This is a genomic window from Streptomyces sp. NRRL S-455 (genome assembly GCF_000717875.1).
Classification (GTDB): domain Bacteria; phylum Actinomycetota; class Actinomycetes; order Streptomycetales; family Streptomycetaceae; genus Streptomyces.
The window spans coordinates 1-95,726 of sequence record NZ_JOCT01000029.1; the positions used below are offsets into that span (position 1 = coordinate 1).

131 protein-coding genes and 1 pseudogene are annotated in these 95,726 nt (G+C 69.4%); 64 read left to right on the forward strand and 68 right to left on the reverse strand.

The features are described 5' to 3' along the window. From IE97_RS38795 to IE97_RS42280, 22 genes are all read left to right on the forward strand, one after another. Positions 1 to 520: DUF6919 domain-containing protein (locus IE97_RS38795; protein WP_037845070.1), on the forward strand; the 520-nt coding region annotated here is incomplete at its 5' end. Between the two features lie 18 nt (positions 521 to 538). Further along, positions 539 to 946: a hypothetical protein gene (locus IE97_RS0131460; RefSeq protein ID WP_030247940.1), complete on the forward strand. Its 408-nt coding sequence runs from the start codon at positions 539 to 541 to the stop codon at positions 944 to 946. A gap of 27 nt (positions 947 to 973) precedes the next feature. Then, positions 974 to 1,165 (forward strand): hypothetical protein, encoded by a 192-nt coding sequence (locus tag IE97_RS0131465; protein WP_030247944.1) that lies wholly within the window; start codon positions 974 to 976, stop codon positions 1,163 to 1,165. A 143-nt stretch (positions 1,166 to 1,308) separates the two neighbouring features. Beyond that, positions 1,309 to 1,725 (forward strand): hypothetical protein, encoded by a 417-nt coding sequence (locus IE97_RS0131470; RefSeq protein WP_051705188.1) that lies wholly within the window; start codon positions 1,309 to 1,311, stop codon positions 1,723 to 1,725. Between the two features lie 323 nt (positions 1,726 to 2,048). Then, a complete protein-coding gene (locus IE97_RS0131480; protein ID WP_030247952.1) occupies positions 2,049 to 2,315 on the forward strand; it encodes a hypothetical protein in 267 nt (88 codons plus the stop codon). A gap of 89 nt (positions 2,316 to 2,404) precedes the next feature. Beyond that, entirely contained in the window at positions 2,405 to 2,563 is a 159-nt protein-coding gene (locus tag IE97_RS42275; protein WP_158708357.1) for a hypothetical protein, read from the forward strand. 108 nt (positions 2,564 to 2,671) lie between these two features. After that, a complete protein-coding gene (locus IE97_RS0131490; RefSeq protein ID WP_030247956.1) occupies positions 2,672 to 2,950 on the forward strand; it encodes a hypothetical protein in 279 nt (92 codons plus the stop codon). 63 nt (positions 2,951 to 3,013) lie between these two features. Then, positions 3,014 to 3,370: a hypothetical protein gene (locus IE97_RS0131495; protein WP_030247959.1), complete on the forward strand. Its 357-nt coding sequence runs from the start codon at positions 3,014 to 3,016 to the stop codon at positions 3,368 to 3,370. A gap of 58 nt (positions 3,371 to 3,428) precedes the next feature. Continuing rightward, positions 3,429 to 3,821: a hypothetical protein gene (locus IE97_RS0131500; protein WP_030247962.1), complete on the forward strand. Its 393-nt coding sequence runs from the start codon at positions 3,429 to 3,431 to the stop codon at positions 3,819 to 3,821. A 117-nt stretch (positions 3,822 to 3,938) separates the two neighbouring features. After that, positions 3,939 to 4,394: a hypothetical protein gene (locus IE97_RS41740; protein ID WP_030247965.1), complete on the forward strand. Its 456-nt coding sequence runs from the start codon at positions 3,939 to 3,941 to the stop codon at positions 4,392 to 4,394. 3 nt (positions 4,395 to 4,397) lie between these two features. Beyond that, positions 4,398 to 4,892 carry a hypothetical protein gene (locus IE97_RS0131510; RefSeq protein WP_030247968.1) on the forward strand — a complete coding sequence of 165 codons (495 nt, stop codon included), beginning with the start codon at positions 4,398 to 4,400 and terminating at the stop codon, positions 4,890 to 4,892. After that, positions 4,889 to 5,833, forward strand: a complete 945-nt coding sequence (locus tag IE97_RS0131515) for a DNA cytosine methyltransferase (protein ID WP_051705189.1) — start codon at positions 4,889 to 4,891, stop codon at positions 5,831 to 5,833. Before IE97_RS0131510 ends, IE97_RS0131515 begins: the two co-directional genes overlap by 4 nt. 64 nt (positions 5,834 to 5,897) lie before the next feature. After that, a complete protein-coding gene (locus IE97_RS0131520) occupies positions 5,898 to 6,233 on the forward strand; it encodes a hypothetical protein (protein WP_030247973.1) in 336 nt (111 codons plus the stop codon). Positions 6,234 to 6,442: 209 nt separating this feature from the next. Continuing rightward, positions 6,443 to 6,796 carry a hypothetical protein gene (locus tag IE97_RS0131525; protein WP_030247976.1) on the forward strand — a complete coding sequence of 118 codons (354 nt, stop codon included), beginning with the start codon at positions 6,443 to 6,445 and terminating at the stop codon, positions 6,794 to 6,796. Between the two features lie 188 nt (positions 6,797 to 6,984). After that, entirely contained in the window at positions 6,985 to 7,524 is a 540-nt protein-coding gene (locus IE97_RS0131530; RefSeq protein ID WP_030247981.1) for a hypothetical protein, read from the forward strand. Positions 7,525 to 7,651: 127 nt separating this feature from the next. Continuing rightward, entirely contained in the window at positions 7,652 to 7,852 is a 201-nt protein-coding gene (locus tag IE97_RS0131535) for a hypothetical protein (RefSeq protein WP_030247994.1), read from the forward strand. 106 nt (positions 7,853 to 7,958) lie between these two features. Continuing rightward, the gene (locus IE97_RS0131540) at positions 7,959 to 8,525 is read left to right on the forward strand and encodes a hypothetical protein (RefSeq protein ID WP_030247998.1); all 567 of its coding nucleotides are present in this window, start codon (positions 7,959 to 7,961) and stop codon (positions 8,523 to 8,525) included. A gap of 68 nt (positions 8,526 to 8,593) precedes the next feature. Next, positions 8,594 to 8,983 (forward strand): hypothetical protein, encoded by a 390-nt coding sequence (locus tag IE97_RS0131545; RefSeq protein WP_030248001.1) that lies wholly within the window; start codon positions 8,594 to 8,596, stop codon positions 8,981 to 8,983. Next, on the forward strand, positions 8,980 to 9,162 hold the full coding sequence (locus IE97_RS0131550; RefSeq protein WP_030248006.1) for a hypothetical protein: 183 nt from the start codon (positions 8,980 to 8,982) through the stop codon (positions 9,160 to 9,162). The genes IE97_RS0131545 and IE97_RS0131550 overlap by 4 nt, the downstream gene beginning before the upstream one ends. Positions 9,163 to 9,334: 172 nt before the next feature. Then, complete coding sequence (locus IE97_RS0131555; protein WP_030248009.1) at positions 9,335 to 9,733, forward strand: hypothetical protein; 399 nt, start codon at positions 9,335 to 9,337, stop codon at positions 9,731 to 9,733. Next, complete coding sequence (locus tag IE97_RS0131560; protein ID WP_030248012.1) at positions 9,730 to 10,305, forward strand: hypothetical protein; 576 nt, start codon at positions 9,730 to 9,732, stop codon at positions 10,303 to 10,305. Before IE97_RS0131555 ends, IE97_RS0131560 begins: the two co-directional genes overlap by 4 nt. A 28-nt stretch (positions 10,306 to 10,333) precedes the next feature. After that, positions 10,334 to 10,501: a hypothetical protein gene (locus IE97_RS42280; protein WP_158708358.1), complete on the forward strand. Its 168-nt coding sequence runs from the start codon at positions 10,334 to 10,336 to the stop codon at positions 10,499 to 10,501. Positions 10,502 to 10,555: 54 nt separating this feature from the next. Here the strand turns inward: IE97_RS42280 and IE97_RS39440 are convergent, their stop codons facing one another. After that, positions 10,556 to 11,359 (reverse strand): hypothetical protein, encoded by an 804-nt coding sequence (locus tag IE97_RS39440; protein WP_051705190.1) that lies wholly within the window; start codon positions 11,357 to 11,359, stop codon positions 10,556 to 10,558. Next, positions 11,356 to 12,150, reverse strand: coding sequence for a ParA family protein (locus IE97_RS0131570; RefSeq protein WP_030248018.1), 795 nt, complete (start codon positions 12,148 to 12,150; stop codon positions 11,356 to 11,358). The genes IE97_RS39440 and IE97_RS0131570 overlap by 4 nt, the downstream gene beginning before the upstream one ends. 114 nt (positions 12,151 to 12,264) lie before the next feature. Here IE97_RS0131570 and IE97_RS0131575 point away from each other — a divergent pair, with 114 nt between their 5' ends. From IE97_RS0131575 to IE97_RS43845, 6 genes are all read left to right on the forward strand, one after another. After that, positions 12,265 to 12,555, forward strand: coding sequence for a hypothetical protein (locus IE97_RS0131575; protein WP_030248020.1), 291 nt, complete (start codon positions 12,265 to 12,267; stop codon positions 12,553 to 12,555). 140 nt (positions 12,556 to 12,695) lie between these two features. Then, positions 12,696 to 12,968, forward strand: coding sequence for a hypothetical protein (locus IE97_RS0131580; RefSeq protein ID WP_030248024.1), 273 nt, complete (start codon positions 12,696 to 12,698; stop codon positions 12,966 to 12,968). Positions 12,969 to 13,080: 112 nt separating this feature from the next. Further along, a complete protein-coding gene (locus IE97_RS0131585; RefSeq protein WP_030248028.1) occupies positions 13,081 to 13,482 on the forward strand; it encodes a hypothetical protein in 402 nt (133 codons plus the stop codon). Positions 13,483 to 13,628: 146 nt separating this feature from the next. Beyond that, entirely contained in the window at positions 13,629 to 14,072 is a 444-nt protein-coding gene (locus IE97_RS0131590) for a hypothetical protein (protein WP_030248029.1), read from the forward strand. A 148-nt stretch (positions 14,073 to 14,220) separates the two neighbouring features. Beyond that, entirely contained in the window at positions 14,221 to 14,622 is a 402-nt protein-coding gene (locus tag IE97_RS0131595) for a hypothetical protein (protein WP_030248031.1), read from the forward strand. A gap of 361 nt (positions 14,623 to 14,983) precedes the next feature. Next, positions 14,984 to 15,346 carry a WhiB family transcriptional regulator gene (locus IE97_RS43845; protein WP_420706155.1) on the forward strand — a complete coding sequence of 121 codons (363 nt, stop codon included), beginning with the start codon at positions 14,984 to 14,986 and terminating at the stop codon, positions 15,344 to 15,346. Positions 15,347 to 15,470: 124 nt separating this feature from the next. Here the strand turns inward: IE97_RS43845 and IE97_RS39450 are convergent, their stop codons facing one another. From IE97_RS39450 to IE97_RS0131745, 30 genes are all read right to left on the reverse strand, one after another. Further along, positions 15,471 to 16,529: a hypothetical protein gene (locus tag IE97_RS39450; RefSeq protein ID WP_030248034.1), complete on the reverse strand. Its 1,059-nt coding sequence runs from the start codon at positions 16,527 to 16,529 to the stop codon at positions 15,471 to 15,473. Between the two features lie 40 nt (positions 16,530 to 16,569). Next, entirely contained in the window at positions 16,570 to 16,779 is a 210-nt protein-coding gene (locus IE97_RS0131610; protein WP_158708359.1) for a hypothetical protein, read from the reverse strand. Positions 16,780 to 16,781: 2 nt separating this feature from the next. After that, complete coding sequence (locus tag IE97_RS39455) at positions 16,782 to 17,699, reverse strand: N-acetylmuramoyl-L-alanine amidase (protein WP_051705192.1); 918 nt, start codon at positions 17,697 to 17,699, stop codon at positions 16,782 to 16,784. Positions 17,700 to 17,730: 31 nt separating this feature from the next. Further along, entirely contained in the window at positions 17,731 to 18,051 is a 321-nt protein-coding gene (locus tag IE97_RS0131620; protein ID WP_030248044.1) for a hypothetical protein, read from the reverse strand. After that, complete coding sequence (locus IE97_RS42285; RefSeq protein ID WP_158708360.1) at positions 18,048 to 18,269, reverse strand: DUF7620 family protein; 222 nt, start codon at positions 18,267 to 18,269, stop codon at positions 18,048 to 18,050. Before IE97_RS42285 ends, IE97_RS0131620 begins: the two co-directional genes overlap by 4 nt. Further along, positions 18,241 to 18,558 carry a hypothetical protein gene (locus IE97_RS0131625; protein WP_030248049.1) on the reverse strand — a complete coding sequence of 106 codons (318 nt, stop codon included), beginning with the start codon at positions 18,556 to 18,558 and terminating at the stop codon, positions 18,241 to 18,243. The genes IE97_RS42285 and IE97_RS0131625 overlap by 29 nt, the downstream gene beginning before the upstream one ends. Before the next feature lie 2 nt (positions 18,559 to 18,560). Continuing rightward, positions 18,561 to 19,040, reverse strand: coding sequence for a hypothetical protein (locus IE97_RS0131630; protein ID WP_030248052.1), 480 nt, complete (start codon positions 19,038 to 19,040; stop codon positions 18,561 to 18,563). A gap of 8 nt (positions 19,041 to 19,048) precedes the next feature. Then, the gene (locus IE97_RS0131635) at positions 19,049 to 19,585 is read right to left on the reverse strand and encodes a hypothetical protein (RefSeq protein ID WP_158708361.1); all 537 of its coding nucleotides are present in this window, start codon (positions 19,583 to 19,585) and stop codon (positions 19,049 to 19,051) included. 14 nt (positions 19,586 to 19,599) lie between these two features. After that, positions 19,600 to 20,124, reverse strand: a complete 525-nt coding sequence (locus tag IE97_RS0131640) for a hypothetical protein (protein WP_030248057.1) — start codon at positions 20,122 to 20,124, stop codon at positions 19,600 to 19,602. Positions 20,125 to 20,347: 223 nt separating this feature from the next. Further along, positions 20,348 to 20,728: a hypothetical protein gene (locus IE97_RS0131645; RefSeq protein WP_158708362.1), complete on the reverse strand. Its 381-nt coding sequence runs from the start codon at positions 20,726 to 20,728 to the stop codon at positions 20,348 to 20,350. A gap of 10 nt (positions 20,729 to 20,738) precedes the next feature. Continuing rightward, positions 20,739 to 23,768 carry a hypothetical protein gene (locus IE97_RS0131650; RefSeq protein WP_030248063.1) on the reverse strand — a complete coding sequence of 1,010 codons (3,030 nt, stop codon included), beginning with the start codon at positions 23,766 to 23,768 and terminating at the stop codon, positions 20,739 to 20,741. Next, entirely contained in the window at positions 23,769 to 27,260 is a 3,492-nt protein-coding gene (locus IE97_RS0131655; RefSeq protein ID WP_030248066.1) for a transglycosylase SLT domain-containing protein, read from the reverse strand. Beyond that, complete coding sequence (locus IE97_RS42290) at positions 27,261 to 27,467, reverse strand: hypothetical protein (RefSeq protein WP_030248069.1); 207 nt, start codon at positions 27,465 to 27,467, stop codon at positions 27,261 to 27,263. Positions 27,468 to 27,484: 17 nt separating this feature from the next. Beyond that, a complete protein-coding gene (locus tag IE97_RS0131665; protein ID WP_030248072.1) occupies positions 27,485 to 27,916 on the reverse strand; it encodes a hypothetical protein in 432 nt (143 codons plus the stop codon). A 48-nt stretch (positions 27,917 to 27,964) separates the two neighbouring features. Further along, positions 27,965 to 28,330 (reverse strand): hypothetical protein, encoded by a 366-nt coding sequence (locus IE97_RS0131670; RefSeq protein ID WP_030248075.1) that lies wholly within the window; start codon positions 28,328 to 28,330, stop codon positions 27,965 to 27,967. 1 nt (position 28,331) lies between these two features. Next, positions 28,332 to 28,832 carry a hypothetical protein gene (locus tag IE97_RS39460; protein ID WP_051705193.1) on the reverse strand — a complete coding sequence of 167 codons (501 nt, stop codon included), beginning with the start codon at positions 28,830 to 28,832 and terminating at the stop codon, positions 28,332 to 28,334. Further along, on the reverse strand, positions 28,829 to 29,599 hold the full coding sequence (locus tag IE97_RS0131680; protein WP_030248081.1) for a hypothetical protein: 771 nt from the start codon (positions 29,597 to 29,599) through the stop codon (positions 28,829 to 28,831). Before IE97_RS0131680 ends, IE97_RS39460 begins: the two co-directional genes overlap by 4 nt. Continuing rightward, positions 29,596 to 29,772, reverse strand: coding sequence for a hypothetical protein (locus IE97_RS42295; protein WP_158708363.1), 177 nt, complete (start codon positions 29,770 to 29,772; stop codon positions 29,596 to 29,598). The genes IE97_RS0131680 and IE97_RS42295 overlap by 4 nt, the downstream gene beginning before the upstream one ends. A 13-nt stretch (positions 29,773 to 29,785) precedes the next feature. After that, positions 29,786 to 30,763 carry a hypothetical protein gene (locus tag IE97_RS0131690; protein WP_030248083.1) on the reverse strand — a complete coding sequence of 326 codons (978 nt, stop codon included), beginning with the start codon at positions 30,761 to 30,763 and terminating at the stop codon, positions 29,786 to 29,788. An 8-nt stretch (positions 30,764 to 30,771) separates the two neighbouring features. Continuing rightward, positions 30,772 to 31,260, reverse strand: a complete 489-nt coding sequence (locus tag IE97_RS0131695) for a hypothetical protein (RefSeq protein ID WP_030248086.1) — start codon at positions 31,258 to 31,260, stop codon at positions 30,772 to 30,774. Between the two features lie 5 nt (positions 31,261 to 31,265). Further along, entirely contained in the window at positions 31,266 to 31,559 is a 294-nt protein-coding gene (locus IE97_RS0131700; RefSeq protein WP_030248089.1) for a hypothetical protein, read from the reverse strand. Then, a complete protein-coding gene (locus tag IE97_RS0131705; RefSeq protein WP_030248092.1) occupies positions 31,556 to 32,239 on the reverse strand; it encodes a hypothetical protein in 684 nt (227 codons plus the stop codon). Before IE97_RS0131705 ends, IE97_RS0131700 begins: the two co-directional genes overlap by 4 nt. 22 nt (positions 32,240 to 32,261) lie before the next feature. After that, positions 32,262 to 33,152, reverse strand: coding sequence for a hypothetical protein (locus IE97_RS39465; RefSeq protein WP_030248095.1), 891 nt, complete (start codon positions 33,150 to 33,152; stop codon positions 32,262 to 32,264). A gap of 34 nt (positions 33,153 to 33,186) precedes the next feature. Beyond that, on the reverse strand, positions 33,187 to 34,977 hold the full coding sequence (locus tag IE97_RS39470; RefSeq protein WP_030248098.1) for a major capsid protein: 1,791 nt from the start codon (positions 34,975 to 34,977) through the stop codon (positions 33,187 to 33,189). Between the two features lie 176 nt (positions 34,978 to 35,153). Then, complete coding sequence (locus IE97_RS39475; RefSeq protein ID WP_051705194.1) at positions 35,154 to 38,168, reverse strand: hypothetical protein; 3,015 nt, start codon at positions 38,166 to 38,168, stop codon at positions 35,154 to 35,156. Then, the gene (locus tag IE97_RS39480; RefSeq protein WP_051705195.1) at positions 38,152 to 40,002 is read right to left on the reverse strand and encodes a proline-rich domain-containing protein; all 1,851 of its coding nucleotides are present in this window, start codon (positions 40,000 to 40,002) and stop codon (positions 38,152 to 38,154) included. Before IE97_RS39480 ends, IE97_RS39475 begins: the two co-directional genes overlap by 17 nt. Before the next feature lie 250 nt (positions 40,003 to 40,252). Further along, the gene (locus IE97_RS0131730; protein WP_030248106.1) at positions 40,253 to 40,465 is read right to left on the reverse strand and encodes a hypothetical protein; all 213 of its coding nucleotides are present in this window, start codon (positions 40,463 to 40,465) and stop codon (positions 40,253 to 40,255) included. A 149-nt stretch (positions 40,466 to 40,614) separates the two neighbouring features. Next, complete coding sequence (locus IE97_RS0131735) at positions 40,615 to 41,622, reverse strand: hypothetical protein (RefSeq protein ID WP_030248108.1); 1,008 nt, start codon at positions 41,620 to 41,622, stop codon at positions 40,615 to 40,617. After that, the gene (locus IE97_RS0131740) at positions 41,622 to 41,894 is read right to left on the reverse strand and encodes a hypothetical protein (protein ID WP_030248111.1); all 273 of its coding nucleotides are present in this window, start codon (positions 41,892 to 41,894) and stop codon (positions 41,622 to 41,624) included. The genes IE97_RS0131735 and IE97_RS0131740 overlap by 1 nt, the downstream gene beginning before the upstream one ends. Positions 41,895 to 42,097: 203 nt before the next feature. Beyond that, positions 42,098 to 42,775: a GntR family transcriptional regulator gene (locus IE97_RS0131745; RefSeq protein WP_030248114.1), complete on the reverse strand. Its 678-nt coding sequence runs from the start codon at positions 42,773 to 42,775 to the stop codon at positions 42,098 to 42,100. Between the two features lie 134 nt (positions 42,776 to 42,909). Between IE97_RS0131745 and IE97_RS39485 the strand changes: the two genes are divergently transcribed. Beyond that, entirely contained in the window at positions 42,910 to 43,299 is a 390-nt protein-coding gene (locus IE97_RS39485; RefSeq protein WP_051705196.1) for a hypothetical protein, read from the forward strand. 65 nt (positions 43,300 to 43,364) lie between these two features. On the opposite strand, the gene IE97_RS0131755 is transcribed toward IE97_RS39485, so the two are convergent. The 5 genes and pseudogenes from IE97_RS0131755 to IE97_RS0131770 all read right to left on the reverse strand — a co-directional run bounded on the left by IE97_RS0131755 (position 43,365) and on the right by IE97_RS0131770 (position 45,236). Further along, positions 43,365 to 43,610, reverse strand: coding sequence for a hypothetical protein (locus IE97_RS0131755; RefSeq protein ID WP_030248120.1), 246 nt, complete (start codon positions 43,608 to 43,610; stop codon positions 43,365 to 43,367). A gap of 41 nt (positions 43,611 to 43,651) precedes the next feature. After that, positions 43,652 to 44,167, reverse strand: coding sequence for a hypothetical protein (locus IE97_RS0131760; protein WP_030248124.1), 516 nt, complete (start codon positions 44,165 to 44,167; stop codon positions 43,652 to 43,654). A gap of 96 nt (positions 44,168 to 44,263) precedes the next feature. Then, a complete protein-coding gene (locus IE97_RS42300; RefSeq protein ID WP_158708364.1) occupies positions 44,264 to 44,440 on the reverse strand; it encodes a hypothetical protein in 177 nt (58 codons plus the stop codon). Continuing rightward, positions 44,437 to 44,988 (reverse strand): annotated as a pseudogene (locus tag IE97_RS0131765) (DUF3560 domain-containing protein); the annotation flags it as partial. The gene IE97_RS42300 and the pseudogene IE97_RS0131765, both read right to left, overlap by 4 nt. Beyond that, positions 44,970 to 45,236 (reverse strand): hypothetical protein, encoded by a 267-nt coding sequence (locus tag IE97_RS0131770; protein ID WP_030248131.1) that lies wholly within the window; start codon positions 45,234 to 45,236, stop codon positions 44,970 to 44,972. The gene IE97_RS0131770 and the pseudogene IE97_RS0131765, both read right to left, overlap by 19 nt. 197 nt (positions 45,237 to 45,433) lie before the next feature. Between IE97_RS0131770 and IE97_RS0131775 the strand changes: the two genes are divergently transcribed. After that, positions 45,434 to 46,510: a tyrosine-type recombinase/integrase gene (locus tag IE97_RS0131775; protein WP_234331876.1), complete on the forward strand. Its 1,077-nt coding sequence runs from the start codon at positions 45,434 to 45,436 to the stop codon at positions 46,508 to 46,510. Positions 46,511 to 46,564: 54 nt separating this feature from the next. Here the strand turns inward: IE97_RS0131775 and IE97_RS42305 are convergent, their stop codons facing one another. The 30 genes from IE97_RS42305 to IE97_RS0131930 form a co-directional block, all read right to left on the reverse strand. Then, a complete protein-coding gene (locus tag IE97_RS42305; protein ID WP_158708365.1) occupies positions 46,565 to 46,738 on the reverse strand; it encodes a hypothetical protein in 174 nt (57 codons plus the stop codon). A 178-nt stretch (positions 46,739 to 46,916) separates the two neighbouring features. Next, entirely contained in the window at positions 46,917 to 47,213 is a 297-nt protein-coding gene (locus tag IE97_RS0131785) for a hypothetical protein (RefSeq protein WP_030248138.1), read from the reverse strand. 37 nt (positions 47,214 to 47,250) lie between these two features. Beyond that, positions 47,251 to 47,859 (reverse strand): hypothetical protein, encoded by a 609-nt coding sequence (locus IE97_RS0131790; RefSeq protein WP_030248142.1) that lies wholly within the window; start codon positions 47,857 to 47,859, stop codon positions 47,251 to 47,253. Next, positions 47,856 to 48,107 carry a hypothetical protein gene (locus tag IE97_RS0131795; RefSeq protein ID WP_158708366.1) on the reverse strand — a complete coding sequence of 84 codons (252 nt, stop codon included), beginning with the start codon at positions 48,105 to 48,107 and terminating at the stop codon, positions 47,856 to 47,858. Before IE97_RS0131795 ends, IE97_RS0131790 begins: the two co-directional genes overlap by 4 nt. A gap of 45 nt (positions 48,108 to 48,152) precedes the next feature. Next, complete coding sequence (locus tag IE97_RS0131800; protein ID WP_030248147.1) at positions 48,153 to 48,584, reverse strand: DUF1360 domain-containing protein; 432 nt, start codon at positions 48,582 to 48,584, stop codon at positions 48,153 to 48,155. Positions 48,585 to 48,698: 114 nt separating this feature from the next. Then, positions 48,699 to 49,064, reverse strand: a complete 366-nt coding sequence (locus IE97_RS0131805) for a hypothetical protein (protein ID WP_030248150.1) — start codon at positions 49,062 to 49,064, stop codon at positions 48,699 to 48,701. Positions 49,065 to 49,181: 117 nt separating this feature from the next. Continuing rightward, on the reverse strand, positions 49,182 to 50,096 hold the full coding sequence (locus IE97_RS0131810; RefSeq protein ID WP_030248154.1) for a DUF5906 domain-containing protein: 915 nt from the start codon (positions 50,094 to 50,096) through the stop codon (positions 49,182 to 49,184). Positions 50,097 to 50,175: 79 nt separating this feature from the next. Next, a complete protein-coding gene (locus tag IE97_RS0131815; protein ID WP_030248157.1) occupies positions 50,176 to 50,457 on the reverse strand; it encodes a hypothetical protein in 282 nt (93 codons plus the stop codon). A gap of 111 nt (positions 50,458 to 50,568) precedes the next feature. Beyond that, positions 50,569 to 51,048, reverse strand: a complete 480-nt coding sequence (locus tag IE97_RS0131820) for a hypothetical protein (protein WP_030248160.1) — start codon at positions 51,046 to 51,048, stop codon at positions 50,569 to 50,571. A 70-nt stretch (positions 51,049 to 51,118) separates the two neighbouring features. Next, positions 51,119 to 53,104 (reverse strand): terminase large subunit domain-containing protein, encoded by a 1,986-nt coding sequence (locus tag IE97_RS40935; protein WP_199809845.1) that lies wholly within the window; start codon positions 53,102 to 53,104, stop codon positions 51,119 to 51,121. Positions 53,105 to 53,263: 159 nt separating this feature from the next. Then, the gene (locus IE97_RS43650) at positions 53,264 to 54,313 is read right to left on the reverse strand and encodes a transglycosylase family protein (protein WP_051705198.1); all 1,050 of its coding nucleotides are present in this window, start codon (positions 54,311 to 54,313) and stop codon (positions 53,264 to 53,266) included. A gap of 57 nt (positions 54,314 to 54,370) precedes the next feature. Continuing rightward, entirely contained in the window at positions 54,371 to 55,192 is an 822-nt protein-coding gene (locus IE97_RS0131840) for a hypothetical protein (RefSeq protein WP_030248165.1), read from the reverse strand. A 160-nt stretch (positions 55,193 to 55,352) separates the two neighbouring features. Beyond that, entirely contained in the window at positions 55,353 to 56,435 is a 1,083-nt protein-coding gene (locus IE97_RS0131845) for a dTDP-glucose 4,6-dehydratase (RefSeq protein ID WP_030248167.1), read from the reverse strand. Between the two features lie 166 nt (positions 56,436 to 56,601). Then, positions 56,602 to 56,856, reverse strand: coding sequence for a hypothetical protein (locus IE97_RS0131850; RefSeq protein WP_030248168.1), 255 nt, complete (start codon positions 56,854 to 56,856; stop codon positions 56,602 to 56,604). 67 nt (positions 56,857 to 56,923) lie between these two features. Beyond that, entirely contained in the window at positions 56,924 to 57,565 is a 642-nt protein-coding gene (locus IE97_RS0131855; protein WP_158708367.1) for a hypothetical protein, read from the reverse strand. Between the two features lie 31 nt (positions 57,566 to 57,596). Next, on the reverse strand, positions 57,597 to 58,367 hold the full coding sequence (locus tag IE97_RS0131860; RefSeq protein ID WP_158708368.1) for a methyltransferase domain-containing protein: 771 nt from the start codon (positions 58,365 to 58,367) through the stop codon (positions 57,597 to 57,599). Then, positions 58,339 to 59,745 (reverse strand): asparagine synthetase B family protein, encoded by a 1,407-nt coding sequence (locus IE97_RS0131865; RefSeq protein WP_030248183.1) that lies wholly within the window; start codon positions 59,743 to 59,745, stop codon positions 58,339 to 58,341. The genes IE97_RS0131860 and IE97_RS0131865 overlap by 29 nt, the downstream gene beginning before the upstream one ends. Then, complete coding sequence (locus IE97_RS0131870; RefSeq protein WP_199809846.1) at positions 59,745 to 61,088, reverse strand: DNA cytosine methyltransferase; 1,344 nt, start codon at positions 61,086 to 61,088, stop codon at positions 59,745 to 59,747. Before IE97_RS0131870 ends, IE97_RS0131865 begins: the two co-directional genes overlap by 1 nt. Continuing rightward, positions 61,085 to 61,699, reverse strand: coding sequence for a hypothetical protein (locus IE97_RS0131875; protein WP_051705199.1), 615 nt, complete (start codon positions 61,697 to 61,699; stop codon positions 61,085 to 61,087). Before IE97_RS0131875 ends, IE97_RS0131870 begins: the two co-directional genes overlap by 4 nt. Positions 61,700 to 61,821: 122 nt before the next feature. Beyond that, positions 61,822 to 62,307, reverse strand: a complete 486-nt coding sequence (locus tag IE97_RS0131880) for a hypothetical protein (protein ID WP_030248190.1) — start codon at positions 62,305 to 62,307, stop codon at positions 61,822 to 61,824. Continuing rightward, a complete protein-coding gene (locus IE97_RS0131885; RefSeq protein WP_030248191.1) occupies positions 62,304 to 62,606 on the reverse strand; it encodes a hypothetical protein in 303 nt (100 codons plus the stop codon). The genes IE97_RS0131880 and IE97_RS0131885 overlap by 4 nt, the downstream gene beginning before the upstream one ends. Further along, positions 62,603 to 62,986, reverse strand: coding sequence for a hypothetical protein (locus IE97_RS0131890; protein WP_030248193.1), 384 nt, complete (start codon positions 62,984 to 62,986; stop codon positions 62,603 to 62,605). Before IE97_RS0131890 ends, IE97_RS0131885 begins: the two co-directional genes overlap by 4 nt. Further along, complete coding sequence (locus IE97_RS0131895; RefSeq protein WP_030248196.1) at positions 62,983 to 63,345, reverse strand: hypothetical protein; 363 nt, start codon at positions 63,343 to 63,345, stop codon at positions 62,983 to 62,985. Before IE97_RS0131895 ends, IE97_RS0131890 begins: the two co-directional genes overlap by 4 nt. A 3-nt stretch (positions 63,346 to 63,348) precedes the next feature. Further along, positions 63,349 to 63,594: a hypothetical protein gene (locus IE97_RS0131900; RefSeq protein ID WP_030248198.1), complete on the reverse strand. Its 246-nt coding sequence runs from the start codon at positions 63,592 to 63,594 to the stop codon at positions 63,349 to 63,351. A gap of 178 nt (positions 63,595 to 63,772) precedes the next feature. After that, the gene (locus tag IE97_RS0131905; RefSeq protein ID WP_030248200.1) at positions 63,773 to 64,078 is read right to left on the reverse strand and encodes a hypothetical protein; all 306 of its coding nucleotides are present in this window, start codon (positions 64,076 to 64,078) and stop codon (positions 63,773 to 63,775) included. A gap of 66 nt (positions 64,079 to 64,144) precedes the next feature. Next, positions 64,145 to 64,894, reverse strand: coding sequence for a methyltransferase (locus tag IE97_RS0131910; RefSeq protein WP_030248203.1), 750 nt, complete (start codon positions 64,892 to 64,894; stop codon positions 64,145 to 64,147). A 133-nt stretch (positions 64,895 to 65,027) separates the two neighbouring features. After that, positions 65,028 to 65,237, reverse strand: coding sequence for a hypothetical protein (locus IE97_RS0131915; RefSeq protein WP_030248206.1), 210 nt, complete (start codon positions 65,235 to 65,237; stop codon positions 65,028 to 65,030). Between the two features lie 5 nt (positions 65,238 to 65,242). Continuing rightward, positions 65,243 to 69,622, reverse strand: a complete 4,380-nt coding sequence (locus IE97_RS0131920) for a phage/plasmid primase, P4 family (RefSeq protein WP_030248208.1) — start codon at positions 69,620 to 69,622, stop codon at positions 65,243 to 65,245. 53 nt (positions 69,623 to 69,675) lie between these two features. Further along, entirely contained in the window at positions 69,676 to 70,161 is a 486-nt protein-coding gene (locus IE97_RS0131925) for a hypothetical protein (RefSeq protein WP_030248217.1), read from the reverse strand. After that, on the reverse strand, positions 70,158 to 70,391 hold the full coding sequence (locus tag IE97_RS0131930) for a helix-turn-helix domain-containing protein (RefSeq protein WP_030248220.1): 234 nt from the start codon (positions 70,389 to 70,391) through the stop codon (positions 70,158 to 70,160). The genes IE97_RS0131925 and IE97_RS0131930 overlap by 4 nt, the downstream gene beginning before the upstream one ends. Positions 70,392 to 70,620: 229 nt before the next feature. On the opposite strand from IE97_RS0131930, the gene IE97_RS0131935 reads away from it, so the two are divergent. The 6 genes from IE97_RS0131935 (at position 70,621) to IE97_RS0131960 (ending at position 77,919) form a co-directional block, all read left to right on the forward strand. Further along, entirely contained in the window at positions 70,621 to 70,932 is a 312-nt protein-coding gene (locus IE97_RS0131935) for a hypothetical protein (RefSeq protein ID WP_030248222.1), read from the forward strand. Further along, positions 70,929 to 71,309, forward strand: a complete 381-nt coding sequence (locus IE97_RS0131940; RefSeq protein ID WP_030248226.1) for a hypothetical protein — start codon at positions 70,929 to 70,931, stop codon at positions 71,307 to 71,309. The genes IE97_RS0131935 and IE97_RS0131940 overlap by 4 nt, the downstream gene beginning before the upstream one ends. Beyond that, entirely contained in the window at positions 71,306 to 72,955 is a 1,650-nt protein-coding gene (locus tag IE97_RS0131945) for a DEAD/DEAH box helicase (RefSeq protein WP_051705200.1), read from the forward strand. The genes IE97_RS0131940 and IE97_RS0131945 overlap by 4 nt, the downstream gene beginning before the upstream one ends. 32 nt (positions 72,956 to 72,987) lie before the next feature. After that, positions 72,988 to 73,395: a hypothetical protein gene (locus IE97_RS0131950; RefSeq protein ID WP_030248231.1), complete on the forward strand. Its 408-nt coding sequence runs from the start codon at positions 72,988 to 72,990 to the stop codon at positions 73,393 to 73,395. 74 nt (positions 73,396 to 73,469) lie between these two features. Then, positions 73,470 to 76,859: a hypothetical protein gene (locus tag IE97_RS0131955; protein WP_030248233.1), complete on the forward strand. Its 3,390-nt coding sequence runs from the start codon at positions 73,470 to 73,472 to the stop codon at positions 76,857 to 76,859. A 457-nt stretch (positions 76,860 to 77,316) separates the two neighbouring features. Then, a complete protein-coding gene (locus IE97_RS0131960) occupies positions 77,317 to 77,919 on the forward strand; it encodes a hypothetical protein (protein ID WP_030248235.1) in 603 nt (200 codons plus the stop codon). A 72-nt stretch (positions 77,920 to 77,991) separates the two neighbouring features. On the opposite strand, the gene IE97_RS0131965 is transcribed toward IE97_RS0131960, so the two are convergent. Beyond that, complete coding sequence (locus tag IE97_RS0131965; RefSeq protein ID WP_051705201.1) at positions 77,992 to 78,564, reverse strand: hypothetical protein; 573 nt, start codon at positions 78,562 to 78,564, stop codon at positions 77,992 to 77,994. Between the two features lie 167 nt (positions 78,565 to 78,731). Between IE97_RS0131965 and IE97_RS0131970 the strand changes: the two genes are divergently transcribed. The 28 genes from IE97_RS0131970 to IE97_RS0132115 all read left to right on the forward strand — a co-directional run. Further along, entirely contained in the window at positions 78,732 to 79,202 is a 471-nt protein-coding gene (locus IE97_RS0131970) for a hypothetical protein (RefSeq protein ID WP_030248242.1), read from the forward strand. A gap of 44 nt (positions 79,203 to 79,246) precedes the next feature. Then, entirely contained in the window at positions 79,247 to 79,564 is a 318-nt protein-coding gene (locus tag IE97_RS0131975; RefSeq protein WP_158708369.1) for a hypothetical protein, read from the forward strand. 60 nt (positions 79,565 to 79,624) lie between these two features. After that, positions 79,625 to 79,891: a winged helix-turn-helix transcriptional regulator gene (locus tag IE97_RS0131980; protein WP_030248248.1), complete on the forward strand. Its 267-nt coding sequence runs from the start codon at positions 79,625 to 79,627 to the stop codon at positions 79,889 to 79,891. Between the two features lie 313 nt (positions 79,892 to 80,204). Continuing rightward, complete coding sequence (locus IE97_RS0131985) at positions 80,205 to 80,846, forward strand: glycosyltransferase family 2 protein (RefSeq protein ID WP_158708370.1); 642 nt, start codon at positions 80,205 to 80,207, stop codon at positions 80,844 to 80,846. 91 nt (positions 80,847 to 80,937) lie between these two features. After that, the gene (locus IE97_RS0131990; protein WP_030248252.1) at positions 80,938 to 81,126 is read left to right on the forward strand and encodes a hypothetical protein; all 189 of its coding nucleotides are present in this window, start codon (positions 80,938 to 80,940) and stop codon (positions 81,124 to 81,126) included. 11 nt (positions 81,127 to 81,137) lie between these two features. Beyond that, positions 81,138 to 81,455 (forward strand): hypothetical protein, encoded by a 318-nt coding sequence (locus IE97_RS0131995; protein ID WP_030248255.1) that lies wholly within the window; start codon positions 81,138 to 81,140, stop codon positions 81,453 to 81,455. Positions 81,456 to 81,582: 127 nt separating this feature from the next. Further along, a complete protein-coding gene (locus IE97_RS0132000) occupies positions 81,583 to 82,041 on the forward strand; it encodes a hypothetical protein (RefSeq protein ID WP_030248259.1) in 459 nt (152 codons plus the stop codon). Between the two features lie 286 nt (positions 82,042 to 82,327). Then, the gene (locus tag IE97_RS39495; protein WP_158708371.1) at positions 82,328 to 83,536 is read left to right on the forward strand and encodes a hypothetical protein; all 1,209 of its coding nucleotides are present in this window, start codon (positions 82,328 to 82,330) and stop codon (positions 83,534 to 83,536) included. 126 nt (positions 83,537 to 83,662) lie between these two features. Continuing rightward, positions 83,663 to 84,241: a hypothetical protein gene (locus IE97_RS0132010; protein WP_030248264.1), complete on the forward strand. Its 579-nt coding sequence runs from the start codon at positions 83,663 to 83,665 to the stop codon at positions 84,239 to 84,241. Positions 84,242 to 84,297: 56 nt separating this feature from the next. Further along, complete coding sequence (locus IE97_RS0132015; RefSeq protein ID WP_158708372.1) at positions 84,298 to 86,244, forward strand: hypothetical protein; 1,947 nt, start codon at positions 84,298 to 84,300, stop codon at positions 86,242 to 86,244. A gap of 248 nt (positions 86,245 to 86,492) precedes the next feature. After that, on the forward strand, positions 86,493 to 86,888 hold the full coding sequence (locus tag IE97_RS0132020; protein WP_030248270.1) for a hypothetical protein: 396 nt from the start codon (positions 86,493 to 86,495) through the stop codon (positions 86,886 to 86,888). Between the two features lie 74 nt (positions 86,889 to 86,962). Beyond that, a complete protein-coding gene (locus IE97_RS0132025; protein WP_030248272.1) occupies positions 86,963 to 87,154 on the forward strand; it encodes a hypothetical protein in 192 nt (63 codons plus the stop codon). A gap of 287 nt (positions 87,155 to 87,441) precedes the next feature. Beyond that, a complete protein-coding gene (locus IE97_RS41750; RefSeq protein WP_030248276.1) occupies positions 87,442 to 87,855 on the forward strand; it encodes a hypothetical protein in 414 nt (137 codons plus the stop codon). Between the two features lie 310 nt (positions 87,856 to 88,165). After that, positions 88,166 to 88,483: a hypothetical protein gene (locus tag IE97_RS0132040; RefSeq protein ID WP_030248279.1), complete on the forward strand. Its 318-nt coding sequence runs from the start codon at positions 88,166 to 88,168 to the stop codon at positions 88,481 to 88,483. 258 nt (positions 88,484 to 88,741) lie between these two features. Further along, positions 88,742 to 89,119: a hypothetical protein gene (locus IE97_RS0132050; RefSeq protein WP_030248284.1), complete on the forward strand. Its 378-nt coding sequence runs from the start codon at positions 88,742 to 88,744 to the stop codon at positions 89,117 to 89,119. 73 nt (positions 89,120 to 89,192) lie between these two features. Then, complete coding sequence (locus tag IE97_RS0132055) at positions 89,193 to 89,669, forward strand: hypothetical protein (RefSeq protein ID WP_030248286.1); 477 nt, start codon at positions 89,193 to 89,195, stop codon at positions 89,667 to 89,669. Between the two features lie 122 nt (positions 89,670 to 89,791). Beyond that, positions 89,792 to 90,517 carry a hypothetical protein gene (locus IE97_RS0132060; protein ID WP_030248289.1) on the forward strand — a complete coding sequence of 242 codons (726 nt, stop codon included), beginning with the start codon at positions 89,792 to 89,794 and terminating at the stop codon, positions 90,515 to 90,517. Positions 90,518 to 90,627: 110 nt separating this feature from the next. Then, positions 90,628 to 91,341, forward strand: coding sequence for a glycosyltransferase family 2 protein (locus tag IE97_RS0132065; protein ID WP_030248292.1), 714 nt, complete (start codon positions 90,628 to 90,630; stop codon positions 91,339 to 91,341). Beyond that, complete coding sequence (locus tag IE97_RS0132070; protein ID WP_030248295.1) at positions 91,338 to 92,246, forward strand: NAD-dependent epimerase/dehydratase family protein; 909 nt, start codon at positions 91,338 to 91,340, stop codon at positions 92,244 to 92,246. Before IE97_RS0132065 ends, IE97_RS0132070 begins: the two co-directional genes overlap by 4 nt. A 78-nt stretch (positions 92,247 to 92,324) precedes the next feature. Further along, positions 92,325 to 92,759 carry a hypothetical protein gene (locus IE97_RS39500; protein ID WP_051705203.1) on the forward strand — a complete coding sequence of 145 codons (435 nt, stop codon included), beginning with the start codon at positions 92,325 to 92,327 and terminating at the stop codon, positions 92,757 to 92,759. A gap of 270 nt (positions 92,760 to 93,029) precedes the next feature. Continuing rightward, a complete protein-coding gene (locus tag IE97_RS0132085; protein WP_030248303.1) occupies positions 93,030 to 93,374 on the forward strand; it encodes a hypothetical protein in 345 nt (114 codons plus the stop codon). Continuing rightward, positions 93,371 to 93,673 carry a hypothetical protein gene (locus IE97_RS42310; protein WP_158708373.1) on the forward strand — a complete coding sequence of 101 codons (303 nt, stop codon included), beginning with the start codon at positions 93,371 to 93,373 and terminating at the stop codon, positions 93,671 to 93,673. Before IE97_RS0132085 ends, IE97_RS42310 begins: the two co-directional genes overlap by 4 nt. Continuing rightward, entirely contained in the window at positions 93,670 to 93,981 is a 312-nt protein-coding gene (locus IE97_RS0132090; RefSeq protein WP_030248306.1) for a hypothetical protein, read from the forward strand. The genes IE97_RS42310 and IE97_RS0132090 overlap by 4 nt, the downstream gene beginning before the upstream one ends. Before the next feature lie 19 nt (positions 93,982 to 94,000). Continuing rightward, positions 94,001 to 94,426 carry a hypothetical protein gene (locus IE97_RS0132095; RefSeq protein ID WP_158708374.1) on the forward strand — a complete coding sequence of 142 codons (426 nt, stop codon included), beginning with the start codon at positions 94,001 to 94,003 and terminating at the stop codon, positions 94,424 to 94,426. 30 nt (positions 94,427 to 94,456) lie between these two features. Continuing rightward, on the forward strand, positions 94,457 to 94,687 hold the full coding sequence (locus tag IE97_RS0132100) for a hypothetical protein (RefSeq protein ID WP_030248312.1): 231 nt from the start codon (positions 94,457 to 94,459) through the stop codon (positions 94,685 to 94,687). 137 nt (positions 94,688 to 94,824) lie between these two features. Next, positions 94,825 to 95,208, forward strand: a complete 384-nt coding sequence (locus IE97_RS0132105) for a hypothetical protein (protein ID WP_030248314.1) — start codon at positions 94,825 to 94,827, stop codon at positions 95,206 to 95,208. Between the two features lie 79 nt (positions 95,209 to 95,287). Beyond that, positions 95,288 to 95,536: a hypothetical protein gene (locus IE97_RS0132110; RefSeq protein ID WP_030248317.1), complete on the forward strand. Its 249-nt coding sequence runs from the start codon at positions 95,288 to 95,290 to the stop codon at positions 95,534 to 95,536. 2 nt (positions 95,537 to 95,538) lie between these two features. Next, a partial coding sequence (locus IE97_RS0132115; RefSeq protein ID WP_030248320.1) for a DUF6919 domain-containing protein occupies positions 95,539 to 95,726 on the forward strand: 188 nt, incomplete at its 3' end.

The window sequence follows — 95,726 nt, forward strand, 5'->3', positions numbered from 1 at the left end:
AGGCTGCTCGGTCGGCCCCGACGAGGAGACCGCGCACCTGGTGCCGGTGCTCGCCCGGCTTAACCGACGCGGCTGGGTCACCACCTGCTCGCAGCCCGGCGAGACCGGCACGGCGTACGACGGACGGCCGTGGGAGCAGCGCGCCGCCGTGGAGGGCTGGATCTCCTGCCGGAACCCGCTCCTCGGCCCGCTCATCCGCCGGGCCCGGGGCGCCGGGCTCATCATCACCGCGTACGGTCCCGGGCGCTCCATCGGGCCGCGTCGCGGCCTCACGGTGACCCGCTGGGGCAACGAGGCACACACCGGCTTCGGAGGCCGTCCCCGGCGCCTCCAGCTCCGCGCGGAGCTGCCCGGCATCGGCCGTGGGGCCTGGCGGGAGCTGATCCGTCACGGCGTCGCCCTGGCCGTCATCGACCCCGTCTGGGGCCGGGACACACGGCTGTGGCCCCTGCTGGACCGGGTGATCGGCTACCGCGAGCACGAGCCGGCGGCGCCCGCCTGGGCGCGCGTCGACCACTGACCAAGGAACGAGGAACCCATGACCGACACGCAGACGCTCCCGCAGTCGTCCGTCCCGGCGGCGTTCGACCGGGGCCACCTCTACAGCCCCACCCGCGACTACATCGCCCCGGCCCTGCGCGGTCGGTACGACTACCAGCCCGGAGACCTGTTCGAGCCGATGCCGGAGGCACCGCGCGAGCCCAAAGAGTTCGCCTGGTGGTGGCGGAACGTCGCACGACAGGAGGTCCCCGACTTCCTCGGGCTGCGCGTTGGCGACCGGGTGACGATCCAGCACGTGACCAGCGTGGGTGAGGGCGAGGTCATCGCCACGCGCCGGTCCGGCGCCGTGGTCCGCTACCTGTTGCCCGTGAGCAACCTGAGCGACCGGACGCACGCAGAGATGTACGTCCGCCGCCGCAACGACGTCGGCCACTGGTACCCGTAGAGCACGTCGACCAAGGAGAATCGGAACATGCGTACACGTTGGGTCGCGTTCGGGCTGGCCATGCTCGCCTTCGGGGTCGTGTCGATTGCCGCGATCACGGTTCTCTACGTCTCGGAGTTCCACGTCCTCCCGGTGTACTCGGTGCTCGGAAGCACGAGTGCGACGGGTCTGACCCTCGGCTTCTGCGTTCTGTTCTACGAGTGGAGAGACCACCGCTGACGTCGGCTCACCGAGCCCCGAACCCCCACCGGTTCGGGGCTCTTTCGCGTTCGGGGTTGTGCCCGCCCGGCATCTATGATTTAGTTAATCCATCGGAACGGCCGACCGGCCGGGACGACGGACCAAGGAATGAGGAACCGACCATGACGAAGACCTCCCGCCTCCGCCGCCGAATCGTCCGCGAGCGCGCCGCCGCCACCCGCTTCGCCCGGTCCCTGCGCAAGGGCCGCAGCCTCGCGACGCACGCCATCGCCGCCGGTGTGGACGCCCAGGTGGCCGCCGGTGTGGCGAACGGCCTGCGCTCCGTAGCCAAGCGGATCGGGATGGAGCCCGCCAAGGTCGCCCGCACCCACCGCACCACCGAGGGCCGCGCGGCCCGGCTGCGCAAGGTGAACCACTTCACCGCCGCCCAGGTCCAGGTGCTCCTGCGCAACTACAAGCCGCGCAAGGCGGAGTACAAGGCGGCCGTGGTGCTCATGGTCCTCGCGCACGGCGCCCCGGTGGCCGTCCGCCAGACGGTGCGCCCGACCGTTCCGGCCCGCGAGCTGGTCAACGCCTGACCGACAGACTTCCGGGGCCGTCGACCGGCGGCCCCGGCCCGAGCAAGGAAGGACCGATCATGCCGGACACCGTCTCGACCTACGTCAAGTGCTGGGACGCATGCAACGAGCCTGCTACTCACCTCATGACGCGCGAAGGGTCAATCCCGCTGCGTGCTTGCGACCGCCACACCCGAGTTGACCGCGCGGAGGCTGAAGCGCGCGGTTGGACCATCACGAGCCTGGACGACTGAGCACCGCTCGGGGTCGCAGACGGAACCTCCGGCCGTGGCCCCTGTGAGGCAGCTCAGCCTCTGACCCGAGATACGAGGAGAACCGACACGATGGCTACCGGACCCGAGAACTACCGCGCAGCCGAGAGGCTCGTCGATCAGTCGCGCACGTGGGAGAACGCGGACACCGGGTGGAAGGCTCACCTGTCCGGCGAGGAGCGGCTGGCCCGCCGCATGGCCGACCTGACCGAGGCTCTGGTGCTTGCGCAGCTCGCCGACGCGGCGGCCACGGCCCTGAACGACAACGACCCGAACGGTGAGGGCATGCCCGGCGAGGACTACCGCGAGTGGAAGGCCGCTGCCAGCGTGAAGGGCTGAGCCTCACGTGGACGTCATCGGCACCGCGCCGGTGGCGCCCCCGAGGCGGCTCAGCCGAGAGCCACCGACCAAGGAATGAGGAATCGATCATGGGCATTGTGTTCTCGACCCCTGACGCAGGTCTCCAGCGCAACCTTCGCCAGGCCGACGAGGTGGCCGACGGCCTGCGGGCCGAGGGTCGCGACGCGGTGGTGAAGTCCGACCCGACGACGGACACCTGGAACGTGCACGTCCCGGACGAGGACTGACCGGACGTCACCGCTGAATCTGTGCCCCGGGGTTGTCCGCCCCGGGGCACTGTGATTTAATTAAGTCATCGTCGGACGGGCCGGCGGGGACCCAGGGAGGAACCGACCATGAACAACGCGACGACGACCGAGGACAAGTGGCGCGCGGAGGGCTACGCCTGGGGTTTGTTCATCCCCGGCCCCGACTGGCTGACTGTCCCCGGGTCTGCCCACCGCTCCGCCCCGCTGACCGAACGGCCCGAGGACGCCGAGCGTCCCAACTACGCGGCCGTCCACGGCGGCGAGGTGAGCCCGTGGGTGCTGGCGAAGGTCCAGCGTTGCGGCGGCGGCACCTTCCGCGTCCTGGAGGTCGTCCGAGAGGTCACCCCGGAGCGGGCGGGCTCCTGACCCGAACCCCAGGGCCCCGTCGACCGGCGGGGCCCTCCCCTCTGACCAAGGAATGAGGACACGATGGGCGCGACGACGGCGAGGCTGGGCCTGCTGGCCGAGGTTAGCGAGGACCCGTGGAACCTGGGCGACAGCCGCTGGACGGCGACGCTCGGGCCCGTGAAGGCCCACGGCCGGACCAAGACGGCCGCGCTCAAGGCCCTCGCCGAGGAAGTCGTGCACGGCCTCTCCCGGCTGGACGCGGAGCCTGCGTTCGCCCGGGACGACGACGGCTCGCTGATCGCGGCCGTACCGAGGTGGCACGGCGTGGAGCACTACCGCGTGACCGAGGAAGGCGTCCGGTCCACCGCCGCGTGCGACGGCCCGCCGGCGAAGTCGCTGGAGGGTACGCACCACTACACCGTGATCCCGCAACGCTGATCATCCCGGCCCCACCGCCCGGCGGGGCCTTCACCCGTTGACCCTGGAGGAACCGACCATGCCCCGCTCGGAAATCACTGACCCGGCTGTTCGCGTACTGTTCGCCAAACATGACCCGGCCGACAGCGATCAGTACGGGAAGTGCACGGCCGCCGGGTACTTCGCGGAGGAGAGTGCGGACGACGAGGTCCGGGTCTCCCACCGAATGCCCGAGCCCGACCTGCTGGACGACGACCGCATGAGCAGCGACGAGATGGCCGCCGAGCGGCACCGGATGGTTGATGCCTACGCGACCACCCTGGAGGCTGCCGGCTGGACCGTGGAGCGCAAGGGCCTACACGCCCAAAAGCCGTACCTGCTGGCGCGTCGCCCGCTGACCGACCAGGCCGCCGAGGCGCTGGACGACGGGCTGGACAAGCTGTTCCGCCGGCTCGGGCCACCGGACGCCTGACCCGACGTCACCGCTGAATCTGTGCCCCGGGGTTGTCCTCGCCCCGGGGCACAGGTATGATTTAGCTAAATCGACCGGTTAGGTCGTAGACCAAGGAACCAGGAAAGTAGGCCCGTGATGACCAGCTACTCGGTAGAGAGGCCGGTACGCCAGCCCGGTCAGCCGTCCCGCGTCCGTCCCGGACTGGTCCACCTGCGCCCCGGCCAGGCGACCCCCGGACAGCCGGTGACCATCCGCACGTTCGACGCAGCAGGCAACGAGATCGAGTTCCCCGCGATCTACGTCCGCACCGACGGCCTGCACCTGCGCTGCTCCCGGGACGGTGAGAGCCAGACGCGGCGGTACCGCCCGTCACAGGTCTTCCCGCGCCACGTCATCTACCGCCGGTGGACCGTGACGCTCAAGCACAAGGCCGTGGCGGCCGACGGCAGCGGCGACGAGCTGCTGCCGGTGTTCGTCAACGCGCGCACCGAGCTGGAGGCCCGGTACCAGGCGCTCCAGCAGGTCCGTGCCGAGCGCGGCCCGCGCGCCAACTGGTCGTTCACCCTCCACTCCGTCCGCCGGGAGGGCTGAGCCGTGGCCGTCGACACCCTGTCACGCCAGGCTCTGCTGGAGGCGAAGCAGGAGGGCGGCTACGCGCCCCGCGTGAAGGTCTGGCCGCCGGAGGGCTACGTGCCGCCGACGGCCGAGGAGTTTGACACTCTGCGGCAGGCGGCCCGGCGGTACGCCGGGGTGGTCTTCCACCTCACCTACTGGAAGAAGGTGACCGACGACCAGGTGCTGCGCCGGTACCAGCTCGCCGAGGTGGACGGGCCGGAGGAGCGGGCGGTCTACGCCTACACCCGGGCCCTGCGCGACGAGCTGCGCCGGCGCGGCCTGGTGCACCGGTCCATCGCCCTCCTGCGGTGCGAGCAGTGCAGCCACGCCACGGAACGCCTGTTCGAGGTGACGCAGGAGACCCACCCCGGGCTGAAGTCCCCGCGCGGGCCGGTGACGTCCGCCTGGTACTGCGCGCGGTGCTGGAGCGGGGACGACGTCGCCGACGAGGACGAGCTGGAGGACGAGGGATGACACTGCACCTGTTCGCCGGGCCCGGCGGCATGGAGGCCGGAGACGGCAGCGCGTCCATCGGCATCGAATACGACGACGACGCGGTGGCCACTCGTCGCGCGGCCGGGCTGGCCACGGTTCACGGCGACGTGACCGACTACGGCCCCGCCGACTTCTCCGAGGACGACACGCTCGCCGGTGGGCCGCCGTGCCAGACGTTCACCGTCGCCGGCCGAGGCGCGGGCCGCCTGCTCCTCGCTCACCTCCAGCAGAAAGCCAAGGCGATGGCCGCCCGTCAGGCCCTGCCGCCGACGCCGCCCGGAACGGACGCGCGCTCGCTGCTCGTTCTGGAGCCGCTGCGGTACGTCCTGGCGGCGGCCGACGCTGGGCGCCCGTACCGCGCTGTGGTGTTGGAACAGGTGCCGGGCGCCCTGCCGGTGTGGCAGACCTACGCGGAGATCCTGCGCGCTGAGGGCTACGCGGCCGTCTGCGGAGTGCTGAACGCCGAGCAGTACGGCGTACCGCAGACCCGGCGTCGTGCGGTCCTGCTGGCCCGCAGGGACGGCGCCGTGGCGCTCCCGACCCCGACGCACCAGAAGTGGTCCCGGGGCCGCGTGAGCGGCGACGAGGGGCTTCCCGCGCCGGTGTCCATGGGTGAGGCGCTGGACCGGCCGGAGCCATTCACCGTGGTGTCCAACTACGGCACCGGCGGGGACCCGCAGAACCGTGGCCAGCGTGCGAGCACCGAGCCCGCGTTCACGGTCACGGGGAAGATCAACCGTAACCGGGTTGTCGGGCCGGCCGGCGAGGAACTGCCCCGGTTCACCGAGTCGGAGGCCGGCCGGCTCCAGGGGTTCCCGGCCGACTACCCATGGTCGGGCCGGGGCGTCCCGCAGCAGATCGGCAACGCCTGCCCGACGCAGCTTGCGGCGGCGCTGTTCCGGGCGGTGCGCTGTGAGTGAGGTGAGCACCGTCAGTCCGACCCGCTACGGTGCAGACAACCCTGAACACGGAAGTGAGGAACCGATGACCCATCACCACCAGACGACCGAGGACGTGGACCCGGACTGCCCGCGTTGCCAGGAGGAAACGACGCAGTACTGGACCGACGTGGAAGCGTGGAAGCTGCGTACCGCAGTCGAGATGGCCACCGACGGCACCGGGCACGCTTCCCCGTCGGCGCTGATGCTCCGGCTGGGCCAGGACCACGGCATCCGGGTCACGTTCGAGGAAGCGCAGGCATTGCTCAACCGACTGGAGACCGCCGGTGTCGTCGGCCCTGCGGACGGTTGGACGCACGCGCACCCCGTCCTGATGCGCCGCGAGCAGGCACTGGTCGCGCTGAGCCTGCCGGTCGTCTGACGACCGAGCAGCACCTCCACCGAAACCCCGGAGCCGTACGCGGCCCGGGGCTTCGTCGTGTCCGGGGGTTGCCCCGCCGCCGCACCTATGGTTTAATTAATTCATCGGGACGCCGGACCGGGCGGGTGACCGCAGGCACAGAGCGTAGAGGCCGACCCGGCCGGCGTCCCGGACAGACCGACCACAGACCAGGGAACGAGGGACCAGCCATGGCGCAGCTCACCACCATCGGACGGACCGCCATCTTCACCTGCGAGAGCCAGGCAGAGGCTGAGACGATCCGTCTCGCCGTGGACCGCTTCGGTCGCTACCTCCGGGGCATCGGCGAGGACGAGCGCAACTGGGCGGCCCCGAGCGTGGAGGGTCCGGGGTTCGGCTGGGACGCGGTTCGCCGGGTCGCCCGCGACATGCACGCGGGCTCCACGTCGTACATGTCCCGCCGCATGGCCAAGGCCCTTTGCGACGCCCTGCACCACGCGGCCGGCGAACCGTCGGGAATCAACGACGCCTTGACGGCGGCGGCCCGGACCCTCCGCGCCCGGCTCTCCCCGAGCCTCGTCTGAACCGCCCTGCCCCGGCCTCCTCGCCGGGGCTTCGTCGTGCTCAGGGTTGTGTTCCGCTCCGGGCTATGGTTTAATTAATTCATCGGGACGCCGGTCGGGTGGACCGGGCCGCGACCGCCGAAGCGGGGAAGCCGACCCGGCTGGCGTCCCGGACAGAGGACCGCAGACCAGGGAACGAGGAACCGACCATGAGCGAGACGTTCGAGCCCGTGGACTTCCGCGATGTGCACGAGGGCGACCGCCTCCAGTTCACGACCAACGACAACGGGTTCGGCGGTCGCGGTCAGTACCGCCGCACTGGCTCCGTGGTCCGGGCCACCGACAAGACGGTCCGTGTGGCATGCGACGACGGCACCACGGCCGTCCTGCGGCGGGCCGACTGGAGCGCTCGGGCCGCCGGCAAGTCTGCTCAGAAGACGGACCTTGAGAGCACCCCGCCGTGGCTGGTGGTCAGCATGGACCAGGGAGTGCTACGAGCTGAGCCCACCTCCGCTGCCGCGCTGAACTGGTTCAAGCGGCTGCACGGGTGCAACCGTGTCCGTGAGCGCAGGCAGTACAGCGAGTACGACTACGCCTGTACGTTGGCCACGGATGGCGAGTACGCGCCGAGTGCGGGCATCGTTCGGGCCGATCACGTCCGCGCTCACGGCGGGGACCCCGACCAGACGCCCCTGTACCCGCTCGCCGATTCGCCGTACGAGTACGTCGCACGCCCGGACGAGGACTGACCCACCCGGGCCCCGGCCTCCTCGCCGGGGCCCTGCACCACCCGACCAAGGAATCAAGGAAGCGATTCTCCGCTCCGGCCGTATGATCCGTGCCGGCCGACGGGGGCCTCAGAGAGGACGACCGACCGTGACGACGCAGGACCGCATCAGCGACCCGGGGTTCACCGCCGCGCAGGACCAGAACGAGGCTGCGATAGCCGAGCTGACCGGCCTCGGCGTGCCGGAGGACCGCGCCATCGTCATCGTGCGGCGGACCTACTCCAACGGGCTCGACCGGGGCCTGTACCTCGGGCTGCGGAAGCTGAACGCCCCGGCCGCCACGTCCTGACAGCCGGCCAGGAATCGAATCGGGTCCCGGGGTTGTGCGCCCCGGGACTTTCTGATTTAATTAAATCAGTGAGCCGGACAGACCGGCCGGAAACGAGGAACCGACCATGGGCAAAGGCGGGGGCCACAGTAAAGGCCAGACGATGCCGTACGCCGTCGTACGTACCTGGGGTGGCGGCAAGCCGACCCGCACGCCGAAGTGGAACATCGGCGCCGCCGAGGCCGACATGCTCGACTCGCTGCGTGCCGCCAACGCGCGGGGTGCCGAAATCGAGATCCGGGTCATCGACCGGGCGACGGGCGAGATGGTCGCCGAGCCGCAGCGCTGCGTCGTGTGCCGCGAGCGGTGGGCCACCGAGACTGGTTCCGCCCGGGGCGCCGAGGCGCCCTCGCTCTGCCGCTACTGCGAGGACGAGCACGTGGACCCGGCGCTGGCCGCCCAGTCGGAGCCGCTCGTCCAGGCCCTTCAGGCGAAGGGGCTGGAGCCCGTCGCACAGCCGGACGGCATGGTGACCGTGGAGGCGAACGGCATCGACTGGACGATGCAGCCGGTCCCGCACGCGGTCACGGGTGAACCGTGCGGCGTGTGGTCGGCCGTCGGCCCCGCCGGCCCGCGCGGGCAGTTCGTCGCACTCAACGCGGCCGAGTTCGTCGCCCAGCGCCGGACCCCGTAGGACTTCAGACACCCGAGGCCGGGGCACTGACACCCCGGCCCGCCGATCACGGAAACGAGGAACCGACCATGACCCGCAACGGTCTCCCCCAACTGGGGGACGTCAACCCCGGTGACGAGCTGGTAGTCATTGACGACCCCAGCAGCCGGAACCTCAGGACGGTACGCGTCCGGGTGACGAAGGTTGCTCCGGTGTGGATCGACGTGGAATCGGTGGACGGCAGTCGCCTGAGTGAGAGCAGGTTCCGCCGTGACAACCAGTCCGCCAAGGCAAAGCCCGAGCACTGGACCGCGTGCTTCTACACCCTGGAGCAGTGGGCGTGGAAGGAGCGGAACGCCCGCGCGCACCGCTACCTGCGCGAGATCGGCGTCAGCGCCGATCTCGGCTCCCGCTTCTCAGGTGACCCGCTGACCCTGGCCAACGTCATCCGGCGCGGACTTGGCGAGGCCGAGCTGTGACCGCCATGGACGACGGCTGGCACTACGGCCCCGACGGGACCCCGGAGCGCGGGTTCCTGGAGGGTACGGCCTTCCAGCCGGACGACACCCGCGACCACATGGACGCGTGGGGCTCCGTCCACCCGGAGAACCTGAAGGACTGCGGGCCATGCCGCGCCGAAAGCATCCTGACCCTGTGACGCATGACGGCCGGCCGGGAGCCGTGATCCCGGCAACGAGGGCCCCGCAGCGCGGCAGCCTCGCATCCGAGCGCGAACCTTGGTCGGTTCCCACGCGCTCTGCGGGGCCCCCGGTTCGACTCCGGGCGGGCCCACCACAGCAGGCAGGCGACGACCACGGAAACGAGGAGCGATGACCATCTACTTTCTGCCCGATGAGTACGCCCGGGTGACGCAGACGACCGTGGTGGTCCCGGTCGCCCGGCCCAACACGGACGCGCTCACCGACCCGTCGAACGGCCACGTGGTCCTCCCGGCGCGCGTCGAGATCACCCTGCGGCTGGACGAGGGCACCCCGCGCGGCGACCGTGCGACCGCCCACGTCGCCGTAGTCGGACCGCGACGGCTGAAGTCCGGGGCCGTCGGCAAGCCCATCACGACCATCGGGTGGGAAAGGGCGCGCAACGACGGCTCGCGCGGTTACGTGGCCCGGCCCGACTGGCTCACGGAGCTGCTCGCCGAACACCTGCCGGAGGGCTGGGACCCGGCGCTGCTGGAGCTGATCGACGACCACGGAAATGAGGAGCGATGAGCAGCGCACTGCCCGAGTGGCTGGTGGACTACGTGCTGAAGCGGGACCAGCAGCGTGCCGATGAGGTGAACGCCGTGCTCGCCGCCATGAGCGAACGGGAGCGGCGCCTGGTTCGCGAGGCGGCCGTCATGGCCTACGTCCACGGACGTCAGCACCCGAACGGGGCCGACCACCCCAAGGACTCCACGGTCCTGGCCAACGTGATCGGGGCATGCCTCGCGAACGCCGACCTCTACCCGGTGACCAACTACGTCGCCAAGGTCGGACCGCCCGTAGCCCTCACGCCGTGCACGCACGTGAAGGCGCTGCACGACACGGAGCACGACGGGCTGATCGTGGAGGGGTGTTCGTGGTGCGCCGGGCGGGAGCAGCTCGGTACGCCCGGCCACACCAAGCCGCTGATGCGCGTGACGTCGACCGGACTGCGTCCGGGACTGACCGACGCGGAGCGCGCGATGCTGCGCTACGCCCTGGAGCTGGCCGAGAACGCGATGGCGTCCGAGGGCGACGAGTTCAGCGACGACGACCACGAGGCCGTCGCGTCGCTCAAGCTGCTCGCTGGGGAAGAATGACCGCCAGCGACCACGGAAACGAGGAGACATGAGCAACCGACCGCAGACCGATGAACCGCCGTTCGGGTCCCCGGGCTGCACCTGCAAGCCGTGGACTCGGGAAGGCGGACGACCGCGCTACCTTGACCCCCGCGAGACGGTGGACAAGGTCAGCGGCTGGGAAGTCAACCCGGACTGCTTCCACCACGCCAGTTGACCCCGCACAGCCCGAAGCCCCGGAGCCGCTACGGCCCGGGGCTTCGTCGTGCCGTCACGGCGTGAGCCGGCCGATCTTGGCAGCGAGGGACGCCACCTGCTTGGCCAGCTCCAGGCCGCGCTCATGGTCGGCCTCCAGCGCGTCGGTAACGACCGTGCCGCGCAGGGCCTTGTGTGCGACGCGCAGCGCGGCCAGGCCCTGCTCCAGCCGCACGATGGCCAGGGCCTCCTGCGGGGTGTGTTCGGTCGGCAGGTCTGCGGACCCCTCGTCCTCCTCGGCCGTCTGCGCGGGGATGTAGTGGAGCCGGTGGGCCGCTTCCTTGATGGTGGCGGCCGTCACCTTCGCCCCGGCTTGCTTGACCGCCACGACGACCTCCCGCACGGCCTCCTCGCCGTGGGCCTCCAGGACCGGGGCAAGGGCGCGGGCCTGCGACTCCACGGGTGCCGTGTCGAAAATTTTAGACAGCAGGTTCATCGTCGGGGCGGCGTCGATGAGCTGATAGGCGCGGGAGCGGTCCATGTCCCACCGGTCGCTGATGTACTGCTCGAACGTCTCGTGAGTGACCTTGTAGAGCCCGCCGTCCTCGTCGCGAATCGCGCGCAGGGCTGTCCCGGCCTCCACGACGAACCGGGCGCGGGCCGCCTTGAGGGAGTGACTAGCCGCTTCCTTCGCCTCGTCGATGGCCGCCTCGAACGCGGCCAGGCGCTCCTCGGCCGTGCCGGTGACGGTGGCCGGGTCGAGCACCTTCGGGGCGAACGGGTCCGGCGTCGTGGCCGTCGCGCTCGCGTGCCGGGCGCGCAGGACGTCGGACAAGCCGGGAGCGCGCCCGGGGGCGGGAAGCTGCTTGGCGGGGCTCATCGGTCGATCACCTCGGCGATGGACCGGTACGCCTTGGCGTGCTCGGACTCGGGCGCGTAGTCGACGGGTGTGCGCCCGTACCGCCACGCCTCGGTGATGACGACGCCCAGGGGCACCGTAGCGAGGACGGGGAGGCCATCCAGTGCCCCGAACTCCTTCAGCACGGACTGGGCGAGCAGGCTCGGCGGACGTCGTAGCCGGTTGACCACCAGGCCGTGCAGCTCCAGCGGCTTGGTGCGCAGGTCGGCGTCCACGGAGGCGACCTGAGGCAACAGAAGTTCCAGGGCCTTGAGGCTGGAGTCCTCGGCCTCCACGGGGATGAGCACGCCGTCGGCGGCGGTCAGCGCGTTGTCGGTGAGGATGTCCAGGGAGGGCGGGGAGTCAATGAGCACGTGGTCCCAGGCACCCCGTGCTGAGGCGAGCAGCTTGGCCAGCCGCTGCTCGCGGGCCTTGACCTTGTCGACGTCGCGCACGGCCATGAACATCTCGAACGCGTTCGGAACGACGTCGATGCGGCCGGCGGGCTCGGAATGCGTAACGGCGAGGTCCGCTACGGGACCGGTGAACTCGCCGACCAGCGACCGGTAGAGGTTGGGCGCACCGTCGCCGGACGGCGCCTGCGGGACCTTGAGTCCGTCAGTGAGGTGGCCCTGCGGGTCCAGGTCGACAACGAGGACGTTGCGGCCCATCTCGGCGAGCGCCCCGGCGGTGCCGAGGGTCGTGACGGTCTTGCCGACCCCGCCCTTCTGGTTGGTGACGGCGGTGATGCGCGTGGTGGTGGATGCATCCATGACGCGGGAGCCTATCGGGCGACCCGTCGGCCCCTGGGTATTGCCCCGACCGGCGACCTATGATTTAATTAAGTCATCTGCCGGACGGACCGGCCGGGGAGAAGGGAACCGACTATGAAGCTCGACCGTATGGACATCGTCAACGCCGCTGAGACCGCCGAGGTGTGGGACGACGACTACGAGATTCGCGAGGCGTACAGCGGCCGGTACATGGGCTCCCGTACCTGCCTGGCGGTGACCCTGCCCAGCGCCAGCAAGCTGACCGAGTTCATGGTCGCCCTCGCCGTCCAGCTCACCGAGAACGACCGGGCCGACGACGCGCTGAGCCTCGCCCGGATGACCCGCACCGACTCGATGGGCACTGGCATCGTCGCCTACTGGCCCGGCGTTGAACTGGCCGGCTGACCGCACCGCCCGGGGCCGTTCGGCCCCAACCCGCTTCCGTGGGATAACGAAGTCCGCCAGGCCACCGGCCCGGAGGCGCCGGCTCACAGCCGGCCGGGAGCACTCGCTGCACCACTGACCAAGGAACAAGGAGACGGGCCATGCAGACGATCTGGACGAGGTGGGACCTCGCGGACATGCAGGACGCGGCCGACGCCGAGGGGCACACGGCCCTGGACGCCCTCGTGGTCCCGGAGCTGAAGCTGGTGGGGACGCTGCCGTACTCCGGTGCGTTAACCGACTACCGGGAGCACATCACCGCCTGCGCGGACTGCCGCCGCGACGACCGCCCGGACTGCCGTACGGGCGAGGCCCTGCTGGCCGTCTCCCGCATCGGTGTGGAGGAGCAGCACCGCATGGCCGTGCACAACTGACGACGGTTCAACAAGGCAGCGCCCCGGGGTTGTCCACCCCGGGGCGCTGTGATTTAATTAAGTCATCAGCCGGGCGGACTGCCCGGCAGGACCAAGGAACGAGGAATCGACCATGACGCACTTCCAGACCTGCCGCCGCCACCCCGAGGCCGGGCGCTTCCTGCGCGACTGCTACGGCTGCAAGCGCGACCTGTTCGACATGCAGGCCCGCAACGAGGCCGAGGCGCAGGCCCGCAAGGCGCTCGCCCTGATCGGTTCCTCGGACGTGGAGATCCTGTCCGCGCAGGCCGTCGGGACGGCTCTCGTCGTCGCCACCCACAACCCGGCCCCCTTCGTCGGCGGGTACGCGGTCGACGTCTTCCGGCTCCCCACGGCCGCCGAGACGGACCCCGACCTGAGCGACGACTACCGGCTCCCCGCCGGACAGTGGGTCCTCAACTGGCAGGCGTGGGACGAAGTCGACACCACGGCTCAGATGACCGCCGAGGCCCGCGCGTACCTCGCCACCGCCTAGTTGTCCGCCTGACCCACCGGGGCCATTCGGCCCCAAGCAGCTCCCGTGGGATAACGGATGTCCGCCGGGCCCCGCCCGGAAGTGCCGGATCGTGACCGGCCGGGAGCACCCACCCCCTACACCGCTGACCAAGGAAAGTGGGACGCATGGACGCATTCGAAGCCCCCGGCACCGTCCGGGGTACGGCCCTGCGGTTCGACCCGGGCCACGCCGGCACGCTGACGATGACCACGCAGTTCATCACCGCCGGGACGTACAACGGTGTGGTGCTGCAACCGTCGTGGGTCCTGCCGCTGGCCGCGTGGTTCGCCGGCGAGGCGCAGCCAGCCGCGCACGGGGATCTCCCCGGGACGCTGTACGGGCGGCGCATGGACATCGCCGGCGACGAGTACGCCATCGTCTGGTCCACGCACACGTGGGCGCAGCTGGACTGCGTCCTGCCGTTCGGGACGGCCCGGGTGCAGGCCGGACCGCGCGGCAGGGAGTACGGATCGACCGTGATGCTCGCCCCCGAGGCGCGGGTCGACGTGGCCGCGTGGCTGCGCCGGACCCACGCCGAGGGGTGGACGCAGCGCGAGCCGGCTGCCTGAGCAGGCCGTTCGGCGATTGGCGTACCCGCTGGCACACTCCGTGCCTACGTCGTGGCCCACCCCCTGCCGGGCCACGACTCCAGTGCCCCGCCCACACCCCCTGGGCGGGGCACTCGCAACTTGACCAAGGAACAAGGGGAGGCCCGTCATGGGCATAGACAGATCCATTTCCACCCGGGCCCGTGAGGCCTTGCGCCGCATCGAGCGGCTGGAAGCGGAGCGGCGGCGCGTGCAACGCTCCCTGGCCCGGTGCACCCCCGGCTCCCCGTACGCACGGGAGCTGGACGAACAACTCGCGGAGCTGGACGTGCGGATCGAGCACTGGGGTGCGATCGTCGTCCGGGCCGAGGCCGAGGGCTTCCGGGTCTGGACCCGGGCAGACTTCCGCCGTGGCGACTTCGTCCGGTACCGGGGCGACTGGTACGAGGTGCTGCGCGCCAACCCGAAGTCTCTGACGGTTCCGCACGGGCGCGGGACCTGGACGGTGCCCTACACCGACGTCTCGGGGCGCCGGAGCGGCGTGGATCAGGGCGCCGGGGACGCAGCGTGAAAGCGCTCCCCTAAGCTCCGACAGCTCCTCAATCCCAGGTGACCGACCGGTAATGCCAAGGCACCTTCCAGAACGTCCCGGGAGGTGCCTTGACCGTTGCCCCTGACAACTCCCTTGCAGATATGCGGAGTTGATGGTCATGCCCTCACATCGTGGACGATTGGTGAAAGCGACTGCCGCTGAGCTGGGACAACTCACAATCGGAAACATGTCTCTTACTTAGAGCGAGGGTCGTATTTATTCACGTGTGCGCCGTTCCAAACACAGGTGCATACAGCAATAGTTTGACCTGACAGTGTCACTGCGTCCGAGGAGTCGATAGGTGATACAGCGACTGGGCGGCGACTACGCTGCCTCTGAGGTGCGTTGGCAGGATGACGCGCTGTGCGGCGGTCTCCCGCTGGGGGTGTTCGTACCGGACAAGGAGGATCCCAAGGGACTGGAAACCGCGCGCACGTACTGCAACCCGTGCCCCGTTCGGGGGACATGCCTGAGGTACGCGCTTACGTACGGGCTGCGTGGGTACTGGGGCGGCACCGACACGGCAGAGCGTCGGCGCCTCAAGGCGAAGAAAGACCGGGCCAAGTGCCCGTCCTGCACGAGTACGCGCGTCGTTGACATGGTGGACAGCCATGACGCACTGTGCCTGGCTTGTGGACTGTCGTGGCTCAGGGAGTCGGCCGCGCAGCCCCGCACCAGCACGCGAGTGCGTACTGTGGCCTGACGGCCCTCCCCGCTGTCATCGGGGAGGGCCGTCAGTAAGAAACAACGTAGCGGCCGGGCGTCCACTGTTGTGAGTGGGTGCCCGGCCCTTTTGATTCAGATATTGCACACCCTGACAGGCGGTATCACGCCGCGTACGCCTTGAAGCCGTTTTGCTCCTCGCGCGCCCTCTCCCACGCCTCCCACCAACGCCAGGCGTTGGCCGACAGCCGCAGGCCCTCGGCAACGGCGCGGCCGGCTTCCGCCCGCTCCGCCCGCAGGGCCGGCGAGTCGACCAGGCGTTTCAGCTCCCGGTACCAACGGCGTGGTGTGTCGGCGAGGACACCCGCTCCCCGCTCGTGCAGCCGGACGTACTCCACCCTGGGCGAAGCCACCCACGGGATGCCAAGGGCGCTCAGCTCCAGCGGCTTCAACCACGATTTGGCCGCGTTGAACCGGGTGTCCGCCAGTGGCGCAATCCCTATGCCGACGCCCTCGGCCACGGCGGCTGGCCAGCCCGCCACGTCCACGCCCGTACGGCCCTGGGGGTCCCGGGTCAGACCGAACGCGGCGCCGACGCCGGTGGGGTCCCCGACGACCCGGAAATCCACGCCCTCGGACACCAGGCGGGCGACGGCCCCGCCGATCACGGCCGGATCGTCCGGGTGCGAGGCCAGTGCGGCCGGCCAGCCGATGACGTCGCCGTCCGTGTGCGGCGCCTCGTAGTAGGAGTCCGGCAGATGGTTGTAGATGACGTGGCCCCGGCCGTGCCGGGCGTAGCGCTCCAGCAACGCCGGCGTGGACACGGTCACCAGGGTCGCGTCCCGGCACGCAGCAGCGAGGTTCTGCCAGGAGTGCAGACCGCCGGAACGCGGGTGCATCGAGTCGTAGGCCGGGTTCCGGGGGTGCACGGTGGACAGGTCGTCGTCCACGTCCACCACCACGGCTATGCCCTTGCGCCGCAGCAGCGGAACAGCCTCGGCCATCCACTGGTGCGTGAGGCGCTGGAAGACGAGGACGTCCACGTCGTCCACGTCCAGGACGTCCTCCACGTGGTCGTCGGCGCCTATCTTCAGCTTCAGCCCCCGGTTGGCCGGCGGGCGTATCTCCACATCGTGCCCGGCCGCCGCAAGCAGCTCCGCAGCCCAGATGATCCTGAAGTATCCACAGCCGCCCATGTCCGCCGGGTAGGTGACGACGCGCATTCCTCGGTCTCCGTTCCCTGGTCGCCGCTCTGCTGCCGGACTACTGCCCGGCCTTGTCCTCCGACGCACCCTTGCTGCGGGCCGTACGGCCCGTGGAGGCGCGCTTCTGCTCCGGCGCATGGCTCGGGCCGCCGGACTCCTCCACAGCCGTGAGACGGGCGCTCAGCTCCTCCAGGCGCTTCTCCAGCGGGGCAGTGGCGCGGGCCACCGCGTCGTCGATGACCGCGCGCATCCTCGCGTCCTGCGACACGGCTACGCCCCCACCTTCGCCTTGATGGCGTCCACGGCCCGCTTCAGCGCGGTGAGCTGCTCGCCGTTGGAGCGGGCCTGCGCCCGGATCTCCCGCACCGCCGTGGTGGTGGACTGCACGTGCGTGGCGAACGTCCAGTGCTTGTTCGTCGCGTAGTCGGCCGCATCCGACGGGGCGGTGAGGACGTCGTCCGTGGTGAAGATCTTCCGGACGTCGCTGCCCTCCAGCACCCCGCCCCCGGCGAGCAGCTTCGCCACCACCGCGTCGGCTATCTTGCCGATCTCCGTATTCGTCAGTGCCATGTCCTCTTCCTCTCCTGGGCTCCAGGTGCGGTCGTGGCGCAGCCGTTCGGCGACGTCCGCACGAAACTGCTTCGGCGTGAACTCGAACCGGCCCCGGCTGCCGTAGCCCGCCACCGGGCCGCGCGGGTCCGGTTTGCCCTCCACGCTCGTCTCCTTGTGGCAGGCGACCGACTCGGCCGACCAGCCGTAGTGACGGCAGATGGCCGCGTTGGTGCGCACCCACGCGTCGTACTGGGCGCGCGGGTAGACGTCCTCGCCATCGCCCAGGTTCTCCGTCTCGATGCCGTAGCTGACGTCGTTGCCGTCGATGGTGCCCGAGGCCCGGGACGGCGCCGGGTGGACGGAGGCCTCGTCGCGGAAAGACTGGTAGGCGTTGATGGCCATCGGCCCGGCGTGGTTCGCGCGGCCGGCCGAGCACATCGTGGCCGTACCGTCCTTGGCCAGGTGGATGTGCGCGAGCGGCGGCGGCAGGCCGGGCACGCCGTCCCGAGCGACGACGTCGCGGGAGTTCCGCCCGGCGGTGTGGTGGTTGAGGATCATCCGCACCGGGCCGAAGGCCAGGCCGGTCTCGTCATCCCGCTCCCGGGTGCGCCATCCCGGGTATTCGGAAACCCTCACGCCCTCCTCGCGGAGGATGCGTATGTACGTGTCAGGACTCATCGGTGATGCCACGGCGGGCCCCCTCGATCTGCGTGTGGCCCACGAGCCACGCCTGGTACAACATCAGCGCCCCGAACAGGGCGGCGAGGATGCCGCGCACGATGCGCAGCACCTCCACGTCCGCGCGGAACACGGTGACGCCTATGGAGATGGCCATGAACGCCGCGATAGCCAGGGCCTTGATGACGAGCAGCCGGCCGACGAGGGTCCGCCACCACCGGGCGAGCAGGGTGTAGACGAGGACGAAGGACAGGCACCCGACGAGAGCGATCACACTGCCCGCGAGGTTCACCGTCTCCCCTGTCGTCATCGGAATTTGCCCCCAAGCGCGTCCTTGATCATCGGGGCGAAGTGATTCCGTTCACCCAACCGCCGCAGAGTACGTGAAATCTCCGAAATCACCGCCGTACGGGCTTGCGCCCGGGCGATGTCCTGTTCAAGGGACTGGAGGGCTTCGCGGACGGCCTGGACCTCGTCGCTGGACCGTCCGGGATCCGGCTCACTCTTCGGGCGCTTGCGCCAGGGCACGGCCGCCTCCTCGGTTGTCGCGGGCGGCTTCGGAGACCGCGTGCAGCACGCGCTCGGTGGTCTGGGCGGTACCCATCAGCATGTCGAGCTGCGCCTGCTGGATCTCGATGAGTTCCTGGCGGCCCTCGGCGAGGGTCTGCCAGAGCTGCACCTGCTGGTTGGCCTGCTCGCGCATCATGTCCACGGTGCTGCGTGGCACCAGCGCCCCGCGCAGCACCATGAGCACGACGAGCAGGACGATTCCGCCGGCGCCCAGCGTCGGGGTGAGGAACGCGGTGAATCCGTCCACGGCTACAGCCCCGTCAGCCAGGAGAAGTCGGCGGCCTGGACGGCGCTGCACGCGGCGGCGATGTCGTCGTCCGTCAGCTCGCCCTTGTCCACCAGGGCGCGCACCAGGCCGACGAGCATCACGTCCTGGCTGAAGAGGATGGCCCGCTGCGCGGCGGGGAGGGCCGGGACGCTCACACCCAGCTTGGCCAGCAGCTCCTTGTGCGTGGTCCAGAACAGACCGAGAACCGATTTCACGGCCTGGCTGGACCCGGCCCGTGCGAACACCGCGCGGCTGCCCGTCTCGTCGTCCCCGAGGTCGCTCCAGGCGCCTGTGAGGCTGAGGCCCAGGGACGTGAGCGCGGCCTCTGTCTCGGTCTGGGCCGCCGTGCGGCTGGTGGCCCGCAGCGGTCTGGCCCGGGACTCCGTTGACAGCCCCGAGGCGTACCAGGTGCCGGTGTCGTATTCGTAGTGCACCCGGACGGCGACGTATCCAGCGGGCACGGCTCCTCCTAGAACGGCAGCACGCTGATGCGCCGGGACTGGTAGTTGCCGGTTCCGCCGGCGACGCGGTACTTCATCGTGAACGTGTTGGACCCTGCGGTCAGGTCGTTGTGGAACACGGTGTTGCTGCACACCACACCGTTGTTGGCCACGCCGTAGGTGCCTACGCCCCGGTTGTCCGCCGGGGCGATGGAGGACGCGCCGCTGATCTCGTACGAGCAGCGGGAGCTGGACGTGCCGGTGTTGTGGATGGACGTCGAGATGACGACCAGGGCGCAGTTTCCGGTGGTCACGGTGAGGGACGGGCCGCTCGTGGCGTCCAGGTCGGTGTAGGACGTGGACGTGGTGACGTCGGCGGTGAGGTTCGTGGCCACCACGCCGTTGCGCTCAGCGATTTGGTTCGTCGCCGTGGTGACGAAGTACCCGCCGGGCGTGACCGCTTTGGCGGGGGCGGTCTCGGCGAGGTTGTCTCTCACGAACTGGTTGAACTGCGCCGCCGTGAAGACGGAGCCGGCGACTGCGGTCATGGGTGCTGTCCAGGCCACGGCCTGCTCCTCCCCTACAGCGGCAGGACCGCGATTTCGCGGTCCCGGAACGAGGCGGTACCGGACGCGCCGACCCGGTACTTCATGGTGAACGTGTTACTGCCGGCGTTGAGGCCGGTGAAGATGTGGAAGCTGCCGCCGCGTACGAAGTTGCCGGCGGTGATGCCGTCCACGCTGTGCTGCCAGGCGTTGGACGCGGCGACGGTGGAGGCGCCGGAGACGGCCACGGAGCACGCGGTCTCGTTGTTGTCGGCGTTGTGCGCGTGGCTGGCCGCGAACCACACGAACGCGATGTTGCCGGTGTCGACGGTGACCCGGGGGCCGACGGTGGTCAGGTCCACGAAGCTGGACGACGTCGTGGACTGCGTGGTGGAGACCGAGGCCTGCGTGGGAACGCGGGTGGTGATCGCGTTCGGGCCGGTGGAAACGAAAAGCTGGCTCGCGGCGGTTGCCTTCGCGGGCGCGGTCTCGTTCAGGTTGTCTCTCACGAACTGGTTGAACTGTGCCGCCGTGAAGGTCGCCCCAGCGACTGCGGTCATGGGTGCTGTCCAGGCCATTGATCAAGCCACCTCCGGAGCCCGGCCGACCGGGAGTTTTGGGGGCTGTACCGCCTGTACCCTCTGCTCCGTATAACGCTTATACGAGGCCAATTTTTCAGTCATGGGGAGAAGAGGGTACAGGCGGTACACGTCTGTGAGTCTGCGCCCGACCTGCGGGTTTTCACCCTTAACAGTTATTGCGCCTAACGTTTTCGCGTGATCGTCAACGCACACCGTGGGCCTCGTTCTCGTCCTCAAGATCCCGGACGCTCTGCCCGTGAGGCAGGCCGAAACGGACCGCTACCGGATGGTCCGCCGGGTACCAGTTGCGGGTCCCGGGCACCGGCCGCCGGGTGAGCACCGCGAGGAGTTCGTGCTGGTTGTCCGGCCAGACGATGGGCGCCTGCATCCCGCAGTGCGAGCACATGTAGAAGTCCAGCGCCCGGTCCCTCGGCCCGCCCATGCGGGAGGGCCGGTACAGGAACTCCACGTTGCCGCAGCCCGGCCTTCCCGGCTCCGCCCCGGGCCGTGGGCAGTCGGCCACCCACTCCCCGCTGTAGACATACGCCCGTGCCACCGGTGTCCGCTCGCGCGGTACCTCCATCGCCATCCCCTCACGTCCCCAGCCGGCCACGGTCGAACTGACCCTGGACCGGATCGTCGAACACGAACACCTCGCCGGGGGTGTCGGCCACGGTCAGGTCGAACACGCCCTGGTCGAACCCCGCGCCGCGCTGGTCGAACCGGAACACGTTGTCCGGCGCCACCAGGTCCGCCTCACACCCGAGCACCACCGAGTGCACCGGCGCCCGGCCCGGCCTGCCGGTGCGCTGAACCGTGTGCGTGACCCGCTCCACGAAGAAGTCGCCGTCCAGGCCCATCTCCTCGTTGACGATGCGGATGCAGTCGCTGACGGTGCGCTGGAGCACCTGCATGAAATGCGCCGGGTCCGAACTGACCACCCGGAGCTGCACCGTGGGCCGTCGGCGCGCATAGTGCAGCAGGATCATGTTCGCGATGGCCTCGGCGTCCGCCGGGCTCGCCCACGGGGCGCTGTCCGGGTAGGACCGCTCGCCGTGACGGGTGACCGAGCCCGGGTCGGTCAGCGACACCTTCACCGTGCGCTGCACCGTCAGCGGACGCGCCCGGAGCTGCACCCGTGTGACCGTCACCGGGCCACCCACCGCGCGCAGCGTCAGCGTGGCCGAGGCCCCCGACGTCCGGCTGAGCAACGTCCACACCGAAGCCCCTCCGGGAGCGGTGAACGCGATGTCCGTGCCGCTCCGGGGCGTGACCGCGTCCACGAACGGGTCGGAGGAGGTGACCTCGATCTCCACCGACTGCCCGGCGGCCAGGTGGTAGGTGGACTCGTCGGTCCATACCGCTTCCAGCACCGCTGACGGCGCCCGCACGTCCACATCGAACGTGACCGAGTTGACGACGTCCCGCCAGCCGTGGGAGTAGGTGAACGGCTTGGTGAAGCTGTAACCCGTCGCCGGTGGAGATCCGGCCGTGCAGTCCCCCAGCCGGCCGCCGGTGAAGGTCGCCCGCACCTCCCGTGACTGCGTGCGCATCAGCCGGTGGTGCCGGTCCCGGAATACGAACGTGTTGTCCGGGGCGACGTAGGCGACCGCAGGCGGGCCCTCGGACTTCACCAGCTCGTTGATGGCGCTCAGGGCGTCGGTGCCCTCTGCCCACCAGTACGGCACCACGGAGGCGCCTACATCGATGTCCCGGCCGCCAGTCCAGCCGACCAGGTCCAGCACGGCGTTGATCAGCTCACCGGTGTGCAGACTGGCATACACGCCCGTGCTCAGCTTGATGCCGGACAGGTCGTTCAGGGCATCAAGGAACGTGAACTCCGCCGTGCGGTCGCCGTAGTCGGCGTGCACGTTGTAGTCGTCGATGCGGCCGTTGAACAGGTCGTGCGTCTGGCCGTTGAAGTCGACGGATGCGCGCATCAGCCGCGCCGGGTCCAGGTCGCCGTACAGCGGGCTGGCCTCGTTCTCGGGGCTGTACTTCCGGTCGGAGTTGTCCAGTGTGAACGAGGCGGAGCCGACGGCCGCCGGGTTGAGCTGCCGTTCCTGGTCCCTGCCGTAGCTGACGGAGATGTCCGAGATGATGTCCTCGGTCACCTCCTCGGGGTCCGCCGGATCGGACGCCTGGAAGTTGCGGAACGAGATCGTCGCGGGCACGACCGTGGACGACGTGTTCGTGCGCACGCCGACCGGTCCGGGCTCGGTGAGCGGCAGACCGGTGGTCACCGTGGCGTTGACCTGCCAGCCGGGTTCCGGCCCGGCGGGGTCCCAGACCTTGGCGCGCAGCGTCTGGCCGGTCAGCCTGAAGCGCAGCCGGTACCAGGTCGCCGGGGACAGTGCGAGCGGGAAGGAGACGGCCAGCGCGGTCTCCCCCTCGTAGGACGCGTACTTGCGCACGCTGAGGCTGCTCAGGCTCCCGTCCTGGGGGATCTGCAACCTGGTGTAGTAGTAGCTCTCCGAGGTCAGGCGGGCGAACAGGAACACAAAGTGATGATTGTTGGCCGGCCGCTGGTCCATGGAGAAGTCGACGGCCAGGTCCACGTCTTCCACGTAAGGCGACAACACGGTGTAGCGGTCGGTGTTGCTGGTGGAGAGCACGTGACGGCCGACCCCGGAGGAGACCGAGAAGTCCGACGGGACCCCGTAGAAGGACGTCCAGCTCTGCCCGGTGTCGGCCGTACCCCAACCGTCCGTCACCGTGCGGTTGAAGGAGTCCGTGGCCCAGGTGTCGCCCAGTTCCTCCACACCCTCGGGGGTGCCGTCCCCGTTCCAGTCGACGCCCACCTTGTAGACGGGCAGGCCCTCCTCCGCGCACAGGTCCCACCCGCCCGGCGCGGTCTGCACGGTGGGGCTGTGGGCTGTGGCGGACACGGTCGCCGTGCCGGGCAGGGCGACGGTGGCGGCTGCGGCCGTGACCGGCTTGAGCGCCAGGGACCACATCGTCGAGCCGCCCTGGCAGATGGCGTCCCCACCGGCGGACGTCGTCGAGCGCTGCGTCTGCGCGCCCGCAGAGAGGGAGGCCCCCGAGTCGTACAGCGCGGCGAACAGCTCCCCGAACCCGTCGGTGTCGTCCACACGTTCGGTGTTCGTCCCGCCGGATACGGTGACGGTCCGGGCCTGCCAGGCCGAGCCGGAGCGGAAGGTCAGCAACCAGTCCCCGCTCGCCACGGTGGTGAGCTGCGGGTGCACTTGCGTCGCCGCCGTGTTCGCCGTTCCGGTGGCCGACCACTTCTCGATCGGCCCGGCCGGGTCCACGCCGCTGTACGCGGCCGTGAACGCCAGGACGTACGGGCTGCCGGTGGGCCACGGCTGCTTGGAGAAGGAGAACGAGGCGCTGGACGTCGTCCCCGTGGCCACGCGGTAGTAGACCCGCGTCTGCACCTGCGAGGCGGAGGCGCCGGGCAGCGACTGCCCCGCGCTCGCCGTGCCCAGCAGGGTCCAGCCGCTCGGGGAGGACGTCGGGGCCACGTTGTTGTCGTAGACGAGGAAGAGCAGCAGCAGGTCCCCGGCGGCGTGGCCGGGAGGCATGGTGACGGTCTGCGGGTTCGCCGCGTAGGTCATGTCGGCCTTGAGCCGGGTCCCGACGGAGCGGAAGGCGACAGGCATCTACGCTCGCCCTCCCATCGCGCGGGGCAGCCGGCTGCGGCGGTCCAGTTGCTCCAGGGAGCCGACCAGCCAGTCCAGCGTCTGCTGCCGGGAGCCGATGACTCCGTGGTTCTCCACCGTCAGGTGCACCACGGTGGGGGCAGTCGCGGCCTGGCGGGCAGAGGCGCGGTGGCTGCGCACTCGCGCGCCGGCGGGCAGCTTCAGCAGCTCCGGGCCCATCTCACCGACCCAGTGCCAGCCGGCCGAGGCGCCGTCGGTGCCGAGCGCGTAGCCGCCGGGCCGGTTGTAGGCGCGGGGCAGTGATCCGTACGCCGCGAGTGCGTAGCGCATCGAGGCGTACACGTTGGCAAGGGGGTTGATCGATGTGCCGTACATGAACGGACCCGTCCGGCGGAACCTTCCGGCGTGCGCCTGGAAGGTCGGCCGGATGACCTGCATGAGGCCGACCGACGGGTAACCGCGCTTGGCGTTGATGTCCCAGAGGTTGACCGCGCGCGGGTTGCCCCCGGACTCCTGGTTCATGCGGCGCAGGGTGATACCTGTGTACGCGGCGGGCTGGCCGACGAGCCCGAGGGCTTGGCGCACGACACCTGTCCAGCGCTTGACGCCGGATCCGCCGATGTCGACGTTGCCGCCTCCACCGCCGAACCCGAGCAGGTCCGACCCCACGGACTTCACGGCCTTGATCAGTCCGTCCACGGCCATGCGCGGCAGCCTGGCGACCATGCGCGCCCAGGAGCTGGAGCCGATAGCCCGGGTGATGTTCCTCAAGGGACCCATCAGCAAGTCCTTCGCCTTGCCTACCGGGTTGGACAGGAACCCCAGGGCGGCCTTGCCCAGGGATTTCCCGGTGTCGAACACGGACCCGATGGCGCCCTTGATGGAGCCGAGGATGCCGCCGTCCGCCATGAAGTGCGCACCGGCCGCCTGCCACAGGCCCCGCGCTCGCGTGGCGTACTTGGGGTCGGTGGGGATGACGTACTCGGGGTACCGGGGGTTCCCCTCGCCGACGATGGCCGTCGGCTTGTTGAACATCCCGGGCTGCGCCCGGCCGACGGTGCCGCCGGAGGCCAGAAGCTTGACGCTCTTCAGGCTGTTCCGCAGCCCGACCCATCCGGCGATCTTCCCCCAGACGCTGACCAGGCCCCGGTTCCACACCCGATCCAGCACCCAGTTGACCGGCGCTTTCGTCTTGCTCTTGATCCCGGCCCAGATGGTGCCGATGCCGTCGCGCATCTCCCGGAAATAACCTTTGACCCTGTCACGCAGGGTTCGCGCCCAGCCGGGGATCGTCTTGGTGAAGAAGTTGCTGATCGGCGTGAAGACCCGGTTCTTGATCGACGTGTAGACGTCGTACAGGCCGTTACGCAGACTCCCCCACGTGTTGACCACTTTGGTCCGCAGCGTGACCGCCCAGCCGGGGATCGTCTTGGTGAAGAAGTTGCTGATCGGCGTGAAGATCTTGCTTTTGATCGACGCGTAGACGACAGCGAGTTTGTCGCGCAGGGAGTACCAGTGAGTGATCACCAGGCTGACCAGCGTGACCGCCCAGCCGGGGATCGTCTTGGTGAAGAAGTTGCTGATCGGCGTGAAGATCCGGTTCTTGATCGACGTGTAGGCGGTGACGAGCCGGTCGCGCAGGGTGTACCAGTGACCCACGACCAGGCTGACCAGCGTGACCGCCCAGCCGGGGATCGTCTTGGTGAAGAAATTGCTGATCGGCGTAAGCACTTTGGACTTGATCAGCTCCCAGACGAGCGCCAGTCCGGCCCGCAGCAGATCCCACCGCACCAGGACATAGCGCACTGCCGTCTCCACCGGTACGGTCAGCAGGCTGACCAGGGCGTTCCACTTGGTCTGCACCCAGTTGAGCAGCGACCGGAAGGCGCCGGGGATCGTCTCGGTGAAGAACCTGACGAACGGCCCCGCGAACCAGCCCCCGACCGCGACACCTACGTCCTTCACCCAGTTCAGGGCAGCCTTCACCCCGTTGCGGAAGGTCTCGCTCTTTTTCCAGGCGACGAAGAAGGCGGCACCAAGGGCCACCAGGGCCGTGATGATCAAGCCGACCGGGTTGGTCAGCATCGCCACGGCGAGAGCGCGCATGGCGCCGGCTGTCAGCAGCACGGCCGCACGGGCAAGACGCAGCACACCCGTGAACAACCGCAACCCCAACGCTGCGGCCCGGGACGCAGCCGTGAAGGCCCACGTGGCTGCGGTGGACGCGGCCGTGCTCACGGCGTAGGCAGCCTGCTGGATCCGGAACCAGAGCAGCGCTGCGCGGCTGGAGGCCACGGCGCCGTTGCTCGCGGCCACAGACGTGCCGAAGGCCCACGTGGCAGCTGCCGCTGCGGCCTGGTAGATGGCATACAGCTTCATCGCCGCGTTGACGGCGAGGATCGCTGGGACGAGCAGGCGGAGCACCGGCGTGGGGATGGCCGCGACGAGCTGTGAGAAGAGCTGGAGCACCATCAGGCCCATGCCGCCCAAGGGACCGGCGGCAGACGCGATGTCTCCGAGGGCTGCGGCGAACTCCTTGATGGCCGGGACGGCTCCGCGCGCCCGCTCCAGGAACGTGGCGAACCCTTCGCTGTCCCCGAGGTTCGCGCCGAAGTCGGCGAACCGCTGCGTCAGCTCGACCATGCCGCCGGACATCTGGCTCTGGACCGGCATGAAGGCATTGATCATGCCGACGACACCCACCGTCACGTTCCGGATGGACGTCAGGAAGTTACCGAGGGCGCTGCCGGCGTTGCCTTGCAGGTTGGCGCCGAACTCCTTGAAGACCCGGCCCGCCTGGCCCTCGCCGAACGAGGACGCGAACTCCTTGATCTCCCGGGCACCGATGCGCACGAACGGGGTCAGCTTGGGCAGCAGGTCCCGGATCTTCTCGATACCGGCCGTGAAGATCGGCATGGTGGTCCCGGACAGGGAATCGGACCACTTGTCGATGTCGTCCTTCAGACCCTGGAAAGACTTGGCCGTCTCCCGGGTGGCCGGGGTCATGGCCTTCATTTTCTCGTCGTAGATGGCCTGAGACTTGCGTGCAACGTCGGTAGCGGACGTGACTTCGCCCAGAGCCTTGTTGTACTCCTGCGCCTTCTCCTTGGCGCCCTCCGACATGTCTTTCGTGATCTTGATTTGCTGGCCGTACTTGACGCCCATGTCCTTGGCCAGCTTCTGGGCGTGCGCCTTGGCGAGGGTCACCTTCTCATTGGCGTCCTCGGCCGCCTGCAACTTCTCGCTGGCCTCGGTGATCTTCGCGAACTGCGGTTTCACGGCCGCCGCGAAGGCACCGCCGGCCGCCCCGGCTGCGGCCAGAGAGGCCGCCATGGCACCGGCGCCGGCAGCCACAGCGGCTTGGACCGGGAGGAAAGCCGAGGCCAAGGCGTGCGCGCCGATCTGCCCTAGTCCCTTGACCGCCTTCATGGCGGGGGCCGTGTCGGCGTCGATCCGGACGAACCCGGCCCCGATCAGGGTTCCGACGGGCATCTACAACACCACCCCTTGTGCCGCGAGGAACTGCTGGCTCGCGTCCTCCTCGCCGTGCCACCACCACGGGGCGCCCTCCTCGACCTCCACCGGCTCGGGCGCGGCCTGCCCCGGGGTGCGCCACAGACGCACCTCCAACTCGGAGTCCAGCCGCTGCTGCGCGGCGTCCTCCGGCTCGTTCTCGCGCGGCTCCGCTCGCTGGCACATCTCGTAATAGACGAGGTTCAGGAAGCGATCGATGGGGAGGCTGCGGAGATCGATACCTCGGCCGGCGTACTGGCCGTCAAGGTAGTGCCAGGTCCCGGGCCGGAGGGCCCAGAGGGCGAGGCCGAGGACGGTTCGGTAGGGCGGAGCCCGTACTGCTCCATCAGCCAGGTGACGATCTCCTCCACCTGGTCGATCTCGATGGGGTTCTCCCGGTCACGCATCCGTGCGGTGAACCGCTCCAGTGACTCCGGCAGCAGAACGACCTCCAGCATCGAGCGGAAGGCCCGGAGCTGCTGGTCCACGGTCGCCGTGGTGTCCATGCTGGAGAACTCCGTGGCGAAGTCCAGCAGCACGTCGGCCGGCACGCCTCGCGCGGCGTGGAAGAGGTCGTCGTCCACGCGGAAGGAAATGTCCTTCCGCTTCTTCGTGAAGTCGCGCATCTCGGTCATGGCGCGCACGGTAAGCCCACAGCACACCATGATCGTTCCGGAGCCGCGTCAGCCCATCCGCAGGGCCTTGGTCAGGAAGTCGTTCGGCTTACTGCCAGGATGATTGACCACGCGGGCGAACACGACGCCGCGCTTGGTGGTGAACTTCAGCACCTGCCGGGTGCGCGGGCGGATCTGGTGCGGCCTCGTCCCCTTGATCACGTACATGGTCGCCGGGTGGGTGGACTCCACACGGACGTGCCGCCCGACCACCACGGCGCGCACCTGACGACCCATCTTCCCCGGGGCCATGCGCCGGGCGTTGCGCTGCACGCGGCGGGCCTTGCGGACCAGCTCCTTCATCACCGGTGAGTCCGGGGACAGCAGCAGCTCGCCGACCTTGTCGGCCCGGATCTCGATACGCGCGGCAGGCACGTCAGCTCCTTACCAGGCACACGCGCACGGTCAGGTTGACCCCCACACAGCCGCCCTCGGGCCCGACCGGCTCCACCGGGGTGACGAAGTAGTCCAGCACCTGGTCGTCGTTGCGGAGGCGACACAGCGTGGCGGTTACGGCGTCCAGCATCTCCGTGGCGTCCTGGAGCAGCAGGCCGGCCGCAGCGTCCAGCTCGTCCACCGGGGGCGCCGCTTCGGCCCCCGCCGGCTGCGGAGCACAGCGCACCACGGCCACGGTGAACTGCCCCACCTCGTACGGCGGCTGGCAGGCGCCGGTGACCGTCTCGGACTCCTCGGGGAAGTTCTCCGAGAGGTACAGCCTGGACAGGGTGACAGCGAGCATCCCGCCGCAGTCGCACGAGTCCCAGACGATCTCGCCGGGGACCATGCTCGCGCGCTTCGGCTTCGACGACAGGCCGTTCCGTACGGAGGCCACCAAGTTGTTCCCCACGAGGTACCAGCGCGAAGCCCCGGTGATCACATCTGCCTCCTGAGCACACGGTCCACGTTGTAGACACGGCCTCGCCGACTCAGGCCGTCTGGATTCTCCGACGCAAGAAACAGGTCGACCAGGTACAGCCCGGTGCGGCCGTCCTTGAGGAGTTGGCCCATGTCCGGGTACTGGATCGTGACGCCCTGACGCACGAGCTGCGTCACGCCCGGGGGCAGACGGCAGTCCGCGCCGGTCCCGGCCTTGGCGATCTCGCAGGCCAGTTCACCCATCGCGAGACGCCCGGAGTCGGGGACCTCCTCGCCGACGACCACCTTCACCGACCACGTCCCCGGCTGGTCGTCGTCCAAGGCGAGGTTGTTGCAGCGCGGCCAGGCGGAGCCGTCCGTACGTATCAGCGACCGCCCGTCCAGCCGGTAGGAGCCGGTCACCATCGGCGTGCCGTCCAGCTTCACCTCCACGACGCGACTCACGTTGTCGGGCAGGCGAATCGTGGAGAGGTACGCGCACGAGCATCCGCCCTGGCAGGCTCCGGCGCAGTACGGCAGGCGGTAGAAGTCCCACGGCGTCGTCGAGTAGCCAGTCCCCCAGCCCCATAGCGGAACGGCGCCCGGGTCGGCGCAGTCCTCCGCGCAGGGCCTCCAGGTCACCTCGCACTGGCCGAAGCGGCGCCCGGACAGCGCCCACAGCACCCGCGTGGCGGCGGACACCGCGTACCCGGTCAGCTCGGGCGAGTAGGTGGACACGTCGCACGTCCAGTAGACCGGCCAGTCCTCGCACGGCCCGTAGTCGGTCATGTGCTGGTCCCGGCGATTCGGTCCCACACCCACTGGTGGAAGTTGAGATGCTGGTCCCACCACTCCCAGGTGACGTCCATACCCTGCACGAGGGCGCCGCACAGCTTGCACGGGGCAGTCATGTCCATGGGCGGGCGGATGTCTTCGGCGGTGGGGCGGGAGTCGAACGCCATCGTTACCTCCGGTCTAGTAGAGAGCAGCCCAAAAGGCGGACACGGTCCCGGACAGGCTGGTCAGATTGACGGTGGCGGGGATGGACGTCTGGCCGCCAGTCGAGACCAGCGTTGGAAGCGGTGGGGATGGCCAGCCCGCGTTCATCAGGCCGGACGGTGGGCCCTTGCTCCAGCTGGGCCCGGCGGAGCCGACGAACAGCATCGCGGCCCAGTAGTAGCCGGGGCTCGCGGCGTACTGCGAGGTGAACGCGCAGTCCTTGTTGACCTGGCTGCCACTTGCCCACGTCGTGGACTGATCGCTGCTGATGGCGACCCGGTTGCCGGAGGAGTCGTAAAGGCCGACGAGGCATTGCCCAGCGGTCAGTGAGGCCCCGGGGGCGGTCTGGTAGAGGCGAACCCCTGTAACCGGCCGCGCGGCGGGGATCTTGCACCGCATGAAGTAGATGATCCCGCTGTTCCCGGGGCCTGCCGAGGAGGCAGCCCACGGCGGGTAGGACCAGGTGATCAGACCTGCGTCGGCCGGTGTCATGTCGACGAGGCCGAGGCCGTCCCTTGCCTTCGCGGGGTCGGCGACGTCTGACAGGTTCGCCGCCTTGGCCAGCAGCGTGGACGCGTCGGCGAGCACGGCGTGCGAGCCGGCCACCGGGTCGGGGATGAGGATGTCCGCCAGGACGACAGTCGGTGAGGCCTTCGGCAGGGTGAAGTACCGGGTCCAGGCCGTCCCGTACGTTGGGGTGAAGACGATCGTGTAGGAGAACCCGGTGGGGTCGATACCGGTCGCGTCGGTGGCCACGAGGGGCAGCGGGTCGAACCGCCCGGCCCTCACCCACCGGCGCGCGGACCCGCCGAACAGGTAGTCGTCCTCGGCGACCGTGGCGAGGTCCGGCCCGGCCACGGTGAGGGATCCCTCCAGCGGGGTTCCGTCGGGTCCGGTGAAGGGAACGCCCCCGTCGGTGACGGTGACCGTCTCGACTCCTGCGGGAATGGGCACTGTGTCTCCTACGACTCGAACCGCACGAGACCGTTGCTGGACCAGACGACAGTGAACGAGCCGGAGACGACCGACTGCGGCCCGCCGAAGTAGAAGTAGGCCACGCCCTGGTCGGCGACCGCGTTCGTGCCGCCGGTGATGGAGTCGTCATAGACCAGGCAGCCGTAGGCGTCGGTCAGCGTGACGGTTCCGCCGGCGGAGAGGTCCGCCGCGTCGAACATCACCGTGCCCGGGGCCGGGCTGGTGAACGTCTTGGATGCAAGGGATCGGCCGCCCACTGGCCAGTTGGTGCCGCCGGTGATCTCGCGCGCGGTCGTCCAGGTGCCCGTGTTGTACCCGGTTTCGGCGACCGCCGCGTCCCGGTCCGGCGTGACGTTGTTGTCGAACAGAGCGGCCTTGACCGTGTCGGAGTCCAACCCGGTGTAGCCGGTCCCGGCAGCCTGCATCATCGGGCCTGAGATCCACGCCCGGAATGCCTTGCTCTCGGTCCACGCCATCGTCCTCAGCCCCTCGTCACTCGCGCCGTGGGTGCGAAGACGGCGCAGTCCTGGCCGTCGTCCCGCTCGGTCACCACGGACGTCACCGGCCGGCCGTCGCCGTCGTAGCGCACGTCCTCGCCGCTCACGTAGTCCTCGCGCAGCACCGCGCGGACGCGCGCCCGCACCCCTTCCAGGACCATCGGGGCCAGCAGACCGGCGAGCCCGGGGCAGGGGTGGAAACGGTTGTCTGCCCCAGCCGTCACCGCTGTCGCGGGGCAGTTGGGGCAGACCCAGTGCTGCTCGCCCGTCAGGATCACGACAGGGTCAGCGGGTTGACCTGCGGGTCGGGCGGGGCCGTAGTGGTGATGTTCCACAGCCAGTGCTCGCCTGCCTGCGCGGTCTCTCCGGTCGGCAGCCACGACGTGGAGCCGGGCCCGTTGCCCCACCCGATGACCGGTGTCGTGGATACAGCCTGCGTCTCGGACTGGATCTGCATGGTGGAGCGGCCGTTCTCCACCGTGTACGAGCCGATACGCGTGGAGCCCACGTTGGGCCACGCGTTGTAGATGTACCGCTGCGCTCCGGACGGATCGCACGAGCCGGACCCGGCCACGCGCTGCCAGACCTCCAGGCTGTACCGGTTCGACGGCGAGCCCTCCGCGAAGGCGAAGCCCGTGCCGGTGACGCCGGCGCCGTTGACGGTCAGCTCCCGCGCGCTCGCGAGGTAGGCGACCCCTGTCGTATTGATCTCACAGAAGTCGATGGTGAGCTGCATGCGCTTGAGAACCGGATCGTCCTTCTGGTTCACGCACGGCGTGCCGTCAGCAGTCCTTTCGAAGAACTCCTCACCGTCCTCGTACTGCGGTTCCATCTGAACCTGAACAAATCCCTTGGTCACCACGACCAGGGAACCGGTTCCGGTGACCGGGTTGCCGCAGGCGTCCACGCGGACGATCCGGGCGTGCGTGCCCTTGATCGCGGTGGCGGCCGAAGCCACGGTTGCTACCACTGTTCACCCCTTACGTGGGTACGCCGAGAGTCATCAAGGCTGCGAGGTGCGCGCACTCCCAGCCGAACAGGTACGTGCGGGAAGCCTGCTTGCGGACGGTGTTGGTGGACCGGTCGAACGTGCCGGGGAAGTCGCGCACGGCGACGTCCGACCGGTAGCCGAACAGGGCGCCGGTCGCGTAGATCCACGCCGAGCCGGCCGGAGCGGCCGACCCGTCGGGACCTGTCCCGGTGTACCCGGCCGCCGCGACGATGCGATGCCCGCCCGGTGTGCGCAGCACCCCGTCCGCGTCGTCCGTACGGAGCAGGCTCCGGGACTTCAGCGTGGCCAGCGCGGCCACCGGAACGTGGACCACGCCGACACCGCCGTACTGCTCGGCGAGCGCACCGTCCAGACGGCCGATCGCCACGGCGGCGTCGTCCGTCGTCGCCACCACGGCGTTTGCGGCCGTCTGAAGCCGGATGCCTTGTGGGTCGTCCAGCGGGTCATCGGCGGCCAGGTGCGGCCACACGGTGGACTGCCCGCCGGCTTGGCCGGTCCAGAACGCCCTGCTGACCTGGAACGCCTCACTGCGCGCGAGAGCTTCGGCAGCCTGGTCCACGTCCGGCAGACCGATGAGCGAGCAGTCGAACGCGGCGTAGACTGTGAAGGCGGTCGCCCCACGGTCTACACCCTCGGCCGTGGGCTCGATCGGCGGTGCGGCGGGGACGGAACCGTCCGTGCCGGTGACGGCGATGCACTCGTCCGCGTACGTCGTCTGCGCCCCACCGCACCAGTCGGTCCAGGTCACTCCCTGCTGCCAGTGCGGCCCCGGCGCGGCCGGATGCTGCGCCGCGTCCCACAAGTCGTTCGGGAGCGCGACGAAGTCCGGCCCGTCGACTATGCCCCGGATACCGGCCACGTCGCGCTCCCTCCGTTGTCGGTACGGTCAGGGCTCAGAGCTGGTGCCCGAGAGTCTGGTCCGCGCTGCCCGACCCGTTGACCGCGAGCGTTGCCCGGTACAGGCGGGACTCGTGGCCGACCCTGGCGACCAGGTGCGCCTCCTCCGCCCACAGGGCGGTGTGGTCGTTCTCCGCGTTCAGCGCGCTGTCGCGGATCACACCGAGGTCGAGCTGGAGGCCGTTGCCGTGCAGGAAGGTGCCGGCGGCGTACATCATGAAGTCGACGCTGGTCGGCCAGGCCGTCATGTTGGTGTCCACGCGGCCGAACTGGCCGGAGCCGCGCACCTGCCAGTCGGAGACGAACTGCGGGCGCACCGACCTGTCCGTGAACCACGCGGTGATCTGCGCGTCCGACACGCTCTCGCGCTCGACCTTCGTCCGCCAGGCGAGGTCGGCCCGGATGACCGCGAGCGTCCAGCGCGGCAGGACGACCTCCAGTACCGCGTCCTCGCGCATGGCGAACTTCGCGCGGTAGTCGATCGCTGCCAGCTCCACGCCGTTGAGCAGCGTCTGGGCGGCAGGCTTGTTCGCCGCGCCAAGAGCGATGGCCGAGGTGGACCGGGCGACCATGAGGGAGATCAGCCGGGCGTTGATGACGTGCGCGTAGGCCGCCCGCAGCAGCCGGATGAAGTTCTGCGTCGCCTCCGGGTACGCGTCGTCGGTGAGGTTACCGGCGGTGAGGCTGACGCCGTACGCCTCCAGCCGCGTCTCGTCGAACGTCGGGCACGGCACGCGCAAGGTCGGCTTGTTCACCGAGCCGGTGACGGTGGCGATGTCGTCGGCCTCAGTCCACAGCCACGGGTCGCTCGCGTTGGAGAACGGGAAGGCGAACCCGCCGAAGCCCGAAGCCGGGTTGGAGCCCGCGTTCTGGAAGAACACGTCACCGATGGACGGGGACACCGGGTAACGGATGCCGCCCCGGGAGACACCGACGGTCGGCAGGTCGATGAGGCCGACCGGAGTGTCCGCGATGTTGAAGAAGTCGTAGGTGACCTCCGACGGGGCGCACCACCCACCGCCGGCCAGCAGGGCGTCGGCCTGGCCGCGCTGCTGCGTCATCGAGTGCCACAGCTCCTCTACCGTGGAGGCAGAGGTGCGGTCGTCCACCGTGTGCTCGAACTGGTTGCGCAGCGACGCGACCAGGTGGCGCGGGGCGCCCCGGTCGCCGTACTGCGTGGTCGGCACGGCCTTCGCCTTGGCGCGGAACGCCTCGCTCAGGGCCTCCAGCGTCGGCAGGGACTGCCCGGCACCCACGCCGGGGATGTCCACGCTCGCGGTGACGGCCATGGTCTGCGCATTCGGTGCCTTGGCCTGCGGGGCACGCTCGCGTACCTGCGACAGGGAGGCCACCCGGCGCTGCACGGCCTCGGGGGCCTGGTCGCCGAAGAGGATGGAGGCCACACCCTTGGCCGTGGCCTCAGTCAGTGCCGCGAGGTCGACACGGCCGCCGGCGGTGACGGGGGCGGCGCCCTCGCCTCCGTCACCGCCTTCGCCGCCCTCACCGACGTGCACGGACTGACGCAGCAGCGCCATGCGCCGGGTCGCCTCCTGCTGTGCGGTGGCGGCCTCTTCCTCCGCGCGGACCGCGCGCACGCGCAGCTCCGCGCGGATGCGGTCCAGGTCACGCGTGAGACGTTCGCTGTAGCTGATGTGTTCGGGGAGGATCTGCTGAAGTCCGGCGACGCGGTCGAACTCCGCGACCGCGTTCGTCTCCAGCTCGCGCAGCTCCGACTCTCCCACGAGTGAGAGGTCGTCGGGCGCGGTGAACAGTTCGGGTTCCGGCACGTCAACCTCCGGGAGAGCGGCCGAGATCAAGTCGGCGCGCACGGTACATACAAACGGCCGAATCGCCAAAAGTCACAAAGACTCTGACGATTCGGCCGTTGTCGCTGCTCAGCCGCCGATCGGGGGCGGCGGAGGCGGCGGGGGCGGGGCCGGTCGGTTACAGCCGCACATACGGATCACTCCTCTCGGTGGACTTGGCGGGACAGGGCGGCGAGGACGCGGCGGTATGCCCACTGGTCCAACTCGTCCTCGGTCAGACCCTCGGAGAGCTGCGGGATACCCGCTGCGACGAGGGCGAGCTGCTGGCCGGACGTCAGGTGCGTCTTCAGCTTCGGGACCGGGAAGCCGGGGATGTTCACGGCGAGCAGGCCGACCAGGCGCAGCGACCCGCCGATGCGGCGCCAGTCGCCGGACACCTGCCCGGCCGCGCGCAGCTCGTGGATGCGCGACTCGGGCGTGCCGGGCCGGATGGAGCCCGCGACCCAGATGCCGTGAGCGTCGTTGCCGACGGCGACGTCCGCCACGGCGGCGCCGGTGTTGTCGTAGTGGTCGGCTGCCGCGCGGTAGCCGTAGGACAGGGGCGCATGTCCGGTGCCGACGGTGATCTGTCCGACGCCTACCGATGAGCCGTCCTCCGTCCAGACGTTGCCCGTCATGAAGTACGGGTGTGCCTCCTCGTGCGGTGGGGTGACGCACACACCCTCCTGCCCGATGTGGCAGGTGCCCCACAACGCGGCGTGCCCGTACACCCGGCCCTCCGGCGTGACCGTGATCCCGGTGGGCACCGACAGGCCCGGGTTGGAGAACCAGCTGGCCGGCGGGCGCACCGGCGCCTCCACCGTCCGAGCCGGAGCCGTACGGACCTTCGTCTCACGCACCGCGCCGATCGGTTCGCCGCCGGCGACGACGGCCCCGGCCTCGTCCAGCAGGGCGATGTACGCCTCGGCGAAAGCGGGGATGTCCACCAGGGTCGCCGCGCGGATACGGCCCTTGTTGAACACGACTTTCTCCGGCGACGCGAACAGCATGTCGAACGGGGAGCCTTCACCGTCCGCGTCCGGGTCGGCAGGCCACACCAGTTCCATGTCGGCGTCTTTGATGGAGTCGACATCCACCGACACACCGCGCAGGAACTGACCCTTGATCTTGCCGTGGACCGTGCGGCCGTCCTCGGTGGACAGGTCCAGAACGCCCTCACCCATGATGAGGCCGCCGTCTTCCCGCCACACCCGGTCGATGCGGCCGACGTTCACCGCTACGGTGTGCGGCTCCCCGCCGTGGCTGTCTTCCTTGTTCCAGCGCAGCGGGAGCGGCAGGTCGGCCCAGGTGAGCGCCTCCGGCTTGAACTCCCGGCCGTCGCCGGTCTCGATACCCTCCACGGTCAGCGGGCCACGCCACGGCGCGGTGTCGCCGGAGCCCATCTCGCTGACCGGCGGCCCCGCCACCTCCTCGGCGTCGGCCGCCGCGCCGTGCGCCAGGGTCTCGGGGCCGTGCTCGCCCCGCAGCGTCTGCGCACCCCCGACCGCCTTCTCCCCGACCTCCACGCACTCGCCGGAAGCCTTGTCCAGCTCCATGCCGGGCGGGCACTGCTTCTCCTCGGAGGCGGACTGTTTGTTCTCCTTCAACCGCTTGTCCTTCGGCGTACCGGGGTTCGGCTCACCCTTACTCAGAACCTCGGTCGCTTCGGTCGCTGCTTCGGTCGTCATGGACTGATCTCCTTCCGCCGCGTCCTGTGCGGCCGGTTGGGTGTCGGCACTCGCCGTGGTTGCCGGGCTCCGCACTTCCTGCCAGACGGCGATGAGGAAACCCCGGCACGCGTTGCCGTAGCGGGCGCCGGTGCAGTCCCGGTAACCCATGACCGGGTACTCCGCCATGGCTGCGTCCAGGGTGGTGAACGTGCGGCCGTCGATCGCTTTGCAGGGGTCGCACGTACGGCGGTCCAGAATCTCGGAGGCGGTGTACGAGGATGCAGGCGGCGCGGCCTCCATCACCGCGTGACGTCCGGCGTTCTGCGCGGCCGTCATCGCCTGTCCGACGGCGGCCCGCACTGAGGTGTCGTCCACCGTGGCCAGCTCCCGGTCGACCTCAGCAGCCACCTGCTCCGACGGCCGGCTGGAGCGCAGCAACCCGGACAGCTTCCGCTTGGCGGCCGTCAGTAGCGCCCCCGACATGAGGTCGCTGGACAACTCCGCGACGGAAGACAGCAGCCGCCGTCCGGTGAGCGCGGCCGTGACCGCGTCCTCGTCGCCGTCGGGCAGCGACCAGTCCGGGACGGCGATGCCCTGCCGTTCGGCCTCACGCTGGCACGCCCGGCCCGCTTTGACCGCGTACTCCTCCATGAGATTCAGCAGAGTGGACGTCGCAGCCCGGCTGTCCAGGGTCAGCTCAGGCACCGACTCCAGGCGGTCGTCGGCGAGGTCCCGGGTGATCTGCTCGCGCACGTCCAGGCGCCACGCGGCCGTGACCGACTTGAGGGCCTTCAGCGCCCCGGCTGTCGCGGACTCCCACTCCGCGTGCACCCCGGCGAAGTCGACGCGCGAGGCCACCTCCAGCTCGGTCGGCTCCCGGCGCAGCGGTCCGGCGGCGGCCGTCACCGCGTCGCCGGTCAGGGGTATGTCGTGGTCCTCGTCGCCGAAGGACAGCCGAATGCGGTCGAACGTCACCGTGCCCAGCCGCTGTTCCAGTTCCTTCAGCAGGGCGGGGTCGTCGCTGTACGCGGCGCAGATGTGCGCAGCCCAGGGGCTGTGCTGCGGGGGCATCTCGGGACGCCCGTGCGTGGACTCCAGAGCTTCCGTGACGCAGGCCCGGACCCGCAGCAGGCCGTCCGGTGGAACGTGCTCGCCGGGTTCGGCGTCGCCCACGTTCCAGACCCAGCAGGGGTAGTCTCCACCTCCGTTCCAGTGCGCGGCGCCGAACGCCTTGGCCCGCACGGGCCCGAGCCCGTACAGCTCCGCCAGCGGGCGCAGGATCCCCTCCAGCTCGTCGCGCTGCCCCTCGGTCCACTCGGAGCTGTCGTCACCAAGGAAGAACAGCGTGCAGTGCAGCTCCTCGGCCGGCTCGCCGCCGGGTATTGCGAGGCGTTCGGCATCCTCGGCCGTCGGCATGAGGGCGACCATGCAGCCCTGCGTGTGCGAGCCGTCGGCGGCGGCCGTGAGCGCCGGCGGGTGCTGGTGGTCAGTGCGCGGGGGCATGGCCGTTCACCGCCCTCGGTACGAGCGAGGTGGAGATCATGGCCGTGGTGTCGGCGTAGGGGCTGCGGCCGTCGATGACGAGCCGGCCGAACGTGTCCAGGTGGCACAGGTACGTCCCGGACGAGCCGGGCCGTACGGACGGGGCCGCCGTGGCGACCGCGTGCGTGAACGGGCACGAGTACTCGTACTCACCGCACAGAGGCGGGTGCAGCAGGTCCCACCGGTTGCCCGCTCCGACGCGGAGCATGTGCTGCGTCCGGGCCTGCTGCACGAGAAGCTGCGCCCGCTCCACCGTGGCCTGCTGCTCCCGCGCGGGCGGGCCGGTCTCGTCCTGCGTCGGGGGTGGTTCCTCACCCGGCGTGGCCGCGCGTCCGGTGTCCTCGGCCGGGGCCTGCTGCGCTCCTCCGGGCGGCGGGGTGTCGCCTTGCTGGACGGCTTCGGCCGTGCCGGGGTCCTGCGGGGAGACGGGGACGATCTGCGGGACGTCCTCGCCGAGCAGTTGCGCCAGGGCGGACGCGGCGCCCGTCGGCAGGGTGCGGATGATGGTCTTGAGGGACTGTACCCGCAGCTCTTCGTCGTCCGGTGCGTCGTCCTCGTCGAACCCCAGCTCCCGGCGGTACGCCTCGCCGGACAGCTCCAGCCGGTCGTAGGCCAGTGTCGCGTTGCCGCTGCGGTCCGGGCTCAGTGCCAGCTCGCTCATGTCGTACCAGACGACCCACGCGGCCGGGTCCTCGCCGGACAGCTCCAGCCGGGGCTGGAGGTAGCCGCGCGTCAGTGCGTCGCAGATCAGCTCCGCGACGGGGGCTATGTGGGTCTTGAGAGCACCTTCTTCCAACTGCCAGGCGGACCAGTGGTTCACGTCACCCATGCCCAGTAGCACGTCGGCAGGCATGTCCAGCTTGGTGGCCAGACGCTTGATCGCGCTGTCCCGCTTCGCGATGATCTTCTCGTCGATCTTCAGCGTGAAGTCGACGTGCTTCACCTTGTCGATCGCCTCGGCCGGGCCGACCAGCGGGATCGGCACCACGGCGGACGCGGTACCGGGGTTCTGAATGGCGGTCGCCGCGACGGCGATCCACTCGGACATCAGCGGGTTGGGGTCTTCCTCGAACTCCTCCCTGACTGGGAAGCTCAGCTCATCCGGGAGCAGCAGGAGTCCGGCGGAGGCCAGCCGGGACAGGTACTCTGCCGTGATCTTCCGGTTGACCAGCTCCAGCTCCCGCATGATCTCCCGGGCGGACCGGGCCGGGGAGTCGGCCATGTGGAAGAACCGGTCATGCGGCCGCCAGACACGGACGACGTGGTGCTCCGGGGCGAGGTCGCGCCAGTCCTGGCCGGTGGTCGCGCTCTCCTCGTCCATCACCTGGTACTTGCCGGACTGCACGCGGACCTCGTCCACGGACCGGACCTGCCAGCGCTCAGTCTTGCCGTCCTGCTCCCCGACCAGGTACCCCTCGCCGGGGAGGGAGAGTTGCACCGTCAGCCGCCTCAGAATCTGCGACTGGCCGGCGACGCCTCCGCCGAAGAGCATCATGAGGTCAGCGGCCGTGCCGCTGGTGACGATCTCGGGTTCGTCAGAGCCCGGCTTCAGCCGGCCCGCCCGGAGGCGGACCCTGCTCAGCATGTTGGCCAGCCACCCGACGCCGAAATTGAACTCGCCGAGGGTGTCGTGGAACTGCCAGACCTCTTCCTGCCATTTCTCTGTCCGGCGCAGGAACTTGGTCTCAGGCCCAGGCGGTGAGGCAGCGGCGGCCGTCAGCGACTCGGGCGGAGACTGCGGCAGCGGGGCGGGCTCCCGGGCCACACGTCCCCGGAATGCGTCGTACCACGGCACGGCATACCTCCCCGGTTCGGATCGAGGGGCATGGTAGCTGCGATCATCCAAATGGCCGTTTTCACGGCATACCGGCTGCGCGCACGTGAGCCCCGCCGGCCACCACACCGGCGGGGCTCACGCATCCCTGTGCACCCTGACCCGAGGAAGCCGGATGAACGCGGGGCACCATACGACGGAAGGTCAATTTCACCTACTCCCGCACGAAAACCCCGGAGCGGAGATGCTCCGGGGCCAGTGGGGCGAACGGTCAGAGCCTTCCGGCCTTGAGCAGCGTGCGGACGGCCTGCCGGAACTCGCCCTTCAGCTCATCGGCTGCCAGCGCGTCGCGCAGAAACTCGCCGGCCGTGGGGTGGGTCGCCGCCCGACGGGCCGCCCAGCGGAGGTCCGGGGTGACTCCGTGATCGCCCCGGGCGACCTCGGCGAGAATTTCCTGGGCGTCTGCGATGTGGCTGGAGTTCATGGTCGGTTCCTTCTTTCCTTGGTCTGTCGGTCCGGCACTCCGTCCCGATGAATTAATTAAACCACACTCTGTGCGGCCGGGGCAACCCCGAGCACGACGAAGCCCCGGAGCCGTACGCGCTCCGGGGCTTCGCGGGGTGTTGCAGTGCGCTACACGTCGGCGGACCCTCGCTGCCAGGGCGCCCCCGAGGACGCGCGGTGACCACCGCCGGGGGTGTAGACGTGGGTGGCCAGTGCCGTCTGGACGAGGTGGTCAGCGATGGCCCGTGAGATGACCATCCCGGTAGACGTTTCCACGAAGCCGAACTGGCCCGCCGGGTTCGCCTCCAGGAACCACCACGTGCCGCCCTGGTCGACGGCGAAGTCCAGGGCGGCGTACTCCAGCCCCAGCGTCTGCATGAGCTTCTGGACTTTCTGCGTCAGCGGCAGACTGGCACTCACAGCCTCGAAGCCCAGGTCGTTCTCCGGGGCCGCCCTCCAGTCGAACGCCCCGTCGGCGGTGACCTTGCACGGGAACATCCGGTCGCCGATCACCGTCAGCCGGATGTCGTGTGTCTTGTCCACAGGCCGCTGGAGGTAACACATGGTCTGCCGCACGTGGTCGGCGCCGGCCAGGATCTCCTCGGGGGACACCAGCCGGGCCTGGACGAACCGGTCCGGGTGCGCGGTGAGGGTCTTGCACACCACCCTTCCGCCCTGTTCCGTGGCGAACGCGGCGGCCCGGTCGGGATCGTTGGTGAACAGTGCTGGAGGAGTCCGCAGGCCGAGAGACGAGGCGAGATGCAGTTGTCGTGGGCCGGGCCGGGCAGCCTGCGCCCGGAGCGGGTGGTTCACCCACAACGTCCCGTCAAGGCCGTACAGGAAGTCCTCCAGGATGGCTCGGGACTCCCGCTGTCCCCACCCACCGGGCAGGCCAGGGTGCCACCAGAAGACGGAGACAACCGACTGCGAGAGCGTGGAGCGGTGGTCGTCTTCGATGGTGAACCGTAACGGCTCCCCGTCCGAGACGCCGGTCATCCGCAACGCCCCCGGGCGCGCGAGGTCGGCGGGGTCGATGCGGTGGATGGCGACCCCACGCGCCTGAATCTGCCGTATCACGAGGTCAGCCCCGAGATCGTCAGGTGCGGTGACGACAAGCACGGTGGGTGGGAGCGGCATCAGTCGTCGTCCTTCTTGTGCTCTTTGCTGTTGTGGGTCATGGTCGGCCCGAACAGGGCGTGCGGAACGTGGGCGAAGTCGTCGTCCTTCTTGAACCCCTTGTGGTTGTGGGTCATCGTCGTGGCCTGGACGTCGGCGACGTCGACCACGGCGTCCCCGTCCGAGGTCACGTTGAGCTGGCGGAGGCGGTCGAACGTGAACTCCGGGGTCCGGTCGACGGGCGGGGTCGGGACCTCGACGAGGAGTGCAAAGGGGGTACACGTGGCGGTCACGGTGCCATCCTTCGGTTGTGGGGCCGTGCTCTGACGGCCCGTTCCTGTGTTCCTGGTTCCTTGCTCTTGATCCGCGCCCTGGGAGACCAGCACCCGTAGTCGCCGATCATGGATTAATTAAACCTTAGTTGTGTGACGCACGCAACCCTCAGACACGACAAAACCCCGGAGCGTGAAGGCTCCGGGGTTCAACCGCGCGGCATTCAGGACAGAGTGAGCGGGTGGCCCGGCGCGTAGACGGCCTCACCGACACCGATCACCGTGTTGCCGGTGACGTAGACGCTGCGCACCGTCAGCACCCCCCGGTCGTTGTCCAGGCCGAACTCCGCACGCTCTTCGTCCGTGGTGGTGCGGACGTCCGCTGTCTTGGACGCCACGCGGACCTCGTTGCCGGAACGGTCCTGGTAGAGAGCCTGCCAGGTGGGATCGCAGGCCCGGGGTTCGTCGATCTCGGGGACGTACTCGGCAACGTCCACGCGCACCCACGACTGCGATGCCTGGACGACGTCGCCTCCTCGGGCCACGGTGCGCACGCGGTTCACGCACTCGCCCTCCCCGAGGAGTTCGGCGACCCAGTCGGGCGCCTGCACCCGCTCGCTGCGCTTGTGGTTGATCGTCTCGCCGGCCTGCGTGATGCCCTGAATGCGCTTCTCGCCCACGATGAGCCGGCGCCGGTCAGCGACGAACACCCCACGCCCCTGCTGGGAGGTGACGTACCCCTCGGCCTTCAGCAGCGCGATGCCACGATAGACCGCATTGTCGCTGATCATGAACTGCTTCATCAGTGCTGCGGTGGGCGGCAGTTGGTCTCCCGGCTTCAGAGTTCCCAGGTCAATGCGTGCCCTCAGGTACGAGACCATGCGCGCGACGGTGCCAGCCATCAGTTTCTCCTCGGGTCTTCCTATCGGATGTGGTTGACGGTACATCAGCTGTGCCTTAGCTTCCTAGGAGGGTTCCTGTAGGAAGTCCCCCAGGGCATTCCCCTGAATTCGATAAATCACACACGGAGGACCGCATGGCCGCCACCAGCACTCTGTCCGACGTCAAGACGACCGCCCCGACTGCCCGTCGCGCGGCAGAGATCCACGCAGTGTGGATGGCCGACCCAGAGATGCCGGACGTGGCCGGGAGCATGGCTGACGCCGTGCGTGTGCTGGCCGTACGGGCCGCCGTGCACGAGCGGACAGGCGACGCGCGGGCCGCCGCCCTGCCCGCTCCGGCGGCCGTGGAGCTGTCGGCGAGGGTGCTGGAGCGTCAGTTCCCCGAGCTGCGCTGGATCGCGGAGCGCACCGGGCACGTCCTGGTGCACGGGGCCGACGACGCCCGCTGGGCCCCCGGCGACTACACGCAGCAGGTGTACGTCGGTGCCTTCGGCGCGGTCGGCGGCCGACACTGGTCTGTGTGACGATTTCGGGCACGACGAAGCCCCGGGACCTGTGGTGGAGTCCCGGGGCTTCGTCGTGCCTGCGATCAGTCGGAGAACCCAACGCCGAAAGGCATGGAGTCCGAGGGCAGCGCCCCGTCAGGTACCTCGGCGGTGAACGTCGCAGACGCCCCGTCCTCCGCGACCTCAACGGCGATGATCTTGCACCCACCCTCAATCGGCTGGCCCTCGATGTTCATCGGAACCGTCTTCCCGATTTGACTGTCAAAGACGTCCGGAGCGAAACGAGACCCCGGGTCGGCGGGCTGGCTGAACTGGACTTGTCGGCTCACGGGTACTCCCTGCTTAGACGGGTGACTTGATTAAACCAGTGTCAGTGGGTGTTGCGGCCGGCCTCGGCGCAGGCGCCGCACGGGCGGCGGTGGCAGTCACCGCAGACGGCCGGCGGGTAGAAGCTGCGGGTCTCCTGACGCAGGTACCCGTTCTCGCAGGTGCAGGTGTGCACGCACGGAGCGGCCACGGCCTCCACCGGCCCGGCCGCCGGGATGACGGCGATCATCTCGTCGGGGCGCACCGGGCAGTGCGGGTACAGCGTGATCCACGGGCCGTCGGCCCCGGCCGTCCACGCCTTGCAGCTCGGGCAGTCAACCTCAAACGCGGCCGGCCGGGCAACGTAGGCGGCGTTCAGGTAGCTCACCCAGTTCAGACGGCTGCCGCGCCGCAGCGGCTGGTCCGCGTCCCCGACTACGAGGTCTCCGGGCTGCACCTGGTCGGCGCGGACGATGGTCAGGCGGTCCAGGCTGTAGCCCTCGGGGAGGGGACGCAGGCCCCAGTCCTCATCGCGGACGCAGGCGACAGCGGGGGTCAGTTCGACGGCTACAGCGGTCATGGTCGGTTCCTTCTTTCCTTGGTCTGCCGGGCCCCTGCCCGATGACTTAATTAAATCACAGTCCGGGCGGGGGTGCAACCTCGCACGCAGTAGGGGTCAGAGTGCGTGCACTCGCATAACCAGAACCTTCGCGGGTGCCGGGTTCGCGGTAACCAGGTCGGCACGCACGCTTTCGTGGGCGTCGACCGGACCCTTCGCTCGAACCACCCGCTGCCCGGTGCACCGTTCTCCATTGGGGCCGAGGATCAGGTACTTCGTCAGGTAGTTCTTCACAGATCCTCCCCCGCGCCCGGGTCGGTGATGGTGACGCCGTCCCGGACGCGGGACAGGACCCGGTCGTACTCGCAGCGGGGGTCGTCCCAACCGCCTCCGCCGCCGTCCAGCGTCAGCGTCTTGGCGTTGACCCTCTTCACCCGGTAGGTGTCTTGGCAGGTCTCGAACGTGCGCACCGTGACGATGTCGCCGACCCGGAAGTCCGCCCGCTCCCACGGCCGGGACCGGGTGGCCACCTTCTCGGCTATCGCGTCCTTGGCGTCCGCCTTGGCCTTGGCGTGCTTCGCGTTGGCCTGCGCCTGCTTCGCCTTGGTGTACGCGACCAGCGCGCGGTCGGACGCCGCGTCCGCACGGTCCTTGGTACGCCGGGCGGAGCGGTAGGAGTGGTGGCCGGCGAGCAGCGGCTGCCCGCCGGCGAACCGGCCGTACATGCCGTCCGCCCGCTCACGCATCCCCTCGGCCTTGGCCGTAAGCCGGTCGGCCTGTTCCTGGAGTCGGTCAGCCCGGCGGCGCTCGGGTGAGGCGCCCATCAGACGGCCCGACGCTTCGGCGCTCGGCGGACGTTCTGGACGACGTAGTCCTCCGGGTTCTCGGAGTCGAGCGCCCAGGTCTGGCCGGTACGCTCCATCTCCGCACGATGCTTGGCGTTCTTCTCCTTGCGGAAGGCCACCGTCTCGGCGACCGCGACCCGCACGGCCTCGTCCTTGTCCGCCGCCTGCACCACGCGGGTGCCGGCTCCGATCCGGCCGCCCTTCGGGTGGCGGATCTCGATCAGGACCCGGAAGGTCTCGCTCATGCTGGGTTCCTCTTTCCTTGGTCTGTCGGGCCGTTCGTCCTGCCCGATGACTTAATTAAATCATAGGTCTGTGAGGTGAACAACCCGGAGGATGCCACGGAACAGGGTTCCCGCAGAATCGCTCTAGGCGAAGCGCAAAACGTGTGTTTTGAGCACGCCCGAACCGGCCTCCGGATAGGCTCAGCGATGTGACGATCATGACGGCGGCAGGGGCCGGCACGATCGCGGCCGACGGGAACGTGGCGCTGCGCACCGTGCTGGGCCTGCGCGAGAAACTGGGCACGGTCGCTCCGCGCGACCCGAAGAACCGCCGGCTCGGACCGCGCGTCCACCGGCTCGACCTCCTCCACGAGCTGTGCGCGCCGGAGACGTTCGAGCACGTCGTGGGGTGGCTGAACTCCGAACGGCTCACCAGCAACGGCACCCGGCGCGAGTACGCCGACGACGTCCGCCACTGGGCACGTGCTGCCCGGGAGCTGGTTGGCACCGAGCCCTTCTACCTCGGGGCGATCACCTCCGATGTGATCCCGGCGTGGCGCGCGTGGACCGGGGACATCGGGCTCGGGCCACGGCGGGTCAACCGCCTGGCTTCGTCGCTGACTTCGCTCATCGAGTACACCAAGTTCCGCACCCGGCTGGAGATCATCAACCCGATCACCAGGTACGACCGGCCGGTGATCGACCCGCACGACGAGACGTCCATGACGCCGATCCTTGAAGTGCCGGAATTCCAGGCCGTGGTGGAGCAGGCGCAGACCCCACGTCAGGCCCTCGTGCCGGTGCTCATCTACACCCTGGCCGGCCGTGTCTCGGAGTGCTGCGCGGCCGGCATGCACCACATGAAGCCGTCCGGCGGGGAGTGCAAGCTGGACCTGACCCGCAAGGGCGGCAAGGGCCGCGTGTTCACTCTCCCGCCGAAGCTGTGTGAACTCGGGGCCGTGTGCTGGCAGGGCCGGACCTCCGGGCCGCTGCTGCTCGATGACGACGACCGGCCGATGGACCGGCACGCGGTGGACCGGCTGTTGAACCGCCTCGGCCGCGCGGCCGGTGTGCTGCCGGGCCGGGACCTCACTCCGCATGTCCTGCGGGCCAGCAAGCTCACCCACATGTACGACCAGGGTGTGAAGCCCGACGACATCCGCCGGTTCGCCGACCACAGCCAGGTCGCCACGACCATGCGGTACATCAGGCGCCGGGACGATGAGGCGCTGAAGCGGACACACGCAGCGGCGGCCGTGAAGGTCTACGAGGGTTTGGTCGACCGGTTCTTGTGACACGACGAAGCCCCGGAGTCACGGGACTCCGGGGCTGGTCTACGGGTGTGAGTGTCAGTCCTCGTCACCGTCGCAGGTGTGTCCGTAGACGACTCGTCGGACGTCCGACTCGTTGGTGATCAGGTCGTACGCCATGCCGGAGCGCCAGCCGCACGGCGTGTGGGTCAGGTGGTGGAGAGACCACCAGCCGGACGCCTTGTCAGCTTCCCAGTCCGCAGGGAGTCGCATGGTCAGTTCCCTCCTTGGTCAGTGTTCCTGATTTGATTAAATCATACCCCGGCCCGGGCCGACAACCCTTCCGCGTCATCTGCCAGGCGCGCTGAAGACGACCGTGCACCCGGCGGTGTCCAGTGCGGCGCCGATCTGGTCCCGCTCGGCGGCCGTCAGCGGGCGAGTGCTGTCCCACTCATTGCGCGGGTCCCAGCCGAATAGGGCGATGGGGTCCTCGCGTCTCGGGCGCCGCCTCGACAGGGACGCCAGCGACTCGGGCCAGGACTGCGGCGGCGTACGGGTTCGGCGCGTAGACGCCGGGGAGGATCAGCGCGCAGTCGGACATGGCGATGCGCAGGCGCGAGCCGTCGGTGAGGAACGCACGACCGACGCCGTGCGGGCCCAGGGCTTTCTCCGCCGTGGCGATCCGGTCACCCCACTCCGCGCGGCCGTCGGGGTGGATCAGGACGTAGACGGGTTCCGTGGTCGTCATGGTCCGCACGCTACCGTGACGCACTGACAGCGGGCGGTCACTTGAGCAATTGAGCCACGATCGGGCCGGCGGCATCGTTGACGTGCTGCGCGACGACGGCAACCGTCAGCATGGCCTCGGTGACCAGCGTCGGCCCCTCGTATGCAGTAGGGGTCACCAGGCCAGACCACTCACGTCCGGAAACGCGGACGACGGCCGATGCGAGAACTGCGGGCCGCTTGGTGTCGTCGGGCTCCCGTACACCGGGGTACTCGCCGCTGTCGCCCCAGCCTCGGTCCTCAGTCCAGTCCTGCCAGGAGTGCGGGAACCGCTTCGCTCCACCGCCGATCTGGTGGTGATCGAGGGGTATGCGGATCTCGGCATACAGGCCGTGGTCGTCCTCGTCGCGGTGCAGCGAGATGCCGCGAAGGTCCGGGCGGGTCCGCACGTACCCCGGGGCCATGATGGGCCCAGAGGCCACTGTCCAGGCGTGCACTGCGAACTCTGCCGGGTCATCGACCGGGGCAGGTTCGTCGGTCCAACTGCTCCGGAACAGCCCGTTGTTCAGGCGCAGGTATTCCGCGTACCGGGAGTACCCGTTGCTGGCGTGCTCCCGGTCGTAGACGTCGTCGACAGCGGCCAGTGTCGTCTCGTTCCAGGAGGTCATCGCCGGGCCTCCCGCGCACCGACCTGGACACCGTCCAGAAAGGCGTACGCGTTGGCGAGGCTCATGGGCGTCAGCCCACTGCTTCCGACATGGACCGCGTACTGGCCTTCTTCCAGGTCACTCACGTAGATGCGCAGCCCGGTCTCCGCAGCAACGACACCGGCGGACCATTCGAGCTGCACGTGAGGCGGCCAGCTCTCGTTGTACGGGGGCTCGTGGCTGCCGTCAGGGTTCCTCGTAACGTTCACGGTCGCAGGCTATCGCCCAGCAGCAGTCGTCCGGGGCGGTTCCGGTCAGGCCCACTCGCGCGAAGCGAGCAGTGCGGCACCGGCCCACACCGCACCCCAGACGAGCACCGGCGCCGGGACGCCGACGGTGAGGGCAACGGCGACCGTCACGGCGGCGGACAGCCACCCGGACACGCACCACGGGCAGGTGATCAGCTCGGCGAGCCAGTACGGCGACCACTTCGCCCGGCGCACGTACCGGTTCGTCCGGCCGTCGATGAGCGTCAGCGTGCCGAGGGCCGGGTGGCGGACGAACGGCTCGTCATCGGACGGCTGAGGGACCGCGTGCCGCTCCTGCTCTTTGTCCGTCAGTGGGCGCCATCCGCCGGCGAGGCGGTCGCGCAGCCAGAGCACCGGCGGGAACGTGTCTTTCATGGCGAGCCGGGAAGCGCGGTAGCTCGCGAGGATCATGCAGGCGATGAGCAGCCAGGTGGGCACGGTCTTGGCTCCATGGTCCGTGGACGGGACGCCCTGTCGGGCGACGATTGGAGGTGGTCACCAGGCCGAGCGCCCCGCCGTAGGTGAGACGTTGCGCCCGGTGGCCTGGTTGCGTCAAGCGACGAGCTTCCCCGGAGGGGACACGTCTGCGGGCTGCGGCGCGATGACGTTCGGCCGGGTCACGAACCAGGCGACGAGCAGCATGATTGCGCCGACGAGCTGCGCCTGCGTTTCGGTGCTCCAGTCGAACCCGAAGTACGCGACGAGCGACACCCCGGCGACTATGAGGCCGTTGACGGCCGCGATGATCCCGTCCCCGACCTGGACGGCGACGATGATGCCGAGCACGGCCGCAACGGTGGCCGTGATGATGGACTGGAGCTTGGGGTCGAACCCGAGGCCGAAGGCGCTCAGGATCTGCCACACCGCTCCGACGGCCGCCAGCCACACGGCCGGCTCCCGCCCGTACACCTTGCCCATGATTCCTCCCGAGGAAGAGACCCGGGCAGGGTAGGGCAGATCCGCCGATTCACCATCTCAGAGCACGACAAAGCCCCGGGCCGCGAGGGCGCCGGGGCTTCGGTGTTGGACGTCGGGTCAGTGCGCCCGAACGACTTGACCCACAGCCCACGCGAGAGCAGCGCGCAGGGCCTCGGTCTCCTTCAGGCGGGGTCGCAGGCTCGGGTCCGGATCGGTCAGCTCTTCGAACTCGATGGGGTTCAAGCGCCGCCGGGTACCTTCGTCCAGCTCCCGGTCGTCGTGCGGTCCTGTCACCAGGGCCAGACTGTGTGACGGCTTGAACTCGAAGGGGTTTCGGTGAAGGTGCCTCGTGACGATCGTGCTCTCAGTGAGCAGGAGCTTCAACTTCCCGGTGTTGATGCGCCCAATCTCTTCAGCCACGACGAAGCGGACGCCGCGCAGGTCCCCAGCCAGGGGCCAATTGACCGAGTACAGCGCGTGGCTCCCGAGGGCATCGCACAGCGGCCGAAGGAACGTCGACTTCCCGGACGACCCCGGGCCGTGCAGGACGGCGGCCGAATCGGCAGGTTCTCCGGTTACGGCCCTCGCGACGAAGGACCCGAGCGGGGAGGACGCGCCGGACGGCAGGCTTGCGAGCACTTGGTCCCAGGCAGGGCTCTGAGCGTCGGGGTTGTAGTCGACGGCTGCCACCTTGGTCAGTCGCAAGGTGGGGTCGTGCGGGTGCAGCGTTCCGGTGAAGAGGTCCACCACACCGTTCTGCACGTTGAGCAGACCCGGGTGGCTGTCCAGGGTCTGCACGTCAATCTCCAGAACAACCTGGAGCTGACGGAGGATCGTACGGACGTGCCTGTCAGAGAGTCGGCGGTGCCCGTGCGCTTCCCGCCACTGGTTCACCCTGTCGGCCGCCTCGTCCGCGCCGAACTGCGTCACCCAGACCTTGCCGTCCCAGTACAGCCATCCGAGGCCCGGGTTCCAGGCGAGTTCGCTTTCAAGGTCGTCCGCCATCTCACGGAGGTTGGGGTCAAGGTCCATGGTCTGCTCCTCTGTTCCGTGGTCGGGATGAATTTACTAAACCATGCTTCCGTCAGCCGGACAACCCCGCGTCACCCGATCAGGGCTGAACCCGCTCCAGGGCGCGGTCCAGCTTGGCCTCGATGCGCTCCAGGTCCCGGGCGTCGGCCTTGAACATGACGTGCTTGGCGCCGAGCAGAAGCACAGCCTGGAACACGAGTTGCAGCCACTCGGACTGCCAATTCTCGAACGTCGCCGCCCAGAACTCCGACCAGCCCTCTTGGTCGATCTTGGGCTGCATGGCGATGAGCTGTCCGGCCCACGAGCCTAGGAACAGCAGGGCGAGGATGTAGACCGCGCCCCAGCGGCGGAAGTGACGCACCGACCCTCCCGAGGTAGACCCGGGCAGGGTAAGGCAGGTCAGTCGATTCGCCGACTCGCCGTCAGGCACGGCGAAGCCCCGGACCGCGAGGGCGCCGGGGCTTCAGGTGGATCAGTGGCTGCGCTCGGCGGTCCACTGCTCGCGACGGCGGCGCAACTCGTCCTTGGCCGACTCCAGCCATGCGGCCTCGGCCTCGGCGCTGCCCAGGTCGGTGGTCAGCATGACCCGGCTGAAGACCCGGGTGTCCTCGAACGTCGGCGGGACGCGGCCGGCCAGGGCCTCGCGGGCGGCCTGCGCCTTGGCCGGGTCCGGCTCGGCCGGTCGCAGCTCGGGGCTGTTGCGGCTGGTAACGTCGCCCGGCTCCAGCAGCGGGACCGAGCCGTCGGTGGCCTTGTCGTACCAGTGGCTGGACGGTTCGCCGGTGACGTCGTCGTCTGCGATGAGCAGGGGCACGGCGTCCAGGCTCACCGGGTCCACGTAATAGGCGACCAGCGTGAAGTGGTCGTTCTCATCGACGAAGCGTGTACCGAGCGGCTGCCGGTCAGCGAACGGATACGGGCCGTCCTCGGTGATGGGCCTGGGCGCGGTCATCTGACTCTCCTCGTTCCGTGGTCACTATGAATTAACTAAACCATAGCCCGTGTGCCCGCACAACCCCGCGTCACCCGATCGTGCGGGCCGCCGTGGCGAGACCCTTGGACGACGTCGTGCCGGTCATCGTCGGCTTCACGATCCGCTGGTGCCAGGCCGGCCACACCATCGCGTCCAGCCGGTCCGGTGACCAGTCCAGCTCGTCGTACCAGGTGCACATCTGGTCCTCCAGCTCCGGGAATTCACCCACCATGTGCCACCGGCCCTGCTCGGACAGGGCCGATACCGGCTCCGCGCGCACCTTCTTCCCCCGCGTCGCGCGCACGGTCTTGATGGGGATGCGTACGCCCATCGCGTCGGCGGCGGCCCGAATCGTGTTGACGGCCATGTCCCCGCCGAAGTTGACCTCTACGCAGATGTCGTCCGCGTCGTAGTCGACGGCTGCCTGAACTGCGCGCCGGCCCCACCCGTCCGGGGACAGGTGGCACGAGCGGTCGGCGAGGACATGGCCGTGGGCGAGCTGCGCCGGGCGGCCGTCGGACCGGACATGCTCCCGCATCGCCTTGCCCACGACGACAATGCCTTGTTCGCCCCGGCCGCCCGAGGGGTCCACGCCGACGGAAATCCGTGCAAGGTCTGGAAGATCGGCTGGGCGCAGCCGGTGGGCGTCGATCACCGCGCGGGTCCACAGCGCGTTCTCGTCCTGGTCGATGATCTCGGCGTGCAGCTCCTGGCGGCCGATCTGCGTGCTGCCGTAGGCGTCCTCCAGCGCGGCCTTGATGTCCTCGGGCAGGTGCGGGTTGTCGTACATCGACGCCCGGGTGCGCACCACGTTCTCGACCCCGCCGGACGCGAGTTTCTTGATCAGCGCCCGGGGCTTCGGCGTGGTGGAAGCCACCCAGTGCGGCCGGGGGCCGGTGCGCAGACCGAAACGCATCTGGTCCCACGTGTCGTCCAGGTACCGCCAGGCCGCCAACTCCTCCAGCCACGAGAGGCAGTTGGAGACGAGCAGGTCACCCGCGAAGAACTCGTGATCGTGCTCAACCGTCAGGTCGTACACGCGCGCGGCGCGACTGATACGCGAGGACCGAAGTGCACCGGCGCGAACAGGCGCGGGTCGGCTTACGGACTTGGCACTCAAACGTGTCGCCGCACACGCAGCACACCCGTTCCTCCCGTGCTCGTGACGCATCCGCACGGCACTTCGGAGAGCAGTACCGCGCTGCGACCGTGCCCCGGGACTGGAAGGAGGCCCCGCAGCGCTCACACTCGAAACTTCGGTAGACCGCGCGGGCCCACTTTGTCTGGCCGCCCCGGCTGCGCTCCTCGGGGGTGAGATTACCCCCTCGCTTGCTCCCGTCTTGTTCCATGTGAGAACACTATCAAGTGGCCCGACGAGTAAAGCGGGCTTCCAGCCGTCGGCCGTCGCTACCTTGTGATCCGGGGTGAGCCACGTGAACCCCGCGCCGTGGTCGTAGCGCACCACGTCCTTCACACCGTTGTCCCAGACCTCCAGTACGGTGCGCAGTCCGTTGCGGGTCCACACGCGGTCCCCGGGCCGGACGGTCTCGATGTGCCGCTCCCCGTGCTCGGTGCGCACCAGCGTGCCCTCAGCCACGCACCTGTTACCGCCGGACCGCAGGCGCTCGACGCTGCCAGGGCTGTCGGCGCCGAACAGCTTCGCCTCCGAGCCGTTGGGCCAGCGGATGACCGTGCCGCCCTGGACGGTCATCATCCGCGCCTCGGGGCTGTGCACCCGGAGCCCGGAGGGACCGGCGTAGCAGGACGTCGCCGCGTCGCCGAGGGTCGGCGCGATGATGCCTATCCAGTGCGGGGTGGGGCCGGGCAGACACGGCGGGCCCATGACGTGCTCGTGGACGTACCGTGCGCAGGCGTCCGTCTTGCCGGCGCCACGGCCGGCGAGGAGCAACCAGCCGTACCAGTCGCCCTCAGGCGGGACCTGGTGGGGCAGTGGAGTCCAGCGCGGTTCGGACAGCGTGCGCGCGTGCATCAGCAGACGTTCGGCCGCCGCGCGGCTCAGCATCCGGTCCACCATGGAGGTCATTGTCGGTGGAGCTGCGGCCGTTGCTTTCCGGAGCGCCACGGAGCCCGTGCCAACTGGTGATCGGCACGGGCTCCGTGGTTGCGGACTACGGGGTAAGGCGGTCCCCGCTCCGGTCCTTGGCGCCGGCCCGCGCGGCCGTCTGCGGGGCGCTCACGCCGCGTTGGGGATGCGGAGCACCTGGCCAGGGAAGATCAGGTTCGCGTCGTAGACCTTGTCGCGGTTGGCCGCGTGCAGCAGGCGCCAGTCGTCCAGGCCGTGCACCTCGGCGATCTCCGACAGGGTGTCCCCGGCGCGTACGGTGTACCGGCCGGCTACCGGGACCTTCACGTCGCCGTCCCGGACGACGGGCCGGGAGCTACCCCTGTCGGCGGGCGCGGCCTGCTGCCGCTGCGGCTCGGTGCGCTGCACGGCCACCGACGCACCGGCCGGCCGGACCACGCCGGTGAAGTGCGCGGCATACCAGCCGGACCGCCACGGGGCAGTCTGCACCGTCTTGCCGGGACGCGGCGCCTCGATGATCTGGCCGTTGCCGACGTACAGGGCGACGTGGGTGGCGCCGTTGTAGACGACGAGGTCGCCCGGCTGCACGGCCGAGGGAGAGACGCGGGCGAGACCGGCCCACTGCGCCTGCGAGGTGCGCGGTATGGAGACACCGGCGGCCCGCCAGGCGGACATCGTCAGCCCAGAGCAGTCGTAGGCGCCGGGGCCGGTGGCTCCGTAGACGTACGGCTTACCAAGCTGCGCACGGGCGTAGGCTACGGCGCGGGCCGCGACGCTCGTTCCCGCCATCCGGGGTTGCGCCTGCGGGGCCTTGCGCGTCTGCGTGGTGGACGTCTGCACGTCCGGCGACGGGCCGCCTCGGGTCAGTCCCGCGCGGGCGCCGCACACGGGCCAGGCGCCGGGGCCCTGGACGGCCAGTACCCTCTCCGCCACGGTGATCTGCTGCGCTCTGGTCGCGAGGTCGGCCCGTGCGGCGTAGCGGGTGCCGCCGAAGCCCTCCCACGTGGACTGGCTGAACTGGAGCCCGCCGTAGTATCCGTTCCCGGTGTTGACGGACCAGTTGCCGCTGGACTCGCACTTGGCGACCTTGTCCCACGTCGACTGGCTCGCGGCCGAGGCCGGGGCGCCGCCGAGCAGGGACACGACCGTACCGGCCGTTCCCGCCATGACGGCGCCGATGGTTGTTCGGTGCTTGGCCATTGTGTGACCACCTCCGGCCCGGCACGGTACGGCCGGGTCACGAAACGGCCAAACAGCTCAGGTCGTGGCGGGTTCGGGGAGCAGGCCGAGAGCGCGGGCCTTGCGCAGGGCCGCGTCCTTGCGCTGGGGCTTGTCCACCCAGTCCACCCCGAGGCGCTTGTACGCCTCGGAGACCCGTGAGGAGAAGGTTCCCGGGTGCATCTTCAGCCGGTCGGCGGCGACTGAGAAACTGACCCCGGTCTCCAGCTCCCGTAGGATCTTCACGTGCGTGTCCGAGAGGCGGATCTGACGATCCGTCGGTGTCGGCGGGTCGGGCCTGCACACCCCGAGCAGGCCGCGCATCCGGGCCTCCCGTAGTGCGGCCTCCCGGCGGACCACCTGTGGGAGATGCGAGACTCCGAGGGCCGCATACACGGAGGTGGTGAGGTTCTTGACGACGTGGTGGCGGACGCCCCACGCGGCGCACACCTGGGCCACGGTGCGCCCGGCGTCGAACGCGCGCAGCAGCCGGACCTCCGCCGGGTTGAGTTGCACGCGACGGTTGCGCAGGGCGGCCTCGGTCTCCGCGCGCTCACGGTTGCCGCGCTTACAGGCCGGGCAGGTCGGCTCCTCGCGCTTGATGTGGCGGCGGTAAGCGGCCAGGGTGCCGCAGTCCTCGTACGGGCCTATGTGTCCGCCGAGGAGCCCGTTACGGACGGCCTGTGCGGCCGTGTCGGCATTGAGCAGTTGGAGGATGCGGGCGCGCGTTCCCTTGATGCTCCCGAAGGTCTCCCCGGGCATGGCCCGCACGATGTCCTGGCGGTCCTTCCCCATGGACAGCAGCCACAGCACGCGGCGTTGACGTTCGGTCAGGACGACAGGTTGCGGCTCGCTGTCCATGCGGGTGTCTCCCTCCGTAGATTGGGGCGGGCCCCGGGTCACGTCCACTGACCCGGGGCCCTTGTCGACCGGCGACGTCCCGGGACGGATCACCGGGTCTGCCAGGACACTCTCATTTAGTTAAATCCCCGATTGATGGTTTTGTTAAACCATCCTGGCGTCACAACTCCAGCCACAGCGGGTTATCGAGAGACCAGCGCACGGTGGTCTCTATGGACTGCTCCAGCGGCACCGGGGGCTTCCAGCCGAGGGAGGCGAGCCGCGCGCCGTCCAGGGCGTAGCGCAGGTCGTGGCCCGGCCGCGAGGCGTGGAAGGAGATGGGTTCGATGAGGTCGTCCACCCCGGCGGAGTCCATGCCCATCGCGGCGCCGACCAGATGCACTAGCTCGATGTTGTCCACCTCGCGCTCGCCGACGATGTTGTACCGCTCGGGCCGGGTGAACGCGCCGTCCCGGTACTGCGCCGGGCCCATGGCGATACGTATGTGCTCGCCGCTCAGCGTGGTCACGTCGGGCTCGTCTTCGGTGTACCGGCGCGTCAGGAACAGCCAGGCGTCGGCCAGGTTGCGCGCGTGCAGGTAGAACCGGGAGCCCGGGGTTCCGTCGGGCGCGGTGTGCACCATGATGGACCGGCCCGCCCGCAAACTCTTGATGATCTTCGGCAGAAACTTCTCCCCGTCCTGCATTTCTCCGATCACGTTCATCGTGTTGGTGAGGACGACCGGCACGCCGTAGGTACGCCAGTAGCTGACGGCGATGGACTCCTGCGCCGCCTTGCTCGCCGAGTACGGGTTCGACGGCACAGCTGGCTCCCACTCCGTGTGCCGGTGCTCGCCGTAGGCCGGGCCGTACACCTCGTCCGTGGACATCTGGAGGAACAGCCGGGGCTCGATGGCCCGCGCGACCTCCAGGACGTTCAGCATCAGAGCGACGTTGTTCTGCACGAACGGCACCGGATGGGATATCGAGCGGTCCACGTGCGACTCGCTCGCCACGTTCATGACGACGTCGCAGCCGCCGAACTGGTGCAGCGTCAGCGGGTCGGCCGGGGACCGCATGTCCCAGTGCACGATGTCCACGCGGTGCGACCAGTCGGTGTCGCACACGGCCGAGGCGATCCGGGCCGGCAAACCCTTGTGGTGGAAGGAAACCGGGCAGACGATCTCCCAGTCGGTGTGCGTCAGCAGGTGGCGCAGGACGTGGCTGCCGACGAACCCCGACGCACCCGTGAGCAGAACGCGCATGGCCACCCATTTCCTCGGTCCCTGATCCGTGGGCCGGATGGTAGCCAGGGGCGGGGAAATCGCCGAACACGCAGGAACCGCCCGGTGCGGCGCCGGGCGGTTCCTCAAGCCGAGGCGGTGCGAGCGCACCAGCCGTCCCAGGTGTCGTACCCAGACGGCCGGCCGGTTACTCGGTGGCGAGCTGGTCCTGCATGGCCGCACTGTAGGCGCGCTCGATGTAGAGCACCTCCTGCTCGGTGCCGTTGGCGTAGTCGTTGCGGAGCTGGTTCAGGGCCGCCTCCAGGTACGGCTGGAACAGCTCGAACGCCTCGCGCCGCCCCGCGTTGTCCGTCCGTACGGTGATGCTCACGGGCAGGTTGTCGCTGGTGGCGAGCGAGTAGGTGACGCTCGCCGTGGTGAAGCCATCGGTGGGAAGGGGCACGTCTGCCTCCTGTGTCGTGGGTCGGGCCCCGGATGATGTCACCGAATGCCGTGACCACCTACCGTCGTCACTCCGGCTCCTCGGTCTCGCCGACGACCTCGCCCTCCACAACGCGCAGGTGCGCGCCGGCCGCCTCCAGCATTCGCTGCCGCTGCGCGGGCTCCAACTCCACGGCGTTCGCGCCGGCCAGGATCGCCTCCACGACCACCGTCGTCTCCTCCTCCACCCGGCGGTCCAGCGCGATGGTCAGCTTCTCACTGGAGTCCGTGCCGTCGATCTTCGCCTGCCGCTCCTCGATGCGTTGCAGACGGTCGATGCACGCGAGGACCACCCCGTCGTCGCGCAGCGGCTGGCCGTCAGGACCGTGGACGATCTGCCCGGCGTGCAGCACGTAGTGCGGTCGGGCGAGGACCGCGTGGACCTGACGGCGCATTCCGTCCAGCCGCATCCGGGCCGCCTCACGGTACTCCTCCAGGCCCATCGACAGCTCTTTGTTGGCCTGCTTCAGCGCACGGGAAACGTCCACGCACGCGTACGCGGCCGACGCGATGCCCTCACCGTCCAGATACTCCGGATAGTCCGAAGCCATCTGATCGGCGACCTGCTGCCAGGTCAGACCCCGGTTCTTCAGCTCGATGGCCCGAGCCCTGCGCTTCGCCACATAGGCCCGGTGACTGGGCTGACGGTGCGGAGGATCACCCCTCGCCATGACTTAACCCTCCCTATCCTTTAACGGACATCTACAGTCCGCAGCGCGTGGCGAACGCCCCGACCACGACCCACTGGTGCCAGCGGAACAGGATCTCCGGGTCGTGCCATCCGGCCGCTGTGATCGAGTGAATGAGCGTGTCCTGCGGGTGCGGTATGAGGACCCCGCGCAGCGCCCGGGACTTGGCCCGGATGCCGTCCGGGGAGATGCCGTGCGAGGCCTTCCAGTCATGCGAGGAGTCGGTGCTGATCTCATGCCACCGGGAGTCCAGCGGGCGGACCTTCTCCGCGACGACGAGCGCCCCCGTCTCACGGGCAGACATCCGCGCCAGGTGCAGTGCCCCGACCCGCTCACGTAGCGGCAGGAACTGGAGCGTGAACAGGCACAGCGTCAGGTCCGCGTCCGTGTGCTGGAGCGGCGGTTCCTGAATCGGCGCGTGCACGTAGTCGATGCGCCGTGCCGGCACCCCGGCCAGATTCTCAGCGGCCCGGTCCAGCATCGGTTTCTCGATGTCGTACAGCACGGCCGACAAGTCCCGGTGCGCCTGGCGCTGGAGGATGGCGCCTACCGTGGTGCCAGTAGCTGCCCCGAGGTCCGCCACCAGGCCGCCCTGTGGTACGAGCCAGTCCGACAGGCCCGCCACCAGGTCCTGAATCGCGTCGTAGAACGGAACGGACGCGCGCACGTGGCTGTCGAACGCGTCGACCACGTCCGGGGTGAACGCCCAGGCGCCAGCGGTGAAGGACTCAGCCACGTCCCGGTACACAGGTGTCTCAGCCGTAGAGTCGTCGGTGTTCGGCACGGTAGTACCTCGCAGGGTCTGGAAGGGTTTCACTGATCACGGTCTTGAGGCCCAGGCCGTCCTGGAACGCGACCTTGGCCCGGGTGGTGACGGACTCGGGGAGCCGGCCCCGGTACGCGCGCTGGAGCACAGCCTTCGGCCGGGCCTTACCGTCCTGAACGGCGTGCCGGGGCAGAGACAGCGCGAGGTCTACGACGTCCGGGTCCAGAAACGGCAGGCGACCCTCCACGCCGTGAGCCATGAACGCCTTGTTGACACGGGGGAAGTTGCGCCGGGCCTGTGCAGCGATCAGGTCCCGGCGGTAGGCGTACCAGTCGGCTTTCGCCAGCCCGTGGTAGGCGAACCCGTAGCTGGCCCACAGCTCGTCACTGCCCTCGCCGCTGTACGTGACCTTGAAGCCGTCGGAGCGGATGGCCCGCGCGAGGGCGAGGCACGGCCACGCGATCTCGACCTGGGCCTTGTACTCCAGCTCCACCTGCGCGACGACGCGCGAGAGGTCGTCCGCCGTCGGCGGCGGGATGTCGACCTCCACCAACTTGGCGCCGATCATCTCGGCCGTTTCCCGGGCGCAGCGCAGGTCTCGTGACTTCGGGTCCAGGCGAGCGGTGTAGCAGACCAGGTCCGGGTAATGCCGCTTCAGCTCCAGCGCGATGGCGGCGGAGTCGATGCCGCCGGACAGCAGGGAGCACACCGGAACATCTGCGATAGCCCGCCGGTCCACGGCCCGCTCCAGCGCCCCGGCGAGAGCGTCGGCCGCGTTGTCCAGGGTCCAGTCGGCCGGGTGCGCGGTGAGCCGGTGGAAGGCCCGCCGGGAGGTGGCGCCGCTGGTTGCGTCCGTGCTCCACCACTCCCCTGGGCCGACGTCCATCACGGCCGGGCCGCAGCGACGACCGAGTGCGGTGAACGCCTTCAGCTCCGAGGCGTAGAGCACCGGCCGGGCCCGGTGGACGTGCAACGGGATCTCCCCGTGCCGGTCACGCGCCGCGTGCAACACGCCAGGCTCCCGGTCGTCCGTCCACACCAGGGCGAACATGCCGTCCAGGACGGGCAGCGCGCGAGCAGGGCCGAGGACAGCCAGGGCTGCCGCCACGACCTCCGTGTCGCCGGATGTCTGCCAGGTGCGGCCCGGCTCCGCACGTTCGACCATTCGCCGCACGGCGCCCGCGTTGAACAGCTCCCCGTTGTAGACGAGCAGCACCGGGCCGTCGCGGTACGGCTGGTCGGACCGTTCCTGCGGGTCCTGGACCGCCAGCCGAGTGTGCCCGAGGGTGCAGCCGCCGGACTCCGCGACGGCTGACGCGTCCGGGCCCCGGTGTGCGAGAGCGGTAACCGCCCGGCCGAGGTCGAGATGCCCGGCGGCGGCGACCAGACCGCACATCAGATCGCCCCTGCCTCACGCAGCGGCACGAGGATCCGGTCCCGCACTGTGGCGGCGATGTGGGACATCATCACTGGCGGCACGGCCCGGCCGATGCGCTCCCAGCGCTGCGCGTACGTCCCGGTGAGCACGAAGTCGGCCGGGAACCCGCCGATAGCGCGCAGCTCCTGAAGCGTCAGCTTCCGGGCCTCGGTCCAGTGTGTCGGACCTGTGAAACCCGGGCCGCCTTGCCCCTGTGCAGCCATCACCGTGTCGTACGGCCGGTCCGGGTGCTGACGTCGGACGTGAAAGTACCTCTGCGATTTCTCGCCGGGCCGTAGCTTCTCCCAGTCGTCCCCGATGGCGTACCCCTTGATGGACAAGGCCTGGCCGGTCTCCGGGTCGTGGGTGACCGGTTCCGCCTCGCCGCGCACTTGGTAGTGGCATGCGCTCGTGGCTGTTCCGCCTACCGTGATCGCTGGTGACGGTTTGTCCGTCACGTCACCTGCGCTGAACTGGCCGGACGTGTCGTGGAACACGCGGGGCTCCGCGATGACCCGAGACGGCGGGAAGTTGCCGTTCCCGGTGCCGGGGTCCGCACCGATGGTCGGGGACGGCTGGTCAGCCGCGCGCATGGACCCGCCGCCGAACCCGCCGTTGTCTCCCTGCGCGAGGATCCACGGCAGTGCGTCCCGCACGGTGTACTGGTACGGCAGCGGGCCAGGGTGCACCGGGTCCATGCCGAGGTCTTCGCGCACGCCCACGAAGATGAGCCGGTTGCGAGACTGCGGGACGCCGAGCCACGAGGCGTCCAGCACCCGGGCGGACACGCGGTACCCGCACGCGCGCAGCCGGGCCAAGATCAGCTTGAAGTATCCCTTGGCCGTGCCCCGGACCAGCCCGGCGACATTCTCAGCGACGAACACCCGGGGCTGCGTCTCCTCGATGAGTCGGGCGTACTCAAAGAACAAGTCGTCCGTACGTTGCTGGGTGTCGCTGTACTTCTTCACCTGGCCCCAGCCGGCCTCACGCTTGCCGGCCGTGGAGAACGAGGCGCACGGCGGTGACCCGTCGAACAGGTCGATCTCCCCGACGCCGAGGCCGCACGCGTCCAAGACGTCCTGCCCCTTGACCTCCCGGATGTCCCGGGTGTCCAGCACGGTATGCGGCGCTGCATTGGCACGGTAAGTGTCCTGCGCGGCGGGGACGAACTCAGAGGCCCACAGCATTCTGAAGCCGGCCATGCGGTAGCCGAGGGACGACCCGCCGCACCCGCTGAAAGTCGACACGGCGTTGAAGCCGTTCCACGACAGCGCCCGGATCTCCTCCATGGACGGGACGCGGTACGGGGGCTTGTCGGTCACCGGGACTTCCCCGACCACTCGTACCCGCACTTGGGGCACCGGTGCTCGGTCTCGATGTCCTCGTCATAGGACGGGAACTCCGTAGGTGGCACCGAGGCGGGGACGGCGGTCGCGTCGAACTCGGGTGTCTCCGCCTGCTGGCCGAACAGGTCGGCCTCGCTCACCTCGTAGCCTGTGCCCACCAGGTCGTCGTCCAGGGAAGCGAGCAGGGCCGCCAGGGCCTCGTCGTCGTAGTCGCCGTCGTCGGCCGACTTGTTGTCCACCAGGTTGATGCGCGTGGCGGTGTCGTCGTCGCACTCGATGAGGTGCGCGAGAGCGGTCGGGTCGTCGGCGTCCACGTTGATGCAGAGCTGGCACGGCCGGTTGTGCGTCAGCTCCCAGTCCTGGCACGCCTCACGGCCGGACTCCTCGTGCCGCAGCAACGCGAGGTACGTGTGGTTCCCGGCGAGGATCGTCAGCTCCTCGCCCTGCCGGCGCACGGTGAGCGGCTTGTACTGGCCGTTGGCCCGGAGGCTGTCCAGGATCACGTCCACGTTGCCCCGGCGCGCGTTACCGGGGAACGGGGTGAGATCTTCCAGCGAAACCTGTTCGGTTCCGACGGTCGTGGTCATCGCGGCCCCTTCGCCTGGTCGACGGACGCGGCGATGTTAAGACCGGAGCAGCCCATGATCATTCCGGAGTACGACGAAGCCCCGGGCCGTGAGGCTCCGGGGCTCGGTGGTTCATCGGGCGGTCAGTCGTCGGTCGGTGCACTCGACTCGGTGAGCGGGGCCAGGTGCTCTTTGCAGTTGCTGCACCGCTGGACCGCCATACGTGGATGGGGTTCGAGGGTGACCGGGCCGCACGTAGGGCAGACGGCTTGGATTGCACCGTCCACGTCGCCGCACTCGTCCACGTCGCCGGGCGCACCCGGCATCGTCAGTTCTCGGCACGGCTTGCTGTGAGCCGCGTGGCCGCAACCCCGGCAGACTCCTGCCGCCGTGGTCCCGCCCGGGATGGCGACGCCCCGCATGAACGCGAACAGGTCCGCCTTGCACCCGGGGCACAGCTCCCGCTCGTCGGCGGAGCCGTCCTCGTTGGGGAGCCGGGGCCGCGTCCAGCCGTTCGGCAGCTCGGGCCGGGCCACCGGGATCCCGGGACCGCAGGTGCCGGCGAACAGCATCACGGAACCCGTCTGTTCCTGGAACCCGCAGCGGTCACACTCCAGATGGACGCTCACGCCCCGGCCCTCGCTTCCTCGGTGACGATCAGCACGCGGTGCCCAGCCGGGAACTCACCCGTCAGCGTCGCCCCGGTCTGGCTGCGCGCCGTGATGCGCTTGCCCTTCCGGGCCGTGACGGTCCACGCAACGCCCTCCATCGGCATCGCGTGCGCGATCCCGGCGCCGCTCACGCGGCCGTCCTTGCCGACGAGATACGCGGCCCCGGTGCCGGGGTTGACCCACGTGTCCCCGACGGCCAGGTCATCAGCGGGGCGGCTGCGTACGTCGTCCCAGGTGTACGGGTGATCTGTGCTCATTCCTCGTTCCTCGCTTCCTTGATCAACGCCCGGCATCCCGGACGCCGGCACAGCAGCCGGCTGTCTACCTTCCTCAGCTCGACGAGGCACGACAACTCCGCCGACTCCCCCAGCTCCATCGAACCGTCGCAAGCGGCCACCGACGTGCCGTAGGCGTATCCGGAGCCCGTGACTGCCACGTGCACCGTGACGTTCCGGCGAGGAGTCCAGTCACCGTGCCCCTCACCGTTGTTCGCACCGCCGAGCGCCTCGCCGTTCCAGGTCAGGATCCGGCGCGGCTCGTCGGCCGTAGCCGGGTGGTAGTCGTCGGGCCGGTCCTGCTCGTTGCGGGCCACCTCGTCGCGGTAGTCCGCAACGTCGATGGAGCCGGGCGCTTTCACCCCTCGTTCCTCGCTTCCTTGATCGGCAGTTGCAGCGGCGGCCGGATGCAGTGCACCCACCGCGCCGGCGCGCACTTGCCCGCGCGTTCGACGGGCCAGGGCTTCGCCTCCCGGCCGCACCGGGGGCAGACGTACAGCCACGTCCCGTCCTCGTTGCGCTGCGGGTGACGTCCGGCGTCCTTGTTGGCGCGCATCCGCTGCGCAACCCCGAACAGGACACCCGCCGCGCGGCACTCCACGCGGCCCGCCGCGACCAGCTTCGGCACGTTGCCCTTGTGCCGGTACAACTTCCCCGTGGCGGTGAACGAGGCGTAGTTGCCGCACAGCGGGCACGTCCCGCCGCTGCTCGCCCGGCCCACCGCTCAGCCCTCCGCCGGTGCCGGGTGCTGCTCGATGACGGCTCGAATCGCCTTCACCGACGAGGCCCTGACGAGCCGGAGAATCTCCGCGTAGTCGCCGGCCTGCTCCTCGATGGCCTTGATGCGCTTGCCGAGGGTGCTGGCCCGGGGCCCGGCGGGCAGGGTCAGCCACTCCTCGCGCAGCGTCTCGGCCTTGGCGGCGAGCTGCGCCCGGCGCAGATCCAGCTCGGCTATCGTTCGTGCGTTCACCGGTCGGCCTCCGTCTCTTTGCACCCCGGGCAGTAGTCCCGTCCGCCACGCTTGCTGACCCAGCCTGCGCGCTTCGCGTCTCGGCGAGCCTCCGTCACGGTGGCGGCCGACGGAACGGTGCTGCTGTCGAACATCTCGTGACAGCCGTTGCAGCGCAGGAATGCCCTTACGAACACGGTCACCGTGCGGCCCTCCGCTCCCGGTAGATCTCGTACGCGTCCGCGTAGGAGTCCGTGCGGTCGGTCTCGATGTACCACCGGGCGAAGCCCCGGCCCACGAAGATGCCGCTCCGTTCGGCCCACCGTTCGATCTTGGCGGGCGACACCAGCCACGCGGCGTACGCCTCGGCGTAGCTGTCCGTCCGACCGGTGTCCTCGTACCACTTGGGGAAGCCGGCGTCCGGCTTGCCCTGCGCGGTCTCCCACTGCCGGGCCGCCGCGATGCGCTTGTTCCGCTCGGCCGCTTCCTTCTGCTTCCAGTCCACGGGTCCCGCCTTCCTTGATCGTGGCCCGGGGCCGGGTGGTTCTCCCGGCCCCGGTTCTGTCATCGGTCAGTACGGGCGTGGGACAACCGCGATGACGGTCCGCACGCCGGTCCCCGACTCCTTGAAGGCGTTGTCCGGCAGAGTGACCGTCCATCCGTCCACGTCCTTGAGCAGCGCCCAGAACCGGCGGGTGAGGGCCGTCTCCCGGAAAGCGACGCCTGCCGACATGACCGACACCAGACGGCCTCCCGGCCGCAGGTGCTCGTACGCGTGCAGGATGTGGGTGATGTCGGCCTGCCTGGCGAACGGCGGGTTCATCACCACCCGGTCATACGCACCCTGTGGGTCGGTAGTGAGGAAGTCGCCGACGGTCACGGTGATGTCCGGGTGGTGCTCATCCCTCAGCGCCTCGGCATGTTCGGGCTGGATCTCCACGCAGTCCACGACCGCACCGGCCCGGACAGCGGCGAGGGCGAGAGCGCCCCTGCCAGCTGACGGCTCCAGCACGCGCATGCCCGGCTCGATGCGGGCCAGGTCGATGACCTGCTGAACGACGGGCGCCGGGGTCGGGAAATACCCGAACTGCTGCTTGGCGCTGACGACTTCTCCGGTGAGGATGACGGGCTCTATGGCGTCGGCCGCGTCACCGTCGAACAAGTGGGCGCGCTTGCTTCGGTTCCACTTACCGCCAGCCGCCTTGAGCACCTTGTCGGTGTCGAGATACAGCTTCCGGTCGAGCTGCCCGGTCAGCCGCAGGGCGTTGCCGTCGGTCTCGGCACGGTCCAGCACCGCGAGGACGTCGACAGAAACCCTCATGGGAACTCCATTCCTTGATTCCTTGGTCATGAGACCAGCCGGGGCGTGGATCGCCGAACGGCCCGCTCATTCGATTTAATTAAACCAGGGTTGGGGTGCCGAGACAACCCCTTGGAGCTGCCCCGGCGCCTCTTCACGGGTGAGCCGCCAGACGCAGGCGCTCGCCGCCCTCTGCCCGCAGGATGGCTATGGCCAGGGCCTCATCGACCAGCAGGCCCGACGCCTCGCACAGCCGCCACCCGCCGGGCCCGTGCGCCGGGACGTGCGAGCCCTTGAGCGAGTCGTCCATCAGACCCGGGTCCACCTGGCCCCCGCACAGGGGGCACTCGATCACGTCGTCCATGGCCGTCAGTCCTTCGCGTAGCACGCATCCCACGACACGGCCGCCTTGCTCGCGCCGGCCGTGATCGGCACGCCCTTGAAAGCGAACGTGAACGCGTCCAGCACGGTGGCCGTGATCTCCTCCACGCGGTTCTCGGGGACGCACAGGACGACCTCGTCGTGCACGACGCAGCGCAACCATTCCGTCGCCTCCGGGGCCCGGTCGACGAGCCGCAGCAGCGCCTCGCACATGATGTCCCGGGCGCCGCCCTGGCCCATGAGGGCCGGGGCCTGCGTCCAGGCCCGGTCCGGGTTGCAGCGCATGAGCCGGCCGAAGCCGTTGTCCAGCAGCTCGCCAGCCTTGCCCCGCTCGCGGACCTCGGTCCTCCAGGCGCACAGCCCCGGGAACTGGCTGTTCATCTGGTCGTCGAACTGCTGCGCCACCGCCCGCTCGACGCCCTGGCGGAGGACAAGGCTGTCCACGCCCATCCCGTAGTTCCAGCCGTGGCCGGACGCCTTGGACTTGTCCCGCCACTCACAGGTGTGCTTCGGCCCGGTGCACCCGCAGTTGTCCCGGCCGAACACGGCGTCGGTGACCATGCTGTGCGCGTCCATGCCCGGACCGAACAGGGCCATGTACGCCTCGTCCTGGCTGTGTCCGGCCACGGCGCGCATGTCGACCTGGTCCAGGTCGAACGCAATCAGCAGCATGCCGTCGTCGGCGATCATCGGGCGCCGTTGGTGGACCTTGCCGCCACGCTTGCCCATGTTGGTCACCGACGGGTTGATGTACGCCCACCGGCCGGACGCCTGGAGGTCACCGACCTTCGGGTGCACCCGGTCTCCGATGAGGTGCTTCTGGATCTCCGCGTACTTCTGCACCGAGGACGTCACGGTGACGATGTGGCCTGCCATTTCCTCGATCGCGGCCCAGTCCGCGTCGGGGTGGAACGGGCGACGGTTCGGGTTGAGCAGGGCGGGCAGCTCGCGGGTCTCTTTGCCCTTGCCCACCAGGTAGGCGCCCTCGCCCAGCGCGTCCTTGCTGGTGGCGAGTGTCCCGGAAGCCGTCTTGAGGTAGTACGGCAGACCCCGATCGGCGAACGCCCGAACGAGAGCGCCCCGACCCTCCTTGGTGGACAGGGGGGCCAGCACCGGCTCGTCCGTGAAGACACGGTTCTTGCCCCGACCCCTGCCGACCGACTTGGTCAACGGCACACCGCAGTTCTCGTGCAGCCACTCCAGCGACTCCTGCCGCTTGTCGGCCTCAGCCTTCACCAACCGGGTCAGCTCGGGGACGTCCACGCGCCAGCCGTTGTAGGTCATACGGTGCTGGAGGTGGGCTACACGCATCTCGCGCCGGACGTAATCCGAAGGCTCACCCAGAGCGCGCCGCACGCCCCGGGTGGCCTTCAGGTCGCCGCTGAAGTACGCGCGGTACTCGGGATCGTCCTCGGGGATCCTGCCGTATCCGATCTCGGCCCGCTCGTCGTCGGTCAGCTTGCGCCCGTCGATCTCTTCCGGGGCGTGCTTGATGGCGAGGGCCCGGAGGTTGTCCGTCTTGCCGGGCATGCCGAGCCGGGCCGCCAGGCCGTCCAGGCTGTAGTAGCCCTTGGCGGACCAAGGCTTCTCACCCTTGGCGCCGGGCGGGTCCACGGTCATCGCCCACCGCATGGTGTCCACCGTCTTGGCGGCCAGCTTGTCGTAGTCGGCGCCGTGGTGGCGGGCGAGGGCCATGAGGTCGAACCCGAGCAGGTTGTGGCCGTAGATCTCGTCGGCGTCCTCCAGCCGCTTGATCAGCTCCTGCACGGAGTTGACGACGACCTCCGTGCCGTCCTCGGTGACGTAGCCGGACAGCTTGGTGTACGGGTCGCCGCCGAGGTCGGTGTGGGTGAACAGCCGCTTGGCCGAATGAGACTCGATGTCGAACCCGATCACGCCGCCGGCGCGCGACGGGACGCTTTCGGCCTCGGGAGCCGGGGACGGGGCGGGGACGGTGACCGCGCGGGCCGCGTGATCGGCTTCCGCTTCGCCGAATGGATCTTCTCCGAACGGGTCCGCATCGGGGGCCGTCTGAGGAGGTGTACCGCCTGTACCCCCTACTCCGGTAACTCCTATACGTGAAGAGATTTCACGGTTATGAGGTGAAGAGGGTACAGGGGGTACACCTTCGTCTCCACCGGCGTTGACCGGGTCTTTTCCGTTCGGGTCCTGGAAGCGCACTCCGAGCCACGCCTGGTAGTTGACGCCCTTGGGCTCGTGACCGCCCAGCGTCGACCGTCCGTCACGAGCCCGGATCTTCTTCCGCTGCACGCCGTTCCGCGCGCACTCGTCGTGGCCTCCGAATCGGGAGACGAACGTGCGGTCCGTCCACTCCCGGTGGCCCTTGTCCTCCAGGTACTTGTTGAAGACCTCGTGCAGCTCCCGGGCGAGGATGTGGCTGTTCCAGTCGAACGTCAGGACGTCCCCGATGAACGACAGGATCAGGTCCGACTCCCGGCGCCAGCTCAGCGTGTCGTCCTCCACCCGCTTCGGAGCGGGCGGCATGATCTGCCCCGCCGCGTACCACTTGCGGGCCCCCTCGACGAGCCACGCCAGGGCGGCCTCCGTACGCGGCCCGTCGTCCGTCCGCAGCCGCTGACGGAGCATCTGGTCACCGGGCTTGTCGTAGGGCCCTGTGCACGCCTCCCCGGGCTTCCTGAACGTGAACGGGAAGCACAGCATCTGGAGCCGGCGCCACGTGCCGTGGTCGGACTCCTCCACGAGCGGCCGGTGGTTGGTGTTGATGATCAGGGTGTGGGTCGTCCGGAAGGTCACGCTGTCCTGACGCATCTTGCGCGCCTTGATTTGCTCGGTGCCTGCGAGCTGCTTGACCCGGTTGACGTCCAGCTTCTTCGCCTCGGGCGTCTCCTCCAGCACCGCGAGCCGGGCCCCGAGGAAGTCCATCATCTCGGTGGGGTGGTTCTCACTCGCGTTGCCGAGCAGGGCCCGGTGAGCGACGGCCGTGTGGTACCCGCCGCGCGTGCCGGCCGCCTTGGCAAGCGTGTCCATGATCGAAGACTTGCCGTTGGACCCTCCTCCCTGGCAGATGAGGATGACGTCGTCCGGCGGGGTGTGGCCGGTGATGCCCTGGCCGTTGCGGATCTGGAGGTAGTCCACCGAATCATCGGGGACGGCCTCCAGCGCGGTGTCCCAGTCGGGGTGCGTGGCGCCGGGGACGTAGTCACACCCGGTGATCTTCGTCATGAGCCGGTCAGGGTCGTGCGGGGTGAGCACACCCGTCTTCAGGTCCAGGATGCCGTTCTGGCAGTTGAGCGCGTCCGGGTCGTAGTCGAAGTCCGTCGCGTCGGACAGGATGCCGTTGACACCTTTGGCCAGCTTGAGCAAGTTGCCCAGCTTGGATGCGGCCAGCGCTCCGCGCCAGCCGTCCATCTCGGTGCGGTAGTCCTTGCCCGGCTCGGCGCGCTGCTTGTCGAGTGCCCGCTGGAAGCCCGCGAGGGCCCACTGCCGGATCTCCTCCAGCACCTGGGCGTCGGTGCACTCGGTCCACACCTTGCCGTCCCAGCGCATCCACCCGAGCCCGGAGGCCCACCGGTAGCGACCCTCAAGGGCCTCCATGCACACAGCGTCCGCCAGCACGGCGTCGGAGAACGCGGCGTCCCGTGTGTTGTCGCTCGGCTTCTCGGTGGTGGCCGCGTCGCGCAGCCCCTCCAGCGTGCCCCCCGCGTGGAAGTAGTCGTCCACGCCCTTGACCTGCGTCCCGTTGACCTCCTCGGGGACGATCAGGTACCGGATGTCGGCAGCGCCCTTGGACTCCAACCAGGTGCCAAGGCGACGCATAGCTTGCAGCACTTGGCGGTTGTGCCGGGCGTCCGAGTCAAAGCAGATGACGACTGTTCGGCCCTTGAGCTGGATGTCCTCCCAGTCTCCGAGCGTGCCGCCCCGCCTCTTCCAGTTCCAGACTCCGGAGAGCGCCACCGCCGCGATCCCGTGGGATGCCAGGGAGTCGGCCTTCTTCACGCCCTCCGTGATCCACAAAGGAGTCGTGACGAGGCGTACAGAGTTTGCGACGAGCGGCGGGACGTCGAGACGCGACGCCTTGCCCTGAGCTGTCGCGTACTTCACGGGCTTGTCGCCCATCGCTTGCGGAACACCGGGCTTGAACTGCGCACCGATGCGCTCGCCGGTCACCCGGTAGATGGGGATGAACAGTCCGGGAAAGGCACTTTCCTCGCGCCAGGCCCACACCGGGATGGACTCCTCGCGCAGCCGTGCGCGGTCCTCGTCGGTGCCGTAGAGGGTCTCGTAGCCGCGAGCGTCCCGGTGTTCCGGCGCGATCTCGCTCGCGTCCAGTTCCGCCCGGTGGTGATCGGACAACTGCCCCGCGTTCGCTTCCACGTAGGTGGTCATCGGTTCCTCGATTCCTTGGTCAGTGCTTCCTTGGTCTGCGGGGGTGTGGGCACTTACTCTCTCCTCCCCTTCCGGCCGGCCGGGCGCCGACGATCGAACCGGGCCGCAGAAGCGGCGTCCCACGCCGTCCGGAACTCGGGGCCGGTCCACATGCGGTGGACGTCGGCGACCATGCCGCTCGGGTGCCAGACGCGGACGGTGTGATCCCGCCCGCAGACGTCACCCCTGCGGTGCAGGCCGCGCACCGTGAACAGCATCAGGCCGGTGACGGTGACGAGGCCCTTCCAGCGTGGGTCGTCAAAGGTATCCGCGAGCGGCTTTATCTCCATCCACGCCTGGTCAGCGCCACGATGGGGCCGGATACGGAAGTCCGGCAGGTACCCCCGGCCGTCGCCGACGCGGTACGCCTGCGGCTCGTACTCCCACGGGATGCCCGCGCGTTCGAAGAACACGATCCAGCGGGCTTCCAGCCGCGAGCGTGTGGTGACCCCGTGCACGGTGGTGGGGATCGGCTTGACGGCCTGGTACAGGCTGGTCATCCCGCACCGACGCCCGTGACGACCGGAGATGCGGCGGGGACGGAGACGACGATGGGGGTGTTGCGCAGCTTCACCCACGCCTCGGCCTCGGCCCGGGGGATGCGCACACGGCCGTTGGCCGTCTTGTGCTTGGTCAGCGGCACGTCCGGGTCGTCCAGCCACCGGTACACGGACCCCGGATGCACCTCCGCGAGGCTTGCGACCTGGGCGACCGTCAGGAACTCCTGCACTGCTCCTCCTTGATGGTGCGTAAGTACGTGCAACAACGATACCCGCGTTTACACACACTTACACGGTGGGTACCATAACGGACAGAGGGCCCGACGGAGCCCCGCCGACCACTGACCAAGGAACACCCGGGACGCCGGGCGCGGATGGGGTGACGTCACAGATCCCCGCAACCCCCTCGTGAAGTGCGGGTTCGGTGATTGTGCACCCCGCTGGGAGGATCACGGACTCATGACCAAGGAACAGGCCGCCTACGCGGCAGCGCTGAACCGCGTCGGCTCCGACGTAGAGGACGGCTTGCTGTTCTCCGAAACGCTCGGCCGGTGGAGTGCAACGCCCCGCGCCGCAACCGGCCCGCACGTCGACTGCCCGCACTGCTGGTGGACGACCCCGTGCGGCGGGCCGGACGACGGTGAGCACTTCGCCGACCTGTGGGAGCACCTGATCGCCCGCCACGGGATCGACACGTGGGTAGCGGCGGCGCTCGCGCAGACGGCGTGGGTCCGTGCGGTGGAAGAGTTCGAAGGAGCGCAGGCCGCATGAGCGACGACACCGACCGCAAGCTGCTAGGCATGCTCGACTCGCTCAGCCCCGACCACGTGCAGCGGCTGAAGACCCTCACCGACGCGCGCACAGCTACCCCGCCGGCGTCGCCGACCGACGGCCCGGAGACGTACCGGGGCGTGACCGTCCCCGAGACCCTGCGGCCCAACTGGGACCAGCCGGAGGCGCACTTCTGGCGGGCTGGAGTCAGCTCCACGCTGGACGTCGCCGTGCCGCTGGTGGACGACTTCATCGACCCCGGGGCCTGCTCCCTGGACCACCACGGCTACTGCCAGGAACACGGCTGGTTCGGTGAGAACGACTGCCCGAACGAGCGCGCTCAGGAGTTCATCAAGTCGGCGGAGGCAGGCCAATGAGCCAGACCCTCCAGCTCCGCGAGTATCAGCGCGAGGCCATCGACGCCGTGCAGGCCGCGTGGGCCGACGGGATGCAGCGGCCCGCCGTCGTGCTCCCGACCGGCGCCGGCAAGACGGTCATCTTCTCCCGCATGGCGTCTGAGCACATCGCGGCCGAGGGCACCCGCGTGGTCATACTCGTGCACCGCGACGAGCTGGCCGACCAGACGCTCAACAAGCTGAAGCAGACCGAGCCGGGCCTGTTCACGGGCAAGGTGAAGGCTTCGGCCGACAACGTCGCGGCCGACGTGATGGTCTGCTCGGTGCAGACCCTCGCCCGGGAGAAGCGGTTCAACCGCCTGGTGGACTCGCAGGAGAAGTGCGGCAAGGTCGGCCTGGTGATCGTTGACGAATGCCACCACGCGGCGGCCGTCAGCTACCGGAACATCCTCGCCGGCCTCGGCTGCTACAGCGGGATGCCCGGAACCCGGGCCGTGGGGTTCACGGCGACGATGGCGCGCGGGGACGGCCAGGGCCTCGGGAGCGTGTGGGAGGACGCGGTCTACACCCGCTCCCCGCTGTGGATGATGTCCCGGGGCCACCTCGTGGACGTCCAGTCCAAGCTGATCGACGTCGACACCCTCCACCTCGGCGACGTGAAGAAGTCCCGGGGCGACTACACCGCTTCCTCTCTGGGCGACGCGCTGATGGAGGCCGGCGGCCCGCAGATCATCGCCAAGGTGCTGGAGGAGCATGCAGCCGGCCGACGCAGCCCGATCGTCTTCACCCCGACGGTGGAGGTCGCACGGGCGACGGCCGAGGCCCTGCCGGACGCCGCGTACGTGCACGGCGGAACGCCCCGCGAGGAGCGGTTGAACATCTACCGCCGGTTCCGCACCGGCGAGGTGCGCACGCTGGTCAACTGCATGGTGCTCACCGAGGGCGCGGACTTCCCGTTCGCGGACTGCGCGGTGATCGCCCGGCCGACGAAGTCGGAGCCCCTGTTCATTCAGATGGTCGGCCGCGTGCTGCGGCCGAGCCCGGCCACCGGCAAGCAGGACGCGCTGGTGCTCATCCTCGCCGGTGAGGGCGGGTCGTTGTGCACGCTGGTGGACCTGGAGCCCGGGGCGGAGATCCGGGAGGTGAAGGACGGCGAGACGCTGGCCGAAGCCTACGAGCGCGAGGAGTCCTACAAGGACGAGGTCGTGCCGGCTGGCTCGCTGCGGTTCGAGCTGAAGCACCGCGACCTGGACCTGTTCAAGGCGTCGGCCGCCTACTCGTGGCTGCGCACCCACGGCGGTATCCAGTTCATCCCGCTGGGCGACAACGGGGAGATCCTGCTGTGGCCATCGCGGGAGGAGACGGAGAAGTGGGACGTCGCCTACGCGCCGGCGCGCGGTACGTGGGAGCGGCTGCACGAAGGCCTGGACCTCGGCATGGCGATGGCCTGGGCGGAGACCGAGGCCATGGACCGCTCCGCGCTGAACATGACCAAGTCGGCCGCGTGGCGTAAGAAGCCGGCCTCCCCGAAGCTGGTCGGCCTGCTGCGGTACGCCGGTCACACCGTGCCGGACGGGATCCGGGCGGGCCTCGCCTCGGACCTCTACGCGGTCACCATCGCTTCGCGCAAGCTGGACCGTTTCCTCCCCCGGACGTCCGGGGTATGATTTAGCTAAACCACAGGAACGGGGACCAAGAAATGGACGAGGCACGGGTTCGGACGGTCATCCGCGAGGAGATCGCCCTGGCCATGAAGGCGCTCAAGGAGGCGGCCGACCGGGCGGACATGCCGTACGAGACCGGGGAGCTGGAGTCCTCCGCCCTGCGGGCCATCGGCAGCGCCGTCGACCACTTCCAGACCGAGTACAAGACGATGTGCGAATGGACGGACAGTGAGCGCAAGCGACTCACTGACCCCTTCACAGGCGAGGCGCCGGACGTCGCGACCTGCGAGCACTTCTACCCGTACGACCTTGCGACCAAGACCCAGGCAGGCATCTGCGAGGGCTGTGACGCCCGGCGCCCCCACCGACACGAGTACGCGTGGTCCCGGGAAGCTGGCGAAATGCGTTGCGTGCACTGCGAGCAGCCGGACTCCAACGAATGATCCCGGGGAGGGTTGCGGCGGCCCTCCCCACCTGGCCGTTAGGCCATTGACCAAGGAAGCAGGAAGGTACCGCAATGACTCAGACGACCCCTGAGCGGAAGCCGTGCTCCGTGTGCGGCAACGAGTACACCGTGACGGCGAACAAGACGATCCGTCACCACTTCACCGAGAACCCCGACTTCCAGGCCGGGCCCGACAGCCGCAAGTGCAAGGGCGTCGGACAGCCCCCGGCCGGCGCGGCGGGCGTCGCTCTCGCCGAGGACATGGAGGCCGGCCGGTCTCAGTGCCGCCTGTGCAAGCATCCGGCGCAGCTCACCGGCAACGGCCGGGTTCGGTCTCACCTCACCCCCGAGCAGACGCCCCGTCAGTGCCCGGGCGGCAGCGACTTCCCGCTGGGCACCTACCCGGACCTCATCGGCACGACGGACGGTCTCGTGGCCACCCTCGCGGCCGACTGCGAGCACGTTCCGGTCGGCCAGTGCTACGGCTGCCACGGCGCTGCCGGGAAGCCGGTCAGCGACGCTGAGCTGGACGCCATGGCGGAGACCGAGGGCACCGGCGCGGCTCCGTGGGGCGTGGACCCGGCGACGGTGACGCAGCGGACCATGGCCGACCAGTTCAAAACTGTGGAGACTGACGACTTCGGTCAGCCGGTCCGTACGTGCTTCAACTGCGACGCTGTGGCGTGCCCGGGCTGCGACGGACCGGCGAACGATGAGGCCCGCTCACAGGCTGAGCGGTTCATGGACGCGGCGCCAGCCACGCACACCGGGCGGCCGTCGATGCACAGCGGCGGCGGCGGACTGTCGGCTGCGGAGCAGGAGCGCTTGGCGGCCGTCGTTGCCACGGACTACCGCACCGGCGAGCAGAAGGCTGCCGACGCTCGGATGTCCCGGCTGACGGACGAGGCCATCAAGGTGCTAGAGCAGCGCAGCCCGGAGGAGAAAGCGGAGACGACGGCCCGCATGGACCGCACCGCGTCGGCCGCCCTCGGCGTCCCGCTCGACCCGGCGCTGAACCACAACTACACCGACCCGTCCGGGGTGGAGTGGATCCACCCGGGGCCGGAGGAAACGTACCAGGCGCCGGACTGCACGGTGCTGAGGGAGGCCGGTAACGACGTCCCGACGATGGACCAATACGGTCGGATCAAGGGAGGCGGGGTCTACTGCGAGAAGTGCGACACCGACGACCACCGGTGCCCGGGCTGCGGCACGGACGTCCCGCACGGCACCGTGGCCTGCGCCGCGTGCACCGCCCGCGTGGACGCCGAGGACGCGGAGCGGCTGGGCACCTGCACCCGTTGCGGGAAACCCCGCGACGGACACGCGCACGACGTCGGCCCCGACCCCGAGCTGCCCAACTGCCCGCACCCGGAGACGCACCGCGCGGGCTGCGGCTGCCCGGACGACGACAGCGCCCCCGGGCAGTACAACCCGGAGGACGACCCCCAGACGCGTCTCGGTGAGCTGGACGAGGGCGACTACTTCCTCCGGAAGGGCACGCTCATGCGCCTGACCGAACGGGAGTCGAGTAGCTCGGTGCTGGCCGAGGTGATGGACGGCCCGCATAAAGGCCGCACCGGCGAGCTGACGAACCTGAACGAGGTGGTTCAGCGGGCGCCCGCACCGCAGGACGCGACGTCCGGCCCGGTCCGCGTCGGCGAGCTGGAGGAGGGCGACCACTTCACCCGGCGCGGCACGCTCATGCGCGTGACGAGCGCGGGCTACGGCCTGGTGGAGGCCGTCGTCGTGGACGGCCCGCACAAGGGACGCACCGGCGAGCTGAAGAACCCGGACGAGCTGGTGGACCGCGAGCCGTGCCGCCACAGCTACGCCTGGGGTGACGACGGCAAGTTCGGGCACAGCGGGTCATTCTGCGAATACTGCGGCGCTGGGGACCCGGCGACCGAGGTGACCACGGAACAGGAGACCAAGGAATGCACGGACGACAGGACGCTGATCGCGTCGCCTCGTTCTTCGGCGGCATCCGCAACGAGTTCAACGGCCACGGCTACGCCGACGAGCCCGGCCCATGGTTCCCCGCAGGGTACGAAGGCGAGTGCGCCGGCTGTTTCGCCGAAATCGGAATCGGTGACATCATCCGCGCCGACGGCGAAGGCGGCTGGGAACGGCAGGAGTGCTGCGGTGACGACTGACCAGAGCGCGGCAGCAGCGGCCTTCCTCGGCAGCGGCCGGCCGGCGGCCCCTGCATCGAACGGGACGCAGAACCAGGCCGATGCGGCGGCGCAGTTCCTCGCCGGTGGCTCGGGGTCGCACGGGGAGAAGGAGACCAAGCGCGACCGGTACGGCAGGTACCTGATCCCGCACCCGGACACCGGCAAGGAGAAGGCCTGGACCCGGGCAACGACGTTCGCCAAGTCCATCAGCGACACGTACGCCCTGTCCCAGTGGGGCCTGCGGATGGCATTGCTCGGGGCGACGATGCGTCCGGACATCGTGGCGCGGGCGCACGGCAAGCACGTCCGGGCGGACAAGGCCCTGCTGGACGAGCTGACGGCGGAGCTGAAGAACGCCGCCGGGGACAAGGTCGCGGCCAACCTCGGCACCGCGATGCACTCCTTCACGGAGATGGCGGACCGGGCATGGCACTCCCCCGGCGGCCCGCGCAGCATCCTGGACCAGGTCCCGGCGGATTGCCGGGGGATGGTGGAGACGTACATCCGCCTGCTGGAGGAGACCGGTCTCGAACCGGTGCCGCACCTCATCGAGTTCACGACGGTCGTCAAGCAGTACGGCGTCGCCGGGACCTCGGACAACTGCTACAAGGTCACCAAGCCACTCGTGCTGAAGATCGGCCGGGCCGAAGTCCGGTTCCAGCCGGGCGAGTACGTGATCGGCGACAAGAAGACCGGCCGGGACCTGGACTACGGCTGGCAGGAGATCGCAATCCAGCTCGGCACGTACGCACAGGGCATCAACACGGCCGGGGTGTGGGACCGGCACGACGAGGTCTGGGAGCCGGACCCGCTGAGCCGGTTCGACAAGCCGGGGACGAAAGTCCGCACGGATGCCGGGATCGTCATTCACCTGCCGGTGGACAAGGAATCCGAGAAGACGCCGACCGTCTACGGCGTCGACCTGGAGAGCGGCTGGAACGCGGCCGTGCTGTGCGAACGGGTGAGGGCCTGGCGCAACGTCCGTACCCTCGCCTCCCCGGTCATGGTCTCCGAGGCTGGGGACACGTTCGCCCCGTCCCGGGCGGCTGCGGTGGTCAAGGCCGCCCCGATGGCCGGCGACCACGACCCGGACACCGGCGTCACCACGCGGACCACGGTCCGGCCGCCGTCCCTCAAGGACAAGGCCCTAGCGGTCACGTCCAAGGGCGACGCGTCGGCGGTGTGGAAGGAGGCGAAGGCGGCCGGCCTGCCCGACACGAAGGTGGACGAGCTGGTGGCCGTCATGCAGAACCGACTCAAGGAACTCGCCGAACCCGGTGGCTGAGTAGGGTTTAACTAAATCAGCTTCCGGGGTATCATAAAAGCATACGGAGCACAGCAAGTCCGGGCGGAACAAGCATTCGTGACATAGCGTCATAGATCCTCCCGGAACAACTCCACAGAGACCGCCCCGGGGCTCAACCCCACCGGCTCCGGGGCCTTGAGAGACCCAACGACGCGCCGTCGTAGCGACACAGCCCCCTGGGCGACACGCAACATCGGCGGGCGGCTCGGGGTCTGGCGGCGGCCGTAAAACGCTGGTCGCGCGGTAGCTCAACTGGAGCAGCCCTCACAGGCTCAGAGCCCCTACAGGACAACGGTTCCCCCGAGCCGTCTGTCCGGGGAGATTCGGGTTCGAGACCCGGCCGCGCACCGGAGCCACGTTCCACCGGCTCCCCTCCCTCGCCACCGGCGGCGGGAACACCCAAGGAACACACGAACCCAAGGAAAGCAGGGCACACATGACCACGATGACGGACCCGTTCAGCGCGGACGCGGTGAAGGCCGTTCGCTTCCTCTCGGGAGAGAAGAAGGTCGGGGCCAAGTTCCCCAAGGTCGGCCACGTCGTCGCCGGCACCATCACCGACTGGCGGATGGCGCAGCAGACCGACAACGAGACCCGCGAGCTGCTGTTCTGGCAGGGGAAGAAGCCCACCCCGCAGTCCCAGCTCACCATCCCGACGGAGTCGGCCCGGCCCGTGGAGATGATGGTCATCGAGCTTCAGTGCGAGCCCACCGGCGTCACCTGGGAGGGCAAGGACTACGAGGAGGTCCAGCTTCCCGAGGACGACGGCAAGCGCACGCTGTACGTCAGCAACACGAAGATCAAGGCGCTCGCCGACGCGCTGAAGCAGGCGGGTATGCAGCTCCCGGAGGTCGGCGGGTACCTGGAGATGGCCCGGGGCAAGAGCGTCAAGGCGCCGGGGGCCAAGTTCCCCAGCCAGTCGTTCACCGCGCGGTACACCCCGGCCGACAAGAACACCCGTCGGGAGCAGGATCTGCCGGTGCACACCTCCACGTCCGTCAGTGAGGACGGCGAGGCGGCGGACCCGTTCGGCGGCTGAACGGATCTACGGCACAATGAGGAAACCCCCGGGAAGGGCGCTCCCGGGGGTTTCCCCTTGTCCGGCATCATGTCAGGCCGCCACCTTCCGCCGGCGGCGGGGCTGCTTCGGGAGTGGCGGAGCGAAGACCGGGACGGTGTCGCCGAGGACCGGCCAGGCGACCGCGCGCAGGGCGTCCATGTTGTGCTGCGGCATCCGGACCACCGGCTCGCCGTACGCGGCGTGACCGGCCGCCCGCAGCCACCACGCGTCGCACTGATCCCCGCCCTTGTCGCCGGGGAACTTCCGTCCGGCGCGAGTGAGCGCGGCCAGGGCCATGGAGTCTTTGTCCGCCCCGCCGCCGTAGCCCGTGGCGTACAGCTTCAACGTCTTCGTGTTGACCAGGACGTAGGGGACGCCTGAGCGCATGACGGCGAGCCGGACGGTGGCGTGCACCATCGGGATGACCTTGGCGGACGCACCCCGGAAAAGCCCGGGGTCGTCCTCGATGACGACGAGGTCGGGGCGGGCCACACGCAGGGCCGCCGTCATGCGTTCCTCGATGCTCAGCAAGCGCCGGTCGCCCTTACCGCGCGGCTTGATGACGGCGGTGGAGTCGTCCGGGAAGCACAGTCCCGTGCACTTCATCGACAGGTCCGCTCCCATGATGCGCATTCCTTGGTCCTCCGAATCTGGGCGCACTCATTTCGTTAAATCAGATGTACCCGATACGCTGATCGGCCACGCTCCCGACGCGGCCTGGACTCGGCTACGCGCAGGTTTACCCAGTGGGTACGCTCGGAGCAGGACCACGGACTGAGGAGAGCAGACCAATGACAAGCTCTACACCCCTGCCCGGACTGGACTCCGTCGGCAAGTCGGGAACCTGGACGATCGCCGACCAGCACGGCCAGACGATCACGATTACCGGGGAGCTGCTGGGCCTCGGCTCCAGCTACCGGCCCCGGCACCAGAACCACCCTGACACCGAGTTCGCCCCGCCGCGCACCCACTGCTCCACCTGCCGGTGGACGGAGATCCGCATCTTCGCCGTGGACTCCGAAGAGGGCAACCCCGGACCGCTGCCGTACCTGGTGGTCAAGCGTGGTGCGTCGGCCATCCCCGGGGAGAAGGACTTCGTTGAGTGGGAGGGTCTGGTCACCGGGGACGAGGTGCTGGAGAAGCTGACCACCCGCCGGGGCACGGACGCGTTCCTGACCGCGCCGGCCTCCCGGGCCGCGTCGCAGGCCGCCGCGTTCGACCCCGGGGTGAGGGACGCCTGGCAGAACCGCGCGGTGAAGTAAACCCCGTTCGGCGGCCACGCTGATCGCTGGTACCGTCCCCGGCTTTGACCGAGCCGGACGGAGGGACGGACGACATGGGCAGGCACAGCGCGGAACGAATCCCCACCCGGGACCTGCGGCGCTCGTACTCCCGGCTGCGCGAAGCGTACGAGCGCCTGCTACGAGACCACCTGGAACTGAAGAGCACCGCCCACGGCCTGCCGGCCCCCGAGTCCGGCGGGCCGTTGTCGTCCGGGGCCGAGGTCGTGCTGTGGCAGCCTCCCCGCCACCTGGCCACCGGCGCGGAGCCGCTGGGCGTGGATGCCGCCTGCGAGCTGGTCCGGTCCACCGGTCTGCTGACATCGCCGGGGCTTGAGGCGTGACAGGCGAGGGTATACCGATTAAGATAAATCATCGACCCCCTGATCACCGAGGAAGGAACCATGACCGTGACCGCGCCCCAGCGCCCCCCGCGTGGACGCCCGAGGCCCGCAGAGACCATCGAGCGCGACCGGAAGATCCTGACCCTGCTCAAGGATCACCCCGACGGCCTGGCCCGTAACGCCATCGCCGAGGCGATGGGCTTGAACAAGTCCCGCACGTACCTGTCCCTGGACCGGCTGCGCCGGCAGGGCCTGGCCGAGATGGTCAAGTCCGAGGAATCACAGGCCGACAAGGACGCCCTGTGGGTGGCCGTCCAGGAGGACTGATGCCATCGGACCGCACACCCGCCGCCACGGAGCCCGCACCCGGCGCAGACGCCGAAAGTGCGGGCTCCGTAGTTGTCGGCGTTGACCCGTCGACGTCGGACGGTGTGGCCATCGTCTCAGTGAATCCCGAACGTGTGGAGGCGTTGAGGCAGCGTCTCCAAGAGGCAGGTGAGGGGTTCCAGCGGATGCGTGGGAGTCTGGCTGCCGCATCATCAGCCTTCCGGCAGTACGACCCGCGCTACGCACCGCCGGTCAGGGACGCGATGCGCTGGAGCCCGCCGGCCGACGGAGAGGAGATACCCCCGTGCCCCGCATGAGTGTTGCCGTGGTCATCCCGACGATCCCGGGCCGGGAGGATCTGCTGGAGCGCGCCCTGGCCTCCGTACGGGCGCAGCGGCGCCGGCCGGACCAGGTCGTCGTCGAACGCGACTCGCTGCGCACCGGAGCCGACCAGGCTCGCAACCGCGCGCTGCAACGGGTGACCACGGACGTGATTGCCTGGCTTGACGATGACGACGAAATCAAGCCCAACCACCTTATGGCCTGCATGCGTGTAATGGAGCAGTCCTCGGAGAAGCCTGACCTGGTGTACCCGGCACCGGTAGTGCGCGGGGGCGAGGACCCCACAGCCGTGTCGGTGCAGGGCCAGTGGAGGCTTCCGTGGGGTGTCCGTTTCGGTGCGGAGCAGGAGGCCCATCTGCGACGGTTCGGGTCATTCATCCCGATGACGCACCTGGTGCGCACCGAGCTGGTCCGCACCATCGGCGGGTTCCGTCCTGGCCAGAACGTAACGACAGATGGCCTAGGTCGCCGCTACCGTGGCGAGGACGAGGACTATCTGGTGCGCCTGCTCGACACAGGGGCCACGTTCGAGCACCTGGACGCTCGGACGTGGGTCTGGCACGTGCACCGTGGCAATACCGCCGGGCGGGGTCTCGCCCCGGCGGATATCTGAACACGGAAACGGAGGAGTCGTACCGACCACCACAGCCACGACCGGACCACCCCCCACCCTCGCCGATGCCGTACGGCGGCGCATCGGCGAGATGACCGCCCGGGGCCAGAAGACGTTCACCGTCGCGGATTTTCCCGGCGTCGCCCGACGCGCAGGCCGGCCAGGACCCTGGCTGGAGGACCACCTGCTCGTCCTGGAAGGCATCGGCGTGCTACGGGCCGTCAACCGACCCGGGCCGCGCACCTGGGCCGTCCGCCCCGGTGCGGAGTACCTACGGTGAGCCGGCGAGTGATGAGGTTCGGGTACGTCTACGGAGGAACGGCCCGCTTCAAGGGGCAGAAATACATGCTGGACGGGACGGCCTACTCACTGGGCCGGTGTGACGAGGTGCGGCTTCGCGCGGCAGCCGTACGGGACTTGTCCCAGTCACAGAACGTTCCGCTTGCCGGTATCGAGATCACGGACTTCTGGTTCAGCGAGATCGTCACCGAGAACGACATCCGGGACACGTCGGCGGGTACGGCGAGTGCCGACCCTTTCCGTCCCCACGCCGACCCCGGTCCGGACCCGTTCCGCCCCTGCGATGTCCCTGACGGCTGGGACACGTAAATGCGGGACACGGACAACGAGGGGCCCCGGGACATCGGGGCCCCTTTCGCGTACTTCACGGTTGCACGCCCGGGGCGACGGGTACGATGATTTAGGGAAATCATCCTGACCAAGGAACGAGGAAGTCATGACCAAGCAGACCGAAGCGGCGGCCGTGGACGTTCTCACCGCCGTCACCCGGGACGACCCGGCGGCGGCACGGGCGCACATCCGGGAACTGTCCTTCCAGGGACGCGCCCTGCTCATGGCCTGGGCCGTGGAGCTGAGCCGGCTCATCCAGGACGAGCAGTACGCCTACGACGCCAAGGAGCGCCGGATCGCCCGGGAAACCCGCGAGACCGAGGCAGACGCCTCCACATGCCAGAAGATTCTGCGCGCCCGCGTCCGACGCCTCGCGCAGAGGACGGATGCGGAAGCGCTGACAGTGCGTGCTCTCGAATTTCTCGACCTCGGACGCAGCCGGCCGTGGATCGCCGGGGAGCTGGAGAAGCTCACCGACGAGGGTGTGCTGAAGCCGGACCCCAGTGACCCGGGGCGGTACTTCATCCTGCGGGCGCCGGACGGGGACACGACGGCCGACGTCTGACGGGACATCGCGGTAGCGGGACAACGAGCCCTCACGGGACAAGACCGTGGGGGCTTCGTCGTGTCCCGGGACATCCGGCGCCGGGACACAGGAGGTGTCCCGCACGGGACAGGGACAGCGGGACACAGCAGCCGGGACAAACACTCTGTCCCTGGTGGGACATGTCCCGGGACAAAGGTTTGCCGGGACACGGGACATGGGGACAAGTAGCGTGTACGATGATTTAAGAAAATCAGCACCGACCAAGGAATCGTGACCAAGGAAGAGAGGGCAGACGATGTCCCGCATGTCCCGCACTCAGGCAGCCACCTACGGTCTGCTTGTCCCGGCCGCACTGGCCCTGGCCATGTCCGCCGACACCTCGTACCGCTTCATGGAGACCGCGCTTCAGATCTCCGACGAGACCGAGCGCATGATTCTGTGCGGCGTCGCCGAGGCCGCCATCGTCGCCCTCACGGTCTACGCCTGGGCCACCCGGACCAAGGGCCCCGCCTATCTCGCCTATGCGGCCGTGCTGGTGCAAGGCATCCCCGCCTTCACGGTCTCCGGGAGCGTCGGCGGCCCAGTGCGGGTCGTCCTCGGCCCGGTGCTGCTGGCCGTTCTCCTGCACCTGCTGCTCGGCCTGGAACTGCGCATGTCAGGGGCTAAGTCGGACAGCCTGCTCGCCTCCGCCCTGCGGGAGCTGAAGGAGCGTCTGACGGCCTTCCTGGGCATCGGCCGACGGGGCGCCGACTCCGCCGCCATCGCCCGCAGCCGCGCCGCCGACAAGGCCGTGGACCTGGCGGACCGTCTGGCTGCCGCCCAGCCCGGCAAGCGCAAGCACACTCGCCTGGTAGGCCGTCTCGCGAAGCAGATCGACGCGGCCCGCCACGGGCTGAACGAGACGGAGGCCGCGCAGGCGGAGGCCGCCATCGTCGCCCGCGTCGTCCGGCGTAAGTCGGTCAAGGCTCTCGCCAACATCAGTACGCGGCACGACTGGTCGCTGTCCCTTGTCCCGGCGCCGGCTGTCCCGGTCGGGGACACGGGACAGAGCGATGTCCCGACGTTCGTGTCCCCCGAGGCGGCTGTCCCCCGGGACACGGCCGATGTCCCGGCCCCTGTTGTCCCGCAGCGGGACATGTCCCGTGTCCCGCAGGACGTTGTCCCGGCGCCCGAGCCGGTTGTCCCGGCGGCCGTGTCCCGCCCTCGGGCCGCTGTCCCGGCGACGATGTCCCGGCCGCGTCCCACCGTCCGTATCTCTCTGGACAAGACGCCCGAGGAGATCAGCGCCGAGCGGGACATGTCCCGGAGCGCGGGACAGGCGAGCGTCGATGTCCCCGAGGACGTCCGGGACAACCTGACTGGCATCGTCCGCTTTCTGATGGAGACGGGACACGACAAGGCCGAGGTCCGCGCGATTGTCCCGACTCTGCCGGGACACGGGGACACGAAGCCGGGCGGCCCGAAGTCGGAGAGCCTGCGCAAGGCGATCCAGCGGACGTTCCCCAAGGAGTAACCGACGTAGAAGGCACTTGCGGCCCGGGACAGACGGGCGCACCCTTGATTTAGGTAAAGCCCTACCGGGGACAACCCTGGTAGGGCTTTCGCCTTCGGAACCAGGAATCAGGAAGAGGAACCAGGAATGAATCACATCGGGCAAAACCACCCTGACAACCCGTTCAGCCCGGCTGGCCGGGCCAACGGGCAGACGAACGGACAGCTCCGCGCTCGGGGCCTGGACGGCCAGGGCAACCCCCTCCCGTCGAACGGCAGCAGCGCCAAAACCGCAGGTCAGAAGGGATTCTCCCGACCGGGCGGCACACGGGGTCAGGGCATCGCACAACTCGCCCAGTCCATCGGCTCGATGGAGCTGTCCAACCAGGACGATCTGCACGCGTTCTGCGAGGCGTACCGGGCGATCCTCAACTACCTGGCCGTGTCCGCGAAGATGGCCGAAGGCCAGCTCAAGGCGGCTGCCAGGGCCAACGCACGGCAGGCGAAAGACGGGTGGATGACGCCCGCTCAGGCAGCCAAGCTGGCGCTGACGTTGCGTTCGGTTGGCAAGGATCTCGACCGCATGGCCAACTCCTGCGTAGACGGGTCCGCAAGCGCGGTCAAGGCGTGGCGCCGGTTCGAAGGCCTGCTGGACGAGCTGGAGAACGACCGCAAGGGTGTCCGTCGTCCCGGGGGCCGTCGTGGCGGCTCCTTCACCGTGGTGTAGGGGCGGTGGGCGACGTGTCGAACAGTCACCGCGTACGCGGATACGCCCTGTTCAGGGTGTCTGAACGCATCACTTCGTACGTCCTGCCCTGGGCCATCACCATGGCCGCGTGGCCTCTGGCTCTGGTGCTCCACCTCGTCATCGGGGACAGCCCGTTGTGGATGTCCTTTCTCGCCCTCGGGTTCGCGTATCTCGCATACGTGACCTGGTCGACCTGGGCGGTGCGCCGCCAGGAGACCCGGGTCATGGTCACGGTGTTCGTCAGCGCCGTCCTGACCTGGGAACTCTTCGCCATCACCGTCCGTCCCTGGCAGGCCGACGTGGCCAAGGCGTGGGCGCTCGGCGGACTCGTTCTGTCGGTTGCCTGGTGCGTCCGGCACGCGGCTCTGTCGGGTGTGCGGGACTCCGACAAGTCGCCGGAGACCAGCGGAAACGACGGTTTGCTGGCCAAGGTCCGGGCGTTCAAGGACGCCAGGGTCGGCAAGGTTACGGAGTCCGAGCAGGAGCTGCGCGCCCGGGTCCACCTGGACGCCCCGACCACGGCGAAGGAGGCGCAGGACGCCCGGGAGCAGATTGCGGCCGTCGCCGGGGTCGGCGCCGACCAGGTGAAGGTGCTCAAAGTCGCAGGTCACGAGGGTCAGGTGGACGTGGCGTTCACCCGTGGGCAGGACGCCCTCAAGCCGGCCGTCTGGACCGGCCCACGCCACCTCGGGGCGTCCATCGCGGACTACCCGATCTGGCTCGGCAAGCGCACCGACGGCAGCGACATCAACTGGTGGATCGTCGGTTCCGACGACGAGGAAAACCCCAGGCCACTGGCCCACACGAAGTGCACCGGGGTGTCCGGCGCGGGCAAGACGGAGACCCTTTGCACCGCCATCCTCCAGATGCGCGAGCGCGTGGACGTCGTCCCCGTGGTCGGCGACCCGGCGAAGTACTCGCAGTCCTTCGGCGACATCTCAGAGGCGATCGGCCTGGCCGCGACGACCCGTGAGACCACGGAGCAGCTCGTGCGGAACCTCATCCCGCTCATCGAGTACCGCGCGGGACTGTTCGGCACGCTGACCCGGGCTGATGGCGGCAAGGGCTACAAGCAGTGGGTGCCGGAGCTGTGGACGCTGCACCGCATCCCGGCGATCTTCCTGGACATCGAGGAGGCCACCGACGTGCTGATGGTGGTGGACGAGGAAGCCGACGAGGCGCTGCGCAAGCTGCGGTCGGTCGGCGTGCACTTCTGCGCGTCTACGCAGACCATGCCGCACGACAACATCAACCGGAAAACCCGTGGTCAGTTCACCCAGTCCCTGGCCCACGGGCAGAAGGAGAACCAGGACGCCAAGTACGCCCTGGAGGCGGAGACGCTGGAGGCCGGGGCCGACCCGACCAAGTGGGCCAACAACGCCCCTGGTTCGCTGTATGCCGAGGTCACGGGCACGGACAAGGTCCATTGGCCGGTCGACGGCCGGGTGCCGCGCATGAGGGCGGCCGACCGTGCGGAGATGATCGAGCGCACTCGACCGTACTGGGCTGAGCTGGACGCGGGCAGTTACCGCATCCTCGCCGAGGGCGTCGTGGACGAGCAGGCCGAGGCCGTGGAGACGGCCGGCGACGAGCCCCTGGAGGGCACCGTGGACGACGATTTCGCGCAGGTCAGCGACCTGGACCTGACCTCGGACGGCATCGACACGAGCGAGCCTCTGTCCGCCCCGCGCGGCGCCGGCGTCACCTTCGCCGACCCGCTGAACACCAGCCGGATGTCGACGGAGGACGCCCGCGCGGAGCTGCTGAACCGCATGCACATCCTGGTCAGCAGCGGTCAGACGGACGTCACGTTCGAGGACCTGGCCGACCTCCCGGACCTCGTCGGCCGGCCCCGTGGCTGGGTGTACGACGAGCTGGAGCAACTGGCCGACGACGGCGTGCTGCGCCGCGTCAACCCGCCCAACAAGCGGGCCGTCTACGAGGTCGCCGGGAACGTGTTCGCCGAGGCGGCGGCCATGTGACGGACCGGCGATTGGCGCACACTCAGGGCGGGCATCTCATGTCAGAGATGCCCGCCCTGACACGTCTCTGACGGCCCGTGGTGGCACCTCTGACGCGTCAGCAGACGCCGCCGGACTGTCCGTGACTCCAGCCATTACACGGGTCTGACAGGGGCGCTGACGGCCTCGGCGGCGCTGCGACCTAGAACTCTCTCCCGCTCGGCCCGGCCGGCGCGGACAACGACCGATGACGCAAGGACTGATGACAGATGACCAAGGAACTGAACTGCACCGGATGCGGCGGCCAGGCGGTCCACACGAAGACGGTCCCGCTGTGCTCGCGGTGCGCTCTGGCCGTTGCCGAGGAGTCGTTGGGCTTCGTGTTCGACGGGCTGCGCAGCGACGCCGGAGTGATCCAGCTCCCGGCCGCGCCGGAAGACCGGATGAGCCCGGCGGAGGCCGACGACGTGGCGTACCAGCGGCTGTCCGCGCTGCGCCGACAGGGTGCGAAGCGGGTCACGTTCGAGGACTTCAAGGATCTGCAAGAGATCACCGGCCGGTCCCGGCCGTGGGTGTACCGGTGGCTGGACGCCCGGGTGAAGGACGGCGACCTGGTCAAGGACACGGCGGGCGAGCGCGTGGGTTACGTCTACGCCCCGGACTGACGCGGGCCGGGGGTTGTGCAGTCACAGGGCCTATGGTTTAGTTAATTCATCGAGACCGACCGCTGGAGGAACTGATGAACTGGACCACCGAGACGCTCCGCTCCGGGATCGCGCTGGAGGTCGCCTCCGACGACCACGGGACCATGGGCGTACCGGGCACGTGGTACCGAGTCCGCCGGGGCGCTCGTGTCTCGGTGGCCACTCGCAACCGGGGTGACGCGCTCCGTCTGTTCCAGCGTCGGGTGCGGGTGGCCTCCAAGGCCTGACCGCACCGCCCGACACCGACAGCCCCGGCGCCGACCACGGAACGAGGAACTGACCATGGGTGAACGCTTCTGGAATGGACTGGGCATCCTCGCCCTCATCGCGGCAGGTGTGTTCGCCGTGACGTGGATGTCCCTGCACTGACCGCACCACCCGACACCGACAGCCCCGGAGCCGCTACGGCCCGGGGCTTCGCCGTTTGCTGCCCGATTGGCCAGGCTGCCGCCGTGGTACAACTAATTCAGGGTCGCGGCAGCGGCTCCTGACCTAGGAATCAAGGAATCTGACCATGGAGATAGAGCGGAGGCATGCCCCGGTCCCCGGGGAGTTGCTGGAGTACCTGAAGGCCAACCCGACCGCCGCGCAGCAGGCGGCCGACGGCGGCGTCCACGTCCACGTGCACCACCACTACGCGGCCCCGGAGCCGGCTGTCCCCGCCGGGGCGATCGTGCATCAGGGCCCGGAGAAGACGGTGGCGGAGAAGGTGATCCCGTGGCTGTGGGTCGCGCTGCTGTCCTGCGTCGTCCTGACGCTGTGTGCGCTGGTGTTCGCCATGGTGGCCGTCGTCGCGGTGGCCGTCCTGGCGGCGGTGATCGTGCTCGGCCTGGTGGTCGCGCACGTCATCAACTCCCACGCCGGCGCGGCCGAGGCGAAGGCCAAGGCGGCGGAGGCGCTGAACAAGGGCAAGCACAAGAGGCGGTGAGGCTCATGGCACCGCCGACCCGGAGAACCCCGGACCCGATGAGGGCCGGGGTTCTTTGCGTTGAGGGGTTGTGCGGTCGCCAGACCCATGGTTTAATTAAATCAGTCGGGAGGGATCCCGGCGGACAACTCCACAGAGAGCAGGCCTCCCGTACGTGCTGGCTGTACGGGCGTAACCATGGGACTGACGACGCCGAAGAGGGCGCGGAGAGCACCCGCGACACTGGGCAGACCCCCTCAAGGATCACGTAGCACCCGCCATGGCAGCTCTGCTCTCTGTGGGACCTGACCCACCGAACCCGGAGGATCCGATGCAGCGCACGAGCGCGGACGAGGAAGACCGGCAGTCTGTCGCGCAGTTCGGCTGCACCGTGCAGGGCGCCTACGACCGGTTCAGTGATGTTCTTGACGAACGAGGTGTCCGGGCCAAACGGTACGGACCGAACCGTGGGGGCCCTGCGACGGACCGTCAGAAGGCTTACCTCCGGTCGCTGCTCGCGCAGCACGCTGGCTCGGAGACGGCAGAGGCGATTCGGAACTACTTCAACTGCTGCCGTTTGGTCCGCCGTCCGATCAGCTTCGGCGACGTGGCAGAAGCCATCGAGGCGCTGCGCAGCCTTTCCGACTGACCAGTCGACCACGGAACGAGGAAGCTATGAACTCGGGACAGCCCCGGCTCATACGACACCCGGAAGGCGGGTACGTCTCGCCTTCCGGCAGGTACCGCATCACCGCCAAGAGGGGCGAAACCGGGCTACTGCTGTTCTGGAAGGTCCGCGACACTTCGGACCCGTCCCGGAACCTGCCGCCCTGTCACTACCTGGCGCACGCCCGAAACCGGTACGGCACCGACTGACCCGCCCTACTGACCACGGAACGAGGAACCCATGACCGCAGCGAACCCCGCGCCCGTGCGCGTCGTCTCTTTCGGCTACGGCCACGGCGACGCCCCGGCCGCCCACCTGACCCTGGACCTGCGCCACCACTTCCCCGGTGCGGGTGCAGACCCGGAGATGCGCGGCCGGACTATCATCCGCCAGACCGGAGGCCGCCGGGGCATCCTCGGCACCCCGGGTCTCCGGACCTTGCTGGCCGCCACGGTGCGCGCGGTCCGGGCGTACGACTCCGGGCCGTACAACCGGGCCATCGTCGTCGCGGTCGGCGGAGGACGGATCCGCGCCGTCGTGGCCGCCGAAGCGCTCGCGCGGCGCCTGCGCCGCCGGGGCCACGACGTCCTGGTGGAGCACCACCCTGCCGCCCGCTGACCCATCAACTCCTCGGCCCCGGAGCACCCCCGCTCCGGGGCTTTGTCGACCAAGGAACGAGGAAACTGCGACCATGACCGACACAGCAGGTACCTTCGCCGCCGCCTTCGCGGCCCTGTTCGTCGCGCACTCCGTCGGTGACCACTGGGTTCAGACGTCGTGGCAGGCGGCCCGCAAGGGCGACCGTTCGCGCCCCGGGCACATAGCCTGCGGCCGTCACGTCTTCGGCCTGACCGTGACCAAGGCGCTCGCGCTGCTGCTCGCCGTGCTTGTGCTCGGTCTGGAGGTCAGCGCCCTCGGGGTGGTCCTCGGCCTCGGCCTGGACGCAGGCACGCACTACTGGGCCGACCGCCGGCACACGCTGACCAGCCTCGCCCGAGTCTGCGGGAAGACGGAGTTCCACACCCTCGGCACCCCGGCGCACCCGGGCCACCCGGTGGCCGCTGACGGCGAGTACGCCCCGACCCTGGGCACCGGGGCCTATGCGCTGGACCAGTCGTTCCACCACTTCTGGCTGTTCGTCGCTGCGCTCATCATCGCGGCCGTCTGAGCCAGTTGGAACGGAAGCCCCGGAGCCATGCGGCCCGGGGCTTCGCCGTGCCCGGGGTTGCTTGCCCAACGGGCATAGGATTTAATTAAGTCATCCCGGACCGACCAAGGAACGAGGAACACATGGACCGCCGCAACGTCACTGGCCACGACGGAACCGTCCACCAGGCCCTGCTCAACTCCCACACCGGCGACTTCATCGACCTCGCGTGCGACGCCGGCCGCTACGCCGTCGTCCACCACGGCGAGGCGTTCGACCAGGCACGCCTCACCGACGCCGCGCTGACCTGCCCCGGCTGCACGGCCGCCGCCACCGGCGCCGTGCCCCACCCAGCAGATGAGGCCCGCGAGTACGCCGCTGCCGTCCTCGCCGAGGCCGACCGGCGCGGATACCCGCCGGCGCTGGACGACGAGGGTATGCGTCTGGCGTTCGAGCGCCTTGCTCTGGACAGTGGCGCGGCCCACCCCGTTTACGCGCGCCTCGCACGGGGCGAATACGACCCCGAGAACTCTTACCGGAAGGTGCGGGAGTACGGCCTGGCCCGGGGTTACCTGGACGACATGCTCACCGAACGGGCGCTGGATGTAGCGGAGCCGATCCCTGGAGCGACGGCCGAGTACAGGAGGTTCACTGGCGGGACAGTCACGGCCCCGCTCTCCGTCGGCGACCGCGTGATGCGCACCGCCTACGCCTCGGGCCTGTGGTGGTTCGGGAACATCGCCGGGACCGACGGCCGGTACGTCCTCGTGTACCGGGACGGGTCCGAGATTCCGTCCCGGTACACGGCGTGCGAGATGCACCGGCTGTTCGCCAAGCTGGACCGTGCGCCGCAGCCGGCTGCCGTCTAACGGCCTGTTCACCCGGAGCCCCGGCGCCCTCACGGCCCGGGGTTTCGTCGTACCCCGTGAGCGAAGGGAGCCGTGCGGCGATTCGACGATTCCTCGGTACCTTCCGGCGCATGACGCAGACCACGGAACCCCTTGCGGTCATCGTCCCCACGCGCGGACGACCGCAGAACGCGACCCGGCTCCAGCAGGCCTTCCGCAACACCGACTCCCTGAACGCCACGCTGGTCTTCGTAGTCGACGCCGACGACCCCGAACTGCCCGCCTACCGCGAGGCCCTGAGCGGAGCCATGCTGATGGTCTTCGGAGGCGAGACGGGCACCGGCATGGTGGCCGCTCTGAACCGGGCCGCCGACCTGCTCGCCCCGCAGTACGGCGCACTGGGATTCATGGGCGACGATCACCTGCCACGCACGGCCGGGTGGGACGCGCACGTGCTCGGGGCGCTGCGCTCCCCTTGGCCGCAGATCGTCTACGGCAACGACTTGTTCCAGGGCGAGCGGCTGCCGACGGCCGCCTTCCTGCCGTCCCGAGTGGTGCAGGCGCTGGGGTACATGGCGCCGCCGGTGCTGCGGCACCTGTACGTCGACAACTTCTGGCTGGAGCTGGGCCAGCAGCTCGGAGGCCTCACCTACCTGCCGGACGTCGTCATCGAGCACGTCCACCCAGCGGCCGGGAAGACCGCGATGGACGCCGGCTACGCGGCGGTCAACGCCCCCGAGGCCGACGTGGCCGACCGGCTCGCGTGGCTGGAGTTCCGCGACGGCGGCGGGTTCGACGAGGCCGTGCGCAGGGTGCGTACCGAGTACGCGCGGGCGGCGGCGTGAGCACGCCCCGGGCGCTGGTGACCGGCGACCGTGGGTTCCTCGGCCGGCACTTCAAGGCTGAGCTGCGCCGGCGCGGGTACGAGGTGCACGGCCTGGACGTGAAGGCGTCCCCGGCGCAGGACTGCCGGCTGTTCTTCCGCGAGTGCCTGAGCAAGGGTTCGGTGCCGGGGCTGTGGGACCTCGTCGTGCACTGCGCGGCCGTGGTCGGCGGCCGGGCGACGATCGACGGCGATCCGCTCGCCACGGCGGAGTCGCTGAGCATCGACGCGGAGATGTTCCGGTGGGCGGCCGTCGCGCGGCCGGGCAGGGTGCTGTACTTCAGCTCCAGCGCGGCGTACCCGGTGGCGTACCAGACCGGGACATGGCGGGGCGAGACACTGCGCGAAGACGATCTCTGGCTTTCCCGCACGGTCGGCATGCCGGACCAGGTGTACGGCTGGACCAAGGTGACCGGCGAACTCCTCGCGGCCCGCCTCCGCGACAGCGGAGTGCCGGTCACCGTCGTGCGGCCGTTCTCCGGGTACGGCGAGGACCAGGACGATACGTACCCGTTCCGCGCGATCCTCGGCCGGGTGCTGCGCCGCGAGGACCCGCTGGAGGTCTGGGGCACCGGCGAGCAGGTGCGCGACTGGATCCACGTGGACGACCTCGTCGCCGGGGCGCTCGCCGTCGCCGAATCGGGCACCGAGGACCCGGTGAACCTGTGCACTGGCCGGGCGACGTCGTTCCTGGACCTGGCCCGGATGATGGCCGACGTCGCTGAGTACAGCCCGGAGATCAAGCCGCTGGCGGACAAGCCGGCCGGCGTGGCGTACCGCGTGGGCGACCCTGCCCGGATGCGCCGCTTCTACGAGCCGAAGGTGGACCTGATGGACGGGATCCTGCGGGCGCTGAACGTGATCTGACATCAGGGGTTGTGCCTCCCTCGGGACTATGATTTAATTAAGTCATCGAGAGGGACCGACCAAGGAAAGCAGGACATCATGGGCGAGCAGGCCAAGGTCTACGAGCGGACCGAGAACGGCACCGTCACCCACGTCTCCATCCGCGAGGGCCTGGCCGAGATCAACCACGCGATGCTGGACGGCAAGCGCGAGGTCCGGACGATGTCCTCCATCACCCGCACCGACTTCGCCATCGAGTACAAGGACGGCCGTAAGGTCCGCCTGGTCCGCGTGGACGCCACCGCCGAGCAGCCGGCCGAGACCGACGAGCGCCCCGACGCGTGGACCGTGGCCAGCCACAGGACCCTGCTGCACCGCTTCACGCAGGCGGACGAGGACGGCCGGGCCCTGTGCAACAAGAGCTTCCGCCCCTACCGCTACGGCAACGGCTACGACTTCAAGACGAAGGCCGAACAGCAGGCGGACAAGTACGCGCACCTGTACACCTTCTGCCCCCGCTGCGAGGCGAAGTAGGAACCCCGCCCGGGAGCCCCACCGGCTCCCGGGCCTGACCACGGAATCGAGGAACGGATGAGCGCCCGCTGCTTGGCCACCACGTCAAACGGCTACGGCTGCATCAATTCAGTGCAGCCCGGCCGGACGGTGTGCCCAGCCCATGACCCGGCCCGCCAGTGCGGCGCCCCCACGCGGAGCGGCGGGAAGTGCAAGCGGATGAAGATGCAGGGGCACCTCCGGTGCTCGAAGCACACCACGACGAACGGCTGACCAAGGAACGAGGACCGCATGACCGACATGAACCCCCGGCCGCTGCTGGCGCACGCGCACGAAGAGGCCGACGCGTACCTGATGCGCAAGGCGATGGAAGGCTCCATGACGCCCGGCGTCGCCAAGGACATGGCGACCACCGGCTTCACCGCCGTGACCCGCACGCTCTCCTACCTGCGCACGCGGGACGGCCTGAGCGAGCAGGCCATCGTGGACAGCTTCCAGCGACAGCTCGGCAAGGCCCGCGAGGCTGGCGACGAGCAGCGCGTCATCGCGGCGGAGTTCACCCTGGCCGTGTGGGACGGCATGCAGCGCGACCTCGCCGAGTACCTGCGCGACGCCGGGGCGGAGGCGCAACGGTGAACGCCAAGAGGTATCGCGTCCAGTGCCTCAATCCGCAGTGCGGGTGGGTCGGGTATCGCAGCAACGCCTACGAGTGCGAGTGCTACGACTACCCGTGCCGCCCCACGGCGCCCGGATCAGGGTGCCCCAACGGCGCTAACCTGCGTGCTCGCTGCCCGCGATGCAAGAGCGACTGGACTCCGGCCCGCCGGGACCTGTTCCGGTCGGAGTACTTCACCGTGCGCGAGACCTGGAGCCGCGAGTACGCGGCGCAGATCCTTCGTGGCCGGGCCAAGCTGCGGAAGGAGGCACGGCAATGAGCCGAAGCGCCGGCCCGCCCTGCGGCAACAACCCGGCCTTCCGCATGAGCCCAGGGGACCGGGCCGCCGTGGCGGAGTTCATGGATTACCTGGACGACCGACGGCTGGCCGACGCGGAGCCCGAGCCGATCCGGGACGAGGACCCGTTCGGCCCGTGGGAGTTCGTGGAGATCTGGAACCAGTGCGCGGGCCACGGCGACGAGTGCATGTTCAACCGCTGCACCGGCCGGGAGTCCACCTGCCGGTGTATGTGCCCGGTCTGCCTCGGCGAGACCCCGCAGGACTACGGCTTTGACGGCGACTACTGATCAAGGAATCGAGGAACCCGTGACCTCTCAGCAAGAGCCGATGGACGTCGAGCAGGCCGTGCAGAACCTCGACCGCGCCCTGCACGACCCGGCGCGGCGGAGCGACGCCGTGGGTGATCTGTTCTCCGCTCTCGGGGCCGCCGCTCAGCAGATGGCAGACCAGCGGCGTGCCGCCCGTGCGGTTCTGCGAGAGGCTCGCCGCAACAACCCCGTGACGCGCGCCAACCGCGCCGCCGGTGCCCGCAAGGGCTGGGAGACGCGCCGGTCCCGGGAGGAACGGGAACGCCTCCTCGATTCGATCGGGGACGACCCGCGCCGTTCCGGCCCCGTATGCGACGAGATGAACCACAACTCCGTTGGCTCCGAGGTGTTCTGCCAGCTCGAACCGGGTCACGACGAGGATCACGACGACGATTGCGGAACCACCTGGGAGCGCGAGGACTAGCCCGACCCGACCAAGGAATGAGGAACCCCGATGAAGTACTCCCTGACCCGCACGCTCCCCGACGGCACCGAGCGGACAAACCCGACGGCCCTGCACACGCTGCGCGAGGTGGAGGTGGCCGTCGCGTACTGCCTGATGGACAACTCCCGCGTGCCGCGCGGCGAGGCGCGGACGTTCGCCGCCGGTTTCGTCGGCCGGCCGCTCGGCGAGGCGGTCAAGCACGAGTCGTCCGGCTACGCGTTCCGCGTGGACCGTGCCTGACCGCGTGTAGAAAATTTTCGACATGGAGCCCCGGAGCCCTGCGGCCCGGGGCTTCGTTGCGTCCCGGGGTTGTCCGGTCGGCAGACCTATGATTTAATTAAGTCATCGGGAGAGACCGACCAGGGAACGAGGAAGTCATGGCCACGGCATACCGGGTGATCGGCACCACGGACGAGTCCACCGAGTGCGACCTGTGCGGCAAGGTGGAGCTGAAGGCCACGGTCATGCTCGTCCCGCTCGACGCCGACGGCAACGACGACGGCGACGTCTGCTACTTCGGGACGTCCTGCGCCGCCAAGGCGGCCGGCTGGACCGTTCGCGAAGTCCGCGCCGGCATCCGGCGCGCGGCGGCCGAGGAGCTGGCGGCCGAACGGTCCCGGCGTATCGCCGAGCGCGAGGCGGAGACGAAGGCGTACAACGCCTGGGTGGCCGAGACTTACGGCACCTGCGTGAAGGACGCGATTCAGAAGCACGGCGTAGCCGGTCTCTGGGCTCAGTTCCGCGCCGCGCAGTCGGCCTGACCACCCGGGCCCCTGAGCCAGTTGGTGATTCCGGGGCCCTGCACCACCCTGACCAAGGAACTGAGGAATCGAGGACGCCATGCGAGCCAAGACGCCCGAGGGCCAGCGACTGGAAGCTGCCGCACGGGAGAAGCTGAGCCGTCTGACGGACGAGAAGCTGTCCGTGACGTGGCTGCTCACCGGGACCATGCCGATGAGCGAGGAACTGGCCGTGACGCGGGGCTGGCTGATGGACGAGCTGGAGGCCCGCATGGGCGAGGAGAAGTTCGACGCGTGGCTGTGGACCGACGGTGACGCCGTGGACCCACTCCCGTTCCTGGCCGGCTGACCATGGACCGCATCTGGCGGGACGTCCGCAGCATCGACGAACTCGGCGCGGCGATGGCAGGGTGGCTGGAGGGACGCATCGCCTCACAGCCAGGCTGCTCGGTCGGCCCCGACGAGGAGACCGCGCACCTGGTGCCGGTGCTCGCCCGGCTTAACCGACGCGGCTGGGTCACCACCTGCTCGCAGCCCGG

Coding starts and splice junctions, on each gene's coding strand:
- IE97_RS0131540 (WP_030247998.1), top strand. CDS start 7,959: ATGGGCAAAGGCGGGGGCCACAGTAAAGGCCAGACGATGCCGTACGCC.
- IE97_RS0131940 (WP_030248226.1), top strand. CDS start 70,929: ATGAGCGACGACACCGACCGCAAGCTGCTAGGCATGCTCGACTCGCTC.
- IE97_RS0131985 (WP_158708370.1), top strand. CDS start 80,205: ATGAGTGTTGCCGTGGTCATCCCGACGATCCCGGGCCGGGAGGATCTG.
- IE97_RS0131580 (WP_030248024.1), top strand. CDS start 12,696: ATGCAGACGATCTGGACGAGGTGGGACCTCGCGGACATGCAGGACGCG.
- IE97_RS40935 (WP_199809845.1), bottom strand. CDS start 53,104: ATGGTGGACCGGATGCTGAGCCGCGCGGCGGCCGAACGTCTGCTGATG.
- IE97_RS39495 (WP_158708371.1), top strand. CDS start 82,328: ATGTCCCGCACTCAGGCAGCCACCTACGGTCTGCTTGTCCCGGCCGCA.
- IE97_RS0131875 (WP_051705199.1), bottom strand. CDS start 61,699: ATGACCACGACCGTCGGAACCGAACAGGTTTCGCTGGAAGATCTCACC.
- IE97_RS0132025 (WP_030248272.1), top strand. CDS start 86,963: ATGAACTGGACCACCGAGACGCTCCGCTCCGGGATCGCGCTGGAGGTC.
- IE97_RS0131970 (WP_030248242.1), top strand. CDS start 78,732: ATGACAAGCTCTACACCCCTGCCCGGACTGGACTCCGTCGGCAAGTCG.
- IE97_RS0131745 (WP_030248114.1), bottom strand. CDS start 42,775: ATGGCTGGCACCGTCGCGCGCATGGTCTCGTACCTGAGGGCACGCATT.
- IE97_RS0131570 (WP_030248018.1), bottom strand. CDS start 12,150: ATGGATGCATCCACCACCACGCGCATCACCGCCGTCACCAACCAGAAG.
- IE97_RS0131495 (WP_030247959.1), top strand. CDS start 3,014: ATGGGCGCGACGACGGCGAGGCTGGGCCTGCTGGCCGAGGTTAGCGAG.
- IE97_RS0131480 (WP_030247952.1), top strand. CDS start 2,049: ATGGCTACCGGACCCGAGAACTACCGCGCAGCCGAGAGGCTCGTCGAT.
- IE97_RS41740 (WP_030247965.1), top strand. CDS start 3,939: ATGACCAGCTACTCGGTAGAGAGGCCGGTACGCCAGCCCGGTCAGCCG.
- IE97_RS0131885 (WP_030248191.1), bottom strand. CDS start 62,606: ATGAGCACAGATCACCCGTACACCTGGGACGACGTACGCAGCCGCCCC.
- IE97_RS42290 (WP_030248069.1), bottom strand. CDS start 27,467: ATGTGCCAGCGAGCGGAGCCGCGCGAGAACGAGCCGGAGGACGCCGCG.
- IE97_RS0132050 (WP_030248284.1), top strand. CDS start 88,742: ATGACCGCAGCGAACCCCGCGCCCGTGCGCGTCGTCTCTTTCGGCTAC.
- IE97_RS39485 (WP_051705196.1), top strand. CDS start 42,910: ATGGCCGCCACCAGCACTCTGTCCGACGTCAAGACGACCGCCCCGACT.
- IE97_RS0132105 (WP_030248314.1), top strand. CDS start 94,825: ATGGCCACGGCATACCGGGTGATCGGCACCACGGACGAGTCCACCGAG.
- IE97_RS0131680 (WP_030248081.1), bottom strand. CDS start 29,599: ATGACCGACTACGGGCCGTGCGAGGACTGGCCGGTCTACTGGACGTGC.
- IE97_RS0132020 (WP_030248270.1), top strand. CDS start 86,493: ATGACCAAGGAACTGAACTGCACCGGATGCGGCGGCCAGGCGGTCCAC.
- IE97_RS0132060 (WP_030248289.1), top strand. CDS start 89,792: ATGGACCGCCGCAACGTCACTGGCCACGACGGAACCGTCCACCAGGCC.
- IE97_RS0132100 (WP_030248312.1), top strand. CDS start 94,457: ATGAAGTACTCCCTGACCCGCACGCTCCCCGACGGCACCGAGCGGACA.
- IE97_RS0131555 (WP_030248009.1), top strand. CDS start 9,335: ATGACCATCTACTTTCTGCCCGATGAGTACGCCCGGGTGACGCAGACG.
- IE97_RS0131525 (WP_030247976.1), top strand. CDS start 6,443: ATGGCGCAGCTCACCACCATCGGACGGACCGCCATCTTCACCTGCGAG.
- IE97_RS0132055 (WP_030248286.1), top strand. CDS start 89,193: ATGACCGACACAGCAGGTACCTTCGCCGCCGCCTTCGCGGCCCTGTTC.
- IE97_RS0132110 (WP_030248317.1), top strand. CDS start 95,288: ATGCGAGCCAAGACGCCCGAGGGCCAGCGACTGGAAGCTGCCGCACGG.
- IE97_RS41750 (WP_030248276.1), top strand. CDS start 87,442: ATGGAGATAGAGCGGAGGCATGCCCCGGTCCCCGGGGAGTTGCTGGAG.
- IE97_RS0131735 (WP_030248108.1), bottom strand. CDS start 41,622: ATGCCGCTCCCACCCACCGTGCTTGTCGTCACCGCACCTGACGATCTC.
- IE97_RS0132085 (WP_030248303.1), top strand. CDS start 93,030: ATGACCGACATGAACCCCCGGCCGCTGCTGGCGCACGCGCACGAAGAG.
- IE97_RS0131655 (WP_030248066.1), bottom strand. CDS start 27,260: ATGCCCGTCGGAACCCTGATCGGGGCCGGGTTCGTCCGGATCGACGCC.
- IE97_RS42275 (WP_158708357.1), top strand. CDS start 2,405: ATGGGCATTGTGTTCTCGACCCCTGACGCAGGTCTCCAGCGCAACCTT.
- IE97_RS0132090 (WP_030248306.1), top strand. CDS start 93,670: ATGAGCCGAAGCGCCGGCCCGCCCTGCGGCAACAACCCGGCCTTCCGC.
- IE97_RS0131805 (WP_030248150.1), bottom strand. CDS start 49,064: ATGGGCAAGGTGTACGGGCGGGAGCCGGCCGTGTGGCTGGCGGCCGTC.
- IE97_RS0131945 (WP_051705200.1), top strand. CDS start 71,306: ATGAGCCAGACCCTCCAGCTCCGCGAGTATCAGCGCGAGGCCATCGAC.
- IE97_RS0131730 (WP_030248106.1), bottom strand. CDS start 40,465: ATGAACTCCAGCCACATCGCAGACGCCCAGGAAATTCTCGCCGAGGTC.
- IE97_RS0131935 (WP_030248222.1), top strand. CDS start 70,621: ATGACCAAGGAACAGGCCGCCTACGCGGCAGCGCTGAACCGCGTCGGC.
- IE97_RS0132040 (WP_030248279.1), top strand. CDS start 88,166: ATGCAGCGCACGAGCGCGGACGAGGAAGACCGGCAGTCTGTCGCGCAG.
- IE97_RS0131770 (WP_030248131.1), bottom strand. CDS start 45,236: ATGAGCGAGACCTTCCGGGTCCTGATCGAGATCCGCCACCCGAAGGGC.
- IE97_RS0131960 (WP_030248235.1), top strand. CDS start 77,317: ATGACCACGATGACGGACCCGTTCAGCGCGGACGCGGTGAAGGCCGTT.
- IE97_RS0132010 (WP_030248264.1), top strand. CDS start 83,663: ATGAATCACATCGGGCAAAACCACCCTGACAACCCGTTCAGCCCGGCT.
- IE97_RS0131915 (WP_030248206.1), bottom strand. CDS start 65,237: ATGGACGACGTGATCGAGTGCCCCCTGTGCGGGGGCCAGGTGGACCCG.
- IE97_RS0131910 (WP_030248203.1), bottom strand. CDS start 64,894: ATGAGGGTTTCTGTCGACGTCCTCGCGGTGCTGGACCGTGCCGAGACC.
- IE97_RS0131575 (WP_030248020.1), top strand. CDS start 12,265: ATGAAGCTCGACCGTATGGACATCGTCAACGCCGCTGAGACCGCCGAG.
- IE97_RS0131995 (WP_030248255.1), top strand. CDS start 81,138: ATGAGGTTCGGGTACGTCTACGGAGGAACGGCCCGCTTCAAGGGGCAG.
- IE97_RS43650 (WP_051705198.1), bottom strand. CDS start 54,313: ATGGCCAAGCACCGAACAACCATCGGCGCCGTCATGGCGGGAACGGCC.
- IE97_RS0131530 (WP_030247981.1), top strand. CDS start 6,985: ATGAGCGAGACGTTCGAGCCCGTGGACTTCCGCGATGTGCACGAGGGC.
- IE97_RS0131470 (WP_051705188.1), top strand. CDS start 1,309: ATGACGAAGACCTCCCGCCTCCGCCGCCGAATCGTCCGCGAGCGCGCC.
- IE97_RS0131790 (WP_030248142.1), bottom strand. CDS start 47,859: ATGACCTCCTGGAACGAGACGACACTGGCCGCTGTCGACGACGTCTAC.
- IE97_RS0131560 (WP_030248012.1), top strand. CDS start 9,730: ATGAGCAGCGCACTGCCCGAGTGGCTGGTGGACTACGTGCTGAAGCGG.
- IE97_RS0131595 (WP_030248031.1), top strand. CDS start 14,221: ATGGGCATAGACAGATCCATTTCCACCCGGGCCCGTGAGGCCTTGCGC.
- IE97_RS0131490 (WP_030247956.1), top strand. CDS start 2,672: ATGAACAACGCGACGACGACCGAGGACAAGTGGCGCGCGGAGGGCTAC.
- IE97_RS39440 (WP_051705190.1), bottom strand. CDS start 11,359: ATGAGCCCCGCCAAGCAGCTTCCCGCCCCCGGGCGCGCTCCCGGCTTG.
- IE97_RS0131820 (WP_030248160.1), bottom strand. CDS start 51,048: ATGACCGCGCCCAGGCCCATCACCGAGGACGGCCCGTATCCGTTCGCT.
- IE97_RS0131760 (WP_030248124.1), bottom strand. CDS start 44,167: ATGACCGCTGTAGCCGTCGAACTGACCCCCGCTGTCGCCTGCGTCCGC.
- IE97_RS0131785 (WP_030248138.1), bottom strand. CDS start 47,213: ATGACGACCACGGAACCCGTCTACGTCCTGATCCACCCCGACGGCCGC.
- IE97_RS0131500 (WP_030247962.1), top strand. CDS start 3,429: ATGCCCCGCTCGGAAATCACTGACCCGGCTGTTCGCGTACTGTTCGCC.
- IE97_RS0131925 (WP_030248217.1), bottom strand. CDS start 70,161: ATGACCAGCCTGTACCAGGCCGTCAAGCCGATCCCCACCACCGTGCAC.
- IE97_RS39475 (WP_051705194.1), bottom strand. CDS start 38,168: ATGCCCCCGCGCACTGACCACCAGCACCCGCCGGCGCTCACGGCCGCC.
- IE97_RS0131695 (WP_030248086.1), bottom strand. CDS start 31,260: ATGGCGTGGACCGAGAGCAAGGCATTCCGGGCGTGGATCTCAGGCCCG.
- IE97_RS42305 (WP_158708365.1), bottom strand. CDS start 46,738: ATGCGACTCCCTGCGGACTGGGAAGCTGACAAGGCGTCCGGCTGGTGG.
- IE97_RS0131965 (WP_051705201.1), bottom strand. CDS start 78,564: ATGGGAGCGGACCTGTCGATGAAGTGCACGGGACTGTGCTTCCCGGAC.
- IE97_RS0131840 (WP_030248165.1), bottom strand. CDS start 55,192: ATGGACAGCGAGCCGCAACCTGTCGTCCTGACCGAACGTCAACGCCGC.
- IE97_RS0131545 (WP_030248001.1), top strand. CDS start 8,594: ATGACCCGCAACGGTCTCCCCCAACTGGGGGACGTCAACCCCGGTGAC.
- IE97_RS0131645 (WP_158708362.1), bottom strand. CDS start 20,728: ATGGAGGTACCGCGCGAGCGGACACCGGTGGCACGGGCGTATGTCTAC.
- IE97_RS0131460 (WP_030247940.1), top strand. CDS start 539: ATGACCGACACGCAGACGCTCCCGCAGTCGTCCGTCCCGGCGGCGTTC.
- IE97_RS39450 (WP_030248034.1), bottom strand. CDS start 16,529: ATGCGCGTCGTCACCTACCCGGCGGACATGGGCGGCTGTGGATACTTC.
- IE97_RS42280 (WP_158708358.1), top strand. CDS start 10,334: ATGAGCAACCGACCGCAGACCGATGAACCGCCGTTCGGGTCCCCGGGC.
- IE97_RS0131620 (WP_030248044.1), bottom strand. CDS start 18,051: ATGACGACAGGGGAGACGGTGAACCTCGCGGGCAGTGTGATCGCTCTC.
- IE97_RS39500 (WP_051705203.1), top strand. CDS start 92,325: ATGGGCGAGCAGGCCAAGGTCTACGAGCGGACCGAGAACGGCACCGTC.
- IE97_RS0131650 (WP_030248063.1), bottom strand. CDS start 23,768: ATGCCTGTCGCCTTCCGCTCCGTCGGGACCCGGCTCAAGGCCGACATG.
- IE97_RS0131865 (WP_030248183.1), bottom strand. CDS start 59,745: ATGTGCGGTCTGGTCGCCGCCGCCGGGCATCTCGACCTCGGCCGGGCG.
- IE97_RS0131855 (WP_158708367.1), bottom strand. CDS start 57,565: ATGGCGAGGGGTGATCCTCCGCACCGTCAGCCCAGTCACCGGGCCTAT.
- IE97_RS0131810 (WP_030248154.1), bottom strand. CDS start 50,096: ATGGACCTTGACCCCAACCTCCGTGAGATGGCGGACGACCTTGAAAGC.
- IE97_RS0131585 (WP_030248028.1), top strand. CDS start 13,081: ATGACGCACTTCCAGACCTGCCGCCGCCACCCCGAGGCCGGGCGCTTC.
- IE97_RS0132065 (WP_030248292.1), top strand. CDS start 90,628: ATGACGCAGACCACGGAACCCCTTGCGGTCATCGTCCCCACGCGCGGA.
- IE97_RS0131640 (WP_030248057.1), bottom strand. CDS start 20,124: ATGACCGCAGTCGCTGGGGCGACCTTCACGGCGGCACAGTTCAACCAG.
- IE97_RS0131520 (WP_030247973.1), top strand. CDS start 5,898: ATGACCCATCACCACCAGACGACCGAGGACGTGGACCCGGACTGCCCG.
- IE97_RS0131590 (WP_030248029.1), top strand. CDS start 13,629: ATGGACGCATTCGAAGCCCCCGGCACCGTCCGGGGTACGGCCCTGCGG.
- IE97_RS0131990 (WP_030248252.1), top strand. CDS start 80,938: ATGACCGCCCGGGGCCAGAAGACGTTCACCGTCGCGGATTTTCCCGGC.
- IE97_RS0131465 (WP_030247944.1), top strand. CDS start 974: ATGCGTACACGTTGGGTCGCGTTCGGGCTGGCCATGCTCGCCTTCGGG.
- IE97_RS0131775 (WP_234331876.1), top strand. CDS start 45,434: ATGACGGCGGCAGGGGCCGGCACGATCGCGGCCGACGGGAACGTGGCG.
- IE97_RS42295 (WP_158708363.1), bottom strand. CDS start 29,772: ATGGCGTTCGACTCCCGCCCCACCGCCGAAGACATCCGCCCGCCCATG.
- IE97_RS0131665 (WP_030248072.1), bottom strand. CDS start 27,916: ATGACCGAGATGCGCGACTTCACGAAGAAGCGGAAGGACATTTCCTTC.
- IE97_RS0132000 (WP_030248259.1), top strand. CDS start 81,583: ATGACCAAGCAGACCGAAGCGGCGGCCGTGGACGTTCTCACCGCCGTC.
- IE97_RS0131955 (WP_030248233.1), top strand. CDS start 73,470: ATGACTCAGACGACCCCTGAGCGGAAGCCGTGCTCCGTGTGCGGCAAC.
- IE97_RS0131515 (WP_051705189.1), top strand. CDS start 4,889: ATGACACTGCACCTGTTCGCCGGGCCCGGCGGCATGGAGGCCGGAGAC.
- IE97_RS0131980 (WP_030248248.1), top strand. CDS start 79,625: ATGACCGTGACCGCGCCCCAGCGCCCCCCGCGTGGACGCCCGAGGCCC.
- IE97_RS0131920 (WP_030248208.1), bottom strand. CDS start 69,622: ATGACCACCTACGTGGAAGCGAACGCGGGGCAGTTGTCCGATCACCAC.
- IE97_RS0131950 (WP_030248231.1), top strand. CDS start 72,988: ATGGACGAGGCACGGGTTCGGACGGTCATCCGCGAGGAGATCGCCCTG.
- IE97_RS0131845 (WP_030248167.1), bottom strand. CDS start 56,435: ATGCGCGTTCTGCTCACGGGTGCGTCGGGGTTCGTCGGCAGCCACGTC.